The 92,205-nt window shown below is 63.4% G+C and carries 83 protein-coding genes and 1 tRNA gene; 35 read left to right on the top strand and 49 right to left on the bottom strand.

The window, feature by feature from the left end:
* Window positions 1-111: 111 nt before the first annotated feature.
* Together RQH14_RS18570 and RQH14_RS18575 are read right to left on the bottom strand one after the other, a co-directional pair.
* Window positions 112-1,527, bottom strand: coding sequence for an MFS transporter (locus RQH14_RS18570; RefSeq protein WP_311214613.1), 1,416 nt, complete (start codon window positions 1,525-1,527; stop codon window positions 112-114).
* On the bottom strand, window positions 1,524-2,054 hold the full coding sequence (locus RQH14_RS18575) for a helix-turn-helix domain-containing protein (protein WP_311214614.1): 531 nt from the start codon (window positions 2,052-2,054) through the stop codon (window positions 1,524-1,526). The genes RQH14_RS18570 and RQH14_RS18575 overlap by 4 nt, the downstream gene beginning before the upstream one ends.
* A gap of 201 nt (window positions 2,055-2,255) precedes the next feature.
* Between RQH14_RS18575 and RQH14_RS23170 the strand changes: the two genes are divergently transcribed.
* Both RQH14_RS23170 and RQH14_RS18585 read left to right on the top strand, forming a co-directional pair.
* Entirely contained in the window at window positions 2,256-2,936 is a 681-nt protein-coding gene (locus RQH14_RS23170; RefSeq protein WP_396136330.1) for a hypothetical protein, read from the top strand.
* Window positions 2,937-3,063: 127 nt separating this feature from the next.
* Window positions 3,064-5,229, top strand: a complete 2,166-nt coding sequence (locus RQH14_RS18585) for a phosphocholine-specific phospholipase C (protein WP_311214615.1) — start codon at window positions 3,064-3,066, stop codon at window positions 5,227-5,229.
* A gap of 99 nt (window positions 5,230-5,328) precedes the next feature.
* On the opposite strand, the gene RQH14_RS18590 is transcribed toward RQH14_RS18585, so the two are convergent.
* The 4 genes from RQH14_RS18590 to RQH14_RS18605 form a co-directional block, all read right to left on the bottom strand.
* Window positions 5,329-6,582 carry a glycosyltransferase 87 family protein gene (locus RQH14_RS18590; RefSeq protein WP_311214616.1) on the bottom strand — a complete coding sequence of 418 codons (1,254 nt, stop codon included), beginning with the start codon at window positions 6,580-6,582 and terminating at the stop codon, window positions 5,329-5,331.
* 4 nt (window positions 6,583-6,586) lie between these two features.
* Window positions 6,587-7,756 carry a cystathionine gamma-synthase gene (locus tag RQH14_RS18595; RefSeq protein ID WP_311214617.1) on the bottom strand — a complete coding sequence of 390 codons (1,170 nt, stop codon included), beginning with the start codon at window positions 7,754-7,756 and terminating at the stop codon, window positions 6,587-6,589.
* 62 nt (window positions 7,757-7,818) lie between these two features.
* Window positions 7,819-9,204, bottom strand: a complete 1,386-nt coding sequence (locus tag RQH14_RS18600) for a cystathionine beta-synthase (protein ID WP_311214618.1) — start codon at window positions 9,202-9,204, stop codon at window positions 7,819-7,821.
* Window positions 9,205-9,254: 50 nt separating this feature from the next.
* Window positions 9,255-9,647, bottom strand: coding sequence for a VOC family protein (locus RQH14_RS18605; RefSeq protein ID WP_311214619.1), 393 nt, complete (start codon window positions 9,645-9,647; stop codon window positions 9,255-9,257).
* A gap of 130 nt (window positions 9,648-9,777) precedes the next feature.
* Between RQH14_RS18605 and RQH14_RS18610 the strand changes: the two genes are divergently transcribed.
* The 3 genes from RQH14_RS18610 to RQH14_RS18620 all read left to right on the top strand — a co-directional run bounded on the left by RQH14_RS18610 (window position 9,778) and on the right by RQH14_RS18620 (window position 12,633).
* On the top strand, window positions 9,778-10,749 hold the full coding sequence (locus RQH14_RS18610; RefSeq protein ID WP_311214620.1) for a 3-methyladenine DNA glycosylase: 972 nt from the start codon (window positions 9,778-9,780) through the stop codon (window positions 10,747-10,749).
* Between the two features lie 103 nt (window positions 10,750-10,852).
* Entirely contained in the window at window positions 10,853-11,821 is a 969-nt protein-coding gene (locus RQH14_RS18615) for an ATP-binding cassette domain-containing protein (RefSeq protein ID WP_089595872.1), read from the top strand.
* Window positions 11,821-12,633, top strand: a complete 813-nt coding sequence (locus tag RQH14_RS18620; protein WP_311214621.1) for an ABC transporter permease — start codon at window positions 11,821-11,823, stop codon at window positions 12,631-12,633. The genes RQH14_RS18615 and RQH14_RS18620 overlap by 1 nt, the downstream gene beginning before the upstream one ends.
* A 39-nt stretch (window positions 12,634-12,672) precedes the next feature.
* On the opposite strand, the gene RQH14_RS18625 is transcribed toward RQH14_RS18620, so the two are convergent.
* Complete coding sequence (locus tag RQH14_RS18625) at window positions 12,673-14,349, bottom strand: AMP-binding protein (protein ID WP_311214622.1); 1,677 nt, start codon at window positions 14,347-14,349, stop codon at window positions 12,673-12,675.
* Between the two features lie 83 nt (window positions 14,350-14,432).
* Between RQH14_RS18625 and RQH14_RS18630 the strand changes: the two genes are divergently transcribed.
* A complete protein-coding gene (locus tag RQH14_RS18630) occupies window positions 14,433-14,711 on the top strand; it encodes a putative quinol monooxygenase (protein WP_062073318.1) in 279 nt (92 codons plus the stop codon).
* A 106-nt stretch (window positions 14,712-14,817) separates the two neighbouring features.
* Here RQH14_RS18630 and RQH14_RS18635 read toward each other — a convergent pair whose 3' ends face one another.
* Both RQH14_RS18635 and RQH14_RS18640 read right to left on the bottom strand, forming a co-directional pair.
* Window positions 14,818-15,195, bottom strand: a complete 378-nt coding sequence (locus RQH14_RS18635; RefSeq protein WP_089595875.1) for a co-chaperone YbbN — start codon at window positions 15,193-15,195, stop codon at window positions 14,818-14,820.
* Between the two features lie 90 nt (window positions 15,196-15,285).
* On the bottom strand, window positions 15,286-17,166 hold the full coding sequence (locus RQH14_RS18640) for a GDSL-type esterase/lipase family protein (protein ID WP_311214623.1): 1,881 nt from the start codon (window positions 17,164-17,166) through the stop codon (window positions 15,286-15,288).
* A gap of 123 nt (window positions 17,167-17,289) precedes the next feature.
* On the opposite strand from RQH14_RS18640, the gene RQH14_RS18645 reads away from it, so the two are divergent.
* From RQH14_RS18645 to RQH14_RS18655, 3 genes are read left to right on the top strand one after another with little or no spacing between them, the layout of a single operon-like run.
* Complete coding sequence (locus RQH14_RS18645; RefSeq protein ID WP_311214624.1) at window positions 17,290-17,967, top strand: TetR family transcriptional regulator; 678 nt, start codon at window positions 17,290-17,292, stop codon at window positions 17,965-17,967.
* Window positions 17,964-19,007: an ABC transporter ATP-binding protein gene (locus RQH14_RS18650; protein WP_311214625.1), complete on the top strand. Its 1,044-nt coding sequence runs from the start codon at window positions 17,964-17,966 to the stop codon at window positions 19,005-19,007. The genes RQH14_RS18645 and RQH14_RS18650 overlap by 4 nt, the downstream gene beginning before the upstream one ends.
* Window positions 19,000-19,800 (top strand): ABC transporter permease subunit, encoded by an 801-nt coding sequence (locus RQH14_RS18655; RefSeq protein WP_311214626.1) that lies wholly within the window; start codon window positions 19,000-19,002, stop codon window positions 19,798-19,800. Before RQH14_RS18650 ends, RQH14_RS18655 begins: the two co-directional genes overlap by 8 nt.
* Here RQH14_RS18655 and RQH14_RS18660 read toward each other — a convergent pair.
* A complete protein-coding gene (locus RQH14_RS18660) occupies window positions 19,797-20,342 on the bottom strand; it encodes an acyl-CoA thioesterase (protein ID WP_311214627.1) in 546 nt (181 codons plus the stop codon). The genes RQH14_RS18655 and RQH14_RS18660 overlap by 4 nt on opposite strands.
* Window positions 20,343-20,520: 178 nt before the next feature.
* Here RQH14_RS18660 and RQH14_RS18665 point away from each other — a divergent pair, with 178 nt between their 5' ends.
* Both RQH14_RS18665 and RQH14_RS18670 read left to right on the top strand, forming a co-directional pair.
* Window positions 20,521-20,742, top strand: a complete 222-nt coding sequence (locus RQH14_RS18665) for a hypothetical protein (protein ID WP_089595880.1) — start codon at window positions 20,521-20,523, stop codon at window positions 20,740-20,742.
* An 85-nt stretch (window positions 20,743-20,827) separates the two neighbouring features.
* The gene (locus tag RQH14_RS18670) at window positions 20,828-21,619 is read left to right on the top strand and encodes an ion channel (protein WP_311214628.1); all 792 of its coding nucleotides are present in this window, start codon (window positions 20,828-20,830) and stop codon (window positions 21,617-21,619) included.
* Between the two features lie 287 nt (window positions 21,620-21,906).
* Here RQH14_RS18670 and RQH14_RS18675 read toward each other — a convergent pair.
* Together RQH14_RS18675 and RQH14_RS18680 are read right to left on the bottom strand one after the other, a co-directional pair.
* Window positions 21,907-21,988, bottom strand: a tRNA-Tyr gene (locus RQH14_RS18675).
* Window positions 21,989-22,116: 128 nt separating this feature from the next.
* Window positions 22,117-22,383 carry a hypothetical protein gene (locus tag RQH14_RS18680; protein WP_172322794.1) on the bottom strand — a complete coding sequence of 89 codons (267 nt, stop codon included), beginning with the start codon at window positions 22,381-22,383 and terminating at the stop codon, window positions 22,117-22,119.
* A gap of 181 nt (window positions 22,384-22,564) precedes the next feature.
* Between RQH14_RS18680 and RQH14_RS18685 the strand changes: the two genes are divergently transcribed.
* The 4 genes from RQH14_RS18685 to efeB all read left to right on the top strand — a co-directional run bounded on the left by RQH14_RS18685 (window position 22,565) and on the right by efeB (window position 26,768).
* Window positions 22,565-23,056 carry a YajQ family cyclic di-GMP-binding protein gene (locus tag RQH14_RS18685; protein WP_311214629.1) on the top strand — a complete coding sequence of 164 codons (492 nt, stop codon included), beginning with the start codon at window positions 22,565-22,567 and terminating at the stop codon, window positions 23,054-23,056.
* A gap of 192 nt (window positions 23,057-23,248) precedes the next feature.
* Window positions 23,249-24,100: an iron uptake transporter permease EfeU gene (efeU, locus tag RQH14_RS18690; protein ID WP_311214630.1), complete on the top strand. Its 852-nt coding sequence runs from the start codon at window positions 23,249-23,251 to the stop codon at window positions 24,098-24,100.
* 62 nt (window positions 24,101-24,162) lie between these two features.
* Entirely contained in the window at window positions 24,163-25,335 is a 1,173-nt protein-coding gene (efeO, locus tag RQH14_RS18695) for an iron uptake system protein EfeO (RefSeq protein WP_311214631.1), read from the top strand.
* Entirely contained in the window at window positions 25,332-26,768 is a 1,437-nt protein-coding gene (efeB, locus tag RQH14_RS18700) for an iron uptake transporter deferrochelatase/peroxidase subunit (protein ID WP_311214632.1), read from the top strand. The genes efeO and efeB overlap by 4 nt, the downstream gene beginning before the upstream one ends.
* Window positions 26,769-26,828: 60 nt before the next feature.
* On the opposite strand, the gene htpX is transcribed toward efeB, so the two are convergent.
* Window positions 26,829-27,698 carry a zinc metalloprotease HtpX gene (gene htpX, locus RQH14_RS18705; RefSeq protein WP_311214633.1) on the bottom strand — a complete coding sequence of 290 codons (870 nt, stop codon included), beginning with the start codon at window positions 27,696-27,698 and terminating at the stop codon, window positions 26,829-26,831.
* Between the two features lie 108 nt (window positions 27,699-27,806).
* Window positions 27,807-29,078, bottom strand: a complete 1,272-nt coding sequence (locus RQH14_RS18710; protein WP_311214634.1) for an MFS transporter — start codon at window positions 29,076-29,078, stop codon at window positions 27,807-27,809.
* 104 nt (window positions 29,079-29,182) lie between these two features.
* On the opposite strand from RQH14_RS18710, the gene RQH14_RS18715 reads away from it, so the two are divergent.
* From RQH14_RS18715 to RQH14_RS18730, 4 genes are all read left to right on the top strand, one after another.
* Window positions 29,183-29,959: a hypothetical protein gene (locus RQH14_RS18715; RefSeq protein WP_311214635.1), complete on the top strand. Its 777-nt coding sequence runs from the start codon at window positions 29,183-29,185 to the stop codon at window positions 29,957-29,959.
* Between the two features lie 30 nt (window positions 29,960-29,989).
* Complete coding sequence (locus RQH14_RS18720; RefSeq protein ID WP_017199873.1) at window positions 29,990-30,466, top strand: Fur family transcriptional regulator; 477 nt, start codon at window positions 29,990-29,992, stop codon at window positions 30,464-30,466.
* 15 nt (window positions 30,467-30,481) lie between these two features.
* A complete protein-coding gene (locus RQH14_RS18725) occupies window positions 30,482-31,963 on the top strand; it encodes a catalase (RefSeq protein WP_311214636.1) in 1,482 nt (493 codons plus the stop codon).
* Window positions 31,964-32,091: 128 nt separating this feature from the next.
* Window positions 32,092-32,727, top strand: a complete 636-nt coding sequence (locus RQH14_RS18730) for a DUF2461 domain-containing protein (RefSeq protein WP_311214637.1) — start codon at window positions 32,092-32,094, stop codon at window positions 32,725-32,727.
* A gap of 120 nt (window positions 32,728-32,847) precedes the next feature.
* Here RQH14_RS18730 and RQH14_RS18735 read toward each other — a convergent pair whose 3' ends face one another.
* The 6 genes from RQH14_RS18735 to RQH14_RS18760 form a co-directional block, all read right to left on the bottom strand.
* Window positions 32,848-34,401 carry an amino acid permease gene (locus tag RQH14_RS18735; protein ID WP_311214638.1) on the bottom strand — a complete coding sequence of 518 codons (1,554 nt, stop codon included), beginning with the start codon at window positions 34,399-34,401 and terminating at the stop codon, window positions 32,848-32,850.
* Window positions 34,402-34,559: 158 nt separating this feature from the next.
* On the bottom strand, window positions 34,560-34,976 hold the full coding sequence (locus RQH14_RS18740; RefSeq protein ID WP_311214639.1) for a DUF779 domain-containing protein: 417 nt from the start codon (window positions 34,974-34,976) through the stop codon (window positions 34,560-34,562).
* Window positions 34,976-35,986: an alcohol dehydrogenase AdhP gene (gene adhP, locus RQH14_RS18745; RefSeq protein ID WP_311214685.1), complete on the bottom strand. Its 1,011-nt coding sequence runs from the start codon at window positions 35,984-35,986 to the stop codon at window positions 34,976-34,978. Before adhP ends, RQH14_RS18740 begins: the two co-directional genes overlap by 1 nt.
* A gap of 104 nt (window positions 35,987-36,090) precedes the next feature.
* A complete protein-coding gene (locus tag RQH14_RS18750) occupies window positions 36,091-37,614 on the bottom strand; it encodes an aldehyde dehydrogenase family protein (protein WP_311214640.1) in 1,524 nt (507 codons plus the stop codon).
* 96 nt (window positions 37,615-37,710) lie between these two features.
* Window positions 37,711-39,069, bottom strand: a complete 1,359-nt coding sequence (locus RQH14_RS18755) for a GAF domain-containing protein (protein ID WP_311214641.1) — start codon at window positions 39,067-39,069, stop codon at window positions 37,711-37,713.
* A gap of 89 nt (window positions 39,070-39,158) precedes the next feature.
* Window positions 39,159-40,598, bottom strand: coding sequence for an FAD-dependent oxidoreductase (locus RQH14_RS18760; RefSeq protein ID WP_311214642.1), 1,440 nt, complete (start codon window positions 40,596-40,598; stop codon window positions 39,159-39,161).
* Window positions 40,599-40,715: 117 nt separating this feature from the next.
* Between RQH14_RS18760 and rarD the strand changes: the two genes are divergently transcribed.
* Window positions 40,716-41,810 carry an EamA family transporter RarD gene (gene rarD / locus RQH14_RS18765; protein ID WP_311214643.1) on the top strand — a complete coding sequence of 365 codons (1,095 nt, stop codon included), beginning with the start codon at window positions 40,716-40,718 and terminating at the stop codon, window positions 41,808-41,810.
* Window positions 41,811-41,909: 99 nt separating this feature from the next.
* Here rarD and RQH14_RS18770 read toward each other — a convergent pair whose 3' ends face one another.
* From RQH14_RS18770 to RQH14_RS18790, 5 genes are read right to left on the bottom strand one after another with little or no spacing between them, the layout of a single operon-like run.
* A complete protein-coding gene (locus RQH14_RS18770; protein ID WP_311214644.1) occupies window positions 41,910-43,217 on the bottom strand; it encodes an alpha-L-fucosidase in 1,308 nt (435 codons plus the stop codon).
* 50 nt (window positions 43,218-43,267) lie between these two features.
* Entirely contained in the window at window positions 43,268-45,241 is a 1,974-nt protein-coding gene (locus RQH14_RS18775) for a DUF2264 domain-containing protein (protein ID WP_311214645.1), read from the bottom strand.
* Window positions 45,242-45,282: 41 nt separating this feature from the next.
* Window positions 45,283-46,932: an extracellular solute-binding protein gene (locus RQH14_RS18780; protein ID WP_311214646.1), complete on the bottom strand. Its 1,650-nt coding sequence runs from the start codon at window positions 46,930-46,932 to the stop codon at window positions 45,283-45,285.
* Between the two features lie 26 nt (window positions 46,933-46,958).
* Entirely contained in the window at window positions 46,959-47,891 is a 933-nt protein-coding gene (locus RQH14_RS18785; protein ID WP_311214647.1) for a carbohydrate ABC transporter permease, read from the bottom strand.
* Window positions 47,875-48,918: an ABC transporter permease subunit gene (locus RQH14_RS18790; RefSeq protein WP_311214648.1), complete on the bottom strand. Its 1,044-nt coding sequence runs from the start codon at window positions 48,916-48,918 to the stop codon at window positions 47,875-47,877. Before RQH14_RS18790 ends, RQH14_RS18785 begins: the two co-directional genes overlap by 17 nt.
* A 253-nt stretch (window positions 48,919-49,171) precedes the next feature.
* Here RQH14_RS18790 and RQH14_RS18795 point away from each other — a divergent pair, with 253 nt between their 5' ends.
* The 3 genes from RQH14_RS18795 (at window position 49,172) to RQH14_RS18805 (ending at window position 53,839) form a co-directional block, all read left to right on the top strand.
* Entirely contained in the window at window positions 49,172-50,197 is a 1,026-nt protein-coding gene (locus RQH14_RS18795; RefSeq protein WP_311214649.1) for a hydroxyacid dehydrogenase, read from the top strand.
* On the top strand, window positions 50,197-51,288 hold the full coding sequence (locus RQH14_RS18800) for a LacI family DNA-binding transcriptional regulator (RefSeq protein WP_311214650.1): 1,092 nt from the start codon (window positions 50,197-50,199) through the stop codon (window positions 51,286-51,288). The genes RQH14_RS18795 and RQH14_RS18800 overlap by 1 nt, the downstream gene beginning before the upstream one ends.
* A gap of 130 nt (window positions 51,289-51,418) precedes the next feature.
* Window positions 51,419-53,839: a polysaccharide lyase 8 family protein gene (locus RQH14_RS18805; protein ID WP_311214651.1), complete on the top strand. Its 2,421-nt coding sequence runs from the start codon at window positions 51,419-51,421 to the stop codon at window positions 53,837-53,839.
* Between the two features lie 178 nt (window positions 53,840-54,017).
* Here the strand turns inward: RQH14_RS18805 and gabT are convergent, their stop codons facing one another.
* Window positions 54,018-55,373 carry a 4-aminobutyrate--2-oxoglutarate transaminase gene (gabT, locus tag RQH14_RS18810; RefSeq protein ID WP_311214652.1) on the bottom strand — a complete coding sequence of 452 codons (1,356 nt, stop codon included), beginning with the start codon at window positions 55,371-55,373 and terminating at the stop codon, window positions 54,018-54,020.
* A gap of 46 nt (window positions 55,374-55,419) precedes the next feature.
* Window positions 55,420-56,850 (bottom strand): gamma-aminobutyraldehyde dehydrogenase, encoded by a 1,431-nt coding sequence (locus tag RQH14_RS18815; protein ID WP_311214653.1) that lies wholly within the window; start codon window positions 56,848-56,850, stop codon window positions 55,420-55,422.
* 144 nt (window positions 56,851-56,994) lie between these two features.
* Here RQH14_RS18815 and RQH14_RS18820 point away from each other — a divergent pair, with 144 nt between their 5' ends.
* The 3 genes from RQH14_RS18820 (at window position 56,995) to RQH14_RS18830 (ending at window position 60,461) form a co-directional block, all read left to right on the top strand.
* Entirely contained in the window at window positions 56,995-58,437 is a 1,443-nt protein-coding gene (locus RQH14_RS18820; RefSeq protein WP_311214654.1) for a PucR family transcriptional regulator ligand-binding domain-containing protein, read from the top strand.
* A gap of 90 nt (window positions 58,438-58,527) precedes the next feature.
* Complete coding sequence (locus tag RQH14_RS18825; protein ID WP_311214655.1) at window positions 58,528-59,784, top strand: MFS transporter; 1,257 nt, start codon at window positions 58,528-58,530, stop codon at window positions 59,782-59,784.
* Entirely contained in the window at window positions 59,781-60,461 is a 681-nt protein-coding gene (locus RQH14_RS18830) for a FadR/GntR family transcriptional regulator (protein WP_311214656.1), read from the top strand. Before RQH14_RS18825 ends, RQH14_RS18830 begins: the two co-directional genes overlap by 4 nt.
* 11 nt (window positions 60,462-60,472) lie before the next feature.
* Here RQH14_RS18830 and RQH14_RS18835 read toward each other — a convergent pair whose 3' ends face one another.
* From RQH14_RS18835 to RQH14_RS18875, 9 genes are all read right to left on the bottom strand, one after another.
* Window positions 60,473-61,852, bottom strand: coding sequence for an MBL fold metallo-hydrolase (locus tag RQH14_RS18835; protein WP_311214657.1), 1,380 nt, complete (start codon window positions 61,850-61,852; stop codon window positions 60,473-60,475).
* A gap of 114 nt (window positions 61,853-61,966) precedes the next feature.
* The gene (locus tag RQH14_RS18840; RefSeq protein WP_311214658.1) at window positions 61,967-62,437 is read right to left on the bottom strand and encodes a hypothetical protein; all 471 of its coding nucleotides are present in this window, start codon (window positions 62,435-62,437) and stop codon (window positions 61,967-61,969) included.
* Between the two features lie 41 nt (window positions 62,438-62,478).
* Complete coding sequence (locus RQH14_RS18845) at window positions 62,479-63,093, bottom strand: hypothetical protein (protein ID WP_311214659.1); 615 nt, start codon at window positions 63,091-63,093, stop codon at window positions 62,479-62,481.
* Between the two features lie 53 nt (window positions 63,094-63,146).
* Window positions 63,147-63,533: a hypothetical protein gene (locus RQH14_RS18850; protein WP_311214660.1), complete on the bottom strand. Its 387-nt coding sequence runs from the start codon at window positions 63,531-63,533 to the stop codon at window positions 63,147-63,149.
* A 447-nt stretch (window positions 63,534-63,980) separates the two neighbouring features.
* The gene (locus tag RQH14_RS18855) at window positions 63,981-65,447 is read right to left on the bottom strand and encodes an FAD-dependent oxidoreductase (RefSeq protein ID WP_311214661.1); all 1,467 of its coding nucleotides are present in this window, start codon (window positions 65,445-65,447) and stop codon (window positions 63,981-63,983) included.
* A gap of 20 nt (window positions 65,448-65,467) precedes the next feature.
* Complete coding sequence (cobA, locus tag RQH14_RS18860) at window positions 65,468-66,745, bottom strand: uroporphyrinogen-III C-methyltransferase (RefSeq protein ID WP_311214662.1); 1,278 nt, start codon at window positions 66,743-66,745, stop codon at window positions 65,468-65,470.
* Between the two features lie 124 nt (window positions 66,746-66,869).
* On the bottom strand, window positions 66,870-67,661 hold the full coding sequence (locus tag RQH14_RS18865) for a DNA alkylation repair protein (RefSeq protein WP_311214663.1): 792 nt from the start codon (window positions 67,659-67,661) through the stop codon (window positions 66,870-66,872).
* A gap of 15 nt (window positions 67,662-67,676) precedes the next feature.
* A complete protein-coding gene (locus tag RQH14_RS18870; protein ID WP_311214664.1) occupies window positions 67,677-68,588 on the bottom strand; it encodes a glutaminase in 912 nt (303 codons plus the stop codon).
* A 103-nt stretch (window positions 68,589-68,691) separates the two neighbouring features.
* Window positions 68,692-69,735 (bottom strand): LLM class flavin-dependent oxidoreductase, encoded by a 1,044-nt coding sequence (locus tag RQH14_RS18875; RefSeq protein ID WP_311214665.1) that lies wholly within the window; start codon window positions 69,733-69,735, stop codon window positions 68,692-68,694.
* Between the two features lie 182 nt (window positions 69,736-69,917).
* On the opposite strand from RQH14_RS18875, the gene RQH14_RS23175 reads away from it, so the two are divergent.
* A complete protein-coding gene (locus RQH14_RS23175; RefSeq protein WP_396136331.1) occupies window positions 69,918-70,307 on the top strand; it encodes a DUF6153 family protein in 390 nt (129 codons plus the stop codon).
* Between the two features lie 142 nt (window positions 70,308-70,449).
* Window positions 70,450-71,061, top strand: coding sequence for a DUF305 domain-containing protein (locus RQH14_RS18880; RefSeq protein WP_311214666.1), 612 nt, complete (start codon window positions 70,450-70,452; stop codon window positions 71,059-71,061).
* A gap of 201 nt (window positions 71,062-71,262) precedes the next feature.
* Here the strand turns inward: RQH14_RS18880 and RQH14_RS18885 are convergent, their stop codons facing one another.
* From RQH14_RS18885 to RQH14_RS18930, 10 genes are all read right to left on the bottom strand, one after another.
* Window positions 71,263-71,820 (bottom strand): dihydrofolate reductase family protein, encoded by a 558-nt coding sequence (locus RQH14_RS18885; protein ID WP_311214667.1) that lies wholly within the window; start codon window positions 71,818-71,820, stop codon window positions 71,263-71,265.
* A gap of 243 nt (window positions 71,821-72,063) precedes the next feature.
* Window positions 72,064-73,008, bottom strand: coding sequence for an ABC transporter permease (locus RQH14_RS18890; protein WP_311214668.1), 945 nt, complete (start codon window positions 73,006-73,008; stop codon window positions 72,064-72,066).
* Window positions 72,998-73,729, bottom strand: a complete 732-nt coding sequence (locus tag RQH14_RS18895) for an ABC transporter ATP-binding protein (protein ID WP_311214669.1) — start codon at window positions 73,727-73,729, stop codon at window positions 72,998-73,000. Before RQH14_RS18895 ends, RQH14_RS18890 begins: the two co-directional genes overlap by 11 nt.
* A 99-nt stretch (window positions 73,730-73,828) precedes the next feature.
* Entirely contained in the window at window positions 73,829-74,980 is a 1,152-nt protein-coding gene (locus tag RQH14_RS18900; RefSeq protein ID WP_311214670.1) for an ABC transporter substrate-binding protein, read from the bottom strand.
* Between the two features lie 155 nt (window positions 74,981-75,135).
* The gene (gene mmuM / locus RQH14_RS18905) at window positions 75,136-76,089 is read right to left on the bottom strand and encodes a homocysteine S-methyltransferase (protein ID WP_311214671.1); all 954 of its coding nucleotides are present in this window, start codon (window positions 76,087-76,089) and stop codon (window positions 75,136-75,138) included.
* A gap of 98 nt (window positions 76,090-76,187) precedes the next feature.
* A complete protein-coding gene (locus tag RQH14_RS18910) occupies window positions 76,188-77,591 on the bottom strand; it encodes a GTP-binding protein (protein WP_311214672.1) in 1,404 nt (467 codons plus the stop codon).
* Complete coding sequence (gene cysD / locus RQH14_RS18915; protein ID WP_311214673.1) at window positions 77,592-78,659, bottom strand: sulfate adenylyltransferase subunit CysD; 1,068 nt, start codon at window positions 78,657-78,659, stop codon at window positions 77,592-77,594.
* Window positions 78,656-79,408, bottom strand: a complete 753-nt coding sequence (locus tag RQH14_RS18920; protein WP_311214674.1) for a phosphoadenylyl-sulfate reductase — start codon at window positions 79,406-79,408, stop codon at window positions 78,656-78,658. Before RQH14_RS18920 ends, cysD begins: the two co-directional genes overlap by 4 nt.
* Window positions 79,405-81,147: a nitrite/sulfite reductase gene (locus RQH14_RS18925; RefSeq protein ID WP_311214675.1), complete on the bottom strand. Its 1,743-nt coding sequence runs from the start codon at window positions 81,145-81,147 to the stop codon at window positions 79,405-79,407. Before RQH14_RS18925 ends, RQH14_RS18920 begins: the two co-directional genes overlap by 4 nt.
* A 153-nt stretch (window positions 81,148-81,300) precedes the next feature.
* Window positions 81,301-82,068: a CbiX/SirB N-terminal domain-containing protein gene (locus RQH14_RS18930; protein ID WP_311214676.1), complete on the bottom strand. Its 768-nt coding sequence runs from the start codon at window positions 82,066-82,068 to the stop codon at window positions 81,301-81,303.
* Here RQH14_RS18930 and RQH14_RS18935 point away from each other — a divergent pair, their 5' ends adjacent.
* From RQH14_RS18935 to RQH14_RS18945, 3 genes are all read left to right on the top strand, one after another.
* A complete protein-coding gene (locus RQH14_RS18935) occupies window positions 82,069-82,740 on the top strand; it encodes a trimeric intracellular cation channel family protein (protein WP_311214677.1) in 672 nt (223 codons plus the stop codon).
* A 13-nt stretch (window positions 82,741-82,753) separates the two neighbouring features.
* Window positions 82,754-83,179: a hypothetical protein gene (locus RQH14_RS18940; protein WP_311214678.1), complete on the top strand. Its 426-nt coding sequence runs from the start codon at window positions 82,754-82,756 to the stop codon at window positions 83,177-83,179.
* Window positions 83,180-83,560: 381 nt separating this feature from the next.
* Entirely contained in the window at window positions 83,561-84,415 is an 855-nt protein-coding gene (locus RQH14_RS18945) for a type IV toxin-antitoxin system AbiEi family antitoxin domain-containing protein (protein ID WP_311214679.1), read from the top strand.
* 144 nt (window positions 84,416-84,559) lie between these two features.
* Here the strand turns inward: RQH14_RS18945 and RQH14_RS18950 are convergent, their stop codons facing one another.
* From RQH14_RS18950 to RQH14_RS18960, 3 genes are read right to left on the bottom strand one after another with little or no spacing between them, the layout of a single operon-like run.
* Window positions 84,560-85,663: a polyprenyl synthetase family protein gene (locus tag RQH14_RS18950; RefSeq protein WP_311214680.1), complete on the bottom strand. Its 1,104-nt coding sequence runs from the start codon at window positions 85,661-85,663 to the stop codon at window positions 84,560-84,562.
* A 9-nt stretch (window positions 85,664-85,672) separates the two neighbouring features.
* A complete protein-coding gene (locus tag RQH14_RS18955; RefSeq protein ID WP_311214681.1) occupies window positions 85,673-87,016 on the bottom strand; it encodes a geranylgeranyl reductase family protein in 1,344 nt (447 codons plus the stop codon).
* A 29-nt stretch (window positions 87,017-87,045) separates the two neighbouring features.
* Window positions 87,046-87,807 (bottom strand): demethylmenaquinone methyltransferase, encoded by a 762-nt coding sequence (locus RQH14_RS18960; protein WP_089595934.1) that lies wholly within the window; start codon window positions 87,805-87,807, stop codon window positions 87,046-87,048.
* A 91-nt stretch (window positions 87,808-87,898) separates the two neighbouring features.
* Here RQH14_RS18960 and RQH14_RS18965 point away from each other — a divergent pair, with 91 nt between their 5' ends.
* From RQH14_RS18965 to RQH14_RS18980, 4 genes are all read left to right on the top strand, one after another.
* Window positions 87,899-89,254, top strand: coding sequence for an isochorismate synthase (locus RQH14_RS18965; RefSeq protein WP_311214682.1), 1,356 nt, complete (start codon window positions 87,899-87,901; stop codon window positions 89,252-89,254).
* Between the two features lie 158 nt (window positions 89,255-89,412).
* On the top strand, window positions 89,413-90,210 hold the full coding sequence (locus RQH14_RS18970) for an ABC transporter substrate-binding protein (RefSeq protein ID WP_311214683.1): 798 nt from the start codon (window positions 89,413-89,415) through the stop codon (window positions 90,208-90,210).
* Window positions 90,211-90,303: 93 nt separating this feature from the next.
* On the top strand, window positions 90,304-91,095 hold the full coding sequence (locus RQH14_RS18975; protein WP_024817743.1) for an amino acid ABC transporter permease: 792 nt from the start codon (window positions 90,304-90,306) through the stop codon (window positions 91,093-91,095).
* Window positions 91,096-91,106: 11 nt separating this feature from the next.
* Window positions 91,107-91,901 carry an amino acid ABC transporter ATP-binding protein gene (locus RQH14_RS18980; RefSeq protein WP_311214684.1) on the top strand — a complete coding sequence of 265 codons (795 nt, stop codon included), beginning with the start codon at window positions 91,107-91,109 and terminating at the stop codon, window positions 91,899-91,901.
* The last annotated feature ends 304 nt before the right edge of the window (window positions 91,902-92,205 follow it).

Consider the following 92,205-nt stretch of genomic DNA (forward strand, 5'->3'; position numbering starts at 1 on the left):
CGCAGAGCGGGCCCCACAACAGGCTCAACCCCACGTTGTGGGGCCTGTTTTGCGTCCTTCCCGGTCGGGTTGGCACGCAGAGCGGGCCCCACAACTTTCAGGAATGCAGTGTCAGGCAACCGCCACAGGTTCCTTCTTCACGGCGTCCTTGCGGATGGTGGCACTGATGACCGCAGCCACCGTGCACATGGCAGCCGCACCCAGCCATGCGTAGTTGTAATGACCGGTGGCATCCCGGATGAATCCGGCCAGGAGTGCTGCCACTGCGGCTCCGAGCTGGTGCGCCGCGAAGACCCAGCCGAACACTACGGAACCGTCCGCGCCGAACACTGACCGGCAAATCGCGGCGGTGGGAGGCACGGTGGCTACCCAGTCGAGCCCGTAGACCACCACGAAGATGATCATGCTCGGCTCCACGGACGAACCCAGCAGCAACGGCAGCACCAGCAATCCGATCCCCCGGAATTGGTAGTACACCGCCAGCAAGACCTTGGGGTTGAAACGGTCAGTCAGCCAGCCGGAAGCAATGGTCCCCACGATGTCGAAAATCCCGACGACGGCCAACAAGCCCGCCGCTGTGGTCTCGGGCATGCCGTGATCATGCGCCGAGGGAATAAAGTGCGTGCCGATCAGCCCATTGGTGGTTGCTCCACAGATCGCGAAGCCCGCCGCCAAAGCCCAGAAGGTGCGGACTTTGCTGGCCCGTTTGAGGACCTGCAGGGCACGGACAGCCGCATTGGCGGAATCCCCCGTCGCCGTCACGGTCGACGCGACCCCAGCGGCAGGCGTGCGGTCCGGCGTCGTGGTTGACCCGGCGTCGGCTGCTTGAGTGTCAGCCTCGGGCGCACGGGGTTCCCGCGCGACGGGTTCCTCGGCGCCGTACGGCAAGACCCCGACGTCGGCGGGTGAGTTTCGCAGCCAGCGCAGCACCAGCGGGACCACGGCGAGCGCACCGGCGGCGATGAGGAGCGAGGCCCCGCGCCACCCCGGGTTCTGGGCGAGGGCGGCGATGAAGGGAAGGAACACCAGCTGCCCGGCGGCGCTGCCGGCGGTCAGTATCCCGATCACCAGTCCACGGCTTTTGGCGAACCAGGTGTTGGCGATGGTGGCTGCGAACACGAGGGCCATGGAGCCTGTGCCCAGACCGATCAGCAGTCCCCAGGTCAGCAGGATCTGCCAGGACTGGTTCACGAACACGGTGAGGGCCGAGCCAAGGCCGATCAGGCACAGCGCCAGTGACGTGACCTTGCGGATGCCGAAGCGTTCCATGAGCGCTGCCGCGAACGGCGCCGTCAGTCCAAACAGGACCAGGTTGATGCTGACGGCAAGCGACAACACCGTGGTTGACCAGCCGAACTCCTTCTGAAGCGGGACCATGAGCACGCCGGGTGCCGCACGGAAGCCGGCTGCCCCCACCAAAGCAAGGAATGCCACGGCTGCCACGATCCAGGCGGGGTGGAGTCGTCGGCGCTTGCCGGTGGGAGCACCCGCTGGCTTGGCCTGGACTGTCTTTTCGGGCGGGGTCATGCGGGGATCTCCGTTTCAGGGGAAGCAGGGATGCGGGTTTCCGGCGCGACGGCCAGTGGCAGCGGATGCTCGCTGCGCGTAAAGCTGTGCCAGCTGGTGTTGGCTGCGGTCAGGTTGGTGCCGCAGTGAATGCAGGTATCGGCTGAAGATGTGGCTTGACCGCAGTCTGTGTGGACCACCTTCATGTGGGACACCTCGGTGGGTGCGTCCAAGTTCTTCTCGGCCCAAATGATGATGGCGTTCAAGACGGGCAGCGCATCCTCGCCGCTGGGGGTGAGGACGTATTCCTGCCGGGTGCGGGTGCCGTCGTGATAGGGGCGCTGGGTCAGCAGTCCTGCCTCCACCAGCCAGCCAAGCCGTTTGCTCAGGACGTTGTCCGCAACCTCCAGGCGCTGCTTAATGGCCTCGTACCGGCCGTTGCCGAAGAAGATTTCGCGGAGAACCAGGCTCCCCCATGGATCGCCAAGGACGTCGAGGCCACGGGCCAGGCTGCACGTGCGGGCGGACCAGTCAGAGCGAAGAGGCATGGGGTCAAAGTAGCTGACTTTTCTAAAGAAAGCTACGGCGTCATGCTTTCATGACGGGGCAACCAAGTAGTGCACGCCGGAAAGACGAGTATCCGCACCCGGTTCATATCGGCCCGGGAGTTCCTACAATCGAAAGTGTCTGGGGATTCCTGAATATCCGTTCCGGCTGTCACAGCGGATCCACTCCCGCTTGGAGTTCCCATGACTCTGCAGGGCGAACCACAACCGCACACCACTCCCCAGCCAGGCCCTGCCCTCCGGTCCCGCAGGACGCTGTTCCGGCCCCATAAGGCACCTCCCTGGTCCCGCAGGGCAGAGCCGGTCGGTACCGTGAAGGCCTTGGTGCTGGCCGGCGCCATGATCGCAGCCATCGCCATGACACCGCCACTCTCCGGTCAAGGAGCACCTTGGAGCCCGGTACGGCCTTCCGGGTTGGCTCTTGGCCCCGACGCCGTAACCTTCCAGCGCCAGGCGGCACCCGCCGTCGTGAATCCTCTGGCTGGGCAGCCCACGCCCGGCAACGAGTCGGTTCTTCACCTGCCCGGCAGCCGCGGCGAATGGACCATAGACGTTGCCGGATCGGGCGGCCAGGAACTGGTGGATGCGTGCATCGGTCCGGTCCACTACACCCCCACCGATGCCTTCGCGGTGTTCATCACTGAGCACGACTACTGCGGTGGATGGGACCGGTTCTCCGGCATCGACGTTGGTCAAAGAGTCACACTGGCAGGCTTTGGAACGTACACGGTGCATGCGCGGGGACAGGTACCTCTGGGCGGTACCACCAGTGACGTCGCGGCAGTTTTCGGCGGCTTCCCCAAGGCCGTATTGCAGACCTGCATCCCGGGTACCAGCCAGATGCTGGTGATAGCCCTCAACTAGGCGTGGGCTGAGCTGCTGGAGTGTGATCTGCGCGACACGCCCCGCCGGTTTGCCCCTGTTTCACCCGGGGTTCATCCGGGCTGCTTAGGCTTACCCGGTCACCTCTGACCACGAAAGGCACCCCTGAATGTCCTCGAATTCCCCTGAAATGGTTAATCGTTCAACCGAAGCGGCGGGCCTCTCCCGCCGAGGCTTCCTCGGCACGGCAGCTGCAGCGACGGCGCTTGCGGCCACCGGGTCCCTCCTGCCGCCATCGGTACAGGCCGCCATGGCCAAACCTGTCCCGCCGGGAAGCCTGCAGTCCATCAAGCACGTGATTGTGCTGATGCAGGAAAACCGCTCCTTCGACCACTACTTCGGATCACTGCGTGGTGTCCGCGGCTACGGAGACAAAGCCGTCGCCCGCCTCCGAAGCGGCAAATCCATGTTCGAGCAGCCGCGTGCCACGGGCGAAACCGTGCTGCCGTTCTCCCTGCGCAAGGCAGCCGAGCTCGCGGGGAGGCCCGGCACCGACATCCAGTACCTGGGCGATCTGGACCACTCCTTCAATGGCACCACCACGGCCTGGAGCAGCGGCTGGTGCGATCAGTGGATCCCCGCCAAGAGCGCTTCCACCATGACGTTCTACGAGCGCCAGGACATTCCCCTGCAATACGAACTCGCGGACACTTTCACCATCTGCGACGCCTACCACTGCTCTGTCAATGGCTCCACCAATCCCAACCGCAACTATCTCTGGAGCGGCACCACGGGCAACGAGCCCGCCAGCACCAAGCGTGCCGTCACCAACGCGGCGTACGGCTACGACCACGGCGGCTACGACTGGACCACCTACCCTGAGCGACTGGAAGAGTCGGGCGTTTCCTGGAAGATCTATCAGGACTGGGACAACTTCACGGACAACGCCGTGGAGTACTTCACCACGTTCAAGGCGATCGGCCGCAAGATGCTTGCTTCCGTGGAAGGAAACCTCCGCACCACCGAAGAGTTCTACGACCACCTTCAGGGCAAAACACCCGCTGAGCAGGACCGTCTCCTTGCCCAATTGGAGCAGGGCCGTGCCGCCCTCACAGAAACCGAACGGGCACTGTTCGACAAAGCCATGTGGCGCGGCCGTCCGGACACCCTCCTTGAACGCCTCAGCACAGACATCACCGGCGGTACCTTGCCGCAGGTCAGCTGGCTTGTGCCGTCAGCGGCCGATTCCGAGCACCCTGGGGCCTCAACACCGGTGGGCAGCGCGAACTTCGTGTACCGCTTGCTGGATACAGTGGCCAGCAACCCGGACACGTGGGACAGCACGGCGATTTTCCTGAACTTCGACGAAAACGATGGCTACTTCGACCACGTCCCGCCGCCCGTCCAGCCGCGTCCGGCGTCGGGCGAGTCCACCGACTGGACCACCGCCAGGCCCATCGGCCTCGGACCGCGTGTGCCCATGACGGTCGTTTCACCTTGGACAGTGGGCGGTTACGTCAGCTCGGAAGTGTTCGACCACACCTCCGTGCTGCGCTTCCTGGAGCGCTGGACCGGCGTTGAGGAACCGAATATTTCCCCGTGGCGCCGCGAAGTCTGCGGTGACCTGACCGGCGTCTTCAACTTCACCTCCCCGGGCACGCCGCCCGTCCTTGACCACCCGGGTGCAGTGCCGGCCAAGATCAGCCGCTGGCGCCCGAATCCCCCGGCCGTGCAGGTGGCCCCGATCCAGGAAACCGGCAGCCGCCCGGCCCGCCCGCTCCCCTACCGGCCGCAGGTTTCGGCCGCAGTACAGTCCGGCACAGTACAGTCCGGCACAGGTGCCGGCGCGCTGACGCTGACCCTGACGAACAAGGGAACCCGGCCCACCCACTTCACGGTGTACGGCTACGCCGGCGAGGTCACCGAACCCCGTCACGTGGACGTGCTCGGAAGCCAGAAGGTGGACTTCCCCGTCAACTCCGGCGCTTTCGACGTCGTCGTCACCGGCCCCAACCGGTACCAGTACGAACTGCAAGGCACGACGACGGGTGCCGCGTCCGGCGTCGACGTCACCGTGACAGGGCGCCGCGGCAGGAAGTCCGTGGAACTGGAAGTGCGCAACAACGGCACGGCAACAGTGACCGTGCAGCTGGAGTCCCTGCAGTACGCAGAGAACAACCAGACCGTGAAGCTGAAGGCCGGGCACACCAGGAAGATTGGCTGGGACACCCTGGAAGGTTGGTACGATCTCCAGCTCACCTCGGCCGATGATGAGTCGTTCAGGAGGCGCTTGACCGGACGTGAGGAGGACGGCCGGGAGGGTATTTCAGGCTAGGCGCTTATGGAGATCCGGCCCTTGTCCGCCCCACCCACCGTAAAGCGGTGAGGAGGGCGGACAAGGGCTGGATTCATCGGTTCGTGGAGGGCCCGCGGGCTATTTCCGGGTCCGGGAGGGATGGTATGCCACGGCCCAGTAGACCAGCATGGCAATCCCGCACACCACGCCAAGGCTGGAAATCATGAGCTGCCATTGGGTCTGCGGGTCCTTGCCCCACTCGGCCGCGCCGGCCCAGACTGCAAGGTTCTTCGGAGTCATGAAGAAGGCGACGGTGGAACAGGCGACGATCACCCATCCGGCGGTGCGCATCCGGCCGGAACGTGAAGGTACCCGGTGCATGGCGAAGGCCATGCTGGGGAGCGCGACGGCGACCCACACCCAGTGGTGGGACCAGGAGACCGGACTGATCAAGAGCATCAGGATGGCACTGGCCGATACTGCGATGAAGTTCTCGTCAGCTTCCACGGCCCACTTAATGATGAGCCCCGCCAGGACCACCAGCCCCAGGGACAGAACCATCCACACCACATTGGTGAGGGAAGAGTCCGGCATACCGAAATGCAGCAGCAGGCCCTTGAGGGAGAGGTTGTCAACGTACGCCGGTCCGCCAATACGGCCGGTGTCGGGCAGGATCTTGGTCCAGAAGTCCATGGAAGCCTGCGGCAGCACAGCCCAGGCAAACGCAATGGATCCGAAGAAGCCTGCAGCCATCCAACCGAGGGCTTTGAAGTCGCGGCGCACCAGGAAGTACAAACCAAACGCCAGCGGCGTGAGCTTCACCCCGGCAGCCAAGCCAATCAGGAGGCCTGCCGGCCAACGGATTTCGCCTGCACGGACTTTCCCATACAGGGCGAAGTCAGCCAGGATGACGCCCATCAGGATGATGTTGATCTGCCCGAAGACGAAGGTATCCCGCCAAGGCCCGAGCAACAGGATGGCCCCTGCTCCCACCAAGGCTGTGGTCCGGAACCGGTAATCGGCAAACGCTGAGCGCCAGCCCGTCAAGCCGAAGTAGTGCCGTGCCAGCCATGCAGCAACCACTCCTGCACCCACCAAGGCAGCGAGGATGAACACCAGGCTGCTGGCGAAGAAGCCCATGGCCGCCAAGCCCGTAAAGAGGAGCGCGGCGAACGGCGGGTAGGTAAACGGCAGGCCCTCCCGAACAGCGTAGAGATCGCCGCCTTCCAGGACTTTGCCACCGCCGTAGAAGTAGACCTCAAAGTCGTTCAGTGCCGGCTCGTAGTCCGTGTAGAGGAACCACACCGCCACGGCGAGGGTCAGCGCACCCGCCACGGTGAGAATCCAGCCCCGCTGCGTGGTGGAAGCCACCGTGTGTGAAGGAGAAGCCACAGTGTCAGCCGTTACTGATCTTGGCAAAGGCCTGCTCAAGGTCGGCGATCAGGTCCTCGGCTTCCTCGATCCCGCAGGAAAGGCGCAGGAGGTTGACCGGAACCGCCAGTTCGGTGCCCTTCACGGAGGCGTGGGTCATCTCCGACGGGTAGTTCATCAGGGACTCGATGCCCCCCAGGGATTCCGCCAGCGTGAACACCGACGTGGATTCGGCGACCGTGCGTGCCGCAGACTCGCCACCCTTGAACTGCACGGAGACCATGCCGCCGAACTTCTTCATCTGCTTCGCTGCAAGCTCGTGTCCGGGGTGGTCCGGGAGGCCCGGGTAGAGCACCGCTTCCACCTCGGGACGCTGCAGCAGCCATTCAGCCACTGCCTGGCCGTTGTCGCTGTGACGGTCCATACGAACGCCGAGTGTCTTCAGTCCGCGGGTGGTGAGGAAAGCATCCATGGGACCGGAAACCGCGCCCACCGCGAACTGGATGAAGCCGATCTTCTCTGCCAGCTCATCGTCCTTGACCACGATCGCGCCACCCACAACGTCGGAGTGGCCGCCGATGTACTTGGTGGTGGAGTGGACCACCACGTCAGCGCCCAAGGCGAGCGGGGTCTGCAAGTAGGGAGACGCGAAGGTGTTGTCCACCACCAGGAGGGCACCGGCGTCGTGCGCTACAGCGGCGAGGGCCTCAATGTCGGTGATCTTCATCATCGGGTTGGACGGCGTCTCCACCCAGACGATCCTGGTGTTGTTCGCGGCGACGGCTGCTGCCACGGCGTCGAGGTCCGACATGTCCACGGGAGTGTTGCCGATACCCCAGTCGCCCAGGACCCGGTTGATCAGGCGGTAGGTGCCACCGTAGGCGTCATTGCCAAGGACGATATGGTCACCGGGGCGGGCGATCGCACGGATCAGCGAGTCCTCGGCAGCCAGGCCCGAACCGAAGGAAAACGCTGCGGTACCACCTTCGAGGGCGGCCAGCTGCTCCTGGAGGGCGTCGCGGGTCGGGTTGCCGCCACGACCGTACTCGTACCCGGACCGCAGGTTGCCGATACCGTCCTGGGCGTAGGTGGAGCTGAAGTGCAGCGGCGGCACCACAGCACCGGTCCGGGGTTCGAAGGCCTGTCCGGCGTGGACGGCGCGCGTGTTGAACCCGGCGTTGTTGGTGGCAGACATGGAAGCTCCTCTTGGGTCGTTGGACGATTGGACAGGGGCCGGGGTTGGACCGGCGCCGGCGCCTAGTTGCTCAGGTACGCCAGAAGGTCGTGGCGCGTCAGGATACCTACCGGGGCGCCCACGAAGGTCACCATGACGGTATCGACGTCGGACAGCAGCTCGCGCGCGGCAGAAATGGTTTCCAGCGAGCCGATCACGGGGAGGCGCTCCCCCATGTGCTCGGAGATCATGTCCGTCAGCTTCGCTTCGCCACGGAACAGTTTGCTGGTAAGGCTTCGCTCATCCACGGCTCCCATGACCTCGCCCATCACTACGGGTGGTTCCTGTGAGAGGACCGGGATGTGGGAGACGCCGAATTCGTTCATGATGTTGATGACATCGCGGACGGTCTCGTTGGGGTGGATGTGGACCAGGTCCGGCATCTCGCCTGTCTTGGACTTGAGGACCTCACCCACGGAGGACTCTTCACCGCCGGAGAGGAAGCCGTAAGAGCGCATCCACTGGTCGTTGAAGATCTTGGCCAGGTAGCCGCGGCCGGAATCCGGGAGGATCACCACCACTACAGCTGACTCATCCAGGTCCTTGGCAGCCTGCAGTGCAGCCACCACGGCCATTCCGGACGAGCCGCCCACCAGGAGGCCCTCCTCGCGGGCAAGGCGGCGTGTCATGGAGAAAGAGTCGGCATCGGAGACGGCAAGGACGGCATCCGGAACGGAGGGGTCGTAGTTGCCGGGCCACATGTCCTCACCCACTCCTTCCACGAAGTAGGGCCGGCCGGTGCCGCCTGAGTACACCGAACCTTCCGGGTCCGCGCCGATGATCTTGACCCGGCCGCCGTCGGACTCTGCACGGTCCGCGGAGACTTCCTTGAGGAAGCGGCCGGTGCCGGTGATGGTGCCGCCTGTTCCGGCGCCGATGACCACGTGCGTGACCCGGCCGTCGGTGTCCTGCCAGATTTCCGGGCCTGTGGACTCGTAGTGGCTGCCGGGGGCGGCGGGGTTGGAGAACTGGTCCGGCTTGAAGGCACCCGGGATTTCGCTGACGAGGCGGTCCGAAACGCCGTAGTAGCTTTGCGGGCTGTCAGGGGCCACGGACGTGGGTGTAACCACTACCTCGGCTCCGTACGCCTGCAGGACGGCACGCTTGTCCTCGCCCACCTTGTCCGGCACAACGAAGATGCACTTGTAGCCCTTTTGCTGGGCTACCAGCGCCAAACCCACTCCGGTGTTGCCCGACGTCGGCTCTACGATGGTTCCGCCCGGCTGGAGCCGGCCGTCCTTTTCGGCATCCTCGATCATCTTCACGGCGATCCGGTCCTTGATGGATCCGCCGGGATTAACATATTCGAGCTTCACCAAAACGGTGGCTTTGATGCCCTCCGTGACGTGGTTGAGCTTGATGAGCGGCGTATTGCCGATGAGGTCCAAGACGGACTGGGCGTACTTCATAGGTACAAAGTTACCGCCTGCCACGTGCGGGGCTTGCTTCGGCCATCTGGCTACGTGCCGGCGGAGGTGTCGGTCTGCCACACACCCAGGACGTTGCCCTCAGTGTCCTTGAAATAGGCATACCAGCCCATGGTGGGGACGGCGTCCTTGGCCTGGACCACGCTGCCACCAGCGGACTCCACCTGCGCGAGGGCAGCATCGATGTCCTCCACATCCAGAGTGAGGATGGGTGTCTTCAGCGCGTCCGTCCGCGGGAACAGGGCCCCGTTGATGGCTCCGGGCTCCTTCGGCGTGCCGGTCTGTTCGTCGGAGGGTGCCGTGATGGCAATGGTGTAGTCCATCCCTTGCATGGGGCTGAGGTTCCAGCCGAAGGCGCTTTCGTAGAAGGTGTTGGCACGGTCTTTGTCGTCCGTAGGAATCTCGAAATGCACTGTTGCGGCCACGATTCGCGCTCCTTGTTCCTGGGATGTGGCGCGGCCCACCCACGCCACATCAGGGAGTCTAGACCCGGGCGGCCGCTGCCGTAAGGGGTTCGGCCAGCAGATTGTCAGCCGGACGTGGGACCATGAAAACATGACCATCGCAGACGCCCCGCCCGTTGTTGCGGCCGCGGCAGACGCAGCCGTCAGGTGGCATCCGGGCGGTTCCTTCCGCTTGGACCAGACCATGTTTCCGCTGATGCGCGGCAACGCCGATCCGTCGTTCGCCAGCCACACCAACGGTTCCTGGATGGCCTTCACCGCAGCTTCGGGTCCGGTCACGGTGAGGCTTTCCGCAGGCGGTTTGGGCGCTGATTCGTTTGTGGACGCCCAGGCTTGGGGGCCCGGGGCCCAGGACGGAATCGCTGGAGTGCCGCGCTTGCTGGGCGCCCATGACGATTGGTCGGCCTTCGACGAGCCCGCTTTCCATGCCACGCTCCCGCGGCGTGTCACAGAAGCACGACGCCGGAACCTGGCCCTGCGGCTGCCCTCCACCGGGCGCGTGGTTGACTCCCTGGTGCCCACCATTTTGGAGCAAAAGGTCACCACCTTGGAGGCACGTCGAGGGTACCGGTACTTGATGTACCGCTACGGAACACCCGCCCCGGGTAGGGCCCCCACGGGGCTGTTGGTTCCTCCTACCGCCAGGGAATGGCTGGCCATCCCGTCGTGGGAGTGGCACAAAGCCGGGGTTGGACCACAGCGCTCGGCGACGGTGATGCGGGCGCTGCAGTCCGCCGTCGCGCTTGAACGGCTTGCCGGCCTGGACCCAGCGCAGGCGAGCGCCCGGATGCAAACCATCCCGGGGATCGGGATCTGGACGGCGTCCGAGGTGGTCCAACGGACGCACGGCTGCCCGGACTCGATTTCCGTGGGCGACTACCACTTGGCCTCGTACGTGGGCTACGCCCTGACGGGGCAGACAACGGATGACGCCGGCATGCTGGAACTGCTGGAACCGTGGCGCGGGCAGAGGCAGCGGCTGGTCAGGATGCTCTATGTGAGCGGCTTCCGCAAACCCACTTTCGGGCCACGGATGACCGTTCAGGATCATCGCCGGCACTGACTTTTCATTGCGGACGGGAGCTGTCCGCAGAGTCGTGGACTGGCCGAAGGCGCGGGTATAGCGTGACGTCTACGAGCCATCACCAGCCCTCCTTGGAGCCACCGTGATCCACACCAAAAAACTCACCAAGACGTTCACCGTGAAGAAGGAAACCGTAGAGGCCGTCAAGGGCGTGGACATTGACGTCGGGCCGGGAGAACTGGTCGCCTTCCTTGGTCCCAACGGGGCCGGCAAATCCACCACCTTGCGCATGCTCACCACCCTGCTGAAGCCCACCTCCGGGTCGGCCACCGTTGCGGGCGTGGACGTCGCCAAGGACCCTGCCGGCGTTCGGGCTCGGATCGGCTACATCGGCCAGGGCAACGGCGGCGGCCACAGCTACCGCGTGATCGACGAACTCATCATGCAGGGCCGCTTCTACGGAATGAACACCACCGATGCCAAGGCACGCGCCGAAACCCTCATGGCATCCTTGGACCTGGCCGACCTCGCCAAACGCACCGTCATCAAGCTCTCGGGCGGCCAACGCCGCCGCATGGACGTTGCGTTGGGATTGATGCACTCCCCCGGGTTGCTGTTCCTTGATGAGCCGTCCACCGGAATGGACCCACAGAACCGAGCCAATCTGTGGGAGCACATCATGCGGATGCGCGAGGAACACGGGACCACCATCGTGCTCACCACGCATTACATGGACGAAGCCGATTCGATGTCGGAGCGCGTGATCGTGATCGACCACGGCACCATCATCGCGGACGATACCGCTTCCCGGCTCAAGGCGAACCTGGCCGGAGACCTGATGGCCGTGGAAGTTGCGGCCGGTTCCGCGTCTGAAGTCCGCGGCCTGTTGGGCCGGGCCGCCGCCGAGGGCGACATCCAGGAAAATGCGTACGACGGCGTGGTCCGCTTCCGCCTTCGGCTGGCTCACGGTTCCCGGCTGGCGCCCGGGTTGTTGAAGGACATGCATGACGCCGGTGCTCCCGCCCAGTCGCTGGAGTTGAAACCACCAACGCTGGACGACGTTTTCCTGGAACTCACTGGCCGCAGCCTGCGGGAAGGAGCTGAAGTCTGATGATTGAACAAGCCGTGGCGCCAGGAGTTGCCGTGCAAAAACGAGGTGCCGGAAGCATCGTGACGGACACCTGGTTCGTGTTCTGGCGGGAGATGCTGCTGCCCCTGAGGGATCCGTTCTCGCTGATTTTCTCCCTCATCCAACCGCTGGTTTTCCTGGGTCTCTTCGGTCCGCTCCTGGGTGCGGCCGTAGGTGCCCCGGCCTTCGGCGGCCAGTCCACCCTCCAGTGGTTCCTGCCGGGCGTGGTGGTGATGATCGCCCTGTTCGGTACCTCCATGACCGGGTCCAACCTGCAGTATGAGCTGATGACCGGCTCCTATGAACGGATCCTGGCCACCCCACTGTCCCGGTCCTCGCTCATGATCGGCCGGGCCCTGAAGGAGTGGGCTCCCTTGGTGGTGCAGGGCCTGCTCATCTCCGTGGTGTGCATTCCGTTTGGCTTCGTGTTCCACCCCCTGCATGTGCTGCTGGGGTTGGTGATCCTGGGCATTTTCGGCATCGGACTCGGCGCGTTGTCCTACGCCTTGGCCTTGGTTTCGCAAAACAAGGAATGGATCTTCTGGGGCGTCCAGCAAACCCTGCTGTTCCCGCTCATGATCCTGTCCGGGATCATGCTCCCCATCGAGGCAGGCCCCGGGTGGATGAAGGTGGCCAGCCTGTTCAACCCCTTGACCTACCTCGTCAACGCCGAACGCGAACTCTTCTCCGGGACCATAGGTATGGACACGTTCTGGGGACTCGTGGCCGCTGTGGTGACTGCCGGCGTCGGACTTGCCGTGGGAATACGGACCATCAGCCGGAACACCAACTAGGCCGCTGCCCCGCCCCAGGGGCGCGGGCGCCAGCGCCTTTTACAGCTGCAGTCGGGACACCGCTTCCTGCCGCATGTCCACCTTCCGTACTTTGCCGGAAACCGTCATGGGGAAGCTGTCGCGTACATCCACGTAGCGGGGAATCTTGTAGTGCGCCAGCTTCCCACGGCAGTACTCGGCCAAGTCCCCGGCGGTCAGGGCCGCAGCACCGGGTTTGAGGATGATGCAAGCCATGAGTTCCTCACCGTACTTGTCATCCGGAACGCCGATCACCTGCACGTCCTGGATGGAGGGATGAAGGTACAGGAATTCCTCGATTTCACGCGGGTAGATGTTCTCGCCGCCACGGATCACCATGTCCTTGATCCGGCCTTCGATCACCAGGTATCCGTCCTCTTCCATGCGGGCGAGGTCGCCGGTGTGCATCCATCCCTCGGCGTCCATCGCTTCGGCAGTCTTGTCCGGCTGCCCCCAATAGCCGCTCATCACCGCATAGCCCCGGGTGCACAGCTCGCCGATCACGCCCCGCTCCACCACCTCTGCCGAACCGGCGTCCACAATGCGGCTCTCCAGGTGCGGCATGGTCCGCCCCACCGTGCTGGTCCGGTGTTCAAGGGTGTCCCCAGCGCGGGTCATGGTGGACACAGGCGAGGTCTCGGTCATGCCATAACAAATGGCGACGTCCACCATGTGCATCTCCTCGATGACCCTGCGCATCACTTCCACGGGACACACCGAGCCGGCCATCACGCCGGTGCGCAGCGTCGAGAGGTCGTAGGAGTCAAAGTCTTCCAAGGCCAGTTCCGCAATGAACATGGTGGGCACCCCGTACAGCGACGTCCCGCCGAAATCCTGCACCGCTTCCAACGCCGCAGACGGACTGAATCCGCGGCTGGGGATGATGGTGGCCGCACCGAAACTGAGCGCGTTCAGGTTCCCGATCACCATGCCGAAGCAGTGGTAGAACGGCACCGGAATCACCACGCGGTCGCGTTCGCTGTAGTTCAGGAGCCGGCCTATTGAGTGTCCGTTGTTGAGGATGTTGTGGTGCGTCAGCGTCGCGCCCTTGGGAAAGCCCGTAGTGCCCGAGGTGTACTGCAGGTTGATGGCGTCGTGAGGGTCCAGTTCGGCCATCCGGTCCTGAACCGCGGAAGGCCCGACGCCGTCAGCCCGGGTCAGGAGCTCGGCGTAGGTGAGTTCGTAGCTGGCTTCCGGTTCGCCCACGATCAGCCCGAGAGCAGGGTCTCCCGGGAGGAAGACGATCTCCCGGAGTTCCGGACAACTTCCTGCCGCATTCCGGGCCATACCCACGTAGTCGCTGTTCTTGTCCGAAGGCGCAGCCACCAGCATCCGCATGCCGTTCTGCTGCACCACGAACTCCAGCTCGTGGCTCCTGTAGGCAGGGTTTACGTTGACCAGGACCGCGCCGACCTTGGCTGTTGCGTACTGCAGGATGGTCCACTCGGCGCAGTTGGGGCTCCAGATGCCGATCCGTTCGCCCTTGGCCACACCGATAGCGAGCAGTGCGCGGGCGAGGCGATTGACGTCGTCGTTCAGTTTTTCGTAGCTCCAGCGGCGGGCGTCACCGCCGGGCGTCGCGGCCGCTTCAATCAGGGCGTCCCGCAAGGGGAATTGCGCGGCGATGCGCTCAAAATTAGCGCCGATGGTCTCTTCGAGCAGCGGGACGTCAGTGTCACCGGCAGTGTAGGACAACATGACGGAACGCTACCAAGGGACGGGGCGCAACAGAACCGTAACCACCTCCAGCGGGGCCGTGTCCTGCCGGTAGGGTTGGATCCATGAGTGCACCCATTGACCTGCAGGCCACGTTCATCCCCAACGACGGCGAATTCTTCCGCGTGAAGCTCGCCTTGGAAATCGCCATCGACGAGGTCGTGAACGAGCCCGGCTGCATCCGCTATGAACTGACCGAGGCCACCGAGGAAAAACTCGTCCTCACGGAGCGCTGGGAATCTGAGGAACTCCTCGAGAAGCACTCCAAGGGCATCGCCGTCCAGGACCTGAACGAGTCCCTCAGCGCCTTGCTGGCTGAGCCCGTCAAGCTCGAACGGCTCTGATCGCCGCAAATCTGCGGGAACGCCTTAAAGCACCGAGGTCGCCGGAAATTTCCGGCGACCTCGGTGCGTTTCCGGCGGTTTCAATGTTTCACACCGCCGCTCGTTCTTAGTTTTCCTGGGCCTCGGCACGTGCTTTGGCGACGTGCGCGTGGACCTCTTCCATGTCCAGGCCCTTTACGGCTTCAATGACCTGCTCAAGCTGCTGGCCGTTGAGTGCGCCGGGCTGCGAGAAGACCAGGACCTTTTCGCGGAAAGCCATGAGCGTGGGGATGGACGTGATCCCGGCTTCGGCGGCCAGTTGCTGCTCGGCCTCGGTGTCTACCTTCGCGAAAACGACGTCGGCGTGCTTGTCCGAAGCTGCCCCGTACGTGGGGGCAAACTGGCGGCACGGGCCGCACCAGGCGGCCCAGAAATCCACCAGGACAATGTCGTTGTCCTCGATGGTCGATGCGAACTGTTCTCCAGTGATGTCAACTGTAGCCATGGTTCCACGGTACGCGACCCTGCCCCCTAAGTCCCGCGGAGTAGCGCCCTGTTCGCTTCCCGCGTTACCGGGAATAAAGCACGGTTTCCCCTACTTGCCCAACACCAGCTTCAGTGCGGACGCATAGAGCGGCGCCACTTTGTTGTGGCCGGTCTGGTTCATGTGGGTGTCGTCGAGGTAGTTGCCGGTGGCTCCCGCAATGGTCGCCGTGCCGGCCATGGAAATCCGCGGCCAACCGCGAAGTGCAGCTTCACGGGTCACGAGGCCATCCACCCACCGGCGTTGGACGTGGTTGGAGTCATACCGTGACAGCACGCCATTGACCAGAATGGTGCTGCGGGGGTACTTGCGCCGGAGTTCGTCCCACAGCCGGTTGGCCTGGGACAGGATGGCTGCATCCGTGGCGCCGATCCTGGCGTCATTGCCGCCCAGTGTTACCACCACCAGGCCGGGGTTGCCCTGCGGCAGGAGGATCCGGTCCTGCGCCAGCGCATCGGTCGCGGAGCCACCCCCGACGGCGGGACTCCCGGAAACGTAGCCGAGCCCACCAATGCTCCGGACTACTTGGCGCGGGTACCCGGCCCCGCGGGCACCTTGCTCGCCCCAGGAATCCAGGTCCAGTTGGGAGTCACCCAGGAAAACCACGGTGGAAGCGTCAACGGCCTCGGCCGAGTAGAGCTCCTCCGTAGCGTCGTTCCAGATGGTTTCCAGCTTCTGGAAGGACACGTGGGTTCCCCTGGTGTCCGTCCAGGTATCGCGAACCGGCCAGCCGAACTCGCCAGGGTTGGCGGACCACACTTTGTAGGTGGGGTGTCCAACGATCCGTGTACCGGTGGACGGCCCCCACACCAGCCAGCCGTTGACGAACTGCTGCACGAGTCCGCCGGCACGCGGAAGCTTGTCCGTGAGCGGGAGCCCCAACTGCCCGGCCGCTCCGCCCAGCGAGTTGTAGCGGTTGTGGACATCGCCGTGGGTGGTGGAATGCGCCCCCGTCGCCGCGGACCAGTAGACCGTGCCGCCCTGGAAGAGTTGGTAGACAAACCCGTTTTGCCGGACTTCCTCACCCACCGGATATCCGAGGGCACCGTTTTGGCCTCCCGTGGAGGACCAGTAGCTCCGGATGGCACCGGTCAAAGCCCGCGCACCGGTGGCCGGTGACCAGGTAATGGTTCCGCGCTGGTACTGCTGGGATGAGCCGCCATTCTTCAGGCCCAGGGCCTCATCCGTGGCAGGGTACCCCAGCTCGCCTTCTTCCATACCGGCTTTCCGCCAACGTTCACGGATGGCGCCCATGGACGGATGCGCCCCGGTGGCAGGCGACCACACCACAAAGCCTCGTTCAAAAGCCTGCCAGGCGCCGCCGTCGCGCAGTCCCGTACTTTCCCCGGTCACCGGGTACCCAAGGTAGCCGGCTTCGAAGCCGGCACGGCCCCAAGCCAGATGGATGGAACCGCTGGTCCGCTGCGCTCCCGTTCCCGGCGAGTACGTGATGGCTCCGCGTTCGTACGTCTGCTTGGACCCTCCGTTGCGGAGCCCGGTGGTGGTATCGGTTTTTGGATAGCCGTGAAAACCGGAAGGACCGCCCACGGCCCACCATGATGTGCGGACCGGTCCGTTGACCACCACGCGCGCTCCTGTGCGTGCGGACCAGGCAATGTCGCCGCCGGCAAACCGCTGCACGCAACCGCTGGTGCTCCCGCTGCCGGAACATTCCTCGGCACTGGTGGGGCGGAGCAGCACGCTTCGTGCCCACGCACTGGTGTTGTAGAGGTTGCCGATCGCACCGGTGACGGGCGGCGTCGAGGTCTGCGACTGGACGGACAGCGGGACTGAAGCTTGCGCGGGAAGTGCCGCGCCCAGCGCGCCAGGAACCAACAGCGCTAACGCTGCCGTGCCCAGAAACCAACGCCGCACCGGCCCCAGTGCCGTCTTGTTAAAGCCCACTTCGCCAACCCCCACCTGCTGCCCCATCAAAACTCTGAGGCAAGTATCCGCGACGCCGGCACTCTCAACACCGGCGACCCAGCCAATGGTGTCACATCGTTATGTCCCAGCTACTTGATAGGCATTGAACAGGTGTTTAGTGTTTGAAACATGCGTTCAAGCGCAGAGGATCTCACCACCCGGGCCCGCATCCGCGACGCTGCCATCGGACTGTTCGGCCGCGATGGATTCACCCGCGCCACGGTCCGGGCAGTCGCCACGCTGGCCGGAGTCAGCCCGGGCCTGGTCATCCACCATTTCGGCAGCAAAGAAGGCCTTCGCACCGCCTGCGACCAGCACGTCCTCGCCCAAACCGCCAGCCAGGGCCTCGAAAAGACCAACCCAGGATCAACACGCCAGCTGATCCAGGACTATCTGAACGACCCGGAGCAATACGCCCAAGAGATCGCCTACATCCGCCAATCACTGGCTGACGAATCCGACACCGGCGATGCCTTCTTTGATGCTGTCGTGCGGCAAACGGAGGACAGCATCAGCGCCGGCATCGCGGCGGGCACCATCCGGAAGTTCGACGACGTCCGATCCACCGCCGTCGTGATTGCCTCCAACAGCCTATCCATCCTCATGCTGGGCCGGCATCTCTCAAGGACGCTGGGCGCAGTCACTCCTGAGCCCCACGGAATCGGACCCGAGGTGCTGCGACAACTCACGCTGCCGGCACTGGAGATCTATACCCACGGCTTCTATACGGATTCGCGGTTCCTTGACGCGGCCCGCGACGCTTTGCAGCAAGACACCATCAACCACGGAAGGGAGCATGCCCCGTGACCCAGGCAATCGTCGTCGAGGGGTTGCGCAAGAAGTTCGGTCACCGCGAGGTCCTGCACGGACTGGAATTTGCGGTGGAAGCCGGAACGGTATTCGGCGTCATCGGGCCCAACGGTGCCGGCAAGACCACCACCATGCGCTGCCTGCTGGACATCATCCGGCCCAGTGCGGGTTCCATCTCGGTGCTCGGACAAAATCCCCGCAGCGCGGGCACTTCCCTCCGCCGCAGGATCGGATACCTCCCCGGCGAGCTGCACCTGGAGAACCGCACCACCGGCCGCCGCACACTGGAGCACTTTGCCGCCATCAGTGGCCCCGTGGACCCTCACCACGTCAACGACCTCGCAGACCGCCTGAACCTGGACCTGGACCGCCAAACCCGGAAACTCTCCAAAGGCAACAAACAGAAGCTGGGTTTGCTGCAGGCCTTCATGCACCAACCCGAACTCCTGGTGCTGGACGAACCAACCAGCGGCCTTGACCCCTTGGTACAACAGGTTTTTCATGCCATGGTCCGCGAGGCAGTGGCCGCAGGTGCCACGGTGTTCCTCAGCTCCCACGTCCTCAGTGAAGTCCAACAAGCAGCCGACGCCCTCGCCATCCTCCGCGACGGCGAAATCGTCACCGTGTCCACTGTGGAGGCCCTGAGGATGGCGGCCGTCCGGCAGCTCCGTTTCAACAGCACCGGAGCTGAAGCGAACGACGTCGGGGCGCTGCTGGCCCGGGTGCCTGGCGTCGCCAACGTCGCGGTGCGGGAGCTCCCTGCCGACGGCCACGCCGCCGGGACAGTGGTGGCCACGGCGACGCTTTCCGGGCACGTCCAGCCCTTGGTCCAGGAGTTGGCGCGACTGAACCTGACGGACCTCGTCCTTGAAGAACCAGACCTCGAAGAGGCCGTGCTGACCTTGTACACCGGGGGCGCCGGCACCGAACCCGCTGCTGATACGGGCGCTGCTGATACGGGCGCTGCCGGTTCGGCGGGTTCCGCCGACAACGCGACAGCCTCGCCCCGTCGTACGGAAGGAGCGCACCGTGCCTAGGATCCTGCCCCTCTTCACCAAGGCCATGACCGACTCCTGGCGCTCCACGCTGGCTTGGGCGTTGGGCCTGACCGCGGCGTGCATGCTGTACCTGCCGCTCTACCCCTCTATCGGCGGCAGCGCGCAGATGCAGGACCTGATCAACGCGCTTCCCGCCGAGATGACCAAAGCCCTGAATTACGATCAGATCGCGTCCGGCCCCGGCTACACCCAAGCCACCATGTTCGGCCTGATTGGTTTTCTGCTCATGTCCATGGCCTCCATCGGCTGGGGCGCCGCGGCTGTCGGAGGAGACGAAGAATCGGGGTTGCTGGAGCTGACTCTCGCCCATAGCGTCACCCGCGTGCAGGTGGTGCTGGAACGCGCCCTCGCCATCCTGGTTCGGATCGCGTTCCTTTCCGTCCTCGTCTTCCTGTTGGTGCGGGGACTGAACGGGCCTGCGCAACTGGGCATCGACGTCGGACATCTCGCCGGAGCAGTGCTGCTGTTCGCCGCTCTTGCCCTGCTCAGCGGAACTGCGGCCCTCTGCGCGGGAGCAATGACCGGCCGGAAGATGTACGCGGTTGCCGCGGGGGCCGCCGTCGCTGTCCTCGGGTATGTCTTCAACGCTGTGGGGCGGCAAAGTCCCGACGTTGAGTGGTTGCTGAACCTTTCGCCCTACCACTGGGCCTACGGCAACTCCCCGGTGGCCAATGGCGCCGACTGGGGAGCTGTCGCCGGGCTCTTCGCTGTCTCGTCCGCCCTTATTGCACTCGGTGCCGTGGCCTTGCGGCACCGCGATGTGGGTGTCTAGCTCCAGACGTGCGGGGCGGGGCGACGTGCTCCGGGCAGTGCATTGTTCTCGCGCCACTCATGGATCCATTCGGGCAGTTCAAGGCCTGCTGGAGGCGCGCCGAACTCCGCGATGATTTCCTCCTGGGTGACGGGTTTGCCCTTGGCCACCAGCCGCGTGGCAATGTGGGCGCGGGCGTAGATTTCGCCGTCCACCACCATCCGCTGTTCAAAGTAGATGGCCTTGGTATCCAGGCCGATGATGCGGGTTTCAATGGTGTAGCGCTGCCATAGTTGCAGGGACTTGCGGAAAGCGATGGTTTCGCCGGCAGCCACCGGACTCCACCCTTTTTGGCGCATCTTGGCCCAAATGCCACTGCGGACCATGAGGTCGAAGCGGCCAAGGTCCATCAGCGAAAAGTACATGCCGTTGTTGACGTGCATGGCAATGTCAATGTCCGTCGGCAGGACTTTCAGGGGCAGGGAGGACTCTTCCCAGACTCCCAGCGGCGAGCGCTTGGAGGAGGTGAAGAGCAGCATGAGGGTGCGAAGAAGCAGATGCATGCCCACAATGTTACCCGCCGGTAACTTCACGCGAAAGGCGGGGACCGCATGATGGACAGACCGGTAGTCCATGACGTGCTTTATGTCCAACGTTTGCACTAACGTTTACCGCCGGTTCATCAAAGCCATGCAGAATATCTGAAACTCGTCTGTTGAATGACCATACAAGGGGGACCCTTTGAGCACGCTGCAAACCACCAGGCCACAGGGCCAGGTCTGGCCCGAACTTTCACGCCACCAGAACGTCGTCCTCCAGGACGCCCGCGGCAACCGCATCGAGGGAACCATCGACGGCATGACCGAGGACCGCAGCACGCTGTGGATCCAACTCAAGGGCGGCCTCGGCAGGCAGCTGATCCACCACCTCGACGGATACTGGCTGGAGACTCCCGCCGCCTGAGCCTGTACGGAGCAGGCCCGCCCCCTAGAGGCCCGTCCTTTCGTCCCGTCCGGGCTGAGGCTACTGCGGTGGCTAGTATTCCCCTATGACACAAGCGCGATACCGGGACCTGGTGGAATGGCCCCTCATGGCCACGGCACTGATTTTCCTCACTGCCTATGCATGGCAGGTCATCGGCCGGGTGAACGGCGCCGCTGCGGTGCCATTTGAGATTGTCCTCTGGATTACGTGGGGCATCTTCGCACTGGACTACTTCGTCAACCTCTGGCTTGCCGAAGACAGGATGCGGTGGTTCCTGTGGAACCTGCACGAACTCTTGATCGTGGTACTCCCCTTCTTCCGGCCCTTGCGGCTGCTGCGCCTGGTCACTTTGCTGTCCGTTCTTCAGCGCACTGTGGGCGAAACCCTGCGCGGGCGGGTTGCCACCTACGTGGCAGGTGCAGCCGCGATGCTCATCCTCATCGGCGCACTGGCCGTACTGGATGTCGAACAGAATGACCCCGACGCCAAGATCCTCAATTTCGGTGACGCCGCCTGGTGGGCCGTCACCACCATCACCACCGTTGGCTACGGAGACCTGTATCCCGTGACCCCCATCGGCAGGATCGTCGCCGCGGCCCTCATGATGAGCGGCATCGCGGTGCTCGGTATTGTCACAGCATCCATCGCTTCCTGGCTGGTTCAACGGATTGAGGAGAATGCTGAGGGGGTGGCAGCGGCAGCCGAAGTGAAAGCCGCCGCAGCCGAGGAACCCGTTCGGGCAGAGATGGTTGACCTGGTAACCGAGATCGCGGCCCTGAGGATGGAGATCGCCGAGCTCCGGGAAGCCACGTCGGTCAGGCAGACCACGGAATTCGGGCGGGAGCGAGAGGTTTAGGCGGGGCGTCCCGCTGGATCCCGTACCGTCACCACCGACATTGCGAGCCCAGATGGCATGACACACCGGTGATTACGGCGCGTCTCCCTGCTTCCAGCGTCAAAGTGGGTGGTGGCGGCACGGCCGGACCCACGCTCGGTCGAAGGACCGGCCGCACAACGGGTGCGCCGGCGAACAACGCCGGGATCTTTGGACTGGGAAGCCGCCGGCCAAGAGGTTCCCAGACAAGAGGTCGCTGGACACACAAAAAATCCCCGGAACCAGTGGTTCCGGGGATTTTCTTTGGGTGGCAGATGAGGGATTCGAACCCCCGTAGGCGTTGCCAGCTGATTTACAGTCAGCCCCCTTTGGCCGCTCGGGTAATCTGCCGAACTTCAAAAGAAGATCACTTCCGGACACCGTTTCTTTTAGATCCGGTAACCGAAGGCAGAGACAACCTTACAGAACTTTCTGCGAAGAATCTAATCGAGGGAAAACGCCCGGGATTTCGCGGTAGGTCAGGCTTCCCCGAGGATCCGGCCGGCGAGTTTCGCTTCGAACTTCTCGGCCTGCTCGGCGGTGATCTGGTTGAGTTGCACAGCCCGCAGCAGGTCGGCGTGCACCCCGTCCATGCGTGCGGTGGCATCGGGTACCGGGCTCAGGACGATCGAAGCCGCAACAGCCGCCGCCGCAACAGCGCTGGCCGCGGCAACTGCAGCCGTGCCAAGGGAGCCCGCTGCTGCAGATGCGGATTTACTGATGGACTGGACGGCCTTGCTGCTCATGCTGATCCTCCACTATGCGTTCTTCCAACACGTACAACTCTCAACCGGCAGCCTCAGTTCCAACCTTGCATGTGCTGTGAGCGAACTGTGAATGCGCTCCGCAGCCCCAAGCAGCACCTTCCGTACTAGGCTGGATGCCAGACCAACCCGCCCTCACAGGGCCCCCAACCTAAGGAGAGTCATGGCAGGCGAATCCACATTCGACGTCGTCAGCAAGGTAGACAAGCAAGAGGTCGCCAACGCACTGAACCAGTCTCAGAAGGAAATCGCGCAGCGATACGACTTCAAGGGCGTTGGCGCGGAGATCGACTTCAGCGGCGAGAAGATCCTCATGAAGGCCAACTCCGAGGACCGCGTCCTTGCTGTCCTGGATGTTTTCCAGTCCAAGCTGATCAAGCGCGGCATCTCGCTCAAGTCCCTGGACCAGGGTGAACCCTTCCCCTCCGGCAAGGAATTCCGACTGGAGTGCACCATCAAGGAAGGCATTGCCCAGGACATCGCCAAGAAGATCAACAAGATCATCCGCGATGAAGCCCCCAAGTCCGTCAAGTCCCAGATCCAGGGCGACGAACTCCGCGTGACCTCCAAGTCCCGTGACGACCTTCAGGAAACCATGAACATCCTGAAGAAGTTCGACGAGGCCGACCTGCAGTTCGTGAACTTCCGCAGCTAGTCCCGGTACCTCCGAAAAGCCGGCGTGCAGCCCCACCCAGGGCCTGTACGCCGGCTTTTTGCTGCCCAAAGTACACCGACTGTCGTAATGAGCGCGCGCATTAGCACATGATTACTTTGCGTAATAGTCAAGTCACAGTATTCTTCATCCTTAGGTGAGCCTAAGTACGGCTCCCTTAGCGAAAGAAAATCCATGACCGCCAATTACCTGATCGGCCTGCGTGAAGGCCTTGAGGCATCACTGATCGTGGTGCTCCTGATGGCCTACCTCATCAAGACAGGCAGGCGGCACCTGATCTCCCGGGTGTGGATGGGCGTCGGCCTCGCCATTGCCATTTCGCTTGGCTTCGGCGCGCTGCTGACCTTTGGCCCACGCGGCCTCACGTTCGAGGCCCAGGAAGCGATCGGTGGCGGCTTGTCCATCGTGGCCGTCGCCTTGGTGACCTGGATGGTTTTCTGGATGGCCCGGACCGCTCGCAGCCTCGGCGGTGAACTCCGCTCGCAGGTAGACAAAGCGGCCGACGGCGCCGCCTGGGGCCTTGTGGTAGTTGCGGCACTGGCCGTGGGCCGGGAAGGCCTCGAAACAGCGTTGTTCATCTGGGCTGCAGCCCAGGCTACCGGCGAAACCACTTTGCCCCTGCTCGGCGCACTACTGGGCCTCATCACGGCAGCCGGCTTGGGATACCTCCTGCATCGGGGTGTCCTGAAAGTGAACCTCGGCCGCTTCTTCACCTGGACCGGCGTGGGCCTGATCATCATTGCCGGCGGCGTCCTGGCCTATGGAATCCACGATCTCCAGGAAGCCGGCATTCTGCCCGGATTGAACAACCTGGCCTTCGACGTCTCAGCCGCCATTCCGCCGTCGTCCTGGTACGGCACCCTGCTCAAGGGCACCCTGAACTTCTCCCCCGCCACCACTTGGTTGGAAGCGGCGGCCTGGGTGCTCTACGTCGTCCCGGTCCTGTTCCTCTATCTCAGGGCCAACCGTTCATCGCCGCCCAAGGCCGCCAACACGTCAGCCCCGGCTGTCGCAACGCAGGCCTGAAGCACCCCAGATTTCCGGGTCACTCCGGCAGCCCGCTTACCCTCAACATAAAGGACCCACTCATGCTCGGATCGCCCACACTTCGCCGGACCCTCGCCGTGATCGGCGCGGCCGCAGCTGTGCCCTTGGTACTTGCCGGCTGCACAGACAACACCAAAACCACAGGCGCCACCGACGGGCCCATCCAGGTCAGCAGCACCGCCAACGAGTGCAAGGTGTCTACGGGAACAGCGCCCAGCGGCAACCTCACCTTTGCCGTGAAGAACGAGGGCACGGAGGTCACCGAGTTCTACCTGCTGGCCGAGGACGGCCTGCGGATCCTGGGCGAGGTGGAGAACATCGGTCCCGGCATCACCCGCAACCTGGTGGTCACGGCGCCGGCCGGCAAGTACAACACGGCGTGCAAGCCCGGGATGCAGGGCGAGGGTATCCGCGCTTCCTTCGAGGTCACCGAATCCGGTACCAAGCCCAGCGTGGATGCCGACTTCCAGAAGCTCCTGGACAACGGATCCCAGCAGTACGCCGCCTACGTCAAGGACCAGACCGAGCAGCTGATCGTGGGCACCAAGGCCTTCGCCGAGGCTTTCGCCTCCGGTGACGCAGCCAAGGCCCGCGACCTCTACGCTTCCACCCGCATGCACTGGGAGAGAATCGAACCGGTAGCCGAATCCTTCGGTGACCTGGACCCCAAGCTTGATGCCCGCGAGGCAGACCTTGAGCCCGGCCAGGAGTGGACCGGCTGGCACCGCGCCGAGAAGGACCTCTTCCCGCCGGCCGAGTACACCGCCATGACCCCCGCCGAGCGCACCGCCATTTCCACGCAACTGGTGACCGACACCGAGGACCTGGTCACCCGCACCCGCACGGTGGAACTGACCCCGGACAAGCTCGGCAACGGCGCCAAGGAACTGCTCGATGAAGTTGCTACCGGCAAGGTCACCGGCGAAGAGGAGATCTGGTCCCACACCGATCTCTGGGACTTCCAGGCCAATGTTGACGGCGCCCGCATCGCTTTCGAGAACTTGAGGCCGGCTCTGGAGCAGAAGGACGCTGAACTCGCCAAGTCCTTGGACGAGAAGTTCACGGCCCTGCAATCCGAGCTCAAGAAGCACGCCAAGGGCGACGGCTTTGTCTACTACAACGAGCTGAGCCAGGAGCAGGTCCAGCAGCTCGCGGCCTTGGTCGATTCGCTGGGTGAGCCCCTCTCCAAGCTCACCGCAGCCGTGGTGCTGTGAGCGGCTGCCCCTTCGGGCACGCTGGCGGCAACCCCGGGGACGCTGAACACCCCGGTGAGGCCGTCGGCGTCGAACGTTCCCGCGAGTCGACCGCCGTCGTAACTTCCCGGGAAGCGTCCGACGGCGGTTCGGCAGCTTCCGCTGCTGCGGGCAGTTCCCGTATGTCGCGTCGCGGCCTGCTCTCGCTGGCTGGAGTGGGCGGTGCAGGAGCAGTGGCTGGATTGGCCGCTGGATTCCTGGGGCATGACGCTTTGACGGCAGGTGCCGCGGCTGCGGATACCGGTGCCGGCGAGGCCGTGGTGCCGTTCTTCGGCGATCACCAGGCCGGTATCACTACCCCGGCCCAGGACCGCCTGCACATGGCTGCCTTCGATGTCACCACTGAGGACCGCAAGGAACTCATCAAACTCCTCAAGGACTGGACGGCCGCGGCTGAAGCCATGACCACCGGAAACCCCACGGGCAGGACAGGCGCCGTCGACGGACCGTACGATGCCCCTCCGGAAGACACCGGCGAGGCGTTGGACCTTCCCGCGGCAAAACTGACCCTGACGTTTGGTTTTGGTGCGGGGCTGTTCGAAAAAGACGGGAAGGCACGGTTTGGCTTGGATGGCCGGCGTCCGGAGGCTTTGATCGATCTCCCGCATTTTCCCGGCGACGACCTCCAACCCGGGCGTACTGGTGGCGACATCGTGATCCAGGCGTGCGCGGACGATCCCCAGGTTGCTGTCCACGCCATCCGCAACCTTGCCAGAATCGGTTTCGGCAAGGTGCGGGTTCGGTGGTCGCAACTGGGCTTTGGACGCACCTCTTCCACGTCGCGCGCGCAGGTGACACCCCGAAACCTCTTCGGTTTCAAGGACGGCACCAACAACCTCAAGGTCGAAGACAAAGCGCTGCTTGATGAGCACGTGTGGGTTCCGTCCGACTCCCGGCCCAGCGAGCAATGGATGACCGGCGGCAGCTACCTGGTGGCCCGCAGGATTCAGATGCACATCGAAATTTGGGACCGTACGTCGCTGCGCGAACAGGAAGGGCTGATCGGCCGGACCAAGGGTGTGGGCGCCCCACTGTCAGGCGGGGACGAATTCACCACCCCCGATTTCGCGTTGGCGGGCCGCGACGGTGATCCGCTGATCGCCATGGACTCCCACATGCGGCTGGCCCACCCGGACCAGAATGCCGGCGTGAGGATGCTGCGGCGCGGCTACAACTTCACGGACGGCTCGGACGGGCTGGGCCATTTGGACGCCGGGTTGTTCTTCATCGCGTTCGTAAAGGACCCACGGACCCACTACGTCCCCATGCAGCTGTCCTTGGCCAAGAGCGACACCCTGTCCGTGGAGTACTTGAAGCACACGGGCTCTGGACTCTTTGCCGTGCCTCCGGGTGTCCGGCAGGGTGGCTTCATCGGCGAGGGGCTGTTCGCGTAGTCCGGGCGGACCGGTTCACAATGAACCCAGGACAGTGGGGAACCTAGAACAGCGGGCGGCCTAGGACAGCGGGCGGCCGGCCATCCGTTCCAAGCGGCTGATCCGTTCTTTCATGGGCGGGTGGGTGGAGAACATCCGCCGCATGCCGCCGCCGCGGAACGGGTTGGCGATCATGAGATGCGACGCGTTGACGAGCTTCTGGTCCTGCGGGAGCGGCAGCTGGGTGACGCCGGACTCGATCTTGCGCAGGGCTGAGGCGAGTGCCAGCGGATCGCCGGTGAGCTCGGCGCCGTCCTCATCGGCGTCGTACTCCCGAGTGCGGGAGATGGCCATCTGGATCAGCGAAGCCGCGAACGGCGCCAGCAATGCCATGGCGATCGTGGCCAGCGGGTTGGCGTTGCGTCGGTCCCCGCTGCCGAAGATCAGCAGCATTTGCCCCACGGAGGTAATGACTCCGGCCACGGCAGCAGCCACCGACGAAGTCAGGATGTCGCGGTTGTACACGTGCATCAGTTCATGCCCCAACACTCCCCTGAGCTCACGTGCGTCCAGCAGATGCAGGATTCCTTCGGTGCAGCACACGGCGGCATTTTTGGGGTTGCGGCCGGTGGCAAAGGCGTTGGGGGTCATGGTGGGCGACAAATAGATCCGCGGCATTGGCTTGTTGGCCCTGACGGAGAGCTCCCTGACGATCTGGTACAGCTGAGGGGCCTGGGCTTCGGTGACCGGGTAGGCGGCCATGGAACGGATGGCGATCTTGTCGCTGTTCCAGTATCCGTAGGCGGTGGTGCCGACGCCGATCAAGGCCATGATCCAGATGGGCGTAGTGCTGCGCGTTCCCGCTGCGATGATGGCACCCAAACCCAACAACACCGCCCACAACACACCGAACAGCGCCGCGGTCTTGAGTCCATTGTTGTGTCGATGCACTGTTGTCTTGCCTCTTCCGTCGGCTCCAGCAGGTTCTGTACGGATTAACGCCGACGCCGGTCGTCGTGTTCCGCTCCCAGCCTACGGTGGTGGTGTGACACGGCAGTGCTAGGGCACCGGATGCTTGGCGTCGTAGGCAACAAACCCGGGTTGGAGTCGCGAAGCCACCCACGCCAGGACGATGCATAGCAGCCCGCCCAGGAGCAGCACGCCGCCTTCGCTCAGGAACTGCGTGACGCCGCCGGCCAGCATGTCCCCCACGCGGGGACCGCCCGCCACCACCACAATGAACACTCCCTGCAGCCGGCCCCGCAGGTGATCAGGCGTGGCCGATTGGAGGATGGTGGTGCGGAATACGGCGCTGACAGAGTCCGAAATGCCAGCCAGGGCACAGCAGAAGGCTGCTGGGGCCAACCAGGCGGTCACGCCGTCGCGGCCTGCATCGCCCGCGAGCAGCACCACCAGCCCGAAACCGGCAATGGACGCTCCCCAGCCCACCACGGACCACACCACGGCACTGCCCTGTTTTCGCACCCTGCCCAGCGGGCCGGAGAACAGACCGGCAAGGAAAGCACCGACGGCCGTTGACGCAAGCAGTACACCCACTGTGGCTTCGCCTCCGCCGATCATGACCGCCCCGATGGCAGGCATCAGAGCACGCGGTTGGGCGCAGATCATGGCGATGAGGTCGATGATGAACGTCATGCGGACGTTGGGGCGGGTACCCAGGAAGCGGAATCCTTCCACCACGGATCGCAGCCCGGGCCGCACGGCATCCTTGGACGGCGGCAAGGCCGGAAGCTTGAACAGGCCCCAGAGGGCGAACGTAAAGCTGATGACATCGATCGTGTAAGTCCAGCCGAAGCCGATGGTCGCCACCAGAACGCCTGCCAGGAGCGGTCCGGCGGTCATGGACAGGCCGAAGGTCAGCATGCTCAGGGCGTTGGCGGCAGGGAGCAGGTCCTTACGGACCAGCAACGGAATGATGGCGCTGCGGGCGGGACCGTTGATGCCCTGTGCTCCACTTTGAATTGCCACCAGTGCGTAGAGGATCCAGATGTTGCCGATCTCCAGCCATGCCTGCAGAGCGAGCCCCGCGGTGGTTGCCCAGAGGACGAGGGAGGCGATGATGGCCACTTTGCGGCGGTCATAGGCGTCCGAGATGGACCCACCGTAGAGTCCGGCGAACACCAAGGGAACCAGCGCGAAGATACCTAGAAGGCCCACGTAGAAGCTCTCCTGGGTGAGCCCGTAGACCTCCAGGCTGACTGCCACCAAGGTCAGTTGGGTACCGATGGCAGCCACGGATGCGCCCAGCCAGAGCCGTCTGAATGCCGGGCTCTCCCTCAGCGGGGTGATGTCTGCCAGTAGTTTCGCCACCGTCCTACCTTAAGCGAGCTTTCCGGCGGCCTCCCGTCACCCCGCTTGGTCTCTCACACCTGTGGCGCTCCGCTTGGTAGGCTCACCCGGGGGAAGGAGTTGACATGGTCACATCGCGACAGTTGCTGTACCGTTCGGCCTTTTGGGAGATCGCCAGGCCACGTCACCCTCTCACTGCCGCGCATGTGCTGATCAGGCTCTCGGACCCGTCAACAGAGTTCGCACGCCCCTCCGCCGCCGACTGGCTCTTCTGCCACGACCTGGTCCGTGCGGCTTTGGCCGACGTCCTGGGCGCCACCCGGTGCGCCATCATGTTTGCCCACCAATGGCATCCCTTGGGGTCGGCAATCGGGGAGCCGGTGGCGGAATCGTCAACGCCCACGTTCCACCTTTTCGGGCGGTGGGACGGAGAAACCACGACGCCGGGACACCAGCTTTCCCTTCCGGCGCACCGCCGGAAGGGCGAACCGGACCACGATATGGAAGCCACAGACGCCGCCATGCGTGAGGCACTGCGACTGGCCAGGCCGGAGACTGTGGTGGGCTCCGCCGCTGTGGCCGGTGCCGCCGTCGAGCCTGTTTCCGGTCCCGGTCCGCTGGTCCGGGCGGTGGAGGCGGGACCACGCCACACCGTTCTGGAACCTGTCAGGAAGCTGGCAGCCATCAGCGAGGTCCGTCCGGCAGAGTTGTTGGCGATCGGTGCAGCCCTGGCCGCTCTTCCGCCGACCGGTGGGTCCAGTGGATTCAGTTGTGTTGCCTTGGAAGGCGAAGAGCCTGGTGCTCCGTTGCGGGTCCATGCCGTGGGCCGCTCAGCCGCCGAACAGGTCAATCCCTTGGAAGGCCTCTTAAATTTGCCTGAAGTTAGCCTTGCCTTATTGTGAACTCCTCAAAATAAGTGTTTCAATAAATGCATGACAGATCACACAGCCGAGCAAGCAGAATGGGCAGCCGCCCTGCATGCCCACGGCCGGCGTGTGACCAAACAGCGGCTGGCAGTGCTCGCCGCAGTCCAGCACCATCCGCATTCACCGGCAGAAGGCATTCTTGCCGCTGCGCGCAAAGAGCTTCCTGAACTGACGGCGCAGTCCGTTTACGTAGTGCTCAGCGACCTGACGGACCTGCAGATGCTGCGCCGTTTCGAACCCCCGCACTCCCCGGCGCTTTACGAAACCCGGGTTGGTGACAACCACCATCACGCCGTGTGCATCAGCTGCGGCAAGGTCGAAGACGTGGATTGCGCCGTGGGACACGCACCGTGCCTCACACCGCACTGGGATGAGAATTCCAAGCCCATGACCATCCAGATCGCAGACGTCCTGTACCAAGGCATCTGCCAGGACTGCCAGTCCAAACAACAGCTTCCCGTAACTTCCGTAACTCAGAAATAAGAAAAAAGGAGAACAATGACTGCTATTTCAACAACCCAGTCAGGTGCACCCGTTACCTCCGACGCGCACTCGAAGTCCGTCGGCGCTGACGGTGCCATCATCCTCACCGACCACTACCTGGTGGAAAAGCTCGCACAGTTCAACCGCGAGCGGGTCCCGGAGCGTGTAGTGCACGCCAAGGGTGGCGGCGCTTTCGGTACGTTCAAGACCACCTCGGACGTTTCGGCCTACACCAAGGCAGCCTTCCTGCAGCCGGGCACCGAGACGGACATGCTGATCCGTTTCTCCTCTGTTGCGGGCGAGAACGGTTCTCCCGACACCTGGCGCGACCCCCGCGGTTTCGCAGTGAAGTTCTACACCTCCGAGGGCAACTACGACCTCGTTGGCAACAACACCCCCGTCTTCTTCATCCGCGACGGCATCAAGTTCCCGGACTTCATCCACTCCCAGAAGCGCCTCCCGGGCAGCCACCTGCGTGACGCTGACATGCAGTGGGACTTCTGGACCCTCTCCCCCGAGTCCGCACACCAGGTCACCTGGCTCATGGGCGACCGCGGCCTCCCGGCTTCCTGGCGTGAAATGCAGGGCTACGGCTCGCACACCTACCAGTGGATCAACGCCGCCGGCGAGCGTTTCTGGGTCAAGTACCACTTCAAGTCCAACCAGGGCGTCAAGACCATCACCGGTGACCAGGCTGAGCAGCTGGCCGGCTCGGATGCAGACTTCTACATCCGCGACCTCCAGGAAAACATCGCCGACGGCAACTTCCCCTCCTGGGAACTGCACGTCCAGGTCATGCCTTACGAGGACGCCAAGACGTACCGCTTCAACCCGTTCGACCTCACCAAGGTGTGGCCGCACTCTGACTACCCGCTGATCCACGTGGGCACCATGGAGCTGAACAAGAACCCGGAGAACTACTTCGCGCAGATCGAGCAGGCCACCTTCGCGCCGTCGAACTTCGTTCCGGGTATTGCCGCTTCCCCGGACAAGATGCTGCAGGCCCGCATCTTCTCCTACGCCGATGCACACCGTTACCGCGTGGGTACCAACCACGCCCAGATCCCGGTGAACCAGCCCAAGAACCAGGTCAACAACTACAGCCAGGATGGCCAGGGTCGTTTCCTGTTCAACTCCCCCTCCACCCCGGTGTACGCACCGAACTCTGTTGGTGGCCCGGCTGCTGTTGAGCCCACTTCCCCGGCCGGCGGCTGGGAGAACGACGGCGAGCTCACCCTCTCCGCCCACACCCTGCACGCTGAGGACGACGACTTCGGCCAGGCCGGCACCCTGTACCGCGAGGTCTACGACGACGCTGCCAAGGCCCGCCTCCTGGAAACCATCACCGGTGCCGTTGGCGGCGTGAAGACCGCCGACATCAAGGAACGCGCAATCCAGTACTGGACCAACGTTGACTCCGAGCTCGGTGCCAAGCTCCGTGCCAACCTCGGTGCAGGCCAGACCGAGTCCGACGCCGAAGCAGCCAACAAGCTCTAAGCGTCTTTGCTCGACTGCATTTCCTGATCACCCCGCTGCGGATCTCCGCGGCGGGGTGATCTTTTTGTTTTCCACATAGCACTGGTGGCCTATGGTTTGGCCGGCAGTGGCGTCCTTAGGATCCTTCTATGAGCACATTCGAAGGCATCACTACTGCCGCATTCCGCTTTTACGCTGAGCTTGAAGAGAACAACAACCGTGAGTGGTGGCTGGAGCATAAAGAGACGTACGACGCCGAGGTCAAGGAGCCGCTGACAGCTCTCCTTTCAGAGTTGGAGCCGCAGTTCGGGCCGGCCAAGATTTTTCGCCCCAACCGGGACATCCGGTTCTCCCAGGACAAGTCGCCGTACAAGACTGCCCAAGGTGCCTTTGCCGCCACGCAGGAGGGCGTTGGCTACTACGTCCAGATCAGTGCGGATGGCCTGCTGATCGGCGGGGGCTACCACTCGCACACTCCGGCGCAGCTGGCGCGGTTCCGGGCCGCAGTGGATGCTCCGGACAGTGGATTGGAGCTCCAGGAAATCGTTGACGCGGTGGCAGCGTCGGGCTTCGCCATTGAGGGCGAGAAACTCAAAACCGTTCCACGTGGATTGGACAAGGACCATCCACGCGCCGAGCTGCTCAAGCACAAGTCCTTGTCAGCGAGCGTAGAGGTGGGTCAGCCGGAGTGGTTGTCCACTCCCGCAGCCCGTGACGAGATCGCTGCCCGATGGGAAGTGCTGAGGCCGCTGGTGGAATGGGTCGGTCAGCATGCGGCGCCGTAACCGCACTGGTGCTGGCTAGAGGACGCAAAAGCGCCCGGAAACCGATGGTTCCCGGGCGCTTCATGAAGCTGACTTCTGGAGCCAGTAAGTGCAGCTGTCTGACAAGCTGCAGCGATTGGTTTAGACCTTCGTGTAGCTGTCTTCGTCCTCGTCGCCGTCGACCTGGCGGCTTTCCGGAGCAGCGTTCACGGAGGCCTTGGCCGCAGCGAACTTCTCGTTCAGCCGTGAGTGGCGCTGGCCGTAGGCGAAGTAAATGCCCATGCCAATGACCAACCAGATCGCGAAGAAGATCCAGGTTTCAACAGCAAGGTTGGTCATCAAGTAGAAGCAGAGCACAGCGGAGACCCACGGCAGGACCTTGCCGAACGGGACACGGAAAGCTGGCTTCAGGTCCGGACGCTTCTTGCGCAGCACCAGGATGCCCAGGCTCACCATCACGAACGCGGAGAGCGTTCCGATGTTGATCATTTCCTCGAGCAAGTCCACCTTGGTGACACCTGCCACTACGGCCACCGCTGCGCCACAGATGATCTGCAAACGGGCCGGAGTGGAACGCTTTTCGCTGGTCTTGGACAGCGAGCGCGGCAGGAGTCCGTCGCGGCTCATGGCAAGGACCACACGGGACAGGCCCATGAGCAGCACCATGATCACGGTGGTCAAGCCCACCAAGGAACCGAAGGCGATGACCTTGGCAGCATCCGTGTTGCCCACGGCCTCGAAAGCTGTGGTGAGGGTGGGGTTCTTCACCTCGGCCAATTGCGTGTAGGAAACCATGCCGGTCAGCGCAAGGGAGACCAGGATGTACAGCAGCGTCACTACGGCAAGGCCACCAAAGATGCCGCGCGGAAGGGTCTTCTGCGGGTTCTTGACCTCTTCCGCGGAGGTTGCAACCACGTCGAAGCCGATGAAGGCGAAGAAGACCAGGGCTGCGCCGGCGAAGACGCCCAGCGTTCCGTACTGGGCCGGAGCGGCGCCTGTGAGGAAGCCGAAGAAGGACTGCTTCATGACGTCGGCGGCACCGGAATCGGTGGGCTCAGAGGCCGGGACGAAGGGGGTGTAGTTGGAGAACTTCACGTAGCTGAAGCCAACCACAATCACGAACAGCACCACGGCGATTTTGATCAGCGTGAAGACGTTGCCGACGCGGGCGGACAACTTTGTCCCCAGCACCAGCAGCACGGTGAAGATCGCGACAATGAGGAAAGCACCCCAGTAGAGGTCAATGCCGGCGACCTGGATTGACGGTGGCATCTCCACGCCCATCAGGCCAAAGACCGTACTGAGGTAAATTCCCCAGTACTTGGCGATCACGGCAGCGGCGGTGAAGAGTTCGAGGATGAGGTTCCAGCCGATGATCCATGCCAGGACCTCGCCCATGGTGGCGTACGTGAACACGTAGGCGGAGCCGGCCACGGGGATCGCTGTAGCGAATTCGGCGTAGCACATGATGGCCAAAGCACACGTGACAGCGGCGATGGCGAAGGAAATGGTGACGGCGGGGCCGGCAAAGTTTGCAGCAGCCTTGGCGCCTACCGAGAAGATGCCGGCGCCGACAGCAACGGCGACGCCCATGATCATGAGGTCCCAGGTGCTCAAGCTGCGCTTGAGCTTGCGACCGGGTTCGTCGGCATCGGCGATCGACTGCTCGATTGACTTGGTCCTGAAAATGTTCATAAAAATGCCACATTCTGGATGGGAGTGGTATAGGACTCATCAAGAATAGTGTCCGGCCAATGGACGGCCATATTTATCCCAGATAGTGAGACGACCCCGGAATAGGCGTGGCTGCTGTGGCTGGTGTGACGGGGACGCGTTGCCCCCGTCACATCAGGTCAAAAGCTTGGGACGTCCCAGTCCATGAGGGTGGAACGGATCAGGAACCGTTTGCCCTCGGGTGATTCCACCGAGAATCCACTGCCGCGGCCGTCCACTACATCCACCGTCAGATGGGTGTGGGACCAGTAGTTGAACTGCTCCTTGGACATCCAAAAGTCGAGCGGCTGCGGCTCCCCTCCGGCTCCGATATCGAACGTACCGAGGAGGACATCGGAATCACCGGTCAGGAACTCCCCCGCCGGAAAGCACATGGGGGCAGAGCCGTCGCAGCAGCCGCCCGACTGATGGAACATGAGCGGCCCGTGCTGCTTCCAGAGCTTGTGGAGCAGTTCCACGGACACCGCGGTGAGCGCCACCCGGGAGAAATTCTCCCCAGGCAACGTCACCGCGGCTTCCAAGCTGATGTTGTTCATCAGAACTTCAGCACCACACGGCCGTCGATCTTGGCGTGCTTCATCTCGTCAAAAACCGCGTTGACTTCGGAGAGTTCCCTGGTAGAGACCGTCGGCTTGATCTTTCCCTGGGCGTAGAACTCCAAGGCCTCCTCAAGGTCCTGGCGTGTTCCCACAATCGAACCGCGGACCGTGAGGCCCTTGAGGACGATCTCGAAGATCGGCGCAGGGAAGTCGCCTGGTGGCAACCCGTTGAAGACAATCGTTCCGCCACGACGTGCCATACCGATCGCTTGTCCAAAGGCCGAAGGATGCACAGCCGTCACCAGCACCCCGTGGCAACCGCCGGTTTCCCGCTGAATGACTTCCGCCGGGTCCTCGTGCAGGGCGTTGACCGTCAGTTCGGCGCCGTGCTCGCGGGCGAGAGCCAGCTTGTCGTCTGCAATGTCCACGGCAACGACGCGAAGCCCCATGGCCACCGCGTACTGCACCGCGATATGCCCCAAGCCGCCGATGCCGGAGATGGTGACCCACTGGCCGGGCCTGGTCTCTGTCATTTTCAGGCCCTTGTACACGGTGACTCCGGCACACAGCACCGGAGCAACTTCCACCGGGTCCGAGCCTTCGGGAATCCGCGCCGCAAAACGCGTATCCACCAGCATGTATTCGCCAAACGAGCCGTCCACGCTGTAGCCGCCGTTCTCCTGCGACTCACACAGGGTCTCCCACCCGGTCCGGCAGTACTGGCAGTCCCCGCAGGCAGACCACAGCCAGGCGTTGCCCACCAACTGGCCAATGGCAACGTCCGTGACGCCTTCGCCAACGGCCACTACCTCTCCCACACCTTCATGGCCCGGGATAAAGGGTGGCGTCGGCTTGACCGGCCAGTCGCCCTCGGCGGCGTGCAGGTCGGTATGACATACCCCCGAGGTAATGAGGCGGACCAGCGCCTGGCCGGGACCCGGCGTCGGGCGTTCCACTTCCATGACCTTAAGGTCGGTTCCGAATTCCGTAACTACTGCAGCTTGCATGGTGGTCATTGACGATCTCCTTTGATCTGTACGAATGATGGGAGTTCTTGTACAGCTGATGCCCCTAAGACCGCTCCAAAAGGGCATCTGCTGCACAAAAACTCTTAGAAGAAGCCGAGCTTGTTTTCGTTGTAGCTGACCAGGAGGTTTTTGGTCTGCTGGTAGTGGTCCAGCATCATGGCGTGGTTCTCACGGCCAATACCTGAGGACTTGTAACCACCGAAGGCGGCACCTGCCGGGTAGGCGTGGTAGTTGTTGACCCACACGCGTCCGGCCTGGATTTCCCGGCCCGCGCGGTAGGCGACATTTCCGTTGCGCGACCAGACTCCGGCACCCAGGCCGTAGAGGGTGTCGTTGGCGATGCCGATGGCGTCGTTGTAGTCGCTGAACTTGGTGACGGACACTACCGGGCCGAAGATCTCCTCCTGGAAGACGCGCATCCGGTTGTGGCCTTCGAAAATGGTGGGCTGGACGTAGTAGCCCCCTGCCAGGTCACCGGACAGCTCGGCCCGGGCACCACCGGTGAGCAGCTTGGCGCCCTCCTGCTTTCCGATGTCGATGTAGGACAGGATCTTCTCCAACTGGTCATTCGATGCCTGCGCGCCAACCTGGGTGTCGGTATCCAACGGGTTGCCCTGGATGATCTTGTTGGTGCGGGCCACGACGTCCGTCATGAAAGAGTCATAGATGCCTTCCTGAACCAGCGCACGGGAGGGGCAGGTGCAGACTTCGCCTTGGTTGAAGGCAAAAAGCGTGAAACCTTCCTGGGCTTTGTCGTAGAAGGCGTCGTTCTGGGCCGCTACGTCGTCGAAGAAGATGTTGGGGCTCTTGCCACCCAGTTCCAGGGTGACGGGAATCAGGTTGTTGGACGCGTACTGGCTGATGAGCCGCCCTGTGGTGGTCTCGCCCGTGAAAGCGATCTTGCGGATGCGTGAGCTTGACGCGAGCGGCTTGCCGGCTTCTACGCCAAAGCCGTTGACCACGTTCACCACACCGGCAGGGAGGAGATCGCCGATGAGTTCCATGAGGACCAGGATGGACGTGGGCGTCTGCTCGGCAGGCTTGAGGACTACGGCGTTACCGGCGGCGAGCGCGGGGGCCAGCTTCCACACGGCCATGAGGATGGGGAAGTTCCACGGGATGATCTGGCCAACAACGCCCAGCGGTTCCTTGAAGTGGTAGGCGGTGGTGTCCTCGTCCAGCTGCGAGAGGTGGCCCTCCTGGGCACGGACAGCGGAGGCGAAGTAGCGGAAGTGGTCGGCCGCCAACGGGATGTCGGCGTTCAGGGTCTCGCGGACTGGCTTGCCGTTGTCCCAGGTTTCCGCGACGGCGAGCAACTCCACATTCTCGTCAATACGGTCTGCGATCTTGTTGAGGATTGCCGCGCGCTCGGTGGCGGAGGTCTTTCCCCAGGAAGGTGCAATCTTGTGGGCGGCGTCCAACGCCAGCTCGATGTCCTCGGAGGTGCCGCGGGCAACTTCGCAGAAAGCCTTGCCCGTGACGGGGGTGATGTTCTCAAAATAGGCGCCCTTGACTGGTGCAACCCATTCTCCGCCGATCCAGTTCTCATAGCGGTCCTTGAACGTGACCTTCGAACCCTCGGCACCCGGCTGTGCGTAAACAGTCATTGCTAGCTCCTTTGCTGCGAATCGCGGTGGCTGTCGCCATTGATCCGAGCCTAAGAGCGGGGAGGTTGCAGCTACGTTGCAACCATGTGAGTCACCTCACGCGGTGAGTTCAGTATCGATCCGTTCAAGATCGGCCACGACGGCGGCCCGCTTGGGTGAGCGGGGCGGCAGCAGCTTGAGGACGGCAAGGCGGAGGTCGACGTCGTACTTCGCCTCCGGCAGCTCAGCGTACTTGAGGAGGGAATCGACGCTGCCGTCGCTGAGCAGCGCCTCGCGCAGCAGGTGCGAAACCTTTTCACGCAACTGCACGACGCCGGGCGCCTCCGAGCGTGGCAGGACCGCACCTTTGTAGATTTCCAGGGCGATGCGGTGGGCGCCACGTTGCAGGCAGTTGAGGACCTGGCCGGAGTCGGGAAGCAATTCGACGGGCAAACGGTAGGGCCGGGACTGGGGAACCGCGTCCGGGCTGAGCTCCTGGATCACTTTGCGGAGCCGCACCATCTCGGCCCGCAAGGTGGCCGAGTAGCCGTCTCCGGGGTACAGCTGGGCGCAGAGGTCGTCAGCACTGAGCCCGTCGGGGTGGCTGCCCAGGATGGCCAGGATTTCGCTGTGCCGTGCGGACAAGGACACCGTCCTGCCATCAATGCTGAGCAGGGCCTGGTCCCGGCCCAGGAGCTGCAGGCTGTTCCGGTACAGAGCATGGCTGGAGGTGGCAGCCGCGCTCCGGCGTCGAGGCTTCTCACGAACCGCTGCGGCCAGCGTCAGGCGTTCGATGCGCAGTTGCGCCTGGGCTGCGGCAACTGTTGCCTCCACCAGGGAAAGAGTGTGGGCGGCCACGGCAGTTTCGGTGCCGGTGATGTCCACGACGCCCAGCACCGCCCCGGAGTCGGGGTCATGGAAGGGAACCGCGGTGCAACTCCACGGGTGGACCGAGCGTTTGAAGTGTTCTGCGCCGGAGATCTGGATGCTGCGGTCCAGGGCGAGTGCCGTGCCGGGTGCGCTGGTGCCCACGGAGGCTTCGGACCAGTCGGCGCCCGCCACGAACATCATGCTTTCAGCGCGGCGCTGCATCACCGGGTCGCCATCTACCCACAGAAGCCGGCCGACGTCGTCGCCCACCGCCACCAACAGGCCGCTGTCATGGCTGGGTTGGACCAGCAACTTCTTGATCACGGGCATGATGGTGGCCAGCGGATGCTGCCGGCGGTATTCCTCCAGCTCGTCCTGGTCCATCGCGAGGGGAGCCTCAGCGACGTCGGGATTGGCTTGCAGGCTGGCCGAACGCTGCCAAGACTCACGCACCAACCGGCGGAGACCCACGATGTCGTGGGTGATTCCGTCCTGGGTGGTTCCGGGACGGAGGGAGTCCAAACGCTCGTGGCCCATCAGGGCACGCTTCTGCACCAGCGCCGCGGCTTCGCTGCCTGGAACAGACGGATGGATTGGATTCCTCATCGAACTCCCTGGTAGTCCGCATCAACAATGCTCTGCACGTGTGCTGGGCGGGACAGTACGGTGAAGTCTAGTTCGGGGACTGGAGAATGTCAGCCGCGGGAGATCCGGATCATTTCCTCGCGCGGAACAACCTTGATGCGCTCACGGACCACACCGTCTCCGTCGCCTTCGCCGGCGGACCACGCAGCACCCAATGCGGCTTCGTGGGCATCCAGCCGGTTCCAGCCTTCCCAGGTGGTGTACTCGATGCCGCGCTCCTCAAGGAGATCGATGATGGCCTGCGGATCAGGGTTTTCGGCCGGGGGCAGATTGAGCCTGTCTTCGAGGAGGAAACCAATGGTCTCCAAGGCATCGCCCTTGGTGTGGCCGATCAGTCCCACCGGTCCGCGCTTGATCCAGCCGGTGGCATAGATTCCCGGAACGGGCTCGCCATCGGCACCCAGGACGCGACCGCCGTCGTTCGGTATGACGCCGCGGCGGGCATCGTACTCAAGCTCCTCCAGCGGGGAACCGTGATAGCCGATGGCACGGTAGACGGACTGCACCGGGTATTCGATGAATTCGCCCGTTCCCTTGACGTTGCCCGTTCCGTCCAGCTGCATGCGCTCGAATTTGATCCCCGAGACCTTGCCGGGAGTTTCCGGCGAATCGAGGATCTCCACGGGGCTGTGCAGGAAGTGCAGGTGTAGGCGTCGGGAGGAAGGCTGCTCGGATTCGGCGTGCTCTTCCACCAGCCAGTTGGTCATGGTGTTGACCATGGTCTTGATCTGGTTGTTGGACTTGATGGCTTCATCCGAGGCCTCGTCAAACTCGAAGTCCTCCGGGTACAGGACAATGTCCACGTCCTTGCAGTGGGACAGTTCGCGCAGTTCCAAGGGGGTGAATTTCACCTGTGCCGGGCCACGGCGACCGAAGACATGGACGTCGGTGACCGGAGACTTCTTCAGCCCGCCGAAGACATTGTCCGGGATCTCCGTAACCAGTAATTCCTCCGGGTGCTTGACCAGCATCCGGGCCACGTCCAAGGCCACGTTGCCGTTGCCGATCACCGCGATCTCTTGGGCGTCCAGCGGCCAGTCCCGGGGAACGTCCGGGTGTCCGTCGTACCAGGAAACGAAGTCGGCGCCGCCGAAGGAGCCCTCCAGTTCGACCCCCGGGATGTTCAGGTCCGCGTCCTTGATGGCGCCGGTGGAGAAAATCACGGCGTCGTAGAAGGCCCGGAAGTCGTGGAGCGTCAGGTCCCTGCCGTAGGTCACGTTGCCCAGGAACCGGATATCGCCGCGATCCAGGACCTTGTGCAACGCGTTGACGATGCCCTTGATGCGCGGATGATCGGGAGCCACGCCGTAGCGGATCAGCCCGTACGGCGCCGGGTATGCCTCGAAGAGGTCAATGCTGACCTCGACTTCGCCGTCCTTGACCACGTTGGATTTGGTCAGGATATCCGCGGCGTACACGCCGGCGGGGCCTGCCCCAACGATGGCAACGCGAAGCGGACGTTGGGGGGTGGTTGCGGCTGAGTTGGACACCGTTAGCCCTTCCGAAGCAGTGAGCCACGCCGTTGTTGGGGCGCGCAGATTCCAATTCTAGAGGTCCACCCCACGCCCGGCCGCTTATATGGCAGGAGTCACGGAAATTCACCAAGATTGCGGAATATTGCGTGCCTGCATGGTGTTGGCGACAATGTGTCGACTCCGGATCAGATAGCTGCCAGCTCTTCCTCTTCAAGCCAGCCCACGACGACGGCAGTCGGGGACGGCGGGCAAAGTACCGGCGGCGTCGGCAAACGTAGCGCCGGATCCGGCAAGCCCGTGCGGAGCGAGTCGACAGCGGGCATCCTCTTCGGTATCGGCGCCTATGGCCTGTGGGGCCTTCTTCCTCTGTACTTCTTCGTCCTGATGCCGGCCAGCGCAGTCGAAATCGTGGCGAACCGGATTGTCTGGTCCCTGATCTTCTGCGCACTGCTTATCACCATCACCCGGGCCTGGCGGGTTTTCGGTGCCGCGGTGAAGGACCGCAGCGTGTTCGGCCCCCTGGCCTTGGCAGCGGGCCTGATCGCCATCAACTGGCTCACCTACACTTTCGGGGTCACCACCGGCCACGCCGTTGAGACGTCTCTGGGCTACTTCATCAATCCGTTGGTCTCAGTCCTTTTGGGCGTCTTTGTCCTCAAGGAAAAGCTGCGTCCCCTGCAGTGGGCTGCGGTGGGCATCGGCTTCGTCGCAGTGGGTGTCCTGACCTTCTCCTATGGCCAACTTCCGTGGATCGCTCTGATCCTCGCCTTCAGCTTCGGCCTCTACGGTTTCGTCAAAAAGCGTGTTGGACCCAAAGTGGACGCCCTCACCAGCCTCAGCGTGGAGACCGTAGTGCTGGCCCCCTTCGCCGTCATCACCATGGTGGTCCTGGGCGTGACGGGCGTTCAAACACTCACCACACTGGGCGCCGGCCACTTCTGGTTGCTGGTGGCCTCGGGTGTCATCACTGCGGTGCCCTTGCTGTTCTTCGGTGCCTCAGCCCGCCGCTTGCCGATGACCACCATCGGGCTGCTGCAATACTTTGCCCCGGTCCTCCAGTTCGTCGTGGCGTTGACGGTGTTCAACGAGACCATGACCACGGCCCGCTGGATCGGGTTCTGCGTCGTGTGGCTTGCACTGATCCTGCTGACCATCGACATGCTGCGGACCACGCGGAAGAACTCCGTGCTGAAGAAGAAGGCCCGGCTGGCTGCTGCTGGCGCCTGAATCCGGCCCGCCCACTCACCGAATTCGCGGGAAAGCTGCCAGATCGCCGAAGTTCTCCGGACGAATTGGCACCGTTCCCGCGAACTCAAAGGCGAAGCCCTAGTCCAGCACGTCCGGGTTGGGCTCCTTTTCGGACGCCGGCCTGGCCAGTGTCCCGGCTTCCAGCGCGAACACGAGCGGCCCGGCACCCGAGGCACTCTCAATGTCCAACTCGAACAGCGAGTCCGCAAGCCGTCTGAATGGGTGCTTTCCGGAGCCCACCAACCTCACGCCAGTGAGGGCCATTCCGGCCGGCAACTGCAGCCGGATCCGCCCGGATGCCGGAGCACGCGTGACAATCGCGAAGACGTTGCCGTCGTTAGAGCGGGTGAAGTACCCCCACCCCGGATAGTCCCAGCCCTCGGCGAAACCGCACCCGTAGATCGCCTCCCCGTGGGCTGAGAGCCACTCTCCTACATGGGTGGCAATGTCCATCTCGGCCGGAGCCATGGAGCCGTCGCCGCGGGGTCCGAAGTTGAGGAGGAAGTTGCCGCCCAGTGACGTGCAGTGGGCGATCATGTCCACCACATCCCAAGGGTGCTTCACCGTCGACTGCGCCCATGGTCCCTGGTGATATCCCCAGCTGGCCTGCGGGATGGTCATGCAGGCTTCCCAATCACGCCCGGCCACACTGCTGTCCCACGGCTCCGGCAGCCTGCGCTCGTAACCACTTTCGTAGTCGCCCATGAGGACTCCGTTGGAATCGACGTGCCGGGCGCCGAGGTCGTCCGCCCGGAGCCGGCTGTTGACCACCACGCCGGGAATCCGGTCCTTCAGCATCCGCTCGACTTCCCAGGTCCACCACCCGTTGGCTTTCACGGACTCGTCCCACGTGCCATCGAACCAGAAGCCCTTGACGCTCGGATACCGTTCCGCCAGTTCCTCCAACTGCTTCTTCGCGAAGTCCAGGTAGCGCGCAAAAGCCGCATGGTCGGCGTCGTTCTCCAACGTGAAGCGCCAGTCCGGATGCCGCCAGTCCAGCACCGAGTAGTAGAAGTTGACGTCAATCCCCCGGGCTTCATAGGCCTGAATGAGCTCTGCCAGGACATCGCGCCCGGAAGGAGTGTTGCCCATGTGGAAGTCCGTGTGGGCGCTTGGCCATAAGCAGAAGCCGTCGTGGTGCTTGGTGGTGATGGTCAGGTAGCGGGCGCCGAGGGCCACCGCCGTGTCCGCCCACCGCTCGGGGTCGAAATCGGCCAGCGTGAAGTCATTCGCCAAGGCCTCCCAACGTTGCTGGGGAATCTTGGCAACCCGCGGAAGGAACTCAGCAGCGAACTCGACATCTTTACCTTCCCAGCGGCCGGCTGGCAGCGAGTAGAGGCCCCAGTGGATGAACTGTCCAACCCGGTGACCGCGGAATCGCTGCATGGCCGCATCTTGCCGGGGTTCCGCCCGGGAAGCTCCGTACTTGAGCTCGATCACTTTCCCACCTGCCCATCCCACGGCACGAACGTGCGCAGATCAAAAGCTTGCTGGGCACCACCCGCCCACCTGACAAACACTTCAGTACCGGAAACCACGACGGCGGCGGCCGCCTTGAGCGCTTCGGGCACCGGAGCCTGGCCCCGGGTCAGGGTGTGGAGCGCGATGTGGACTGTTTCGTTGGTGCTGCGCTGCGCGCTCAGGGCCGGCACAGCTGAGTGCTCGCCCATGGCGTTGGCTCCCGTGTAGCGGGTGGTCTTTGGCTCCGCCCAGCCATACACGGCGGTGACGGACGCGAAAACGTCGCCGTTGCTGACCCATGCCGTGTCCCCGGTTAAGCCTGCTTGCACGGATTGGGCTCCGGCTACCGAGTGTCCGCCCTCCCTGACGGAATACTCCGCGGGCCCCTGGACCAAGTGGCACCGCAACTCGTGAATTCCGTCCACCACGGAAACGGTGGTGACTGCCGTCCCAGGGAGGGACTTTCCATATTGCTGTGGGACGTGGACGGATCCGCTGGCGAGTCCTTCCGTGCGGGTGGCGCGAAGGGAACACCGGCGGCTCGCCACGCCGTCGGACCCCAACAAAGCAAGGTGACCATCCACGTTGTCCTCCCACGCAGTTCCCGTACCCGGCGCCGTGTGCGTTGAATATGAGAACTTGGCGTAATGGGGATCGTCGGGGTCCGTACCGCCACCCACGGGCAGACCACTATGGTCGCTGCCGTGGTTGGTCAGCCGAACCAGACCGCCGTCAGCGCTAATAGTCCAGCCGATATCAGGCAAGACCCGCACCGCAGCCGGTCCATCGGTGGGCTGAGGCTCTTCCACGTCCTGCCACACCCTGTGCTCCGGCGGCAGCGCCAAGCCAAGGAATCCAATGCCTGCCAGATACGGCGAACCGAACCCGCTGTACGCCTGGCAGGATCCCAGGTGCTCGTCGTACCAGCCCAGGTTCGGCGGTCCATCAACGCCAACGCCTTTCGCGGTGAAGTTGGCCAGTACCCCTGACGCGAGCCGACGCGTGGCCCCTGGGGTCATCGGGTTCACACCCGAGATTTCCGCACACCACAGTGCCGCGAGGACAGCAGTACGGTACGCCAGGGATCGCCCGACATGCAGCACTGCGCCGTCGCTGGCGAACATCAGGCTCTGCGTGCCTACGAACTCACGCAAGCGTTCCAAGTGACGGCGGCCTTCAGGGGTGTCCTGCCGACCGGTCATCGAATACCAAGCCCACAAATAGGGGTGGATGGCCCACGCGTTGTAGTAGTCGATTGAGTGCTCCGGCCCATCCGTGTACCAGCCATCACCCAAGTACCAGGACTCCACCCGCGCCACGTTCCGCGCCCCAATGCAGCCCGACACGTCCTCGCCCACCGAACGCAGGAAACCCTCGGCCATGGCGGGAAAGAGCTGCCAGTTGTTGCCCCACACCTCAAGCCGGGCATGGTGGCGCAACCAGTCGGCAACCTGCTTCTTCTCCCCCGCCGCCAACGGCTCCCACAGCCACTCCCTTGCGATGTGGAGCGAGAAGGCGATGTTGGCCGCCTCCACGATCGAGTTGGTCACCCCCAACAACGGAGACTTGCAGGTAACGCCCAAAGGCCAACTCTCCGGGCCGTCAGGATCAGTGCCCGCCAGCAACGCCTCCCGGTACCAGGCCGCCAAACCCAGCCGGTCCTGGCCACGTGCTCCGGCGATCCGGGGCGCAGCCATCAGCAGGCTGCGGCCAATGGTTTCCATACCCTCCCTGCGCTCGCCGTCGCGGGTCACAGGGCCAGGGAGTCGTGGACTTGCCTTCAACGGGCTGGAATATTCACGGATGTGTTCCAGCCAGTGGTCAGCCGTGGCTTCCCAGTGGTTGCGGGTCCAGCCGGTGAACGGGGATTGGACGGTGTCGGGTTCGGGCAGCCACGACAACTGGGGCAGGGAAGGCGGGCTTGGCAGCTTGGGCAGGGACTGTGTCACGGTGTTCGGGTCCTAAGTTCGAGTCAGATGATGGTGGCCAGCTACTTGGCCAGTGCCGATTCGTATTCGCCGCGGATGGTGTCTCCGCCGTTCTTCTTCCAGTCAGCCACAGCGCTCTTGAGTGCATCCATGGTGCCACGGCCGGCAATGACTGCCGTGGCGGCGTCGGACACGGGCTGGCCCAGTTTGGAGCCCTTGCTGGCGTTCGTGGGGCTGAACAGAGTGCCGCAAGGGTCTTCGACACCCAGCGGAATGAGCTTGGAGTAGGCGTTATGCATGACGTCCACGATGTCCTTGTTGCTGGGATCGTAGACAACCTGCTGCGGAGCGGCGAGGTACTTCCACGGCACGGCGTTGTCCAGCAAGGCACGTTCGGTGACCACCGGGTTGCCGTTGGAATCCAGGGTGTAGTCCGCTCCTTCTGCACCGTAGTTGAGCAGCAGGTACTCTTCGCTGCCGAACGGGGCCGCCAGGAAGTTGGCAACGGCCAGGACTTCCTTGAGCTTGGCCTCGTCCGCCTTCTTCAGCATGACGGTGGCGAACGTGATGTTGTCCAGCCAGGTCTGGGCCTTCCCACCATCGTGGCCCACGGGGATGAACGGCACGGCTTTGTTGGCTTTGTTCGCGGCGGGGATGCTGCGGCCGTAGCCGGTGGGTCCGATGTACGCGGGAAGGCCGTCATAGATCATCGCGACTTTGCCGGAGATGAAGGCGTTCACCATCTGGGATTTGGTCCAGCCCTCGGAACCCGGCACGTACAGGCCGTCCTTGTAGAGCTTTGCTGCGAACTCGATGGCGGCCATGTATTCGTCCGTCTCGAACGCTTTGGTGAGTTTGCCGCCGTCGTTCTTCCAGACGTTCGGCGTGCGGAACATGTGGTGGAGCATCGTGAGGCCAAACTTGGTGCTGCCCAATGCCCACTGGTTCTTGGATGGGTTGGTGAGCTCCTTGGCCACCCGGTAGAAATCGTCCTTGTCCTTGATGTCCTCGGTGGATTTGATGCCCACGTTCTCCAACAGGGTCTGGTTCACGAAGCCGGAGCCACCCGTCAGGTTACGCGGGATGGGCAGCGAAAAGAGTTTGCCGGCCTGGACGGTCTGCTTCCAGAACACTTCCGGGATGGCTGCCAGGTTGGGGTAGTCCTTGATCTTGTCGCCGCCCAACAGCGGTGTCAGGTCCGCGCACTTCGCCTGCAGGAACTCCACGATATTGGGCACTGCGGCGCCGTCGTTGAGCATGAGGTCGGGGAGCTCGCCGCCTGCAATGATCGTGTTGAACTTGGTGGCGTAATCATCCGAGGAAACCGAGGTGATCTCCACCTGCCCGCCCAGGCGTGCCTCTATGGCCTGCCACGCCGGGTTGTCCGGCCTGGCGTTGGGCGCCGTGCCGAAGAGGTTGGTGATCGCTGTGATCTTGCCACCGTTGAGCGGCGCAGCCTGCACGCTTCGGAACGGTGCAGGGTACTTGTAGAACGCCGCCGGCACGCCCTCCGCCGTGCCGGCGATGTCCGCCGCGGCCGCTTTAAGGGGCATGTGCGTGGGGAGCAACGCCTCGCTGGCATTCGAGGCCACGCTGGTGGTTCGCTGACCGCAACCCACCAAGGCCCCGCCGCTGAACAGCGCCAGGGCGCCAATGCCCGTGACGGAAAGGAAGTTCCGGCGGCTGGGGCCGGAAGTCTGGATCGATTTCATGGGATGCCCTTTCACAAATGGTTTGACTAGCCTTTGATGGCGCCGGTGAGGACGCCTTTGGTGAAGTACCGCTGAAGGAACGGGAACACGATCACAATGGGGATCAGGGAAATCACGACGACGGCCATCTGGATCGCTTGAGACGGCACCGCGATTTCGGCTACTGCGGAGTCACCCATGGGCTGGCCGAGGAGCACGTACTGGCGCAGGATCATGGACAACGGCCACTTGTCATCGTTCAGGTAGAGCATGGCGTTGAAGAACGCATTCCAGTAACCCACGGCATAGAAAAGCCCGACGACGGCCAGCACCCCGCGGGACAGGGGCAGCACCATCTGGACCAGGATCCGGAAGTCCCCCGCGCCGTCGATCTTTGCGGCCTCGAACAGCTCCTGGGGAAGGTTCATGAAGAAGGACCGGACCACCACCAGGTTGAAGGCACTCATCAAGGTGGGCAGGACCAAGGCTGCGTAGCTGTCCAGCAGTCCAAGCTCCTTGACCATGAGGAAGCTGGGGATGATGCCCGGGCTGAACAGCATGGTGAAGAGAGCGGTCATGAGGAAGAAGCGTCCGCCCACGAGGTCGCGGCGGGTTAGGCCGTAGGCCATCGCTACCGTGACCACCAGGGACAGGGCGGTGCCCACGGTGGTGATGACCAGGGACCGGATCAGCGCGTCAGTGACCACACCGCCGGCGAAGATGGTCTGGTACGCGGCGAAGGTCGGTTCTTTGGGGAACAGGACCAGTCCGTTGTTGTTGGCGATCTCGCTTTGGCTGGAAAGGCTCGTGGCCAGCACTGCCAGCAGCGGATAGAGGGCCAGGAAGCAGATGGCCACCAACGCGATCGCTTTGAAAACCTGCACGGCAGGCTTGGGTTTTTCCATCCAGACGGGCCGGGTGTCTTTGGACTTCGGGCGGCGGCGCGGGCCGGCCACCAACGTGCTATTTGGATTTGCCATTGGAATAGACACCTTCCTGTCCGAAGAAATGCGCGAGCTTGTTGGCGCCGAGGACCAGGAACAGGCCGACGATTCCCTTGACGAGTCCGACGGCGGCGGCCGGCCCCCATTGCCCGTCCTGGATGCCGTGGAAGTAGACGTAGGTATCCAGTACTTCGCCTGCACCGGGTCCCACGTTGTCGCGCTGCAGGACGATCTGCTCGAAACCGACCGAAAGAATGCTGCCCAGGTTGAGGATGAGCAACAGGACGATCACGGGCATGATCCCGGGGAGGGTGATGTGCCAGAGCCGGTGCCGGGCGTTGGCCCCGTCCACCGCTGCGGCCTCGTAGAGTTCCTGGTCCACGTTCATGAGGGCTGCCAGGAAGATGATGGTGCCCCAGCCGGCGTCCTTCCAGATGGACTGGATGGTCACCAGGAAGGGGAAGAACTCCGGCGTGGTCATGGCATCGAAGCGCGGCACGCCCAGGTTTTCCAGCAGGTGCGGAACGGCCCCGGTAGCGCCGAGGACCTCGGAGAAGACCGCCACGATGATGACCCAACCGATGAAGTGCGGCAGGTAGACAACGCTTTGCACGAACTTCCGGATCTTGTTGGACACGATGCTGTTGAGCAGCAGGGCCAGGCAGATGGGAACCGGGAAGAAGAGGGCCAACTGGAGGCCCGTGATCACCAGCGTGTTGCGGAGGGCCTCCCAGAATGCGCCGTCCTGGAACATAGCCGCGAAGTTATCCAACCCCACCCAGACACTGTCCATGAAGCCGAGATACGGCTTGTAATCGAGGAACGCGATGATGTTGCCGGCGAGCGGGACATAGTGGAACACCACGAAGTACACGAAGCCCGGGGCGATCAGCAGCAACATCGCTTTGTCGCGTCGGATCCGTGCCACAAGGCTCTTCTTGCGGGCGTGCTCTGGGGCTGCTTCCTTGAGTGGTCGACCCCGACGGCGACCTTCCGCCACCGTTGCCGGCCCGCCGACGTCGGGCGTCGCCTGCGGCGTGAGTGTCTGGCTGTTGCTGCTCATGTATTTCCTCTGTCTGCGCCGCGGGGGCGGATATGGAGTGGCCCGGCGCCTGGAGCGCTCAGTGGCTAGAAATAGTAAGCGTTTACTATGGAGAAGAAGCTACCCAGTCGCAAGGTGTGATGTCAATAACATGCTCAAAACCATACAAACGTTGATTCCGCGGGATTGACAGGATTTCAAATGGCCGCCTAGGGTGACTGGTAATAGCAAGCGCTTTCTATAGATTTCTATAGACGAACCGGACGGAACCGCAGTGACCACCAACCTCCAGCACGCCGGCACCATCAAGGCTGCGTTCGTGATGGGCCGCAACAACCTGCGCACCCTGTTCAGCGCCGAGGACCTCGCGCGTCTCCGCGGAATGGTTACCCTCCTGGACGCCGAGCCAGTTGCTGACTTCTCAGTCCCCGGTTCATTGGAGAAGCTCGCCGGGGCGCAGCTGCTCATCACAGGGTGGGGCGCACCCATCATCGATGCTTTCGTGTTGGACCGCCTGCCGGAGCTGCGTTGCATCGTCCATGCCGCAGGTACCGTCAAGACCTTCCTGTCCCCCGAGGTCTACGCCCGCGGGATCGAGGTGTCCTCTTCGGCTGCAGCCAACGCCGTGCCGGTAGCCGAGTTCACCTTCGCGGCAATCGTCATGGGCCTCAAACGGGCTCGGCGGTTCAGTGAACAATTGCGCAGCACGGGGGCATCCCGCAACGCCTCCGGCTTCCCCAGTATTGGAACCAACGGCGTGACCGTCGGACTGGTGGGCGCCTCCCGCGTCGGCCGCTTGGTGATCGGGCTGCTCAAGAACCTCGATGCCCGGGTGCTGGTCTACGATCCGTACCTCACCGCCGTCGACGCCTCAGAACTTGGCGTTGAAACCGTCGGACTGGACCAGTTGTGCGCGATGTCCGATGTTGTGAGCGTCCACGCACCGGACATCGCCGAAACGCGGGGCATCATCGGCGCGCAGCAACTTGCCCGCATGAAGGACGGAACCCTGGTCATCAATACGGCCCGCGGCGCCCTCATCGATGCCACCGCACTGACCGCCGAGCTGGTTTCCGGACGGCTGGACGCGTATCTTGACGTCACAGATCCAGAGCCGCTCCCAGCCAGCTCCGTGCTGCACACTCTGCCCAATGTGGTGCTGACACCCCACATTGCGGGGGCGATGGGCAACGAAATCCACCGTTTGGGCAGCCACGCCGTGATGGAAATACGCCGATTGAGCAAGGGCTTGCCCTTGGCCTATCCGGTATTGGCCGCGGATCTTGCGAGAATCGCTTAGTGACTGAGAAAAGCTCCCCCACAGATCCGATCCATGCCCGCGGCAGCGGCGCCACCATTGCCGACGTCGCGCAGGCGGCAGGCGTGTCGGTGGCCACCGTTTCGAGGGCCTTGAGCGGCAACTACCCGGTGGCAAAAGCCACGCGCGAGCGCATCTTCAGGTCCGTGACCGACCTCGGCTACGTGGCCAATGCGCATGCCCGTGCCCTTGCCGGAGCCACCACCCGCACAGTCGGAATCATCATCAACGACGTCGCCGATCCCTTCTTCGCCTACATCGCCCGCGGCGTCGAACGGCAGGCGAGCGCCGAAGGGCGCATGTGCCTGATCACCGCCACTCACGGTGACAAGGAACGAGAACTCGCGCTGGTGGACCTCATGCGCGAGCAGCGCACCGATGCCGTGATCCTGGTGGGTGGCGCTTCGGATGACCCCCGCTACAGGAAGCAAATGGCTGACCGCGCCCGCGCACTGGCGGCGGCCGGCTCCTCGTTGGTCCTCTGCGGACGCCCTTCGTTGGGAGTCGGAGTCCCTACCAAAATGGTCACCTACGACAACGAGGGTGGTGCCTTCGCGATCACGGACTACCTGATCTCCCAGGGACACCGCAGGATCCTTTACGTCGGCGGCCCCCGCGATTTCTCGACGACGGCCTCCCGGCTGGCAGGTTTCTACCGCGCCTTGGATGCGCGCGGGATTGAGAGGGATCCTTCGCTGGTCCACGAGGGCGCATTTGGCCGTGGCTTCGGATACAGCCGCATGCGCGAGCTCCTGGACCAGGCGATCGACTTCACTGCGGTTTTCGGCGCCAACGACCTCGTGGCGGCCGGCATTTTGGAGGCGCTCGAGGAACGCGGAATCCGGGTTCCCCAGGATGTCTCGGTGGTTGGCTACGACGACGTTCCGGTGGCCAGCGAGCTGCGCCCCCGTCTCACCACAGTCCGCGTTCCGCTTGAAGAACTGGGGCGGGAAGCCGTGCGGTTGGCCCTGTCCCAGTCGCCGCACGACGCCGGCGCCTCCTCTGACAACACCCTTACCGTCGGCACCCACATAGTCATCCGGGACTCGGTTTCGGCACCCAACAAGACCTGAGCACTTTTGTTCATTTCTGTTGAGGTGCCCGGGAACCGGACATAAGGTTGCGGAAACTTTCGCCACCCCATCCACCCCCACGCCTGAAACAGTTGTGAACGGAGCAGTTTTGAACGTCAATGGACCCACAGTGAGCCGCAGGACCCTCTTTCGAACCGCCGGTGCAGCCGCCCTCGCGGGTGCTCTTCTTTCCCACGCCGGACCATCCTTTGCTGCCTCCGAGGCGGGCTTGAAGGAACTGGTCGATCGACGACGGCTGGTGCTCACCGGCGGCCGGAGCGCCGCCGACATCCCCGAGCTCGCAGCTCAGCTCGAAGGAATGGGCAAGACCGCCGAAAAGTGGTGGACGTCCATGGACAAGACCGCTGCACGGACGTCGTTGTGGTCCGACATACCCCTCACTGGCATCGGTCAGTCCACAGCAGCCACGGGCAACATGGGCCTGCACTTCAACCGCCTCTATGACATGGCCCTTGGATACGCGGTGCCGGGCAACCCCCTTGCGGCCAACCCTGAGCTGGCCGCAGACATTGTTGCTGGGCTTCAACTTCTCAGCAGCACTGCGTACAAGCCGTCCATCAAGGCAGCAGGCAACTGGTGGTTCTGGGAGATCGGCGTTCCCCGCAAGACCGTGGACATCCTGACACTCCTCCATGATGAAGTCCCGGAGGAACTTCGGACGGCATTGTTGGCAGCTGTCCGCTGGTTCGCTCCCAACCCGAATTGGCGCGGCCGTGCCACATCCTTGGCGGAGACCGGCGCCAACCGCGTGGATAAGTCCTTGGCCTGCTGCATGCGGGGCATCCTGGACAACAACCCCAGCGAGATCGCGCTGGGACGCGATGCCTTGAGCGATACCGTGCGCGGCGGGGTCAACAGCGTCTTCACCTACGTCACCAGTGGCGACGGGTTCTACGCCGACGGGTCCTACGTCCAGCACTCCTACCTCCCCTACGCAGGGACATACGGGGTGGTGGCGTTGGCGGGAATCGCCGAGATCATCGCAATGCTCGGCGGAAGCACCTGGGCAATCAACGACCCCAAGCGGTCAGTGCTACTCGACGCCGTGGAGGACACCTACGCCCCGTTCGTGTGGGACGGACGCATCATGGACACCATCCGTGGGCGTGCGGTCTCCCGTCAGCGCGAACCCGACTACGTCAGCGGCTTCGGGCTCATCTCTGCGGTCCTGTTGCTGGCACCGGGCTGCGACGAACCGTACCGTTCACGGTTCCTGGCTCTGGCCAAGGGCTGGTTGGAGCGCTGCGCGGACCAGAAACTCGTGGGGCATCCAACCCAAAGCCTGGCAAAGTCGCTGCTGTCCCTCGGCGTCCTGTCAGACGCCGCGGTGGTTGCCGCACCCGCGCCCGTTTACAGCCGTATGTTCGCCGACCAGGACAGGTTGGTCCACCACCGCCCCCAGTGGGGCTGCACCGTGAACCTCTCCTCCAAGCGCATCGGCCGCTACGAGTGGGGCAACAGCGAGAACAACCTCGGCTGGTACCAAGGCGATGGCATGACCTTCCTCTACACGCGAACCGATCCGTCCCAGTTCAGCGCTGACTTCTGGCCCACTGTGGATCCCTATGCCCTGCCTGGCACTACCGTGAATGACCAGGTTCGTGCCAGCGGCGCTGGAGCTGCCGGGACCGGAATCCCCCGTGCCTTCCAGGCTTTCGCAGGCGGACTCACTGTCGACGACCGCTGGGGCGTCATCGGCATGGACCACCTCAATCACAACAAGACGCTGTCCGGCCGGAAGTCGTGGTTCTTCCTCGATGATGCCGTGGTCTGCCTCGGTGCGGGCATTACCGGTACCGGTGGTTCGGCCGTTCAGACTACGGTGGAAAACAGGTCCTTCGCCGCCGGTTCTGTTCCGGCACTGCGCACCGATTCCCGGAACAGGACCATGGCGGCCGGAGACGCGGCGGTGGCTGTGAAAAGGTCCGTGCACCTTGAAGGTCATGGCGGCTACGTGTTCCTGGATGCGCCGGGGGCTTCCGGCAACCCCGAAGTGGCCGTGGTCCGCCGGACAGGTAGCTGGTTCGACGTGAACTCCGGGGCGGATACCGGTGGCAGCACGGATCCCGTCTCCCGGGACTACGTGACCATCACGCACCGCCATGGCACAGACCCGGTGGCGTCCGGCTACGCGTATATGGTTCTGCCTGCTGCCGGCCATTCCACCACGTTCTCCCAGTCCGCGAATCCCGATGTGAAAGTTCTGGCGAACTCTGCCGAAGTGCAGATGGTGGAGGTAGCCAAAGACAAGGTGGTCATGGCCAACTTCTTCGCGACAGGTTCAGCCGGCGGGTACACAGCGTCCGGGCCGTGCACCGTGTCCGCGCACCAGGCCGGAGACAAGCTCACGCTGTCCGTGGCAGACCCGTCCCGGACGCAATCCTCACTGCGGATCACCCTCGATGACTCGGCGTGGAGCAAGCTGGTGGATTCAGACGCCGGGGTGTCCTTACTGAGCGCCAACCCCCTGGTCATCGAGGTCCAGCTCGACGGACATGGCCACCAGAAGAACCTGACGCTGGGCACCTAGGCGGGTTCCGGCGTCGTGCGTTCCGCGGTCCGCCCGCCGAGAACGCGGGAACGGTGCGAGAACGCCCGGAAAGCTCCCGTGAACTAGGCGCTCTCCGGCGAACTGGGGGGAATAAACGAAGGAGGAGGGCCGGGTCCACGAATGAACCCGGCCCTCCTCCTGCCTACAGCGTGAAGACTTACGCGTGCGCCTTGATGGCTGCGGCGAGGACTTCGAGGCCGTCGATCAGCAGTTCGTCGCTGATGACCAGCGGCGGGAGCAGGCGGATCACGTTGCCGTAGGTGCCACAGGTCAGGATGATGACACCTTCCTTGAGGCAGGCGGCAGCAACGGCCTTGGTGAGCTCAGCGTTCGGTTCCTTGGAGCCGGGCTGGACAAGCTCGATGGCCAGCATGGCGCCGCGGCCACGGATGTCGCCAACCACGGAAACTTCCCCGGCCAGTTCGCGGAGCTTGCCCAGGGCGAGCTCTTCGATGTGGCGGGCGCGGCCGTTGAGGTCGTGCTGTTCCATGGTGTCGATGGCTGCGAGTGCTGCTGCGCACGCAACCGGGTTGCCACCGTAGGTGCCGCCGAGGCCGCCGGGGTGGACGGCGTCGAGCAGGTCGGCGCGGCCCGTGATCGCGGACAGCGGGAGGCCGCCGGCGATGCCCTTGGCCATGGTGATGATGTCCGGGACAACACCTTCGTGGTCAACGGCGAACCATTCGCCCGTGCGGCAGAAGCCGGACTGGACCTCGTCAGCGATGAAGACGATGCCCTTTTCCTTGGCCCAAGCCGACAGTGCCGGAAGGAAGCCTTCGGCCGGGACAATGAAGCCGCCCTCGCCCTGGATGGGTTCGATGATGATGGCGGCAACTTGGTCGCCACCGATCTGCTTCTCGATCATGGTGATGGCGCGCTTGGCGGCCTCGGCACCGGTGATCTCCGGGTTCTCTTCACGGAACGGGTAGCTCATGGGCATGCGGTAGACCTCGGGCGCGAACGGGCCGAAGTTGGTCTTGTACGGCATGGCCTTGGCGGTCAGTGCCATGGTCAGGTTGGTGCGGCCGTGGTAAGCGTGGTCGAAAGCTACGACGGCGTCGCGGCCGGTGGCCAGGCGTGCAACCTTGACGGCGTTCTCCACCGCTTCAGCGCCGGAGTTGAACAGAACGGTGCGCTTGGCGTGGTCGCCCGGGGTGAGGCGGTTGAGCTGCTCGGCAACTGCAACGTAGCCCTCGTACGGGGTCACCATGAAGCAGGTGTGCGTGAAGTGCGCGGCAGCTTCCTGGACGGCAGCGACGACGGCGGGGTCGGACGCGCCGACGCTGGTCACGGCGATGCCGGAGCCCAAGTCAATGAAGGAGTTGCCGTCGACGTCGCGGATGATGCCGCCGTCGGCGTCTTCAACGTAGACGGGGACGCCGGAGGCGACGCCGGCAGCAACGACGGCGGCGCGGCGCTCAGCGAGTGCCTGCGACTTGGGGCCGGGGAAGGCGCCGTTGATGTTGCGCTTCTGCTCGATGCGGTACGAGAGTTCGTTCGCGGTGGTGGTCATGAGGTGGTTGCCTTTCTGGGAAATTCGTACGGGTGGGGCGAACGCGCTACGCGTCGAGTGCACTCATCACGTGCTTGATGCGCGTGTAGTCTTCCACGCCGTACATGGAGAGGTCCTTGCCGTAGCCGGACTGCTTGAAGCCGCCGTGCGGCATCTCTGCCGTCAGGAGGATGTGGGTGTTGATCCAGACCGCACCGAAGTCAAGGTCGCGGCTCATGCGCATGGCCGTGCCGTGGTCGGTGGTCCAGACGCTGGAGGCCAGTGCGTATTCGACGTCGTTGGCGAGCTCGAGCGCTTCTTCTTCGGTGCTGAACTTCTGGACGGTGATGACCGGGCCGAAGGTTTCCTTCTGCACGATGTCGTCGGTCTGCTTGGCACCGGAGATGATGGTGGGCTCGAAGAAGAAGCCCTTCTCGCCTGCACGGTGGCCACCGGTTTCGATCTTGCAGTTGGCCGGGAGGTGCTCCACTACCGAGGTGACGGCGTTGAAGTGGTTCACGTTGTTGAGCGGGCCGAAGTAGTTGTCTTCGTCGTTCTGCGAACCGGTGTGCAGGGTCTTGGTGTGTTCCACCATGGCTGCCACGACGTCGTCGTGAACGGAGTCCTCCACCAACACGCGGGTAATGGCGGTGCAGTCCTGGCCGGCGTTGAAGAAGGCGAACTCGGCGATGGCCGCGGCGCTCTTCTTGATGTCGGCGTCCTTGAAGACGATGGCCGGAGCCTTGCCGCCAAGCTCCAGGTGTGCGCGCTTGAGGCCCTTGGCTGCGCCGCTTGCCACGGCGATGCCGGCGCGGACGGAACCGGTGATGGAGACCAGGCCGGGAACCTTGTGGTCCACCATCATGGCGCCGGTTTCACCGGTGCCGAGGACAACGTTGAGGACGCCGGCGGGGAAAATCTCACCGGCGAGGCGTGCCAGCACCAGGGTGGATTCCGGTGTGGTGTCGGAGGGCTTGAGGACAACGGTGTTGCCGGCTGCCAGGGCGGGGCCGATCTTCCAGATGGCCATGAGGAACGGGTAGTTCCACGGCGCAACCTGGGCGACGACACCGATCGGTTCGCGGCGCACGTAGGAGGTATGGCCCTCGAAGTATTCGCCTGCGGACTTGCCTTCAACGATGCGGGCAGCACCGGCGAAGAAGCGGAGCTGGTCGGCGCCGGCAGCAACTTCCTCGGAGGCGATCAGGGAGCGCACCTGTCCGGTGTTGCGGTGCTGGGCGTCAACGAGTTCGTCGCTGTTGGCCTCCACGGCATCGGCAAGCTTGAGCAGCATGAGCTGGCGCTGGCCCGGGGTAACGTGCTTCCACGTCTTGAAGGCGCCGGCCGCTGCGGTCATGGCAGCATCGACGTCGGCCTGCACCGAAATGGGCGACTTGGCAACGATTTCCCCATTGGTGGGGTTCACGATGTCCAGAAGACCCGTACCTGCCGGCGTAACGAATTCGCCGTTGATGAAGTTCTGCAAGGTTTGAACCACGGTGTGCAACCTCTTTCGGTGTCTGGGCATGGGTTTTAGCTGATCAGAGCCTATGCCAGGGAGGGGGTGCAAGGAATAGTCAGCTGCACACACAAGAAGCCCCGGCTTAGTGCGCTTGACCAGCGCCGGGTTACGCTTTTAAGTATGGCAATGTCCCTCGCATCCCTCGTCGCAGTCCCCTCCCTGAAACTCCGCCAAGCCGGCCTCGCCGAGACGACGTGGAGCCAGGACATCAGCTGGGTTGCCGTGACGGAACTGGAAGACCCGCAGCGCTTCCTCAGCGGCGGAGAGCTGGTACTCACCACGGGGTTGCGCCTCAAGAGCGCCGCGGACCAGCGGCGCTTCGTCCGCCAGGTCCAGCGCGCAGGCGCCGTGGGTATCGGCTTCGGCATCGGCCTCACCCATGAGGCCGTTCCGGAGGCACTGATTGCAGAAGCCAACCGCTGGGGTCTTCCGCTGGTGCAAGTGCCCTACGAAATCCCCTTCATCGCCATTGGAAAACTGGTGGCCGAGTCGCATTCAGCGGACCACTATTCCAATCTGGAACGGCTCCTGGCCGGGCACCAGATCCTGGCCCGCTCACTCCTCACCGGCGGCGGCCTGAACGAACTCCTTAAGCAACTGGGCAGCATGCTCCGCACCGACGTTGTGCTCACCCAGTTCAGCGCGCAGCTCTACAACAGCGTGGCCGGGAAGCCGGCGCCGACGGCGGATGGTTGGGCGTCGTATCCGATTCCCACCGGCCGCAGGGATGCCTGCACGCTCTGGCTCCGGCAGCCGTTCGTGGACTCGGGAATTGTCAGTTACGCGCAGAACCTGATCAGCGTGGAGCTCAACAACATGGTCAAGCAGCGTCAGTCCCAGCGGGCCATGGCGGGCCAGGTGTTGGACGACGTCATCCACGGCACCCTGGAAACCATCGAAGCCGCCCGGCGTTTGGCCGGCGTTGGAATCAACAGCACCAGGAAGAACGTGGTGCTTGTTGCGGAGTCCGCAGCGCACCACAAGCAACTGGTCAGCATTTCGCTGCCCCAAGCAATGGAAGCCGGCGTCAGCGCCGTCGTCGGGAAGGATCTGGTCACAGTCATCAGCGACGACGGCAGTTCCGCCACTGCCTTGGCCAAGAGCCTCAGCGATCACCTCCAGGAGGCCGGAATCCATGCCGTGATCGGCATCGGCGGCGCCTACACGAAGCCGAACGGTTTGCGCTGGAGCTACTTTGAAGCGCGCGACGCCGTGGCGCACGGCTTGCCGGTCAACGAGCCCGAACGCCTGAGCCTGACGTCCCTGTTGCTCGCCAGTGAGGACGTTCCTCTCGCCGACATGGCCAGCGAGTCCCTCACGCCGCTGCGGAAGTTCGACGCCGCCCACGGTGCCGAACTGGTGGCCACACTGGAAAGCTACTTGAACCACAACGGGTCAGTGGCTGCAGTGGCGGAAGCCCTGACATTGCACAGGAATACGGTGCGGTACCGCCTGGCACAGATCACCGAATTGACGGGCTACGACCCCTCCCAGACGCAGGACCGGGTGCAGCTGTGGCTGGCCTTGGCGGTGCAGCGCCTGGGTTCGCGCAACCCTCGCTGAGCGGTCCCGCTCCAGGCAGCCCATAGTCCCCGGCGGAGAGCTTCGCCACAAAACTCTGGACATTAGACGTCAAACGTCTAACCTTTAGATATGGCGACGACTTCTCTGACGACAACTACAGGAAACATCCCTCTGGTCTCCCCCGCGCAGGCGGTCCCTAAGACGCGCGTCGTCGCCGTCGTCGGCATTATTGCCGTTGTACTTATCGGACTGAACTTGCGGGCGGGCATCACCAGCGCCGCCGCACTGTTCCACGAACTGCAGCAGGTGCTGGGCTACGGCGCTCTGGTCGCGTCCATCCTGCCGTCCATCCCGCTGTTGTGCTTTGCTGTCGCAGGCATGGGAACGTCGTGGTTGACCCGGCGTGTGGGCGTCGAGAAAGCCATTGCCATCGCATTGGCGCTGCTGGCCGGCGGCTTGCTGGTGCGTGGCGTTCCGGTGACAGGGGCCCTCCTTGGTGGCACCGTCCTGGCCATGTCCGGACTGGCCGTATGCAACGTGGCCATGCCGTCGTTCATCCGCGAGCACTACTCCGAGCGCACCTCCATGATGACCGGCCTTTACACCTTCACCATGTCCGGCGGCGCCACCTTCGCCGCAGTCGTCAGCGTTCCGTTGGCGCAGGAACTCGGCTCACCCTCCATGGGTCTGGCTGCCTGGGGCCTGCTGGGTGTCGCAGCCCTCCTCGGCTTCCTGCCCATAGTCCTGCACACCCACCGGAATGCCACCAAGACTGATCGGCCGCGGGTCTCCATGTGGCCGCTGCTCCGCACCCGGCTGGGCATTCTGATCACCGCCATCTTCACTTTCCAGGCCTTCCTGGCCTACGCCGTGATGAGCTGGTTCGCCTACATCCTCACTTCCCAGGGCCTCAGCGCTTCAGAAAGCGGCCTGCAGTTTGGTGTCATGCAGCTGGTCTCCGTAGCTGCCGGCATGATCCTCCTTGCGTTCGGCTCACGGCCCGGCATGCTCCGTCCCGCCCTCTATCTCGCCAGCAGCTCCACGTTGCTGGCCATCGCCGCCATGATCTGGCTGCCGACCTCATTGGCCGTTGTGCCGGCCGTGTTGTTCGGCTTCGGCTTGGGCATCTTCCCGCTGGTCTTGGTGATCATCAGCCGCAGCGGACGGTCGACGGCGGAAACTACCGCGCTCTCCACCATCGCCCAATCGCTGGGATACTTGATTGCGGCCATTGGTCCCTTTGGCATGGGCCTCCTCCACAGCTCCACCGGCGGCTGGGTGCTGCCGCTGAGCCTGCTCTCCATTGTGGCCGTAGCGCTCATGGTCACCTGCCACCTGCTCACCAGCAAGCGCACTGCCACCAAGACCGGACCGAGGACTGCATGACCCTGACTCCATCGCATCGCCCGGCTCTGGCCGAGGAGATCACTTCCAAGCTGCGGGACATGATCAAGTCCGGCGAATGGCCGCTCCAGGAGCGCATCCCTGCGGAGCCTGAGCTGATGTCCACGTTGGGTGTTTCGCGGGGAACCCTGCGGGAGGCCATCAAGGCTTTGGCGCACTCGGGCATGTTGGAGGTCCGCCGGGGAGACGGCACGTATGTCAGGGCCAACAGTGAAATGTCAGGCGCGGCCCAGCGGATGTACCTGGAACACACGCAGGAACACATTGTGGAGGTCCGTCTCGGCTTGGATACCCAGGCTGCCCGCCTGGCGACGAAGCACGCCACCACAGAGGATTTGGCCGAAATGCGCCGCCTCCTGGCGCTCCGCCACGATGCGTGGCAGGCGGAGGATTACCCCACGTGGGCCAGCGCTGACTGGGAATTCCACGAGCGCGTTGCCTTGGCATCAGGAAATCCCCTGCTCCACCAGCTGTATGTTTCGTTCGGCGGCGTGTTCCACAACGACCTCCTCCGGCAACAGCGCAAGGGCGGCTTCAACGGCATCCCCCGCGAAGGCCACGACGAATTGGTGGACGCCCTTGAGGCACACGACCCCGACGCCGCCGTCAGCAGCGTCTACCGGAACCTGGACTACTGCTCGGACCAGGCGCCACGGTAGCCCGTTTCTTTTTACGGGCTCGTTTCGACGCCCGCCCCGGCCGCATCCTTGAACCTCGCGTTGATGAGCACAACGTCGCGCCCGGCCCGATCCAGCAGGCTCGCGGCAACACTCGCGCGGTATCCCGTGGCACAGTGCACCCAGATCCGGGCCTCCGGTAACTCCGTGATCTTCCCCGGGAGCTCGTAGACCGGGATGTTCCGCGCACCCGCCACGTGCGAGGCCTCAAACTCGTCCGGACGGCGAACATCCAGGACCACGTCCCCCGGCTGCTGCTCTCTCATCAGCAACGTCCAGTCCCCGTGCGGGTATCTCGCCCGGGGAGACTCCGGTGCCAGGGCACCGATGTCCAGACCCGTTGAGTCAGGCCCGACGGCGGCATCCGGGTTGTCGATGCCGATCCTCGCCAGGTCTCGGATCGCCTGATCAACCTTGCCGCGTGGGCCCAGCAACGTGAGCGGCTGGTTCCACGGAATCACCCAGCCGAGGTAACTGGTGAAGTTGTCCCCGCGTCCGTATTCGAAGCTCACGCTGCCTTGAAGGTGGGTATCAGCGAAGGCAACCCGATGGCGCAGATCCACCACCCACTCTCCTGCCCTCAACCGCCGGCTCAGCTCCGCAGGGTCAACGGAGTCAGGAACTGTCAGGTCCGGCCGGCCAGGTCCAGCCGCATTCAGTGGGCTCATATGGGCGTAGTAGGCAGGATAGGCGGAGATATTCTCCAGCAACTCTGCAACGAAGTGGTCCTCGTGGGGATCCGTCAGGGCGTGGTTGGACCTGGCTTGCGCGCCCATCGTGGACGATTCCTGGCGGCTCGCGGGACCTATGGAACAGAACGAACCAAATCCATGGGTCGGGTACAGCGCGGCCTCCGGACGGGCTGCATCCGCCAGGCGGCGCACGGACAAATACTGGTCATGGGCCAGCTTGGCGGTGTCGTGCGGCGAGACGAGGTCCGTCCGCCCCACTGAACCGTAAAGCAAACTTCCGCCGGAAAAGACAGCCTCAGGGCCGCCGTCGTGCGCGTCATCCCGCACCACATAGGAAAGGTGCGTGTGCGTGTGGCCCGGGGTCGCAACTACCGAGACCGTGAGCCGGCCGACGCGCAGGACCTGGCCGTCAGTGACCGGGACGCGGGAGAAAGAGACGTGATCGTCGGCGTTCACCAGATATGCGGCACCGTGCTTCTCCGCCAGGATCAGCCCGCCGGTGACGTAGTCGTTGTGGAGGTGCGTCTCGGCCACGTGCGTAATTTGCACGCCGGCGTCCAAGGCTGCGGCTTCAACCCGGTCAATGTCCCGTTGGGGGTCGACCACCAACGCAACAGTGCCGTCATGCACCAAGTAGCTGCGGTCGCCCAGCTGGGGAGTTTCGATGACCAGGACGTCCATGCTTCAGGGTACCGCCAGTTGAAAAGGACAAGGTGAGAGGTGCCGGGCCAACACTCCGGATCCATCCACTGTGGGGATCCGACTATATTAATCCCGTTCGACCCGGGACCTCTCCTACGGTTGTGGATCCAACCGCTCTCCACGCTCGGCATGTGCTCGGTTCGGCAACCGGTTCCTTGAATTTGCGATGTTCCAGGAAATGAGGATACCGAGAACAGTTGCAGATGCTACTGAGAATGCCCCCTCGACCAGCCACTGCAGCACAATTGTGTTTGTACGCTGGCCCAGCTCAGTTTCTGGTTGCCCGATGATGATCGCGATGATCATCGTCGTGGCCAAGGTCAGTGTTGCGCCCCAAAGTGGTGCCACAGAACCATTCGATTTTTGAGGCGAGAAACGGTCGCGGAAAACCCAGCCTATGACTGCACTGAGAATCACCATTGCAAGATGGCATTCCCACGCGACCCTCGGGACGATGGCTTGAACAGGGTTCCCGAGAAAATCCGTAATGATCCCGTCGTGGGCGCTTCGGATTTGGATCATGAGGAATCCAAGAACAAATATCCAAGCAACTGTAACCGTCATTGATGCGAACGTTCGAATAACACTGGTGTTGGGCACGTTGCCTAGTCCAGTCGATTAAGAACGAACGCACGCGGTGATGTGCTTCGCGGCAGTTCGACCGTGGCAGGCAAGTCATCGGGGCCTTCAACTATGAGTAGGCTGCTTGCCCGGCTACTCATGACCGAATCTGCCCGTAGGGACTTCGCTGTGGGGTTGGCTTCCAGTTCGACATCAGAAGGAACCAGATAGGCGGTAACTCCCTTCGCGTTAGCGGCTGACTGATCGCCCCAGATATGAAGCGAAAGACCGTTCTCATTGAACTGCTCCCGCGTCATGCAAGCCGTTGCGATGTTTCCTGCCGGAGCATCGAGGGACACGACCAGGCAGACTTCTGACCGGTCGGAGCTCACAGCCGTGTAGTACGACGCGCTCGTTGTCTTCTTTAGCAGGCGCACGGAATCCGTCGCCAAGTCCGACACGGCGTGGCTCGCTGCTACAGCTGAAGGCGGCAGATCTTTTGACTGCTGTTCTTGGCCTAACGCAGGGACCAAAGCGTCCGGAGCCAGCGAGCCCTCTTTGGTGGCAAGGGCCGGTGACGCGAAGATGGCCAACGCCAAGCTGGAGATCGCGAGTGTGGCAGCGGCGGTCGATTTTAAGCGCTTTGATGGAATGGTCATTTACTACTCCTGAAGGAAGAGGGTCGAAAGCCGGGCCTGAAGTGCAAGTGGGTCTACTGTCGCGACCTGGCACAGTCAACCCCTGTGGTCCCTGGAATTTGAATCCCATAGCCCCACCAGCAGTCGCCGTGAGTCAACGAGGCAGGCAGGTGTGTAAAACGGACGCGGGCATGGTTTGGTATGTCAATACCGCCATAGACATAACCGCTGTTATCTCCGCGGGTTCGGATGTACAACTTGCCGCCAAAGGTGGAGTTCATGAATCCCTCACCGCCGACATTCGTGCCGCCGTATCCGCTTTCTGCATGCTGCCCTTGCACCATTGGTTTCTGATAAGCGTAGTAGATGTCCGACGCCCCATGGGCCGTAGCGGGAATTCCAAACGATATCACCGCCGCCATTGTCACAACTCCAGCGGCTTTGAGGTTTCCAATCTTCATTACTCCCCCTCACAAAACGGAGACAACACTGTCTCCTTTGTGAGTGAATAATTGCATCTCTTTGATCATCGAGCCATTTAATTGTTTTCGGGTCAGTAATAATCGTGAAATCGGCGAAATGTTCAATTTTCAGCGTCACGAATGAGCAAATATCGTTTCGCGCGCTGCGATCTGGGTGCTGCTTGGTGTGGCGGCACTGATCTTGGCAACCTTGTCTAATCCGTACAGAGAAGACCCAGCCTGGATGGTCCAAGCTGGGTCTTCGATTGGTGCTGAACTGATTTGTAGGCGAAGTGACCGCATCCTTGAACGGTCACTTCGCGTTGCTCCTCGGATAACGAACTACTTCCCTGCATAAAACTGCTCCCCGAAAGTCAGAACTGATTTCTCAGTCCAACTCTCGGGGAGCAGTTCAAGGGGTGACCCGCGTCGCTCTATCTATGGAGGCTAGACCTGTGCGGCTACGCCATCACGGGAGATGTTGACCATGTCCTCGCGCGGCACTACCTTGATGCGCTCACGCTTGACCTCAACACCGTGGGAGGTGCCGGCCTCAGTGGCTGCTGCGCCGAGAGCGAGCTCGTGGGCGTCCAGTGCCAGCCAGCCTTCCCAACTGGTGAACTTCACGCCGCGGGCATCGAGGAGATCCACCACGGCGTCTGCTGCAGGAGCCTCGGCAACCGGAAGGTTTTCACGGTCTTCCAGCAGGTACGTGACGGTTTCCAAGGCGTCGCCCTTGGTGTGGCCGATGAGGCCCACCGGGCCGCGCTTGATCCAGCCCGTTGCGTAGAGACCCGGTACGTGCTGGCCGTCGGCGTCCAGGACGCGACCGCCGTCGTTGGTAACGACGCCCTTCTTGTGGTCGAATTCGACGTCCGGCAGGGCCGAACCGAAGTAACCGATGGAGCGGTATACAGCCTGGACCGGGTAATCGATGAACTCGCCGGTGCCGCGGGCGTTGCCCGTGCCGTCCAGCTCGGTGCGCTCGAACTTGATGCCGGCAACCTTGCCCGGAGTTTCCGGGGAGTCCACGATCTCCACCGGGCTGTGCAGGAAGTGCAGGTGCAGGCGGCGGGAGGCCGTGAGCTCGGAGAGGTCCTCGGGCTGCTCGGCGATCCAGTTTGTCAGTGTGCCAACCATGGTCTTGGTCTGGTTGTTGGTCTGGACCTGGCGGTCGGACTCTTCGTCGAATTCGAAGTCTTCGGCGTAGAGGATGATGTCCACGTCCTTGGAGTGCGAGAGCTCGCGGAGTTCCAGCGGGGTGAACTTCACCTGTGCCGGGCCACGGCGGCCGAAGACGTGGACGTCGGTGACCGGGGAGTTCTTCAGGCCGGCGTAAACGTTGTCCGGGATTTCGGTGACCAGGAGGTCATCGGCGTGCTTTGAAAGCACGCGGGCCACGTCCAGGGCTACGTTGCCGTTGCCGAGGACAGCGATTTCCTTGGCATCCAGCGGCCATTCGCGGGAAACGTCCGGGTGGCCGTCGTACCAAGAGACGAAGTCGGCGCCGCCGAAGGAGCCTTCGAGTTCGATTCCCGGGATGTTCAGGTCCGCGTCCTTGATGGCGCCAGTGGCGAAGATGACGGCGTCGTAGTGCTTCCGGAGGTCCTCGATGGAGATGTCCGTACCGTAGTCCACGTTGCCGAAGAAGCGGATATCGCCGCGGTCCAGCACCTTGTGAAGGGCATTGACGATGCCCTTGATGCGGGGGTGGTCCGGTGCCACGCCGTAACGGATCAGGCCATACGGTGCCGGGTAACGGTCGAAGAGGTCGATGCTGACGTTGAGTTCGCCACTCTTGACGGCCTCGCTCTTGGTCAGGATGTCCGCTGCGTACACGCCGGCCGGGCCGGAGCCGATCACGGCGATGCGAAGCGGACGGTCCGCAGAACCTACGGGGGTGCTAATTGACACGGCTGTGTTCCTTCTTCTTCTCAGTTACTGCGGACGCGGGGACGATTTGGGGTAATAGTGCTGTAGTCAGCGGTCTTGAAGTGCTGCGGTGCAAAGGGGCTGACACGGACAACATCGCCGATCACAATGACCGCTGGGTTGGCCACGCCGACGGCTTCCGCCTGGTCCGCGATGGTACCCAGAGTGCCGATGGTGACGCGTTGGTCCGGCAAATACCCGTTCTCTACGATACCTACTGGTGTGTCCAAAGGCAGACCCGAGCCTGCCAGCGCAGCCGCGGAATCCCGCAATTGCGCTACGCCCATGAGCAACACCACAGTGTGATCGGGGCGTGCGGGGACTTCGGACAGCTCTTCGTGGCCGGTCACCACGCTGAAGCCCTTGGCCAAGCCACGGTGCGTCACGGGAATACCGGCAGCGGCCGGAACGGAAATCGCCGACGTCACGCCGGAGACTACTTCAACCTCGACGCCGTTCTGCCGGCAGAACTCCGCTTCCTCGCCGCCGCGGCCCAGGACATACGGGTCGCCGCCTTTGAGGCGGACCACGCGGTTGCCCTGGAGCGCTTCGTCCACGAGGATCCGGTTGATCTCCACTTGCGGCACGGGGTGGTGGCCGGGCGTCTTGCCTACCTCGATCACGCGGACGTCCGGGGCCAGTTCCTTGAGCAGCTCGCGCGGGCCAAGACGGTCAGCGACCACGACGTCGGCCTGGCCCAGCAGGCGCCGGCCGCGGACGGTGATGAGTCCCGAGTCGCCAGGTCCGCCGCCTACCAAGGCCACCGAACCAGCAGGCGTCTTTCCGGCTGCGTCCGGCTTGCGGTGGCGTCGCAGCGGAAGGTCACCCGTTTCCAGGGCAGTGGCAACAGCATTGCGGAGGGCCATGGCACGGCGCGGGTCCCCCCCGGCGTTGATGGCGATCTTGACGTCATCAACCACGGCAACGGCCGGTGTCCACGCTGCTGATGCTTCGTGGTCCGAGGCGTTGACGCACCAGAGGCGCTGCGCCTCGGCGTCGGCCGATACCTGGGTGTCCACAGCGGCAGTGCCAGTAGCGGTCTGAACGAACCAGACGCCGTCGAGGTCTGACGTGCGGTACTCGCGCGGCTCCCAAGTGAGGAGGCCGGAAGCAGCGAGTCCGCGAAGGTTTTCGGTGGCAACGGGCGCGACCACGGTGACTTTCGCACCGGCGTCGAGCAGTCCCTTGGCACGGCGTTCCGCGACAGGGCCGCCGCCCACCACCAGCACCGGGCGGCCGAGCAGCCGCAGCGCGGTGGGGTAAATGTCCTGTATTGCCATGAAAAAACTGTAGGGCGGCTCCGTAACATGCTTCAAAGGCTCAGAAACACCCGGTAACGCTGGGTAATCCAACGTCATATACAGTGGCTGCTCACTGCCGACGTTGGGCCTGATTTTGCGCGGATCAGTTAGGGGAAACCCTGTCTTTGAGCGTCAGGTAATGGGCCCGCTGTTCCTTGCCCAGATGCTCAATCGCGTAACGAAGCGCCGTCCGCGGCATGGTGGCGGCGTGTTCGTCCAGGAAGGCGAGAAGCCGTTCGCGGCTGCTGCGGCCGGCATCACGGACCCAACCACCTACAGCTTTCTGGATGAGGTCCTCTTTGTCATGAAGGAGGATCTCGGCGATGGCGAAAGTGTCATCCAATTGGCCTTCGCGGATGAATGCCGACGTGGCAACAATGGCGGTCCGGCGCTCCCACATGCTCTCTGAGCGGGCCAGTTCGTACAGGGGGTCGCGCGGCTTATCCATGAGCCAACCGCCCACCACACGCCCGGCTCCCAAGTCCACCAGGTCCCAATTGTTGATGCGGTCGTGCCTGCGGAGATACAGCTCGTAGAGGCGTTGGCGCCTATCGTTGGTGGTCTTCTTCTTCTGAGCCTGCAAGGACATGATCTTCACGGCACCCGCCCGGGCCTCGTGGATGTCCTTCTCCAGCAGCGTCTCTAGATCGTCCAAAGTCATGGCCGCGAATTCCTTGGCCAGCGTGAAAACCTCGCCCATCCGGACGCCAAGGAAGAAGTCCCCCTCGGCGTAATCACCCTTGCCGGTCTTGAAATACCGCTGGTACTTTGCCTGCTCCACCGCGGACTGCCGGATTTCCAGGCGCTCCAAAAACGCGACGGCGGTGGGTTGGGTTCCCGGCGCCGGCGCCGCAGGCTTGCGGTTCTTGGGGGCCTTTCCGTCTTTGGGGGTCATGTCTCCATCATGCGCCTAAAAGACCGACCAGCCAGTACGCGTGGTGAATTCGTCCAGTGCTGCGACACCCGCCACCGAGTTCCCGGACCTTCCCAGGCCAGGGCTCCACACGCTGATGGAGCACTTGTTCGGAACCACGGCCACAATGCCGCCGCCCACGCCGCTCTTGCCCGGAAGGCCCACACGGTACGCGAATTCGCCCGCAGCGTCATACGTTCCACACGTGAGCATGACCGCGTTGATCCTCTTGGTCTGCGCCGGTGACAACAGCAGGGTCCCGTCTGCGCCCAGGCCGTTGGAGGCGAGGAACCGGGTTGCTAGCGCAAGGTCCTCACATGTCATGGCCAACGCGCATTGCTTCGCATAGGAGTCCAGGACGTCGTCCACCGGGTTCTCCAAGTTGCCGCAGCTTGCCAGGAAGTGGGCCAGCGAGGCGTTGCGGTGTCCGTTGGCCAGTTCGGAGCCAGCCACGTGGTGATCAGTGTCAACGCTTCGGTTGCCTGTCTCTTGCCGCATCAAGTCCCTGACGGAGTGCGCGGCGCTACCCGTCAGGCTGAGGAGCCTGTCCGTCACAACAATTGCACCGGCATTGATGAAAGGGTTCCGGGGAATGCCCTCCTCGCTTTCCAACTGGACCAAGGAATTGAAGGGGTTACCCGAGGGCTCCCGGAACACCCGCTTCCAGATGCGGTCGCCGTCAGAAGCCAGCACCAAGGCGAGGGCGAAGACTTTGGAGATGCTCTGAATGGAGAACTCCACGTGGGCATCTCCGGCCGAGAATACTTCCCCGTCCCGGGTGACTACGGAGATTCCGAACTGGTTCGGGTCCACTGCCCCGAGCTGGGGAATATAATCAGCCACGTTGCCTTGGCCGACATGCGGCTGCACGGCCCCGACGATGTCGTCGAGGAGATTCTGAATGTCCATGGGGCAACCTTTGCTTTCTGTGTAGTCCCCTCGTCGTTGAAGGGACTGACACGTGCTCCTGTGTTGTTGGCGCAGTAATGCACAGCCAGCAACACTACCGGGCCTACACCCCTTGGTTTGCCCTCCACCCGAAGGCTGGTGCAATGTGCTTTGCCACGTTCCCCAGCAGCTTGGCGTTGTACTCCACGCCCAGTTGGTTGGGCACCGTGAGCAGGACAGTGTCCGCTGCTTGGACCGCAGCATCCTTGGCCAGCTCCTCAGCCAACTGATCCGGCTCCCCGATGTAGCTCTTACCGAAACGGGACAACGCGCCGTCGAGGACGCCCACCTGGTCCTGGCTGTCTGCCTGGGCGCGGAGGCCGAAGTAGTGGTTGTCTATCTCGTCCACAATCGGGATCACGCTGCGGCTGACGGAGATCCTCGGCTCAAAGTCGTGCCCGGCTGCCGCCCATGCTTCGCGGAACATATGGATCTGTTCGGCCTGCAGCTCATCGAACGGCAGGCCTGTGTCCTCGGTGAGGAGCGTGGAGCTCATAAGGTTCATGCCTTGTTCCGCTGCCCACACGGCGGTTTTCCGGGTGCCGGCTCCCCACCAAATTCTTTGCGGGAGGCCGGGTGACTGAGGCTGGATGGGCAGCAGACCCGTCGCCCCACCCGCGTAGTGCGGATCTGCCTCGGCCACGCCATGCCCGGCGATGGCTTTCCGGAACAGTGCGGTGTGACGGCGTGCCATGTCGCCGCCGTCCTCGCCGTCTGCAGGGACGTAGCCGAAGTTTGCGGCACCGTTCCGTGCTGGCTCGGGTGAACCACGGCTCACACCGAGCTGCAGTCTGCCATCACTGATGAGGTCCGTGGCAGCGGCTTCCTCGGCCATGTAAAGGGGGTTCTCGTAGCGCATGTCGATCACGCCTGTACCCATTTCGATCCGGCTGGTCCTCGCTGCGATCGCGCTCAGGAGTGGGAAGGGAGAGGCCTGCTGCCGGGCGAAGTGATGGACCCGGAAGAAGGCGCCGTCCATGCCCAGTTCCTCCGCAGCAACAGCGAGTTCAATCCCCTGTTTCAGGGCCTCGCCGGCCGTGGGAACCAGCGATCCTGGTACGCGGGCCCAGTGGCCGAAGGACAGGAAGCCGATCCGTTTTTTGTGCATGTTGAGAACAACCCCGCGAGAGGGACGGGAATTCCACATACGCGGATTCCTCATTGGATTCCATACCCTGCAGGGGTATGGTTTTGTAAGTGTACCCCCAGCGTATAGTCGGCGGAAGGAGGCCCAAAGTGAGCAAATCAGCATTTCCACTGCCCCTTCGTAGGGCTTCCCTGTTCCTGCTGGTGCTGGGCGTCATTGCTGGAATTTTCGGCATGCACGTAGTGATGGGTTCCCATACGACACATTCGGCTCCCGCTACTCAGGCGTCAACGCTGCACAGTGAGCATCACGGGCATTCAACAGCCGGATCCCAGTCCGCCAGCACTCACCACCACCCGCTGTCCTCCAGCATCGAAGCAGAGTCCTGCTCCACGGGTAGCTGCTCATGTGCAGAATCAACCGCTGAACACTGCATCCCGTCATTGAAGACAGGTTCCCTGCTCGCTCCGCTTCCGGGCAGCGGAGTTGGGGGCCTGGCTGATGGTCTGTGGGCCACAGTTGAAGCACCGCGAACGTGGACCTATACCCCGCCCAGGCCTTCCCTGAGTCAACTTTCGATCAGTAGAACGTAAGCATTTTGCCTTGGCGGCCCCAATTTTGCCGCCTATGCAGTGCCTCGTATCCCTCCACTCGGGCTCTCGAGGCCACCATCATGCTTATCACCAGGATGGCTCGCGCCCCGGGCCGCCCCACAATCGAAAGACCACAACCCTGATGAACAAAACCCAGCTCACCCTTAGCGCCGCCGCTTTTGCGGGGCTCCTTGCCGTAACCGGCTGTGCTTCTCCCGCAAACCCTGGCTCCATGCCGGGAATGGACCACGGAAACTCCGGCACCAGCGCGCCCTCCAACATCACTTCTGCAGACCACAACGCTGCTGACGCCATGTTCGCCCAAGTGATGATTCCCCATCACGCCCAAGCCGTGGAGATGTCCGACGCCATGCTCACCAAGGCTGACATCCCCACCGCGGTGACCCAGTTAGCCGTAAAGATCAAAGCAGCTCAGGCACCCGAAATCGAGAAGATGACGGGCTGGCTCAAGGGCTGGAGCATGCCAGTGATGGGGTCCTCCGGGCACAGCGGTCACAGCATGGACGGCATGCTGACCGACGACGATCTCAAGAAACTCAGCGAAGCCAAGGGCACAGAGGCTGCCAAGCTCTTCCTGACCCAGATGATCGCGCACCACGAAGGCGCGGTCACCATGGCAAAGACTGAGATCACCCAGGGCAGTAACCCCGAAGCCGTCCAACTCAGCAAGGACATCGTCACTTCCCAGGAAGCGGAGATTCAGGAAATGCGGGATCTCCTGGCCACCCTCTAGCACTCGGGTTCAGAACAGCTAACGCACGACGGCGGCAGGTCGCCGTCGTGCGTTCGCTCACCTTTCCCCAGCGCACCGCAAGCGTTTCCGCCAATCGCGCCCATAAGCACTGGTGCGTAAGGCGCGAAAGGGAGCGAATCAGGCGCCGAAAGGGTGCCTCCGGCGGCAACGGGCGCATGAGGCAGAGTGCGTGCTCAGCCCTTAGTCAATGCGTCGATAGTGCATGGATACCACGCCGTTGCTGAGCGGCTTCGCCGAGACCAGCTCGAGGCGCCGGGTGGCGGGCAGCCCGCCCTGGTACAGGGTGGGACCGTGGCCAGCGATCATGGGGTGGACGAGGAACTTGTACTCGTCGATCAGATCCAGTCGGTCCAGTTCCGTGGCTAATTTTCCGCTGCCTATCAGCACCCCGTCGGGGGTCCGGTCCTTGAGTTCCTGCACCGCCGTGCGCAGATCTCCAACAAGGTGGTGGCTATTGGTCCAGGGGAAGTCGGTGCGCGTCGTCGAGACGACGTACTTGGGCATTGCTTCCAACGTCAGCGCCCACTCAAGCAACGCCGGCGGGGCGTCCACCTCGCCGCTTGCCACGAAAGGCCAGTAGCTCTCCATCATTTCGTAGGTTGTACGGCCCCAGAGCATTGCCCCGCTCTGCTCCAGGAGGTGGGTGAAGAGGGCATGAGTCTCGTCGTCGGCGATGCCCTCCTGGTGGTCGACGCAACCATCAAGAGTGACGTTGATGCTGAACGTTAGAAGGCCCATTCGACGATTCTAGGTGCGCGCGGAGAGCGGAGGAAGGGCGCCAGAAGCTGCCGCACCCCTTTCCGCCGATCGCCCCCGTAACCACTGGGGCGGATGGCGCGACAAGGTGCGACCCCGACGCCGATGGGGCGCGCACGGCGCAAACGGGCGCGAAACCGCGAACAAGGCCAGCCGGAGTTTTTGTACACGTAATGCCCCTAAGAAGCACTCTTAAGGGCATTACGTGTACAAAAACTCCAATGGTTAGCGGCTGCTACCGGCCAGCAAACCCCGGCGCTGGAGCAAGCGCTTCTCGATCGGCCCGAACACCAGGAGCTCGATCAAGATGCCCACGAACAGGATCAGCAGGATCGCGGACATCACGATGGTCATATCGGAGAGCAAACGGCCCTGATCCAACAATGAGCCCAGCCCGAACCCGATGGTTCCGCCGACTGCGATGATTTCCGCGGCCATCAGGGACCGCCAGGAGAAAGCCCAGCCCTGCTTCAAACCGCCGATGTAGCCCGGAAGCGCGGCGGGCAGGACAATCTGCAGCGCCATCTGGAGCCGGTTGGCACCAAGGACTGTGCCCACGCTGCGGTACTGCGGCGGGATCTGGTCCACGCCGGAAATGAGTCCGTTAATGATGGACGGGATGGCGCCCATGAACACCACGAAGTAGACGGTTGCGTCGGTCAGGCCGAACCAGATGATGGCGGCAGGAACCCACGCCACGGAGGGGAGTACCTGCAGGCCGGAGATCAGAGGTCCAAACGCACGGCGCAAGGGAGCAACCTGAGCCAGGATCAGACCCACGGGCGTTGCGATGACCACCGAAATCAGGAAGCCGATCACACCACGCTGCAGCGATGTCCACACCGCTTCCTGGACTTTGCCTTCACCCCACATCGTCACGAACTGGGTGAGGACGTCAAGGGGCCCGGGGACGAGGTCGCGCCGTTTGAATTCAAGCGAAACGTAGAACTGCCACGCGAGGATCAGGACCACCAGCGCGGCAACGGGAAGCAGCACCCGCTTCCATTCGATGCCGGTTTTGCGGCCGCTGTCCGACTGGAGGTTATCCAGGCCCGCTTCAAGGTCCCGGAGCTCCGAGGCGTTGCCCTTCAGCGACGGTGAAGTGATGTGCTCTTTGGATTCAGTCACGGGAAGGGTCCGCTCTTCGGTGGTGATGGGGTTACTTGGCATGGCGGCGGATCTCCTCGCGAAGACGGCGTGTAATGACACCGGTCAGCTCCCCGGCACGGCCGGCATCGGTACGGTGTTCCTCGGTGACGTCCCATTCGGCCACCACACGGCCGGGACGCGAGGACAACAGCAGCACGCGCTGCCCCAGTCGTACGGCTTCGCGCACGTTGTGGGTGACGAACACGATGGTCCGGCCCGTTTCCTTCCAGATGCGCTCAAGCTCGTCATGCAGAAGATCGCGGGTGATCGCATCGAGGGCAGCAAAAGGCTCATCCATCAGCAGCAGCTGCCGGTCCTGGGCCAAGGAACGGGCCAACGCGACGCGCTGCCTCATGCCGCCGGAGAGTTCGTGGGGACGCTTATCCCCCGCGCCGCCCAGGTGCACCAGTTCCAACAGCTCGGTGGCACGGGCGCGCCGGCTCGCCTTGGAGCTGGACTTGTCTGCCAACTGCAAGGCCAACTCAATGTTGCCGCGCGCGGTCAGCCACGGGAACAGGGCCGCGTCCTGGAACATGAAGGCTGCGCCGTCGCTGGGTACTTCAAGAGCGCCCGACGTCGGCGGTTCAAGTCCCGCCATGATGTTCAGCAAGGTGGACTTACCGCAGCCGGACGCACCGAGGAGGGCGACGAACTCGCCTTGAGCGATGGTGGCGTTGACGTCGTCCAGCACCGGGGCGCCGTCGCCGAAGCGCTTGCCCAGGTTCTCGAGTACGACTGGCATGGTCCCGTCCTTCGTGTTGATTGGTAGAGCTGATGTGGCCAAAGGCCGGCCCGCTCCCCCGCGTGAACCGCAAGGGGAAGCGGACCAGCCTGTTACTGCCTAGTCCTGGCCAAGGCCTGCAGCCGAGGTTTTCTTGCCTTCAACCTCGTTCAGCGTGCGGAGGTCAAAGATGCCGTTGATGTCGGCCTGCTTGGTGGTGCCGGCCTTCACACCGTCTTCGAGGAGCTTGTTGTACGTCCCGGCCAGCGGGTCGGTGGTGAACTTGATGTTCTGCAAAGCCCGTTCGATCACGTTCGCCGGAAGCGGCTTGCCTGCAGTGTCCTTGAGGACCGCGTTGATGGTGGTCGCCTTCTCCTCAGCCGAGGCGGAGTTGAGCCAGTTCACGGATTCCACGTGACCCTTCAGGAGGGCCTTCACGGTTTCCGGGTGTTCGGCGGCGAACTTCTTGTTCACGATCAGGATGGTGGTGGTGAAATCACCGTTCTCCCACAGGTCCTTCTCATCCACCAGGACCTTCGCTCCAGCTTCGAGCACCAGGCGGGAGGCCCACGGCTCAGGCAACCACGCGCCGTCGAGCTTTCCGTCTTGGAACAGCTTCAGCGACTGGGCGTTTTCGGTGGGGTTGATGTTGACGTCGCCGCTGCCATCAGTGTTGGTCTTGAATCCCTGGTCACCGAGCCAAGCGCGGAGAGCCACGTCCTGGGTGCCGCCGAGCTGCGGGGAGCTGAGGATCTTGCCCTTGAGGTCCGCTGCGGAGTTGATCTCCGGCTTGACCACCAGCTGGGCACCGCCTGCTGCTGCACCGGCGATGATGCTGATGGACTCGCCGCTGCTCTTGACGTAGGAGTTGATGGCCGGGTTCGGGCCGATGTACGTGGCGTCGATGGCGCCGGCGTTAAGGGCTTCGATCGCGGCGGGCCCTGCGTTGAAGACCTGGGTGCTGAGCTTGGTATCGCCGAGTTCCTTGGCGATCAGGCCCTTGCTGGTGCCTACCAGCGCCGGGCCGTGGGTGACGTTGCTGAAGTAGCCGAGCTTGAGCTCAGCGGCCGGCGACGTGGTGGGCGCCGGGGCAGCCTGGTTGTTCTGCGAAACAGCGGAAGCAACGGCGGCGCCTGCACCGATCAGCAGCACCAGGCCGACGGCCAGGGCGATCTCCACAGTGCGGCGGCGCTTGGGCTTGGATGCGGTCTCACCGGCGACGATGCGGGTGGTACCGGAATCAGGTTTCTGTGACTCGGGAGTGTTCGACATGAGGGTGGGTCCTTAGAAGATGTGGGATGCGAAGGGGGCGAAGATCAGGCCCCGTGACATCGCCCGTTGAGGGCAAGCAAGGACCATTCCGGAGAGGTCATGCCTTCACAGTAGGGACTGTCATATTTCGGCTTCAATCCCGTAGAAATCAAGGTTCACGCAGGTTCACGTGGCGTCATATTCGCCGCGAGGGCTTCAATGTCGCGCGGAGTTGTGCGGCAGCAGCCGCCTATGAGATGGGCGCCCCGGTCCTGCCATTCAGCTGGGTTTCCAGCCAAGGTTCCGGTGCCCTGAACGCCCTCCGACGGACCCCACGTTTTGGTCACGGCATCGTACGTTTCACCGGAATTCGGGTAAGCCACCAACGGCTTGTCGGAGGACTGCTGCAGAGTGCCCAGCGCGTCCGTCACCAGTTCCAGCGGCACACAATTAACCCCGACGGCGGCCACGCGCGGTTCCGCGCGCAGCAGCGCAGCGACGTCCGCAAGGGGCGTTCCATCACTGATGTGGCTGCTGTCCCGCAGCGTAAACGTAAACCAGGATTCGACGTCGAACTCTGCCACGAGCGCCAACAGCGCCTCCGCTTCGGCGAACGACGGCAGCGTCTCGCACGCCAGGAAATCCGCGCCGGCCTCCACCAGCGCCGCAATACGCGGGCGGTGGAAGTCCCGGAATTCCGCGGCGGAAAGCGTGTAGTCGCCGCGGTATTCGGAGCCGTCGGCAAGGTAGGCGCCGTAGGGCCCCACGGATCCGGCCACCAGCAAAGGGCCGCTCACTGAACCTTCTGCCAAGGCTTCCGCGCGGGCTTCGTCGGCCAATCGGACGCTCAACGCCACCAACTCCAACGACTCATCAACGGACAAGCCGCGCCGTGCAAAACCCTGCGGAGTGGCCTGGTAGCTGGCCGTGATGGCGACGGAGGCACCGGCGTCGAAGTAGTCGCGATGGACCTGCTTGATCAAGTGCGGCTGCTCCAGGAGGACCTTGGCGGACCACAACGAATCCTCAAGGTCGCAACCGTGGGCCTCCAATTCCGTGGCCAAAGCTCCGTCCAGGACCAGGTCCTTACCGGCGTTAAGGAGAGTGCTGAGCGTGGTGTTCTGTGGCATGGGTCCTTCCCAAAAAGAAAACCGCAGCTTGTCCGAAATTCCCGCCGTACAACGTGAGGAGTCGCGAACAAGCTGCGGTTTTGTGACTACGTGTGACCCTAGATGACGTAACGTTCGTCTTCGTGGTCGCCCGGGTGGTCCTTGACCAGGCCGGCGGCAAGGGTGTTGCCGTCGATGGGGTCGATCACCAGGAAAGCGCCAGTGCGGCGGTGGTGCAGATAGTTCTCCAACGGCAACGGCGCAGACAGACGCAACTGTGCATGTCCGATGTCGTTGAGTTCCAAGTTGGACGCCGGCTCCACGTTGAACGTGGCCAGGTCCAGCTTGCCGGTGACGTTGCGGACCAGCGCCTGAACCGTGCGCGTACCGTGCTTCACCAGGACCTTCTGGCCTTCGCGGAGCGGCTTGGGCGAGAGCCAAGCCAAGGACGCATACAGGTCAGCGGTGCTTTCGCGGACCGTACCGGCAGCGGCGATGGTGTCACCGCGGGCGATGTCGATCTCGTCAGCCAAGCGAACAGCCACCGACTGCGGAGCTGCGGCCTCGTCCAACGACTGGCCGGCAAAGTCGATCCCAATCACCGTGGTGGTGCGCGGTTCGTGGCCCGGGCTGATGACGGATACTTCGTCGCCCACCTTGACCGAGCCCTCGGTGATCTGGCCGGCGTAGGCACGGTAATCGCGGTACGCCTCCACATCCAGCCCGGCAGCAACAGCATCCGGCGCCAGGGCGCCCTGCGGACGGATCACCAGCTGAACCGGGAAGCGGAAGCTCTCCAGTTCGGCCTCAAGCTCGTCAGCAGCCGGGAGGGTTTCCAGGACCTCAAGCAGTGCCGGGCCGGTGTACCAGGGGGTGCGCTCGGAGCGGTCCACCACGTTGTCGCCATCAAGGGCGGACACAGGAACCACCAGCAGGTCAGCAACCCCGTCGGAGCCCAAACCGAGCTCGCGGGCAACCTTCTGCACGTCGGTCTCGATATCGCGGAACACCTGTTCGCTGAAGTCCACCAGGTCGATCTTGTTCACAGCCACAATCACGTGGGCAACGCGCAGCAACTGCAGAACGGACAGGTGACGGCGGGTCTGCTCCAGCACACCCTTGCGGGCGTCAATGAGTACGACGACGGCATCCGCAGTGGACGCGCCGGTCACCGTGTTCTTGGTGTACTGAACGTGGCCGGGGCAGTCCGCCAGGATGAAGCTGCGGCGGTCCGTAGCGAAGTAGCGGTAGGCCACATCGATGGTGATGCCTTGCTCGCGCTCGGCACGCAGGCCGTCGGTCAGGAGGGCGAGGTCGATCCCGCCCTTCTCGCCGCCGAAGCCGCGGTCCGCTGAGGTGCGGGCAACGGCGTCGAGCGTGTCAGCAAGAATCGCCTTGGAATCGTGAAGGAGGCGGCCCACCAGAGTGGACTTGCCGTCGTCCACCGAGCCGGCAGTAGCGAAACGGAAGAGGGTTGTTGGCAGGGCTGTTTCCAGCCCGGCAGCCAGTGTTTCGGTGCTCATTTAGAAGTAGCCGTCCTTCTTGCGGTCTTCCATGGCTGCCTCGGAGATGCGGTCATCTGCTCGGGTGGCGCCACGTTCGGTCAGGGTGGAGGCAGCGACTTCAACAACGACGTCGGCCACGGTGCGGGCATCGGATTCCACAGCACCTGTGCAGGACATGTCGCCCACCGTGCGGTAGCGCACCAGTTTGGTGATGACATCCTCGTGAGGCAGCGGCTGGGATACCTCGCCCACCGCGCGCCACATGCCGTCGCGGGCGAAAACTTCGCGCTCGTGGGCGTAGTAGAGGCCGGGGAGCTCGATGTTCTCGCGCTCGATGTAGCGCCAGATGTCCAGCTCGGTCCAGTTGCTGATGGGGAACGCGCGGACATGCTGGCCCACCGTGTGGCGGCCGTTGTACAGGTTCCACAGCTCGGGGCGCTGGTTGCGCGGATCCCACTGGCCGAACTCGTCACGGAGGCTCAGGATGCGCTCCTTGGCGCGGGCCTTGTCCTCGTCACGGCGGCCTCCGCCGAAGACGGCGTCGAACTTGTTGCGCTGGATGGCGTCCAACAGCGGCACGGTCTGTAACGGGTTGCGGGTGCCATCAGCGCGCTCTGCCAGCTCGCCGCGGTCGATGAACTCCTGGACGGAGCCAACAACCAGCTTCAGGCCCAAGCGCTCCACTGTACGGTTGCGGAAATCGATGACCTCAGGGAAATTGTGGCCAGTGTCCACGTGCAGGACGGGGAACGGAACCTTGCCCGGCCAAAACGCCTTGGTGGCCAGGTGCAGCATGACCACGGAGTCCTTGCCGCCGGAGAACAGCAGCGCAGGCTTTTCGAACTCGGCAACAACCTCGCGGATGATGTGAATGGCCTCGGACTCGAGGGTGTCCAGTGACGAAAGGCGAGTCGACTGCAGAGCCGAAGCAGCAGATGCCGCCCCGGGAGTGGACGTAACGCCGAATGCCGCCCCCGCCCCTTCGCCGCGCGGCTGATCTTCGATCAGCCCAGCTCGCGGCTCCGACAGGCCCGATGCCACTCCCTGGGCGGCATCCGGCGTTGCGTTGGTTGTGTAAGTGCTCATGTGTGTAGTCCGCATTCTGTCTTGTCGGAACCTGCCCAGCGGCCGGCGCGGGGGTCTTCACCCGGGGCCACTTTGCGGGTGCAGGGCTGGCAGCCGATGGACGGGTAGCCCTGGCTCAGGAGGGGGTTGACGGGAAGGATGTTGTCCTCGGAGTACTCGATCAGCTGATCGAAGGTCCAATCGACCATCGGGTTCACCTTGACCAGGCCGAAGCCCTCATCCCAAGTGACCACCGGTGTGTTGGTACGTGTGGGTCCCTCGTCGCGGCGGACACCGGTGAACCACACCTCGTAGCCGGCCAGCGAGCGGCGCAGGGGCTGGACCTTGCGCAGTGCACAGCACTGGGCGGGGTCGCGGGCGAACAGGTCCTTGCCCAGGAGGCGGTCCTGCTGCTCCACGGTGCTTTCCGGAAGGACGTCCACCACGTTGACGCGGAGGTTCGCTGCGACTTCGTCGCGCGTCTCGTACGTTTCCTTGAAGTGGTAGCCGGTTTCCAGGAACAAGACGTCGACGCCGGGGAGCTGGTCCGCGACCAAAGCCGGCAGGACGGCGTCGGCCATGGAGCAGGCGACCGTCACCGTGGGCAGCTCGAAGTTGCGGGCTACCCAGGCGATGATGTCCGAGGCAGGGGCGTTCCAGCCAAGCTCAGCGGCGCCTTGTTCAGCAAGGGCCTTGAGCTCCTCATGGGACCGCAGCGCCGGACGGGCTGCTGCGCTGGCGAGGTTGGTAATGGTGACGGGGTCTGTCATTGGAGGTCTCCTTCATCGGCGGAGTGTGCCCACTCAGCGAAGGTCTGGCCCTCAGCGCCAACGGCGACGAACTTACGGACCACACGCTCCACATAGTCGGGCAGGTCATCCACGGTGACCTTGAGGCCGCGGACCGTACGTCCCAAACCGGCTTCCTCGCGCTCGTTGTTCGCCAGCCCGCCGCCAAGGTGGACCTGGAAACCCGGGGTGGGGTCGCCGTCGGGCGTTGGCAGCATCATGCCCTTCAGGCCGATATCGGCCGTCTGGATGCGTGCGCAGGAGTTGGGGCAACCGTTGATGTGGAGGGACAGTGCCGACGGCAGTTGCTTGGACTCCACGAGGTCGGCCAGGCGGCGTTCCAGTTCAGCGATGGCCGTAGCAGCCGTGACCTTGGTTTCCACGATGGCCAGCTTGCAATACTCGATGCCCGTGCAGGCAATGGTGCCGCGGCGGAACACGGACGGACGGGCGGAGAGGCCCAAGGTGTCCAGTTCGGCTATGAGGGGCTCCACATGCTCCTTGGCCACATCCAGGATGACCAGCTTCTGGTGAGGAGTAGTGCGCAGACGGTAGCTGCCGTGCTTCTCCAGGGTGTCCGCCAGCGTGACAAGTGCCTCGCCGGAGGTGCGGCCCACAGTGGGGGTCACGCCAATGAAGTACTTGCCGTCCTTCTGCTCGTGTACGCCGATGTGGTCGCCGGGAGCCGTGGGCTTGGGAGCAGCGGGGCCGTCGGGAAGCTTGAAGCCGAGGTACTCGTCCTCCAGGATCTGGCGGAACTTGGCCGGACCCCAGTCGTTCATGAGGAACTTCAGGCGGGCCTTGGTGCGCATGCGGCGGTAGCCGTAGTCGCGGAAGATGCTGGTGACGCCCAGCCATACTTCAGCGGCGACATCGGCGGAGACGAACACACCGAGGCGTTCGGCCAGGCGCGGGTTGGTGGAGAGGCCGCCACCAACCCAGAGGTCGTAGCCGACGCCAAGCTCAGGGTGGACGACGCCCACCAAGGCGAAGTCGTTGATCTCGTGAACGACGTCCTGGGACGGGTGTCCCGTGATGGCGGTCTTGTATTTGCGCGGCAGGTTGGCCAGTTCGGGGTCGCCGATGAACCGTTCGGCGAGCTCATGGATCAGCGGCGTGGGGTCGATGATCTCGTCTTTGGCGATGCCCGCAACGGGGGAACCGAGGATGACGCGGGGAACGTCGCCGCAGGCCTCGGTGGTGGACAACCCGATGCCCTCGAGGCGGCGCCAGATTTCGGGCACGTCTTCGACGCGGATCCAGTGCAGCTGGATGTTCTGGCGGTCCGTGAGGTCGGCTGAGCCGCGGGCGAAGTCCACGGAAATCTGTCCGATGACGCGCAGCTGTTCGGTGGTCAGCGCACCGCCGTCGATGCGCACGCGCAGCATGAAGTACTTGTCTTCGAGCTCGTGCGGTTCAAGCGTTGCGGTCTTGCCGCCGTCGATCCCGGGCTTGCGCTGGGTGTAGAGGCCCCACCAACGGAAGCGGCCGTGAAGGTCCGTTCCGTCGATCGAATCGAAGCCCTCTTTGGAATAGACAGACTCAATGCGCTCACGGACATTCAGGCCGTTGTCTTCCTGTTTCCAGGTTTCGTTGGCATTCAGTGGCGCGGTGCCGTCAACCTTCCACTGGCCGTGGGGCTTGGCGGCAGGGCGGGTGCGCGCCGGACGCGAGGGAACTGCGGTGTCCGAGGACGCACCGGCTACAGCTGTATCTGTCATACATCGACTGTAGGTCTGGCCAGATTTCGCCAGCAAAGGTCCGGAAATGCTAAGTCACCTAGGGAAACATTTCGTCACGAACACGCCAGCGGCCTTGTCCGGAGGGCCTGTTTTGTGCAGGTCAATTTGGCCCCTTTTCCGCGTGGATAAAGGTTAGGAGAGCCTTTCCAACACTGCGTCGTACCGCTCCAGCGCAATCTCCGCGAGCACGTTGGACGGCAGCAACGGAGCCGCAACAACGTCCGCGCCGGCCTTCGCCAACTGATCGTGGAAATAACCTGTTGCCAAGAGGTACGAGGCAATGAAGACCCTGCCTGTCCCGCCATCCGCGGCGAGTTCGGCACGCAAGGAGGCGACGCCGTCGGGCACTGTTGGCTGGGCGCTGGCACCATAGGCCACCCGCACCTTGTTCGGCAGCAGCTCGGCGAGCAGTCGCGCTTGCTCTTCCGAATCAACCGAGCCGTCCGGAAGGGACGATCCCGCGGCAGCCAGCAGGACGCCGTCGTGCTCCTGCAGCCCCGCCGCGCGCAAGTGCGTAGCCAGCAGCTCAGCGAGCCGCGGGTCCGGACCCAACGGCCTGGCAGCCACAACCTCGGGGCGCGTCTTGATGGCCTTGGGCACGTCCACCTTGATGTGGAAGCCGGTGGAAAGCAAAAGCGGTACGACGACGGCGGCAGTCCCCTCGGGCAGGCCCTCCACCACGCCGCCCAGCTCGGGTTCCTGGACGTCGACGTACGCCTCAACCACGCGCAACCCGGGACGGAGGGCTTCAATTTCCGCCATCACGCGACGGATGGCGGCCTGCCCTTCAGCGTTCCGGGTTCCGTGGGCGCAAGCGATCAAAACGGGGCTGTTCATGGGAGCTAGCGTAACGTTGAGCCAGCATCTATTGAGAGTCGTATCCAGAAAGAACCCGTCCACTTGATTTCCATCGACATCGTCCTCCTTTGGCTTGACCTGGTTGGCGTGTTCTTCTTCGCGGTCTCGGGATCCCTGCTGGCTGCCCGCAAACAGTTCGACATCGTTGGCTCCGTGCTTTTGGGCTCCATTGTTGCCCTTGGTGGCGGAGTGATCCGCGACATCGTCATCAACGCCGGTCCCCCGATTGCCTTCACGAATCCGGCCTACCTTGCTCCCCCGCTGCTCGCTGCGATGCTGGTCTACTTCCTGTTCTCCTCGGTCCAGCGCTTCACGTCCCTGTTAACACTGTTCGACGCCGGTGGGCTGGCTCTGTTCTGCATCACCGGAACGCTCAAGGCCCTGACTGCCGGCATGAACCCCGTGGCCGCGATCCTGCTCGGTGTCACCACCGCGGTGGGCGGCGGCCTGCTGCGGGACATTACGGCGAACGAAGTTCCTACGCTGTTTAATGCCCGCGATCTCTATGCGCTCCCGGCGTTTGTGGGGGCAGGCCTCACCACGCTCCTCTGGCATCTGGGTACCTTCACGGGACTCACTGCGTGCGTTGTGGCAGCGGTTGTTTTCGCCTTCCGCGTGACGGCCTGGCGACGCAGCTGGCACGTACCGCTGGCCGTTCGTGGCTGGCACCGCCCCGGCGCCGGCCCGGGCGCAATTTCGGGTGCCCGGGATTAGCTAGGATAAGAGCATGACTGACATGTTCCTCGAGAAGTTCCGCGCGCTGGTCCCAAAGTATCTCGAGGATGAATGGCAGGAAGAAGATGGCCTCACGCCCGACGAACTGGACGATGCCCTCTCCGATCACTCCTTCACCATCCCGCTGGTCCTGCGCGAGTTCTACCTGGCAATCGGCGGCTGCGAGGACCTCATGGAGGCCTACCACTACTTCTGGGATCCCGAGGAACTCGAGGTGGACGACGAAGGCTTCCTCATGTTCCTCGAGGACGAGGAAGAGCAGTTCACCTGGGGCTTCCGCACCGCTGATCTCGGCATCCCGGACCCGATCGTCTGGCGCCGCAACAACGCCCGCGGCCAGTGGAAGAGCGAGGAAGGCACGTTCTCCGAGTTCGCGTTCGACATGTTTGAGTGGGCCTTCAACGACGACGAAGACTAATTTCCCAGCCCTCGTGGCTTCCTGACCCTGTTGTAACTGCTTTCAGCCCTTATGCAACCTTTATTGATTGCCTAGGGGCTGTTTTGCGTTCAAAGAAGGTCACGAAGCTACTGGTTTTGAGGTTAAACGGAATGGCCCCGGCTCGCTGCAGCGTTACGAGTCATACGCTGCACCGAACCGGGACCACAATCTCCGTTCGCATCAGACCCACCGGAGGCATTTAGTGGATCCGTGAATAGCTTATGACAATCCTGTCATAAGCGCAACTCTTGAGGTCAATGAGAATTCAAGCATCTCCGTCCTCTTTACGGCGCTGTGGAGTTATCCACATAAGCCGACAAGTATGCGTTGAGCAGCCTCCAACATCGCGACCATGGCTTGATGGACATCACAGACTTCCTTCTATCCAGACACGGTGCTGCCAGGACCGCTGACTTGCAGCGCGCAGGCTTCTCCGAGAGAACTCTGGCAACAGCTGTGGGTTCCGGGATGATCATCCGGCCGCAGCGAGGCGTCTATGTCGCCAAGGGAGCAGACCCCGACGTCGTCGCCGCCTTTCGCGCAAACGGTCGCCTCACGTGCATCTCGGCAGCCAGGTTCTACGGCCTTTGGATTCTTCGCCAACCGGAGGCTGTACACCTAAGCTGCGGGAACGGACTGCCCAATCCCGCAATTGTCGACCATGCCTCCGGGACCCATCCGGAGCATCCCTACCTACCTGTTGCCGGCGTTGCAGACGTATTGATGCACGCACTCCGTTGCCGGCCGGAACTGGAGTCTCTGGTCATGGTGCAGAGCGCTGTTAGTCAGGCATTACTCAGCCCGGGCTACCTGAGGTCCAAGCTGTCGGGTCCCCGCAATGGCCGGGCGCGGGCTGTTCTGGGATTGGTCCTTCCCAGGGCAGACTCATTGCTGGAAGTTTTGGCGCATGTCCACTTCGCCAGGGCAGGACTGAAGGTAAAGATGCACGTGCAGCTACCCGGCGTCGGTGAAGTCGACTGCCTCATCAACGATTGCCTGGTGATCGAGCTGGACGGCGGCACTCACTTGGAAGGCAGGCAAGTGAAAAAGGACCAGTACCGGAACAATGCCAGCATCCGAGGCGGACTTCTCGTCCTTCGCTATTACTACTCCGACGTCGTCTACCACCCGGGGAAGATGGTGGCCGAAGTGCTCGCAGTCCTGGGCAACAGGGACGCCGGCCACTTCGGACCGTCGCGCTGGACGCCAAAGTGAGTACCGGCGTCGTCATTCCAACGGATGCCGTGGCGTCCTGACCTTCCTTGGAAAGAGAACAGCCGCTATGCAACCTAAAAAGGATGCATAGCGGCCAACATAGCCTCAAACAGGGTCAGGAAGTCACAACCCAAGCAGAAAAACTTAGCTGCTGCGGTCCACCACGGCATGCGCGAAGTTGGTCAGCGAGGACTTCACCACACCCTCGGGCAGCGGGGCCAAGGCAGCAACGGCCTCGGCGGACCACTGGCGGGCGATCTTCCAGGACTCGTTGGTAACGGGGTGCTCGCGCAGGCCGGCCACGGCCTCAGCCAGGGCGGCGTCGGAGGACAGGTCGCCGTCGATCAATTCCAGGAGAGCACTGGCCGAGGCATCCCCCGCAGCGGCGTCGCGGCGGAGCAGCAGCACAGGCAGAGTGGGAACGCCTTCACGGAGGTCGGTGCCCGGGGACTTGCCGGACTTGACCTTCACACCGGTGACATCAATGACGTCGTCGGCGAGCTGGAAGGCAACGCCCACCTTCTCGCCGTACTCCACCAGCAGGTCCTCGTAGGCTTCGTCAGCGCCGGCAAAGATCGCACCCAGTTGCCCGGATGCGGCCACCAAGGAGCCGGTCTTGTCCGCGATGACGGACAGGTAGTGCTCCACGGGATCTTCGTCTTCGCGCGGTCCCACGGTTTCGTGGAGCTGGCCGAGGCACAGGCGTTCGAAGGTTCGTGCCTGGATGCCCAAAGCGCGGGAGCCGAGCTCGGAGACCAGGATGGAAGCGCGGGCGAAGATGAGGTCACCAGTGAGGATGGCCACCGAGTTGCCCCACACTTCATGGGCCGTGGGAGCGCCGCGGCGGAAGGGAGCGGAGTCCATCACGTCATCGTGGTAGAGCGTTGCCAAGTGGGTCAGCTCAACCACCACCGCTGCCTGGACAACCTCGGGACGTGAAGCATCGCCAAGGTGGGCACACAGCAAAGTGAGCAGCGGACGGATGCGCTTGCCTCCGGCTTCCACCAGGTGACGGGACGTCGCATCAGCCAAGGGGTCCGAGTTGGAGATGGCTTCGCGAAGCTTCTTCTCCACCCGGGCAAGGTTGGTGGTGATGGCAGGACCGAGTTCGGCGTCACCGGCAATGGCGGCGAAACCGGCGGGCAGCTGAAGTCCCGTTGCGATCGCGGTGGTGTTGGGAGCAGGCTCAACAGAGTCCGGCAGGCCGTGACCGGCATGCGTCCAGCTGTGTTCGGCAGAGTTCGTCACGGGTTAACCCTAACTAGTTGGTGCGGAAACCGCGGTGTCGGTGCCTGCCGGCGTCATCGCACGGGCAGAGGAAGTGTTGGAGGTGGCCGGAACCAGCATTTCGAGGACCCGGATCACGCGGTCTTCGAAGCCCTTCGCGGCGGGGTCCGTGAGGTTGGCGAGCATGCGGACCACGAAGCGCATCAGCACAGGAATGGGCATCCCCGTGCGAAGCGCCAGCTTCATCACGGCAGGCTTGCCGATCAGGAAAGCGAAGGCACGCCCCAGCGTGAAGTGCGATCCCCACTGGTCCCGCACATAGTCCGCGTACCGCGAGAGGTGTGCGTCGGCGTCGTGCGTTGACCAATCGGCTGAAGCCGAACGCGCGGCACCGTCGATCAGGAACTCTGCCGCGAACCGCGCGGACTCCATGGCGTAGGAGATACCTTCGCCGTTGAACGGGGACACCATGCCGCCGGCGTCGCCCAGCAGGAGCAGCCCGGGTGAGTAGTGCGGGGTGCGGTTGAAACCCATGGGCAGCGCGGCGCCACGGATCTCCCCCACCTGGTTTTCAGGGGTGAAGCCCCATTCAGTGGGCATGCCGGAGGTCCATTCGCGCAGGACCTGCTTGTAGTCGAGCTTGCCGAATTCCTTGGAGGAGTTCAGGATGCCGAGGCCCACGTTGGAAGTGCCGTCGCCAACACCGAAGACCCAGCCGTAACCGGGCAGCGGCTTGCCGGATTTACCCGGCAGTTCCAGCCAGCCTTCCATCCAGTCGTCGTCATGGCGGGGGGACGTGAAGTAGGTTCGCACGGCGACGCCCAACGGACGGTCGTCGCGCTTGTGCATCCCAAGCGACACGGCGGTTCGCGTCGAGTTGCCATCCGCAGCGAGGACGACATCGGCGTGGAAGTCGCGCGTTTCACCCGTCTTGCGTCCGGACTCGTCAAGGATGGACGCCCGTGCGCCGATGACGCGACCGTCGTCGGCGGTCAAAGCGGAGGTGACGCTGTGGCGTTCAAGCACGACGGCGCCCGCGGCCTCGGCGTGGCGGGCCAACGATTCGTCGAAGCCAAGCCGCGTACGGATCAGGCCATACGTGGGAAAGTCGGAAACCTCGGGCCAAGGCAGTTCAATGGTGCGACCGCCGGCGATGAGGCGGAGGCCCTTGTTTCGGCGCCACCCGTCCTCCACAGCATGGGACAACCCAAGCTTCTGGATCTCGCGGACGGCCCGGGGGGTGAGGCCGTCGCCGCACACTTTCTCACGCGGGAAAGAGGTCTTCTCCAGCACCGTGACGTCGATGCCCGCCTGGGCGAGGTAATACGCGGCGGTGGACCCGGCCGGGCCCGCGCCAACAATCAGTACTTTCACGTCGTCCTAAATCAGCAGGCGGTACGGGGTCAGCCGGCCTGTTGGCGCGGCTTGATCTGGCGGCGAAGCTTGGCCACGGGAACACTTTCGCGGTGCTCGGCGGGCTTCTGTGCACGGTGCACGGCGACAATGCCGCCGCTGAGGTTGCGGTAAGTGATGTCGGTCCAGCCGGCGTCGCTGAGCCACTGGGCCAGGTGGTCCTGGTCCGGCCAGGCACGGATGGACTCGGCCAGGTACACGTAGGCGTCCGGGTTGGAGGACACCTTGGTGGCGATGGCCGGGAGCGCACGCATGAGGTACTCGGTGTAGAGGTTGCGCCACAGCGGCACTACGGGGTGCGAGAACTCGGCAATGACCAGACGACCGCCGGGCTTGGTGACTCGCAGCATTTCCTCGAGGGCCTTGCGCGGTTCAACGACGTTGCGCAGGCCGAAGGAGATGGTGGAAGCGTCGAAGCTGTTGTCCGCGAACGGCAGGTTGGTGGCGTCACCGGCGATGAAGTCGATATCCGGGCGGCGGCGCTTGCCGACTTTGAGCATGCCCAAGGAGAAGTCGCAGGCCACCACGTCCACGCCGGCGTCTGCATAGGGTTCGCTGGAGGTTCCGGTGCCGGCAGCGAGGTCCAAGACCTTCTGGCCAACCTTCACGTCCACGGCATCAACCACGATCCGGCGCCAACGCCGTGTCTGCCCCATGGACAGGACATCATTGACGACATCGTATTTTGGGGCGACATCATCAAACATCGTCGCAACTTCGTCCGGACGCTTTTCCAAGGATGCTCGGTTCACCCTGTAATTGTCTCAGACATTCAGCCGACTTTGCTGCGCTGTAGAAGTCGGCTCAGATTCTGGTTGTCCTCGGGAGTACTGTTGTTCCATCATGACGAGCACGCTCCGCACCTTGACAGTCCCCCTCGATGTTGAATCATCCTCCGGGGGGCTGCCGTCGTTTCTGGTGCGGGACGACGTTCTTTGCTGGTCCCGCCGCGAGGCCGGACTGGTGGGTTACGGCGAGCTGACCCGCTTCAACGCCACCGGGCCAGAACGCTTCCTTGAGGCCGATATCTGGTGGCGGCACCTCATTCTTGAGGCAGAAATCACTGATCACGTGGAACTTCCGGGCACCGGGCCTGTGGCTTTCGGCTCGTTCGCCTTCTCCAAAACCTCCCCGCATGTGTCCCGTTTGATCCTCCCGGAGCTGGTGGTGGGGATCCGCGATGGCCGCGCCTGGGCGACCCAGTTAACGTTCGACGACGACCCCCTCACCGAAGCGGGCGTCCTCGCCTCCGTGCACCGCTGGCTGACTGAACCGGAACCGAACGGTGAGGATTCAGCGGCAGGAAGCTCCGACGTCGTGCCCTCAGCTGAGGCCGTTGCCGCTGACGGTTCCGCCGGCCACCTCAGCCATGGTTCCCTCAGCGAGGCCGCCTGGATGCAGGCAGTGTCCAACGGCGTGGAGGAGATCCGCGCCGGGAAACTGGAGAAGTTGGTGTTGGCGCGCGACGTCGTCGCGAACCTTCCGGAGGGCGTCAACGCTGCGGAGGTACTTCGCCAACTCGCCGCAAGGTACCGCGAATGCTGGACGTACGGCGTGGACGGCCTGGTGGGCGCAACGCCTGAAATGCTGATTCAGGTGGAGGGCCGCACCGCGCAAGCCCGCGTGCTGGCAGGAACCCTGGATCGACGTGATGCTGACGGCATGGACGGTTCCCCCATGGAATATGCGGAGCGCGTCCTGGCTGGATCCGAGAAGCAGCGGCATGAGCACGAGATCGCGATCGATTCCCTGACGCGTCAGCTTGCACCCTTCTCCGAGGCGATGAATTCGCACAGCGAACCTTTCATTCTTGAGCTGCCCAACGTGTGGCATCTGGCCTCGGACGTGAAGGCGGAGTTGGCGGACATCGAGGGGCACGTGCCCACGTGTCTGGCCCTGATCAATGCGCTGCATCCCACGGCCGCGGTGTGCGGAACCCCGACGCTGGTTGCCGGTGCGTTGATCCGAAAATTGGAGCATTTGGACCGCGGCCCGTATGCCGGACCGGTCGGTTGGCTCGACGCCGCCGGCAATGGCGAGTGGGGTATCGCGCTTCGCGGTGCGGTGATCGAGGACGCCAATACGGTGCGCCTGTATGCCGGGTGCGGCATCGTCGAGGGCTCGCAGCCCGAGGCCGAACTGGCGGAAACATGGGCGAAGTTCCGGCCGATGCTCGAAGCCTTGGGAATTCGTCGCTGAATCTGGGATTCCAGACAGGGCTTCTGCTTTGGTGGTTGATAAGTGCGTAAACTAGTTATCCAATAGTGAAACTTAGTTTCCTGTGATGCACATCTCACGTTCGGCGCTACACTAAAACCGACTCAGTTCAGCATCCACCGCAACAAAAGGTAAACAACATGCAGATCTCCCGTTCGGTTCTGTCCGGCACCAAGATTGCCGCCGTGCTCGCAGCCGGCGCACTGGCCCTCACCGCCTGCGGTGGCTCGTCCACCCCGGCTGCCACGGATGCCTCCGGCCTGAAGCTCATCAACGCCGGCAAGCTCACGGTGTGCTCGGACGTTCCCTACGAGCCCTTCGAATTCCAGAAGGACGGCAAGATCGTAGGCTTCGACATGGACATCGCCGCCGAGATCGCCAAGGACGTCAAGGCCGAACTCAACGTGGTGGACAGCTCCTTCGAAGCCATCGAGACCGGCACCGCACTGACCGGTTGCGACGTCTCCATCTCCTCGATCTCCATCACCGATGTCCGCAAGAGCGTCATGGACTTCTCCACCCCTTACCTGGATGACGACCTGACCCTCGTAGCCACCTCGTCCTCCGGCATCAGCAACATCGACGGTGCCAAGGGCAAGAAGGTTGGCGTCCAGCAGGCCACCACCGGCGCCCAGTACGCCAAGGACAAGGGAATCGACGCCCAGCAGTTCGAAGACTCCGGCCTCCTGGTCCAGGCCCTCAAGGCCGGCACCATCGATGCCGCAGTCGGTAACCAGTCAGTGCTTGGCTACGCCATCAAGGACGATTCCAACCTCAAGCGCGTTGAAGACTACGCAACGGGCGAGAAGCTGGGCATCTCCATCAAGAAGGGCAACACCGCCATGGCGGACGCCGTGAACGCCACGCTCAAGCGCATCACCGATGACGGCACCCTGAAGAAGTTCGAGACCACCTGGTTCGGCGAAGCCACCAAGTAGTCCGAGCCCCGGCTCCCCCAGATCCACGCAGGCGGGCCCCGAAACGATACGTTGTTTCGGGGCCCACCTGCGCAACATGAATGTGAGAACACCATGGCAATGACTGCACGTCAACGAGCCAAAGTCAGTTTGTACGTCCAGGCCGGAATCTTCGTCGTGGCCGTGGCCGCAGTGATCCTTGCTGTGGACTGGAAGACCATTGGCACCAGCGTCTTCAACTTCTCCAAAATCGGGCCGATGTTCCCGGATATCTTCCTGGTGGGCCTCAAGAACACCCTCATCTACACAGCGCTGGCTTTTGTGGTGGGTTTGTCAGGCGGTCTTCTGCTTGCCCTGATGAAGCTCTCCTCCTTCCCGCTGTACCGCTGGCTCGCAACGGGGTACATCGAGTTCTTCCGCGGCGTTCCCGCCCTGCTGGTCTTCATTGCCTTCGGCTACGGTGTTCCGCTGGCGTTCGGCGTGCAGTGGGACGTCAACATCGTGGTCATGGTGTCGCTGGGCATGGTGGCTTCGGCTTACATCGCTGAAACCCTCCGCGCCGGCTTGCAGGCTGTTCCCAAGGGCCAGATGGAGGCAGCCCGTTCGCTGGGTATGCCGCACTGGCGGGCCATGATCTCAATCGTCATCCCCCAGGCCTTCAAGATCGTCCTGCCGCCGTTGACCAACGAGATCATCCTGCTCACCAAGGACTCCTCTTTGATCTACGTCCTGGGCCTCACCGCGTCCCAGTACGAGCTCACCAAGTTCGGGCGCGACGGCATCTCCAGCCTCGGGGCCGGCCTGACGCCGCTGCTCGTCGCCGGTGCCTTCTACCTGGTCATCACCATCCCCTTGAGCCTCCTGGCACGGAAGTTCGAAAGCCGCTCCGCGCGGACGAAGCGATAGGCAGGACAGTCATGAATAACTCCACTGGGAGCACGTCCAGCGTTCGCGCTGCGGGCGTCGACATCAAGGATCTTCGCAAGTCCTACGGCAGCAACGAGGTCCTCAAAGGTATCTCGCTGACCGTTGAACCGGGCCAGGTAGTTTGCCTCATCGGGCCCTCGGGCTCCGGCAAGTCCACCCTCCTTCGCTGCGTCAACCTGCTCGAGCAGCCGAACGCCGGCACCATCAACGTGGGCAAGTTCGAGGCCACCGATCCCGACGTAGACCTCAACAAGATGCGCCAAAGCGTTGGAATGGTGTTCCAGCACTTCAACCTGTTCCCGCACCTCAGCGTCCTGGACAACTGCACCATCTCGCAGATGAAGGTCCTCAAGCGTTCCAAGTCCGAGGCCTCGGACGTGGCGCGCCACAACCTGGAGCGCGTTGGCCTGGGACACCTCGCCGACCGCTTCCCGGACCAGCTCTCCGGTGGCCAGCAGCAGCGTGTGGCTATTGCACGCGCGCTGTCCATGGACCCGCAGCTCATGCTTTTCGATGAGCCCACCTCTGCCCTCGACCCCGAAACCGTGGGCGATGTCCTGGCCGTCATGCGCAAGCTGGCCCAGGAAGGCATGACCATGCTGGTGGTCACCCACGAGATGGGCTTCGCACGGGAAGTGGCCGACCGCGTGGTCTTCATGGACGCCGGTGTCGTGGTGGAAGAAGGGCCGGCGGAAAACGTCATCAGCGCCCCCACCCAGCCCCGCACCAAGGAATTCCTGCGCCGCGTCCTGGACCCCACGCACATTGGTGTCGAGGAAGCCTAGCTCCATCGCTTTGCTCCGCTGACGGGCGGGCGGCACTCCTTTGTGGGTGGTGCCCGCCCGTTTTGCGTTGGGTCGGTTCTTGCTTGCCGTGCGCCCGTTTCCGCCCGGTGCGCCCCTTCGCGCACTTCGCACCAGAGCTTACGGACGCGATCGGCGGCAACAGTAGCGACCAACCCACACCAACCCACGAACTCACAACCCGCACCCGCCTGCGCACCCGTTTCCGCCCCGCGCACCACTGGTTCACCGGCGACGCACCCCTTCGCGCACTTCGCACCAGAGCTTACGGGCGCGATCGGCGGCA

It is taken from the genome of Arthrobacter sp. WCS2018Hpa-7, from assembly GCF_031843805.1.
Taxonomy (GTDB): Bacteria; Actinomycetota; Actinomycetes; order Actinomycetales; family Micrococcaceae; genus Arthrobacter.

Coding starts and splice junctions, on each gene's coding strand:
- RQH14_RS18570 (WP_311214613.1), bottom strand. CDS start 1,527: ATGACCCCGCCCGAAAAGACAGTCCAGGCCAAGCCAGCGGGTGCTCCC.
- RQH14_RS18575 (WP_311214614.1), bottom strand. CDS start 2,054: ATGCCTCTTCGCTCTGACTGGTCCGCCCGCACGTGCAGCCTGGCCCGT.
- RQH14_RS23170 (WP_396136330.1), top strand. CDS start 2,256: ATGACTCTGCAGGGCGAACCACAACCGCACACCACTCCCCAGCCAGGC.
- RQH14_RS18585 (WP_311214615.1), top strand. CDS start 3,064: ATGTCCTCGAATTCCCCTGAAATGGTTAATCGTTCAACCGAAGCGGCG.
- RQH14_RS18595 (WP_311214617.1), bottom strand. CDS start 7,756: ATGTCTGCCACCAACAACGCCGGGTTCAACACGCGCGCCGTCCACGCC.
- RQH14_RS18600 (WP_311214618.1), bottom strand. CDS start 9,204: ATGAAGTACGCCCAGTCCGTCTTGGACCTCATCGGCAATACGCCGCTC.
- RQH14_RS18610 (WP_311214620.1), top strand. CDS start 9,778: ATGACCATCGCAGACGCCCCGCCCGTTGTTGCGGCCGCGGCAGACGCA.
- RQH14_RS18620 (WP_311214621.1), top strand. CDS start 11,821: ATGATTGAACAAGCCGTGGCGCCAGGAGTTGCCGTGCAAAAACGAGGT.
- RQH14_RS18625 (WP_311214622.1), bottom strand. CDS start 14,349: ATGTTGTCCTACACTGCCGGTGACACTGACGTCCCGCTGCTCGAAGAG.
- RQH14_RS18630 (WP_062073318.1), top strand. CDS start 14,433: ATGAGTGCACCCATTGACCTGCAGGCCACGTTCATCCCCAACGACGGC.
- RQH14_RS18635 (WP_089595875.1), bottom strand. CDS start 15,195: ATGGCTACAGTTGACATCACTGGAGAACAGTTCGCATCGACCATCGAG.
- RQH14_RS18640 (WP_311214623.1), bottom strand. CDS start 17,166: ATGGGGCAGCAGGTGGGGGTTGGCGAAGTGGGCTTTAACAAGACGGCA.
- RQH14_RS18645 (WP_311214624.1), top strand. CDS start 17,290: ATGCGTTCAAGCGCAGAGGATCTCACCACCCGGGCCCGCATCCGCGAC.
- RQH14_RS18660 (WP_311214627.1), bottom strand. CDS start 20,342: ATGCATCTGCTTCTTCGCACCCTCATGCTGCTCTTCACCTCCTCCAAG.
- RQH14_RS18670 (WP_311214628.1), top strand. CDS start 20,828: ATGACACAAGCGCGATACCGGGACCTGGTGGAATGGCCCCTCATGGCC.
- RQH14_RS18680 (WP_172322794.1), bottom strand. CDS start 22,383: ATGAGCAGCAAGGCCGTCCAGTCCATCAGTAAATCCGCATCTGCAGCA.
- RQH14_RS18685 (WP_311214629.1), top strand. CDS start 22,565: ATGGCAGGCGAATCCACATTCGACGTCGTCAGCAAGGTAGACAAGCAA.
- efeU (WP_311214630.1), top strand. CDS start 23,249: ATGACCGCCAATTACCTGATCGGCCTGCGTGAAGGCCTTGAGGCATCA.
- efeO (WP_311214631.1), top strand. CDS start 24,163: ATGCTCGGATCGCCCACACTTCGCCGGACCCTCGCCGTGATCGGCGCG.
- RQH14_RS18715 (WP_311214635.1), top strand. CDS start 29,183: ATGGTCACATCGCGACAGTTGCTGTACCGTTCGGCCTTTTGGGAGATC.
- RQH14_RS18720 (WP_017199873.1), top strand. CDS start 29,990: ATGACAGATCACACAGCCGAGCAAGCAGAATGGGCAGCCGCCCTGCAT.
- RQH14_RS18725 (WP_311214636.1), top strand. CDS start 30,482: ATGACTGCTATTTCAACAACCCAGTCAGGTGCACCCGTTACCTCCGAC.
- RQH14_RS18730 (WP_311214637.1), top strand. CDS start 32,092: ATGAGCACATTCGAAGGCATCACTACTGCCGCATTCCGCTTTTACGCT.
- RQH14_RS18735 (WP_311214638.1), bottom strand. CDS start 34,401: ATGAACATTTTCAGGACCAAGTCAATCGAGCAGTCGATCGCCGATGCC.
- RQH14_RS18740 (WP_311214639.1), bottom strand. CDS start 34,976: ATGAACAACATCAGCTTGGAAGCCGCGGTGACGTTGCCTGGGGAGAAT.
- adhP (WP_311214685.1), bottom strand. CDS start 35,986: ATGCAAGCTGCAGTAGTTACGGAATTCGGAACCGACCTTAAGGTCATG.
- RQH14_RS18750 (WP_311214640.1), bottom strand. CDS start 37,614: ATGACTGTTTACGCACAGCCGGGTGCCGAGGGTTCGAAGGTCACGTTC.
- RQH14_RS18755 (WP_311214641.1), bottom strand. CDS start 39,069: ATGAGGAATCCAATCCATCCGTCTGTTCCAGGCAGCGAAGCCGCGGCG.
- RQH14_RS18770 (WP_311214644.1), bottom strand. CDS start 43,217: ATGCAGCGATTCCGCGGTCACCGGGTTGGACAGTTCATCCACTGGGGC.
- RQH14_RS18780 (WP_311214646.1), bottom strand. CDS start 46,932: ATGAAATCGATCCAGACTTCCGGCCCCAGCCGCCGGAACTTCCTTTCC.
- RQH14_RS18785 (WP_311214647.1), bottom strand. CDS start 47,891: ATGGCAAATCCAAATAGCACGTTGGTGGCCGGCCCGCGCCGCCGCCCG.
- RQH14_RS18790 (WP_311214648.1), bottom strand. CDS start 48,918: ATGAGCAGCAACAGCCAGACACTCACGCCGCAGGCGACGCCCGACGTC.
- gabT (WP_311214652.1), bottom strand. CDS start 55,373: ATGACCACCACCGCGAACGAACTCTCGTACCGCATCGAGCAGAAGCGC.
- RQH14_RS18820 (WP_311214654.1), top strand. CDS start 56,995: ATGGCAATGTCCCTCGCATCCCTCGTCGCAGTCCCCTCCCTGAAACTC.
- RQH14_RS18825 (WP_311214655.1), top strand. CDS start 58,528: ATGGCGACGACTTCTCTGACGACAACTACAGGAAACATCCCTCTGGTC.
- RQH14_RS18830 (WP_311214656.1), top strand. CDS start 59,781: ATGACCCTGACTCCATCGCATCGCCCGGCTCTGGCCGAGGAGATCACT.
- RQH14_RS18835 (WP_311214657.1), bottom strand. CDS start 61,852: ATGGACGTCCTGGTCATCGAAACTCCCCAGCTGGGCGACCGCAGCTAC.
- RQH14_RS18840 (WP_311214658.1), bottom strand. CDS start 62,437: ATGACGGTTACAGTTGCTTGGATATTTGTTCTTGGATTCCTCATGATC.
- RQH14_RS18845 (WP_311214659.1), bottom strand. CDS start 63,093: ATGACCATTCCATCAAAGCGCTTAAAATCGACCGCCGCTGCCACACTC.
- RQH14_RS18850 (WP_311214660.1), bottom strand. CDS start 63,533: ATGAAGATTGGAAACCTCAAAGCCGCTGGAGTTGTGACAATGGCGGCG.
- cobA (WP_311214662.1), bottom strand. CDS start 66,745: ATGGCAATACAGGACATTTACCCCACCGCGCTGCGGCTGCTCGGCCGC.
- RQH14_RS18865 (WP_311214663.1), bottom strand. CDS start 67,661: ATGACCCCCAAAGACGGAAAGGCCCCCAAGAACCGCAAGCCTGCGGCG.
- RQH14_RS18870 (WP_311214664.1), bottom strand. CDS start 68,588: ATGGACATTCAGAATCTCCTCGACGACATCGTCGGGGCCGTGCAGCCG.
- RQH14_RS18875 (WP_311214665.1), bottom strand. CDS start 69,735: ATGCACAAAAAACGGATCGGCTTCCTGTCCTTCGGCCACTGGGCCCGC.
- RQH14_RS18880 (WP_311214666.1), top strand. CDS start 70,450: ATGAACAAAACCCAGCTCACCCTTAGCGCCGCCGCTTTTGCGGGGCTC.
- RQH14_RS18885 (WP_311214667.1), bottom strand. CDS start 71,820: ATGGGCCTTCTAACGTTCAGCATCAACGTCACTCTTGATGGTTGCGTC.
- RQH14_RS18890 (WP_311214668.1), bottom strand. CDS start 73,008: ATGCCAAGTAACCCCATCACCACCGAAGAGCGGACCCTTCCCGTGACT.
- RQH14_RS18895 (WP_311214669.1), bottom strand. CDS start 73,729: ATGCCAGTCGTACTCGAGAACCTGGGCAAGCGCTTCGGCGACGGCGCC.
- RQH14_RS18900 (WP_311214670.1), bottom strand. CDS start 74,980: ATGTCGAACACTCCCGAGTCACAGAAACCTGATTCCGGTACCACCCGC.
- mmuM (WP_311214671.1), bottom strand. CDS start 76,089: ATGCCACAGAACACCACGCTCAGCACTCTCCTTAACGCCGGTAAGGAC.
- RQH14_RS18910 (WP_311214672.1), bottom strand. CDS start 77,591: ATGAGCACCGAAACACTGGCTGCCGGGCTGGAAACAGCCCTGCCAACA.
- cysD (WP_311214673.1), bottom strand. CDS start 78,659: ATGAGCACTTACACAACCAACGCAACGCCGGATGCCGCCCAGGGAGTG.
- RQH14_RS18920 (WP_311214674.1), bottom strand. CDS start 79,408: ATGACAGACCCCGTCACCATTACCAACCTCGCCAGCGCAGCAGCCCGT.
- RQH14_RS18925 (WP_311214675.1), bottom strand. CDS start 81,147: ATGACAGATACAGCTGTAGCCGGTGCGTCCTCGGACACCGCAGTTCCC.
- RQH14_RS18940 (WP_311214678.1), top strand. CDS start 82,754: ATGACTGACATGTTCCTCGAGAAGTTCCGCGCGCTGGTCCCAAAGTAT.
- RQH14_RS18945 (WP_311214679.1), top strand. CDS start 83,561: ATGGACATCACAGACTTCCTTCTATCCAGACACGGTGCTGCCAGGACC.
- RQH14_RS18965 (WP_311214682.1), top strand. CDS start 87,899: ATGACGAGCACGCTCCGCACCTTGACAGTCCCCCTCGATGTTGAATCA.
- RQH14_RS18970 (WP_311214683.1), top strand. CDS start 89,413: ATGCAGATCTCCCGTTCGGTTCTGTCCGGCACCAAGATTGCCGCCGTG.
- RQH14_RS18975 (WP_024817743.1), top strand. CDS start 90,304: ATGGCAATGACTGCACGTCAACGAGCCAAAGTCAGTTTGTACGTCCAG.
- RQH14_RS18980 (WP_311214684.1), top strand. CDS start 91,107: ATGAATAACTCCACTGGGAGCACGTCCAGCGTTCGCGCTGCGGGCGTC.